The sequence below is a fragment of the Lysinibacillus fusiformis genome, assembly GCF_016925635.1.
Classification (GTDB): Bacteria; Bacillota; Bacilli; order Bacillales_A; family Planococcaceae; genus Lysinibacillus; species Lysinibacillus fusiformis_F.
In genome coordinates, this window is the sequence record NZ_CP070490.1 from 3,632,343 (window position 1) to 3,747,685 (window position 115,343).

111 protein-coding genes, 1 pseudogene and 1 riboswitch (2 of these 113 cut by a window edge) are annotated in these 115,343 nt (G+C 40.5%); of the genes and pseudogenes, 81 read left to right on the top strand and 31 right to left on the bottom strand.

Annotation, left to right across the window (positions count from 1 at the left end):
- The 5 genes from JTI58_RS17600 to JTI58_RS17620 form a co-directional block, all read left to right on the top strand.
- Positions 1 to 179 carry the 3' end of a hydantoinase B/oxoprolinase family protein gene (locus JTI58_RS17600; protein ID WP_205442601.1) on the top strand. It extends 1,501 nt beyond the left edge of the window, so the window shows 179 of its 1,680 coding nt (coding positions 1,502-1,680); its start codon lies beyond the left edge, outside the window; its stop codon occupies positions 177 to 179.
- Positions 180 to 191: 12 nt separating this feature from the next.
- A complete protein-coding gene (locus tag JTI58_RS17605; protein ID WP_205442602.1) occupies positions 192 to 944 on the top strand; it encodes an IclR family transcriptional regulator in 753 nt (250 codons plus the stop codon).
- Between the two features lie 22 nt (positions 945 to 966).
- Positions 967 to 2,541, top strand: coding sequence for an OPT/YSL family transporter (locus JTI58_RS17610; RefSeq protein ID WP_205442604.1), 1,575 nt, complete (start codon positions 967 to 969; stop codon positions 2,539 to 2,541).
- A 16-nt stretch (positions 2,542 to 2,557) separates the two neighbouring features.
- Positions 2,558 to 3,601, top strand: coding sequence for an S-methyl thiohydantoin desulfurase domain-containing protein (locus JTI58_RS17615; RefSeq protein ID WP_205442605.1), 1,044 nt, complete (start codon positions 2,558 to 2,560; stop codon positions 3,599 to 3,601).
- Between the two features lie 704 nt (positions 3,602 to 4,305).
- A complete protein-coding gene (locus JTI58_RS17620) occupies positions 4,306 to 4,920 on the top strand; it encodes an HD domain-containing protein (protein ID WP_205442606.1) in 615 nt (204 codons plus the stop codon).
- Positions 4,921 to 5,143: 223 nt separating this feature from the next.
- On the opposite strand, the gene JTI58_RS17625 is transcribed toward JTI58_RS17620, so the two are convergent.
- Positions 5,144 to 6,544, bottom strand: coding sequence for a pyridoxal phosphate-dependent decarboxylase family protein (locus JTI58_RS17625; protein ID WP_205442608.1), 1,401 nt, complete (start codon positions 6,542 to 6,544; stop codon positions 5,144 to 5,146).
- Positions 6,545 to 6,645: 101 nt separating this feature from the next.
- Between JTI58_RS17625 and JTI58_RS17630 the strand changes: the two genes are divergently transcribed.
- The 13 genes from JTI58_RS17630 (at position 6,646) to JTI58_RS17690 (ending at position 23,379) form a co-directional block, all read left to right on the top strand.
- Positions 6,646 to 8,109 (top strand): MocR-like pyridoxine biosynthesis transcription factor PdxR, encoded by a 1,464-nt coding sequence (locus JTI58_RS17630; RefSeq protein ID WP_205442609.1) that lies wholly within the window; start codon positions 6,646 to 6,648, stop codon positions 8,107 to 8,109.
- Between the two features lie 124 nt (positions 8,110 to 8,233).
- Entirely contained in the window at positions 8,234 to 10,120 is a 1,887-nt protein-coding gene (locus JTI58_RS17635; protein ID WP_205442610.1) for an ABC-F family ATP-binding cassette domain-containing protein, read from the top strand.
- A 12-nt stretch (positions 10,121 to 10,132) separates the two neighbouring features.
- Positions 10,133 to 11,260, top strand: coding sequence for a conserved virulence factor C family protein (locus tag JTI58_RS17640; protein WP_205442612.1), 1,128 nt, complete (start codon positions 10,133 to 10,135; stop codon positions 11,258 to 11,260).
- Positions 11,261 to 12,478: 1,218 nt separating this feature from the next.
- Positions 12,479 to 13,711: a M20 family metallopeptidase gene (locus JTI58_RS17645; RefSeq protein ID WP_205442613.1), complete on the top strand. Its 1,233-nt coding sequence runs from the start codon at positions 12,479 to 12,481 to the stop codon at positions 13,709 to 13,711.
- A complete protein-coding gene (locus JTI58_RS17650) occupies positions 13,708 to 14,796 on the top strand; it encodes a tartrate dehydrogenase (RefSeq protein WP_205442614.1) in 1,089 nt (362 codons plus the stop codon). Before JTI58_RS17645 ends, JTI58_RS17650 begins: the two co-directional genes overlap by 4 nt.
- Before the next feature lies 1 nt (position 14,797).
- Positions 14,798 to 15,544, top strand: a complete 747-nt coding sequence (locus JTI58_RS17655) for an SDR family NAD(P)-dependent oxidoreductase (RefSeq protein WP_205442615.1) — start codon at positions 14,798 to 14,800, stop codon at positions 15,542 to 15,544.
- A gap of 10 nt (positions 15,545 to 15,554) precedes the next feature.
- Positions 15,555 to 17,009, top strand: a complete 1,455-nt coding sequence (locus JTI58_RS17660; RefSeq protein ID WP_205442617.1) for an aldehyde dehydrogenase family protein — start codon at positions 15,555 to 15,557, stop codon at positions 17,007 to 17,009.
- Positions 17,010 to 17,024: 15 nt separating this feature from the next.
- Complete coding sequence (locus JTI58_RS17665; protein ID WP_205442618.1) at positions 17,025 to 18,059, top strand: ABC transporter ATP-binding protein; 1,035 nt, start codon at positions 17,025 to 17,027, stop codon at positions 18,057 to 18,059.
- Entirely contained in the window at positions 18,028 to 19,002 is a 975-nt protein-coding gene (locus tag JTI58_RS17670) for an ABC transporter ATP-binding protein (RefSeq protein WP_205442619.1), read from the top strand. Before JTI58_RS17665 ends, JTI58_RS17670 begins: the two co-directional genes overlap by 32 nt.
- Before the next feature lie 42 nt (positions 19,003 to 19,044).
- A complete protein-coding gene (locus tag JTI58_RS17675; protein ID WP_205442620.1) occupies positions 19,045 to 20,016 on the top strand; it encodes a P1 family peptidase in 972 nt (323 codons plus the stop codon).
- Positions 20,017 to 20,033: 17 nt separating this feature from the next.
- The gene (locus JTI58_RS17680; protein WP_205442622.1) at positions 20,034 to 21,581 is read left to right on the top strand and encodes an ABC transporter substrate-binding protein; all 1,548 of its coding nucleotides are present in this window, start codon (positions 20,034 to 20,036) and stop codon (positions 21,579 to 21,581) included.
- Positions 21,582 to 21,597: 16 nt separating this feature from the next.
- Positions 21,598 to 22,539 carry an ABC transporter permease gene (locus tag JTI58_RS17685; protein ID WP_205442623.1) on the top strand — a complete coding sequence of 314 codons (942 nt, stop codon included), beginning with the start codon at positions 21,598 to 21,600 and terminating at the stop codon, positions 22,537 to 22,539.
- Positions 22,540 to 22,551: 12 nt separating this feature from the next.
- Positions 22,552 to 23,379 (top strand): ABC transporter permease, encoded by an 828-nt coding sequence (locus tag JTI58_RS17690; RefSeq protein WP_205442624.1) that lies wholly within the window; start codon positions 22,552 to 22,554, stop codon positions 23,377 to 23,379.
- On the opposite strand, the gene JTI58_RS17695 is transcribed toward JTI58_RS17690, so the two are convergent.
- On the bottom strand, positions 23,368 to 25,005 hold the full coding sequence (locus tag JTI58_RS17695) for a PucR family transcriptional regulator (RefSeq protein WP_205442625.1): 1,638 nt from the start codon (positions 25,003 to 25,005) through the stop codon (positions 23,368 to 23,370). The genes JTI58_RS17690 and JTI58_RS17695 overlap by 12 nt on opposite strands.
- A gap of 140 nt (positions 25,006 to 25,145) precedes the next feature.
- Between JTI58_RS17695 and JTI58_RS17700 the strand changes: the two genes are divergently transcribed.
- Positions 25,146 to 26,501, top strand: coding sequence for an aspartate aminotransferase family protein (locus JTI58_RS17700; RefSeq protein ID WP_205442626.1), 1,356 nt, complete (start codon positions 25,146 to 25,148; stop codon positions 26,499 to 26,501).
- 44 nt (positions 26,502 to 26,545) lie between these two features.
- Here JTI58_RS17700 and JTI58_RS17705 read toward each other — a convergent pair whose 3' ends face one another.
- Positions 26,546 to 26,998: a MarR family winged helix-turn-helix transcriptional regulator gene (locus tag JTI58_RS17705; protein WP_205442628.1), complete on the bottom strand. Its 453-nt coding sequence runs from the start codon at positions 26,996 to 26,998 to the stop codon at positions 26,546 to 26,548.
- Positions 26,999 to 27,124: 126 nt separating this feature from the next.
- Between JTI58_RS17705 and JTI58_RS17710 the strand changes: the two genes are divergently transcribed.
- Together JTI58_RS17710 and JTI58_RS17715 are read left to right on the top strand one after the other, a co-directional pair.
- Positions 27,125 to 27,556, top strand: a complete 432-nt coding sequence (locus JTI58_RS17710) for a GNAT family N-acetyltransferase (protein ID WP_205442629.1) — start codon at positions 27,125 to 27,127, stop codon at positions 27,554 to 27,556.
- 94 nt (positions 27,557 to 27,650) lie between these two features.
- Positions 27,651 to 28,334: a hypothetical protein gene (locus JTI58_RS17715; protein WP_243456102.1), complete on the top strand. Its 684-nt coding sequence runs from the start codon at positions 27,651 to 27,653 to the stop codon at positions 28,332 to 28,334.
- 130 nt (positions 28,335 to 28,464) lie between these two features.
- Here the strand turns inward: JTI58_RS17715 and JTI58_RS17720 are convergent, their stop codons facing one another.
- From JTI58_RS17720 to JTI58_RS17745, 6 genes are all read right to left on the bottom strand, one after another.
- Entirely contained in the window at positions 28,465 to 28,854 is a 390-nt protein-coding gene (locus tag JTI58_RS17720) for an RDD family protein (RefSeq protein ID WP_205442631.1), read from the bottom strand.
- Positions 28,855 to 28,918: 64 nt separating this feature from the next.
- Entirely contained in the window at positions 28,919 to 29,881 is a 963-nt protein-coding gene (locus JTI58_RS17725; RefSeq protein ID WP_205442632.1) for a carbohydrate kinase family protein, read from the bottom strand.
- On the bottom strand, positions 29,881 to 30,765 hold the full coding sequence (locus tag JTI58_RS17730) for a DMT family transporter (RefSeq protein WP_205442633.1): 885 nt from the start codon (positions 30,763 to 30,765) through the stop codon (positions 29,881 to 29,883). The genes JTI58_RS17725 and JTI58_RS17730 overlap by 1 nt, the downstream gene beginning before the upstream one ends.
- Positions 30,766 to 30,814: 49 nt before the next feature.
- Positions 30,815 to 32,065, bottom strand: coding sequence for a glutamate-5-semialdehyde dehydrogenase (locus JTI58_RS17735; protein ID WP_205442635.1), 1,251 nt, complete (start codon positions 32,063 to 32,065; stop codon positions 30,815 to 30,817).
- 13 nt (positions 32,066 to 32,078) lie between these two features.
- Complete coding sequence (gene proB / locus JTI58_RS17740; protein ID WP_205442636.1) at positions 32,079 to 33,173, bottom strand: glutamate 5-kinase; 1,095 nt, start codon at positions 33,171 to 33,173, stop codon at positions 32,079 to 32,081.
- Positions 33,174 to 33,558: 385 nt separating this feature from the next.
- Positions 33,559 to 33,942, bottom strand: coding sequence for a sodium:proton antiporter (locus JTI58_RS17745; protein WP_205442637.1), 384 nt, complete (start codon positions 33,940 to 33,942; stop codon positions 33,559 to 33,561).
- A 215-nt stretch (positions 33,943 to 34,157) separates the two neighbouring features.
- Between JTI58_RS17745 and JTI58_RS17750 the strand changes: the two genes are divergently transcribed.
- Positions 34,158 to 34,781, top strand: coding sequence for a LysE family translocator (locus JTI58_RS17750; RefSeq protein WP_205442639.1), 624 nt, complete (start codon positions 34,158 to 34,160; stop codon positions 34,779 to 34,781).
- A gap of 12 nt (positions 34,782 to 34,793) precedes the next feature.
- Complete coding sequence (locus JTI58_RS17755) at positions 34,794 to 35,585, top strand: DUF1835 domain-containing protein (protein ID WP_205442640.1); 792 nt, start codon at positions 34,794 to 34,796, stop codon at positions 35,583 to 35,585.
- A 5-nt stretch (positions 35,586 to 35,590) separates the two neighbouring features.
- On the opposite strand, the gene JTI58_RS17760 is transcribed toward JTI58_RS17755, so the two are convergent.
- The gene (locus tag JTI58_RS17760; protein ID WP_243456104.1) at positions 35,591 to 36,268 is read right to left on the bottom strand and encodes a DUF5412 family protein; all 678 of its coding nucleotides are present in this window, start codon (positions 36,266 to 36,268) and stop codon (positions 35,591 to 35,593) included.
- A 90-nt stretch (positions 36,269 to 36,358) separates the two neighbouring features.
- The gene (locus JTI58_RS17765; RefSeq protein WP_205442642.1) at positions 36,359 to 37,240 is read right to left on the bottom strand and encodes a LysR family transcriptional regulator; all 882 of its coding nucleotides are present in this window, start codon (positions 37,238 to 37,240) and stop codon (positions 36,359 to 36,361) included.
- 284 nt (positions 37,241 to 37,524) lie between these two features.
- Here JTI58_RS17765 and JTI58_RS17770 point away from each other — a divergent pair, with 284 nt between their 5' ends.
- On the top strand, positions 37,525 to 38,277 hold the full coding sequence (locus tag JTI58_RS17770; RefSeq protein ID WP_004229542.1) for an alpha/beta hydrolase: 753 nt from the start codon (positions 37,525 to 37,527) through the stop codon (positions 38,275 to 38,277).
- Between the two features lie 167 nt (positions 38,278 to 38,444).
- Positions 38,445 to 39,785 (top strand): branched-chain amino acid transport system II carrier protein, encoded by a 1,341-nt coding sequence (brnQ, locus tag JTI58_RS17775; RefSeq protein WP_205442643.1) that lies wholly within the window; start codon positions 38,445 to 38,447, stop codon positions 39,783 to 39,785.
- 48 nt (positions 39,786 to 39,833) lie between these two features.
- On the opposite strand, the gene JTI58_RS17780 is transcribed toward brnQ, so the two are convergent.
- Positions 39,834 to 40,592, bottom strand: coding sequence for an SDR family oxidoreductase (locus JTI58_RS17780; protein ID WP_205442646.1), 759 nt, complete (start codon positions 40,590 to 40,592; stop codon positions 39,834 to 39,836).
- A gap of 155 nt (positions 40,593 to 40,747) precedes the next feature.
- Between JTI58_RS17780 and JTI58_RS17785 the strand changes: the two genes are divergently transcribed.
- Positions 40,748 to 41,329, top strand: a complete 582-nt coding sequence (locus tag JTI58_RS17785; protein ID WP_205442648.1) for a TetR/AcrR family transcriptional regulator — start codon at positions 40,748 to 40,750, stop codon at positions 41,327 to 41,329.
- 342 nt (positions 41,330 to 41,671) lie between these two features.
- Here the strand turns inward: JTI58_RS17785 and JTI58_RS17790 are convergent, their stop codons facing one another.
- Together JTI58_RS17790 and JTI58_RS17795 are read right to left on the bottom strand one after the other, a co-directional pair.
- Positions 41,672 to 42,844 carry a YhgE/Pip domain-containing protein gene (locus JTI58_RS17790; RefSeq protein ID WP_205442649.1) on the bottom strand — a complete coding sequence of 391 codons (1,173 nt, stop codon included), beginning with the start codon at positions 42,842 to 42,844 and terminating at the stop codon, positions 41,672 to 41,674.
- A gap of 56 nt (positions 42,845 to 42,900) precedes the next feature.
- Complete coding sequence (locus JTI58_RS17795) at positions 42,901 to 43,500, bottom strand: TetR/AcrR family transcriptional regulator (protein ID WP_205442651.1); 600 nt, start codon at positions 43,498 to 43,500, stop codon at positions 42,901 to 42,903.
- Positions 43,501 to 43,641: 141 nt separating this feature from the next.
- Between JTI58_RS17795 and JTI58_RS17800 the strand changes: the two genes are divergently transcribed.
- The 9 genes from JTI58_RS17800 to rarD all read left to right on the top strand — a co-directional run bounded on the left by JTI58_RS17800 (position 43,642) and on the right by rarD (position 50,705).
- Positions 43,642 to 43,956 carry a PadR family transcriptional regulator gene (locus JTI58_RS17800; protein ID WP_205442652.1) on the top strand — a complete coding sequence of 105 codons (315 nt, stop codon included), beginning with the start codon at positions 43,642 to 43,644 and terminating at the stop codon, positions 43,954 to 43,956.
- Position 43,957: 1 nt separating this feature from the next.
- Positions 43,958 to 44,494, top strand: a complete 537-nt coding sequence (locus JTI58_RS17805; RefSeq protein WP_205442653.1) for a DUF2812 domain-containing protein — start codon at positions 43,958 to 43,960, stop codon at positions 44,492 to 44,494.
- A gap of 75 nt (positions 44,495 to 44,569) precedes the next feature.
- Positions 44,570 to 45,100, top strand: a complete 531-nt coding sequence (locus JTI58_RS17810; protein ID WP_205442655.1) for a DUF2812 domain-containing protein — start codon at positions 44,570 to 44,572, stop codon at positions 45,098 to 45,100.
- Between the two features lie 13 nt (positions 45,101 to 45,113).
- A complete protein-coding gene (locus JTI58_RS17815) occupies positions 45,114 to 46,019 on the top strand; it encodes an ABC transporter ATP-binding protein (RefSeq protein ID WP_205442656.1) in 906 nt (301 codons plus the stop codon).
- Positions 46,003 to 47,247, top strand: a complete 1,245-nt coding sequence (locus tag JTI58_RS17820; protein WP_205442657.1) for an ABC transporter permease — start codon at positions 46,003 to 46,005, stop codon at positions 47,245 to 47,247. Before JTI58_RS17815 ends, JTI58_RS17820 begins: the two co-directional genes overlap by 17 nt.
- Positions 47,248 to 47,384: 137 nt before the next feature.
- The gene (locus tag JTI58_RS17825) at positions 47,385 to 47,642 is read left to right on the top strand and encodes a hypothetical protein (protein ID WP_205442659.1); all 258 of its coding nucleotides are present in this window, start codon (positions 47,385 to 47,387) and stop codon (positions 47,640 to 47,642) included.
- 67 nt (positions 47,643 to 47,709) lie between these two features.
- A complete protein-coding gene (locus tag JTI58_RS17830) occupies positions 47,710 to 48,879 on the top strand; it encodes a toxic anion resistance protein (RefSeq protein ID WP_004229508.1) in 1,170 nt (389 codons plus the stop codon).
- 245 nt (positions 48,880 to 49,124) lie between these two features.
- Positions 49,125 to 49,661, top strand: a complete 537-nt coding sequence (locus JTI58_RS17835; protein ID WP_205442660.1) for a hypothetical protein — start codon at positions 49,125 to 49,127, stop codon at positions 49,659 to 49,661.
- Positions 49,662 to 49,796: 135 nt separating this feature from the next.
- A complete protein-coding gene (gene rarD / locus JTI58_RS17840; protein ID WP_205442663.1) occupies positions 49,797 to 50,705 on the top strand; it encodes an EamA family transporter RarD in 909 nt (302 codons plus the stop codon).
- A 347-nt stretch (positions 50,706 to 51,052) separates the two neighbouring features.
- Here rarD and JTI58_RS17845 read toward each other — a convergent pair whose 3' ends face one another.
- Positions 51,053 to 51,523, bottom strand: coding sequence for a hypothetical protein (locus JTI58_RS17845; RefSeq protein ID WP_205442665.1), 471 nt, complete (start codon positions 51,521 to 51,523; stop codon positions 51,053 to 51,055).
- A 484-nt stretch (positions 51,524 to 52,007) separates the two neighbouring features.
- Between JTI58_RS17845 and JTI58_RS17850 the strand changes: the two genes are divergently transcribed.
- A complete protein-coding gene (locus tag JTI58_RS17850; protein WP_205442666.1) occupies positions 52,008 to 53,912 on the top strand; it encodes an endonuclease MutS2 in 1,905 nt (634 codons plus the stop codon).
- Between the two features lie 40 nt (positions 53,913 to 53,952).
- Here the strand turns inward: JTI58_RS17850 and JTI58_RS17855 are convergent, their stop codons facing one another.
- Positions 53,953 to 55,203, bottom strand: a complete 1,251-nt coding sequence (locus JTI58_RS17855; protein WP_205442667.1) for a helix-turn-helix domain-containing protein — start codon at positions 55,201 to 55,203, stop codon at positions 53,953 to 53,955.
- 121 nt (positions 55,204 to 55,324) lie between these two features.
- Here JTI58_RS17855 and JTI58_RS17860 point away from each other — a divergent pair, with 121 nt between their 5' ends.
- The gene (locus tag JTI58_RS17860; RefSeq protein WP_205442668.1) at positions 55,325 to 56,620 is read left to right on the top strand and encodes an MFS transporter; all 1,296 of its coding nucleotides are present in this window, start codon (positions 55,325 to 55,327) and stop codon (positions 56,618 to 56,620) included.
- Positions 56,621 to 57,202: 582 nt separating this feature from the next.
- On the opposite strand, the gene JTI58_RS17865 is transcribed toward JTI58_RS17860, so the two are convergent.
- From JTI58_RS17865 to JTI58_RS17880, 4 genes are all read right to left on the bottom strand, one after another.
- Positions 57,203 to 57,919, bottom strand: a complete 717-nt coding sequence (locus JTI58_RS17865; RefSeq protein ID WP_205442670.1) for a LutC/YkgG family protein — start codon at positions 57,917 to 57,919, stop codon at positions 57,203 to 57,205.
- Positions 57,919 to 59,346: a LutB/LldF family L-lactate oxidation iron-sulfur protein gene (locus JTI58_RS17870; protein ID WP_205442674.1), complete on the bottom strand. Its 1,428-nt coding sequence runs from the start codon at positions 59,344 to 59,346 to the stop codon at positions 57,919 to 57,921. The genes JTI58_RS17865 and JTI58_RS17870 overlap by 1 nt, the downstream gene beginning before the upstream one ends.
- Positions 59,347 to 59,361: 15 nt before the next feature.
- Entirely contained in the window at positions 59,362 to 60,078 is a 717-nt protein-coding gene (locus tag JTI58_RS17875) for a (Fe-S)-binding protein (protein WP_205442675.1), read from the bottom strand.
- A gap of 140 nt (positions 60,079 to 60,218) precedes the next feature.
- Positions 60,219 to 60,950: a FadR/GntR family transcriptional regulator gene (locus JTI58_RS17880; protein ID WP_279381280.1), complete on the bottom strand. Its 732-nt coding sequence runs from the start codon at positions 60,948 to 60,950 to the stop codon at positions 60,219 to 60,221.
- A gap of 509 nt (positions 60,951 to 61,459) precedes the next feature.
- On the opposite strand from JTI58_RS17880, the gene JTI58_RS17885 reads away from it, so the two are divergent.
- Genes JTI58_RS17885 through JTI58_RS17895 form a run of 3 tightly spaced genes read left to right on the top strand, consistent with a single transcriptional unit; the run spans position 61,460 to position 63,112 of the window.
- Positions 61,460 to 62,170, top strand: coding sequence for a cytochrome c biogenesis CcdA family protein (locus tag JTI58_RS17885; RefSeq protein ID WP_205442676.1), 711 nt, complete (start codon positions 61,460 to 61,462; stop codon positions 62,168 to 62,170).
- Between the two features lie 34 nt (positions 62,171 to 62,204).
- Positions 62,205 to 62,591, top strand: a complete 387-nt coding sequence (locus JTI58_RS17890) for a response regulator (protein WP_205442678.1) — start codon at positions 62,205 to 62,207, stop codon at positions 62,589 to 62,591.
- Between the two features lie 26 nt (positions 62,592 to 62,617).
- Positions 62,618 to 63,112, top strand: coding sequence for a CcdC family protein (locus JTI58_RS17895; RefSeq protein WP_205442679.1), 495 nt, complete (start codon positions 62,618 to 62,620; stop codon positions 63,110 to 63,112).
- 590 nt (positions 63,113 to 63,702) lie between these two features.
- Here the strand turns inward: JTI58_RS17895 and JTI58_RS17900 are convergent.
- Both JTI58_RS17900 and JTI58_RS17905 read right to left on the bottom strand, forming a co-directional pair.
- Positions 63,703 to 64,869, bottom strand: coding sequence for an IS256 family transposase (locus JTI58_RS17900; RefSeq protein ID WP_066037801.1), 1,167 nt, complete (start codon positions 64,867 to 64,869; stop codon positions 63,703 to 63,705).
- 541 nt (positions 64,870 to 65,410) lie between these two features.
- Positions 65,411 to 65,839 carry a DUF2621 domain-containing protein gene (locus tag JTI58_RS17905; protein WP_205447381.1) on the bottom strand — a complete coding sequence of 143 codons (429 nt, stop codon included), beginning with the start codon at positions 65,837 to 65,839 and terminating at the stop codon, positions 65,411 to 65,413.
- A gap of 121 nt (positions 65,840 to 65,960) precedes the next feature.
- On the opposite strand from JTI58_RS17905, the gene JTI58_RS17910 reads away from it, so the two are divergent.
- From JTI58_RS17910 to JTI58_RS17940, 7 genes are all read left to right on the top strand, one after another.
- Positions 65,961 to 66,176, top strand: a complete 216-nt coding sequence (locus tag JTI58_RS17910; RefSeq protein WP_205442680.1) for a DUF1659 domain-containing protein — start codon at positions 65,961 to 65,963, stop codon at positions 66,174 to 66,176.
- A gap of 14 nt (positions 66,177 to 66,190) precedes the next feature.
- A complete protein-coding gene (locus tag JTI58_RS17915; protein ID WP_205442682.1) occupies positions 66,191 to 66,415 on the top strand; it encodes a DUF2922 domain-containing protein in 225 nt (74 codons plus the stop codon).
- 65 nt (positions 66,416 to 66,480) lie between these two features.
- The gene (locus JTI58_RS17920; protein WP_004229459.1) at positions 66,481 to 66,603 is read left to right on the top strand and encodes a YvrJ family protein; all 123 of its coding nucleotides are present in this window, start codon (positions 66,481 to 66,483) and stop codon (positions 66,601 to 66,603) included.
- 104 nt (positions 66,604 to 66,707) lie between these two features.
- On the top strand, positions 66,708 to 67,316 hold the full coding sequence (locus tag JTI58_RS17925; protein WP_054550847.1) for an SCO family protein: 609 nt from the start codon (positions 66,708 to 66,710) through the stop codon (positions 67,314 to 67,316).
- Between the two features lie 114 nt (positions 67,317 to 67,430).
- Entirely contained in the window at positions 67,431 to 67,946 is a 516-nt protein-coding gene (locus JTI58_RS17930) for an RNA polymerase sigma factor (protein WP_205442683.1), read from the top strand.
- Positions 67,939 to 68,820: a hypothetical protein gene (locus tag JTI58_RS17935; protein ID WP_205442685.1), complete on the top strand. Its 882-nt coding sequence runs from the start codon at positions 67,939 to 67,941 to the stop codon at positions 68,818 to 68,820. Before JTI58_RS17930 ends, JTI58_RS17935 begins: the two co-directional genes overlap by 8 nt.
- Before the next feature lie 63 nt (positions 68,821 to 68,883).
- A complete protein-coding gene (locus JTI58_RS17940; RefSeq protein WP_205442686.1) occupies positions 68,884 to 69,420 on the top strand; it encodes a DUF1572 family protein in 537 nt (178 codons plus the stop codon).
- Between the two features lie 41 nt (positions 69,421 to 69,461).
- Here JTI58_RS17940 and JTI58_RS17945 read toward each other — a convergent pair.
- Positions 69,462 to 70,011, bottom strand: a pseudogene (locus tag JTI58_RS17945) (delta-aminolevulinic acid dehydratase).
- Between the two features lie 95 nt (positions 70,012 to 70,106).
- Between JTI58_RS17945 and JTI58_RS17950 the strand changes: the two are divergent.
- The 3 genes from JTI58_RS17950 to JTI58_RS17960 all read left to right on the top strand — a co-directional run bounded on the left by JTI58_RS17950 (position 70,107) and on the right by JTI58_RS17960 (position 74,891).
- A complete protein-coding gene (locus JTI58_RS17950) occupies positions 70,107 to 70,928 on the top strand; it encodes a hypothetical protein (RefSeq protein WP_205442687.1) in 822 nt (273 codons plus the stop codon).
- 155 nt (positions 70,929 to 71,083) lie between these two features.
- Complete coding sequence (locus JTI58_RS17955; protein ID WP_205442688.1) at positions 71,084 to 72,763, top strand: methyl-accepting chemotaxis protein; 1,680 nt, start codon at positions 71,084 to 71,086, stop codon at positions 72,761 to 72,763.
- A gap of 166 nt (positions 72,764 to 72,929) precedes the next feature.
- Positions 72,930 to 74,891 (top strand): methyl-accepting chemotaxis protein, encoded by a 1,962-nt coding sequence (locus JTI58_RS17960; RefSeq protein ID WP_205442689.1) that lies wholly within the window; start codon positions 72,930 to 72,932, stop codon positions 74,889 to 74,891.
- Between the two features lie 41 nt (positions 74,892 to 74,932).
- On the opposite strand, the gene JTI58_RS17965 is transcribed toward JTI58_RS17960, so the two are convergent.
- Complete coding sequence (locus tag JTI58_RS17965) at positions 74,933 to 76,330, bottom strand: alanine/glycine:cation symporter family protein (RefSeq protein WP_205442691.1); 1,398 nt, start codon at positions 76,328 to 76,330, stop codon at positions 74,933 to 74,935.
- A 225-nt stretch (positions 76,331 to 76,555) separates the two neighbouring features.
- Between JTI58_RS17965 and JTI58_RS17970 the strand changes: the two genes are divergently transcribed.
- The 4 genes from JTI58_RS17970 to JTI58_RS17985 all read left to right on the top strand — a co-directional run bounded on the left by JTI58_RS17970 (position 76,556) and on the right by JTI58_RS17985 (position 80,123).
- Positions 76,556 to 77,254 (top strand): aspartate/glutamate racemase family protein, encoded by a 699-nt coding sequence (locus tag JTI58_RS17970; protein WP_205442695.1) that lies wholly within the window; start codon positions 76,556 to 76,558, stop codon positions 77,252 to 77,254.
- 1 nt (position 77,255) lies between these two features.
- Complete coding sequence (locus JTI58_RS17975; RefSeq protein WP_205442697.1) at positions 77,256 to 78,314, top strand: DmpA family aminopeptidase; 1,059 nt, start codon at positions 77,256 to 77,258, stop codon at positions 78,312 to 78,314.
- A gap of 286 nt (positions 78,315 to 78,600) precedes the next feature.
- Positions 78,601 to 79,332 carry a M15 family metallopeptidase gene (locus JTI58_RS17980; protein ID WP_243456106.1) on the top strand — a complete coding sequence of 244 codons (732 nt, stop codon included), beginning with the start codon at positions 78,601 to 78,603 and terminating at the stop codon, positions 79,330 to 79,332.
- Entirely contained in the window at positions 79,329 to 80,123 is a 795-nt protein-coding gene (locus JTI58_RS17985) for a M55 family metallopeptidase (protein WP_205442698.1), read from the top strand. Before JTI58_RS17980 ends, JTI58_RS17985 begins: the two co-directional genes overlap by 4 nt.
- Here JTI58_RS17985 and JTI58_RS17990 read toward each other — a convergent pair.
- On the bottom strand, positions 80,071 to 80,775 hold the full coding sequence (locus JTI58_RS17990) for a hypothetical protein (RefSeq protein WP_205442699.1): 705 nt from the start codon (positions 80,773 to 80,775) through the stop codon (positions 80,071 to 80,073). The genes JTI58_RS17985 and JTI58_RS17990 overlap by 53 nt on opposite strands.
- 242 nt (positions 80,776 to 81,017) lie before the next feature.
- On the opposite strand from JTI58_RS17990, the gene JTI58_RS17995 reads away from it, so the two are divergent.
- The 8 genes from JTI58_RS17995 (at position 81,018) to JTI58_RS18030 (ending at position 89,399) form a co-directional block, all read left to right on the top strand.
- Positions 81,018 to 82,847: a peptide ABC transporter substrate-binding protein gene (locus JTI58_RS17995; protein WP_243456108.1), complete on the top strand. Its 1,830-nt coding sequence runs from the start codon at positions 81,018 to 81,020 to the stop codon at positions 82,845 to 82,847.
- A gap of 82 nt (positions 82,848 to 82,929) precedes the next feature.
- Positions 82,930 to 83,874 carry an ABC transporter permease gene (locus JTI58_RS18000; protein ID WP_205442701.1) on the top strand — a complete coding sequence of 315 codons (945 nt, stop codon included), beginning with the start codon at positions 82,930 to 82,932 and terminating at the stop codon, positions 83,872 to 83,874.
- On the top strand, positions 83,874 to 84,848 hold the full coding sequence (locus JTI58_RS18005; RefSeq protein WP_205442703.1) for an ABC transporter permease: 975 nt from the start codon (positions 83,874 to 83,876) through the stop codon (positions 84,846 to 84,848). The genes JTI58_RS18000 and JTI58_RS18005 overlap by 1 nt, the downstream gene beginning before the upstream one ends.
- Positions 84,841 to 85,914: an ABC transporter ATP-binding protein gene (locus JTI58_RS18010; protein ID WP_205442704.1), complete on the top strand. Its 1,074-nt coding sequence runs from the start codon at positions 84,841 to 84,843 to the stop codon at positions 85,912 to 85,914. Before JTI58_RS18005 ends, JTI58_RS18010 begins: the two co-directional genes overlap by 8 nt.
- Complete coding sequence (locus tag JTI58_RS18015; protein ID WP_205442708.1) at positions 85,907 to 86,854, top strand: ATP-binding cassette domain-containing protein; 948 nt, start codon at positions 85,907 to 85,909, stop codon at positions 86,852 to 86,854. The genes JTI58_RS18010 and JTI58_RS18015 overlap by 8 nt, the downstream gene beginning before the upstream one ends.
- Entirely contained in the window at positions 86,851 to 87,783 is a 933-nt protein-coding gene (locus tag JTI58_RS18020; RefSeq protein ID WP_205442709.1) for a S66 peptidase family protein, read from the top strand. Before JTI58_RS18015 ends, JTI58_RS18020 begins: the two co-directional genes overlap by 4 nt.
- Positions 87,784 to 87,790: 7 nt before the next feature.
- On the top strand, positions 87,791 to 88,558 hold the full coding sequence (locus tag JTI58_RS18025; protein WP_205442711.1) for a serine hydrolase: 768 nt from the start codon (positions 87,791 to 87,793) through the stop codon (positions 88,556 to 88,558).
- A 13-nt stretch (positions 88,559 to 88,571) separates the two neighbouring features.
- Entirely contained in the window at positions 88,572 to 89,399 is an 828-nt protein-coding gene (locus JTI58_RS18030) for a C40 family peptidase (protein ID WP_205442712.1), read from the top strand.
- Here JTI58_RS18030 and JTI58_RS18035 read toward each other — a convergent pair.
- The 3 genes from JTI58_RS18035 to JTI58_RS18045 form a co-directional block, all read right to left on the bottom strand.
- A complete protein-coding gene (locus JTI58_RS18035) occupies positions 89,396 to 89,830 on the bottom strand; it encodes a hypothetical protein (protein ID WP_205442713.1) in 435 nt (144 codons plus the stop codon). The genes JTI58_RS18030 and JTI58_RS18035 overlap by 4 nt on opposite strands.
- A 105-nt stretch (positions 89,831 to 89,935) precedes the next feature.
- The gene (locus tag JTI58_RS18040) at positions 89,936 to 90,661 is read right to left on the bottom strand and encodes a glucosaminidase domain-containing protein (RefSeq protein ID WP_243456110.1); all 726 of its coding nucleotides are present in this window, start codon (positions 90,659 to 90,661) and stop codon (positions 89,936 to 89,938) included.
- Positions 90,662 to 90,824: 163 nt separating this feature from the next.
- Positions 90,825 to 92,213 carry a hypothetical protein gene (locus JTI58_RS18045; protein ID WP_205442716.1) on the bottom strand — a complete coding sequence of 463 codons (1,389 nt, stop codon included), beginning with the start codon at positions 92,211 to 92,213 and terminating at the stop codon, positions 90,825 to 90,827.
- A gap of 146 nt (positions 92,214 to 92,359) precedes the next feature.
- Between JTI58_RS18045 and JTI58_RS18050 the strand changes: the two genes are divergently transcribed.
- From JTI58_RS18050 to JTI58_RS18100, 11 genes are all read left to right on the top strand, one after another.
- Positions 92,360 to 93,418 (top strand): AAA family ATPase, encoded by a 1,059-nt coding sequence (locus tag JTI58_RS18050; RefSeq protein ID WP_205442721.1) that lies wholly within the window; start codon positions 92,360 to 92,362, stop codon positions 93,416 to 93,418.
- A gap of 3 nt (positions 93,419 to 93,421) precedes the next feature.
- A complete protein-coding gene (locus tag JTI58_RS18055) occupies positions 93,422 to 95,218 on the top strand; it encodes a vWA domain-containing protein (protein WP_205442722.1) in 1,797 nt (598 codons plus the stop codon).
- Between the two features lie 92 nt (positions 95,219 to 95,310).
- Entirely contained in the window at positions 95,311 to 96,267 is a 957-nt protein-coding gene (locus JTI58_RS18060; RefSeq protein WP_205442726.1) for an ABC transporter ATP-binding protein, read from the top strand.
- A complete protein-coding gene (gene opuFB, locus JTI58_RS18065) occupies positions 96,257 to 97,777 on the top strand; it encodes an osmoprotectant update ABC transporter permease/substrate-binding subunit OpuFB (protein WP_279381283.1) in 1,521 nt (506 codons plus the stop codon). The genes JTI58_RS18060 and opuFB overlap by 11 nt, the downstream gene beginning before the upstream one ends.
- A gap of 118 nt (positions 97,778 to 97,895) precedes the next feature.
- Positions 97,896 to 98,534 carry a DUF2975 domain-containing protein gene (locus JTI58_RS18070; protein ID WP_205442727.1) on the top strand — a complete coding sequence of 213 codons (639 nt, stop codon included), beginning with the start codon at positions 97,896 to 97,898 and terminating at the stop codon, positions 98,532 to 98,534.
- Between the two features lie 11 nt (positions 98,535 to 98,545).
- Positions 98,546 to 98,764: a helix-turn-helix domain-containing protein gene (locus JTI58_RS18075; protein WP_205442729.1), complete on the top strand. Its 219-nt coding sequence runs from the start codon at positions 98,546 to 98,548 to the stop codon at positions 98,762 to 98,764.
- Between the two features lie 25 nt (positions 98,765 to 98,789).
- Positions 98,790 to 99,113 (top strand): DMT family transporter, encoded by a 324-nt coding sequence (locus JTI58_RS18080; protein ID WP_205442730.1) that lies wholly within the window; start codon positions 98,790 to 98,792, stop codon positions 99,111 to 99,113.
- A gap of 14 nt (positions 99,114 to 99,127) precedes the next feature.
- Positions 99,128 to 99,469: a DMT family transporter gene (locus JTI58_RS18085; protein WP_205442732.1), complete on the top strand. Its 342-nt coding sequence runs from the start codon at positions 99,128 to 99,130 to the stop codon at positions 99,467 to 99,469.
- A gap of 660 nt (positions 99,470 to 100,129) precedes the next feature.
- Positions 100,130 to 100,789 (top strand): HAD family hydrolase, encoded by a 660-nt coding sequence (locus tag JTI58_RS18090; RefSeq protein WP_205442733.1) that lies wholly within the window; start codon positions 100,130 to 100,132, stop codon positions 100,787 to 100,789.
- Positions 100,790 to 100,939: 150 nt separating this feature from the next.
- Complete coding sequence (locus JTI58_RS18095; RefSeq protein WP_205442734.1) at positions 100,940 to 101,371, top strand: hypothetical protein; 432 nt, start codon at positions 100,940 to 100,942, stop codon at positions 101,369 to 101,371.
- 79 nt (positions 101,372 to 101,450) lie between these two features.
- Entirely contained in the window at positions 101,451 to 103,643 is a 2,193-nt protein-coding gene (locus tag JTI58_RS18100; protein ID WP_243456112.1) for a YheC/YheD family protein, read from the top strand.
- Positions 103,644 to 103,719: 76 nt separating this feature from the next.
- Here the strand turns inward: JTI58_RS18100 and JTI58_RS18105 are convergent, their stop codons facing one another.
- Positions 103,720 to 104,931, bottom strand: a complete 1,212-nt coding sequence (locus tag JTI58_RS18105) for an ATP-grasp domain-containing protein (RefSeq protein ID WP_205442736.1) — start codon at positions 104,929 to 104,931, stop codon at positions 103,720 to 103,722.
- A gap of 140 nt (positions 104,932 to 105,071) precedes the next feature.
- Between JTI58_RS18105 and JTI58_RS18110 the strand changes: the two genes are divergently transcribed.
- Both JTI58_RS18110 and JTI58_RS18115 read left to right on the top strand, forming a co-directional pair.
- Positions 105,072 to 106,466, top strand: a complete 1,395-nt coding sequence (locus JTI58_RS18110) for a Mur ligase family protein (protein WP_205442737.1) — start codon at positions 105,072 to 105,074, stop codon at positions 106,464 to 106,466.
- Positions 106,467 to 106,608: 142 nt separating this feature from the next.
- Entirely contained in the window at positions 106,609 to 107,994 is a 1,386-nt protein-coding gene (locus JTI58_RS18115; RefSeq protein WP_205442738.1) for a UDP-N-acetylmuramoyl-tripeptide--D-alanyl-D-alanine ligase, read from the top strand.
- A 41-nt stretch (positions 107,995 to 108,035) separates the two neighbouring features.
- Here the strand turns inward: JTI58_RS18115 and JTI58_RS18120 are convergent, their stop codons facing one another.
- Together JTI58_RS18120 and JTI58_RS18125 are read right to left on the bottom strand one after the other, a co-directional pair.
- Positions 108,036 to 109,391: a C40 family peptidase gene (locus JTI58_RS18120; RefSeq protein ID WP_205442740.1), complete on the bottom strand. Its 1,356-nt coding sequence runs from the start codon at positions 109,389 to 109,391 to the stop codon at positions 108,036 to 108,038.
- A gap of 243 nt (positions 109,392 to 109,634) precedes the next feature.
- Positions 109,635 to 110,000 carry a VOC family protein gene (locus JTI58_RS18125; RefSeq protein WP_205442744.1) on the bottom strand — a complete coding sequence of 122 codons (366 nt, stop codon included), beginning with the start codon at positions 109,998 to 110,000 and terminating at the stop codon, positions 109,635 to 109,637.
- A 695-nt stretch (positions 110,001 to 110,695) separates the two neighbouring features.
- Positions 110,696 to 110,887, top strand: a riboswitch (cobalamin riboswitch).
- 30 nt (positions 110,888 to 110,917) lie between these two features.
- Here JTI58_RS18125 and JTI58_RS25095 point away from each other — a divergent pair.
- From JTI58_RS25095 to JTI58_RS18150, 6 genes are all read left to right on the top strand, one after another.
- Positions 110,918 to 111,040 carry a hypothetical protein gene (locus JTI58_RS25095; protein ID WP_279381284.1) on the top strand — a complete coding sequence of 41 codons (123 nt, stop codon included), beginning with the start codon at positions 110,918 to 110,920 and terminating at the stop codon, positions 111,038 to 111,040.
- A 62-nt stretch (positions 111,041 to 111,102) separates the two neighbouring features.
- Positions 111,103 to 111,270 (top strand): hypothetical protein, encoded by a 168-nt coding sequence (locus JTI58_RS18130; protein ID WP_205442745.1) that lies wholly within the window; start codon positions 111,103 to 111,105, stop codon positions 111,268 to 111,270.
- An 87-nt stretch (positions 111,271 to 111,357) separates the two neighbouring features.
- Positions 111,358 to 111,987 (top strand): TetR/AcrR family transcriptional regulator, encoded by a 630-nt coding sequence (locus tag JTI58_RS18135; protein ID WP_243456114.1) that lies wholly within the window; start codon positions 111,358 to 111,360, stop codon positions 111,985 to 111,987.
- Positions 111,988 to 112,002: 15 nt separating this feature from the next.
- Positions 112,003 to 113,022, top strand: coding sequence for a 2,3-butanediol dehydrogenase (locus JTI58_RS18140; RefSeq protein WP_205442746.1), 1,020 nt, complete (start codon positions 112,003 to 112,005; stop codon positions 113,020 to 113,022).
- 176 nt (positions 113,023 to 113,198) lie between these two features.
- Positions 113,199 to 114,560 carry a PepSY-associated TM helix domain-containing protein gene (locus tag JTI58_RS18145; RefSeq protein ID WP_205442748.1) on the top strand — a complete coding sequence of 454 codons (1,362 nt, stop codon included), beginning with the start codon at positions 113,199 to 113,201 and terminating at the stop codon, positions 114,558 to 114,560.
- A 167-nt stretch (positions 114,561 to 114,727) separates the two neighbouring features.
- A protein-coding gene (locus JTI58_RS18150) for a sensor histidine kinase (RefSeq protein WP_205442749.1) crosses the window boundary here: on the top strand, positions 114,728 to 115,343 show its start. The gene runs 863 nt beyond the window's last position; only the first 616 of its 1,479 coding nucleotides appear in the window; it begins with the start codon at positions 114,728 to 114,730; its stop codon lies beyond the right edge, outside the window.

The following is a 115,343-nucleotide window of genomic DNA, read 5'->3' on the forward strand; positions in this document are numbered from 1 at the left end:
TAGGCGTACTTGCCAATTATGAATTGCAAAAAGGCGACCGTATTGAGCTTGTTACAGCAACTGGCGGTGGTTATGGTCATCCACATGAACGAAGCACAGAGGCCATTGAACGTGATCTATTAAATGAATATATTTCAGTAGATGTAGCGAAAGAGCGCTACGGTTATCAAAACGCTTAAAGGGAGAAATAAATGACTGTCAAGACATTAAAAAACTCATTGGATATACTAGAGTGTTTTGCCACGACAGAAAATGCATTGGGTGTTCGTGAGATTTCACGCATGATGAAACTGCCGACAAGTGTCGTGCAAAGAACCATTAATACATTTACAGAAGCGGGTTATTTAATACAGGATGAACACACGAAAAAATATAAACTGGGTTATAAAATGTACCTTTTTTATGATGTGTTATCGAATTCCAAAGACCCTCACTCGACCATTTATGAATTGATGCAAAATCTTGCCAGTGAAATAAATGAATCAGTATTTCTTACTTATATGGACAATGAATACGGTGTCACAACGAAAATAGCCGAAAGCAATAAAAATGTAAAGTATGCGGTGTCTTTAGGAACAAAGACACCCCTTTACATCGGTGCTTCCTGTAAGGTAATGTTTGCTTATTTAGACGAGGACAGGCAGCTAGAATTAATGGCCTTCTTTCTGGAGGAACAATCGAAAGAAGAGCATATTTCTTTCCTAGCGTCATTAAAGGGAGAGCTGCAACAAATTCGCCAAAACAACTGGTGTGTTACTGTTGGGGAGTATAATGAACATGCATTTGGCATCAGTGTACCGTTATTTAACTATAAAAAAGAAATCACTGCATCTCTTACGATTTCTGGGCTAGTATATGATTTAGATGATCAAAGGGAGAAAAATATGCTTGAACAGTTAGTGAAAGTAGCTCAGCAAATACAATCACACATTTCAAAATTATAACAACAATAGGGGAGCTGACACTATGAATAATAAAGTATTACATCCAAGGGCTTTAGAGCCTGTAACTCTACTAATGATCGTCTTAACATCTGTTGTGGGGGCAATTATTGGGATACAACTGATTACGACTTTAGGGATTTCTGCCAATACATCGATCGTTGGGGCAATATTTGCGATGATTCTTGGAAGAATACCGATTGGCAAACTCATTGCCTTTAAATCCGTGCACAGACAAAATATTATTCAAACGGCGATTTCTTCAGCTACATTTAGTGCAGCAAGTAGCTTAATGTTGCCAATTGGTATTCCATATGTATTAGGCTATGAAAATTTAGTATTACCATTGTTTATCGGTGTTATTTTAGCGATGTTTGTCGATGCTTTATTATTATATAAATTTTTCGATACAAAGATTTTCCCAGCAGCAGGTACTTGGCCACCAGGGATTGCAACTGCTGAAGCCATTAAAGCGGGCGATAAAGGCGGTAAGAATGCAAAGGTATTAATTGGTGGTGTATTAATCGGTATCGTGGGAGCTGTTTTGAAAATTCCAATGTCAGCTTTTGGGGTAGCGTTCATCGGTAATATTTGGGCGCTGTCGATGTTTGGAATTGGTCTTTTATTAAGAGGCTATTCTGTTCAATTATTTAATATTGATTTAAATGCTTACTATATTCCACACGGTATTATGATTGGTGCAGGAATCGTGGCTCTTTTCCAAGTAGCGTTTACATTATTGAATAAACGCTCTGCGAAAAAGTCAGAAGAGTTAAGCTATTCAAAAGATGCAAAAGAAATTCGTCAAGGTTTTGGTGTTGGATTTATTGCCTATTTAGCCATTGCATTATTAATCGCCATTTTAGGTGGGATTATTACACATATGTCTTTCGGAATGCTAATAGGATTCATCATCTTTGCAACAATTGCTGCATTTGTCCATGAGCTGATCGTTGGTATTGCAGCGATGCATGCAGGTTGGTTCCCAGCATTTGCAGTAGCGTTTATCACACTGATTGTTGGTATTTTAATTGGTTTCCCAGCACCAGCGCTTGCGTTATTGGCAGGGTATAGTGCCGCTACAGGGGTAGCATTTGCTGATATGGGCTATGACTTAAAAACAGGTTTTATTTTACGTGGAAATGGTAGTGATCCTGCTTTAGAAAAAGAAGGACGTAAACAGCAAATGATTGCTGGTATGTTAGCCTTCTCCATTTCAGCAGTCGTTGTGCTACTTTCGTATAAATCTTATTTTGCACAAGGTTTAGTAGCACCTGTTAACCATGTATATGCAGCTACAATTCAATCGGGCGTTACGGGCGATGTAGCGAAACAATTAATGATTTGGGCGATTCCAGGTGCGTTAATTCAGCTAATTGGTGGTTCAAAACGTCAAATGGGTATCTTATTTGCAACAGGTTTATTACTTGTCAATCCAATTGCTGGTTGGGCTGTATTAGCTGGTATCTTACTTCGTGTTATTTTCACATATGTGACGAAAGGTAAGAGAGAATCTGAAATGACTGTCTTTGCAGCGGGTGTCATCGCTGGAGATGCGTTGTATAGCTTCTTCTCTTCTATTCTAAAAATAGGGAAATAGAAAGGAGTAATGATGAATGGCAAAAGGATTATCGTATGAGGATGGGATTGCTGCGGTTTATGGAGGAGCGATCCTTGGTGGAGGCGGCGGTGGTCTCCTAGAGGAAGGACTCAAGCTAGTGGAGGAAATCTTTGCAGCAGGAGAACCTCAAATCGTGGATATTAACGAATTAAACCAAGAAGATTTAGTTGCCTGTGTGGCAATGGTAGGTGCGCCATCAGCAGTCGATCAATATATTTCGAATGAACAGCTTTGTTGGAGCTATCGCAATATGAACAACCATACCAATCAACGTCTAAAGGGCATCATTACCAATGAAAATGGTGCCATCACGACGATTAATGGCTGGTTGCAGTCCGTCTTATTAAATGTACCTGTTGTAGATGCTCCCTGTAATGGGCGAGCACATCCAACAGGAATCATGGGTTCTTTAAATCTCCATGAACAACAAGGTTATCAATCCGTACAATTTTATGCAGGAGGGAAAGATGACTTCGCCGTCCAGGGCTTTGTGGAAGGGAATTTACACAGCACCGCAAAAACAGCACGCCAAGCGTCTATTTTAGCAGGCGGGCTCGTAGGGGTAACTCGAAATCCTGTGACGATTGACTATTTACAAAAACATGGAGCGCCAAATGCGATTACAATGGCCATAGAGCTTGGCTATCGCTTCTTAAATGGACAAATCTTTGAAGAAAAATTAGCCAATGTGTTGCAGCATTTGAATGGCGTACACATCGTATCAGGTGAAGTCATGAATTATTCGTTAATGAAGGATAATGGCTTTGATGTAGGAAAATTATCAGTGGGTGATTACCATCTAACGTTCTGGAATGAATATATGACGTTATCGAAGGAAGGACAGGTACAATCTAAATTCCCAGACCTCATCATGACGTTCGATACGGATAAAATGATGCCTGTTCCAAGTGCAAGTATTCAAGAGGGGATGCATGTCGCAGTTATTCATGTAGACCAATCGAACTTAAAATTAAGTTCAACAATGCAAAACGAAGCACTTTTACAGGAAATCGATGAAGTGATCAAAGACGTTCTATAAAGAAAGAATACAAAACAGTAAAAGCTGCCATCATCTACTTGAATGTAAGATGGGCAGCTTTTATTTGTCCTTCAGCGGGAGGGTAATACATTTTATCACAATCGTTCCTACTTCCTTTTTCGCTTCATACATTGATGGCTTAAATGAATTTTAATTCTGATTTGCACGACTCCTCGAACGTGGTGTTCACAAGCTGTAAGCAAGGTTCGTGTATGATTTTCATTAAAGGGAGGAGCTACGTTCATACATACTCAAGGTATTGACTAGTAGAAGGTAACAACCGTTAATGAAAAAACAATGCACTTCTGCTACATCTGGCGAAATCCTTTTGGTCATGCAACAAACTAACTTGTTGTTCACATTTTCGGCATGTACATTTGGCTATGCGGGTTAAACAAAGAATTTCTAAGGGAAAGTGTTCACTTTTATTTGTTTAGATGATTGGTTTACAATACGCACGTCATCTTTTAAACAGGTTATTCAATTGTAAGCCCGCTGAAGTTAATGTTAAATCTGTTAAACACACAGCTGTTGTACATTGCTGAAAAATATGAGGTACAGAACAAATAGCTGTTCTGTACGTTTATCATACAATATTCTGAAAAATTAGTCAATTTAAATGGGTTTGATTTTTTATTTTCTCGGATTACCTCTTATGTAATAAAATACAGTATAATTTTGTAGGAAAGGAATGAGTGTAGACTATGAATCATTTAATGAATAAAGTACGTGAAATATATGAGCAATTTGATGCTAGTCATGATTTTCAACATATTGAACGCGTCTATCAAAATGCATTAGCAATCTTGCATTGTGAGCCAACAGCAGATGAAGAAGTTGTGAAAATAGCGGTGCTTTTACATGATGTCAGTGACAAAAAGTATACCGATAGCAAGGACAAGGAAGAACAGCTTATTGCGGAATTACCTGTTAGCGAGGAAAAAAAGCAGCATATTCGAGATTGTATTGCGCAAGTGTCGTTTAATGGTGGAAATGAGCTAGAAGCAACGTCATTGGAAGCAAAAATCGTCCGAGATGCAGATCGTTTAGATGCGATTGGGGCCATTGGCATTGCCAGAACATTTGCCTATGGTGGAGCAAAAGGTCGCAAGCTTTATGATAAGGAAGAAGAAGCACGCAGAACTATGTCAGAGTCAGAATATCGTCAAAAAAATACCGCGTCTGTCACTCATTTTTATGAGAAATTATTACTGCTAAAAGATTTAATGGTGACGGAAAAGGGCAAACAAATGGCACTTGAACGCCATCAATTTATGGAAAGCTTTTTAAAGCAACTCCAGCACGAAATTGGTCAGTAGCATATAGGACAAAAACCGCCTTTTCAATGAGAAGGGCGGTTTTTGTGCTTCATTCGGGTAGGGCCTTCGTAGCACTAAAATTGTGAGGAGTGCTTTCAATATGACAAAAAAACGACTCCTATCGCAAGTGGCATAGCACATCCATTGATGACGACTGCTAACGCCATTAAAAATCACTTTTTACTAACATAATAGATGGGAGGAGCAACAAGTGAGGAAACCTTCATCGTGTTATTTCTTTACCAATCGCTGTTGTTAATGCTTCCCAAATGATTGTCAGGTCTGCTGGAGAAGTGCGCCAATTACTGAAAGCCGCACGAATAGCTGGGATACCTTTGTAGACAGTTGGTGTCATGTATACGTTGCCTTGTTGATTTAAAGTCGTTAAAAATTGTTGGTTCATTTCAGCTGTCAGTGCCTCATGATTGACTGCGAAGCACACGATATTTAGCCGAACAGGTGCTAGCAATGTAAAGTAGGGACTATCATCTATTTTTTGACCAAGCTGTTGTGCGAGTGATACATTTTCTTCTATTAATTGTTGGTAGCCCAATTTACCATAGGCCTGTAAAGAAAACCAAGCAGGTAGCGCACGAAATCGACGTGAATTTTCAGGTGTAAGATCACAAAAATCTGGATTTTCAAGGGAACTGCCAAGATAGGCAGCATTATTTTGAAAAACGGTTGCTTGCAATGATTGATGACGGGTAAATTGCATAGCGGCATCATAAGGGACGTTCAGCCATTTATGGGCGTCAATTGTAATAGAATCTGCATAATTCATGCCCTCGACAAAGTGACGATACTTTGGTGAACACGCTGCAAAGCCACCAAAAGCCGCATCTACATGAAGCCAGAAAGGATATCGCTTTTTTAGCGCGCCAATCGCTTGTAAATCATCAAAGTCAACCGTATTGACAGTTCCAGTATTTGCTACAACTATACAAGGTTCATGTTGATTTTCTTCAAGAAACTGCTGGAATTTTGTGATGTCAATTGCTTCCCGCTGTTCCTGACATAGGATTGTATGAATAGAATTTCTACCCATGCCAAGCATAGAAGTTGCTTTGACAATACTTGAGTGGGGCGTTCCGCTAACAATTTTTATTGGAGGGATACCATATAGACCATCCAAAGCAGTGTTTTTTCCATAGTATTGTGCAATCCATTCCCTTGCTTGAGCCAGTCCTACAAAATTAGCCATCGTAGCCCCACTGACAAATGTTCCTCGATAATCATCGCTCAGTAGCAATAACTCCTTTAGCATGTCAATTGTCGCAAGCTCCATTGAACCAGCAATAGAGCCCTTAGAATGGGATAAATTTTGATCGTAAATACTTACTAACCAATCTCCGACAATCGAAGCAGGGGTAGATCCACCTGTGACAAAACCCAAGTATCTTGAACCTGCACTACTATTTAAGCCCTCAGCAAATTGCTTTGTAAAATATTGAAGTGTTGCCTGAGCACCCTCACCCACTTCTGGAAGTATTGACGTAGGAAGGCTAGAGGAATGGTTCGTTACAGCTCTATGCTCCAAATTAGTAAAAAAATTGGCTGCATGATCAACTACATCCATTAAAAGCGTTTTTATTTTTTCCTGATCTTGCTTCATGCTCGTCATGTGTCATCATTTCCCTTCATTTTAACTTAGCTATTTCTGCCTCTACACTATATAGTGATATGTATAACAGTCAAATGAAGACTATAACAGTTGGAGGTCCAATGGAAATAAAGCTGAATCGTCAGTCCGATCAATCTTTAATCAATCAGATTTCAACTATCATTGCAGAAAAAATAAGGTCAGAATATTTACAGGAAGGGAGCCAATTACCTTCTATTCGGAGCTTTTCAAAAGAAAATCAAGTGAGCCCTGTAACGGTCAGTAAGGCGTATGCCTTATTAGAAAGAAATGGTTATATTGAAGTGATACATGGCAAGGGGGCATTTGTTCGAAAAAAAGGACAAAGAGGCACAAATGAGACCTGCAGTGATTATAACTGGCAATTAACGATCCCTGATTACATTCAACGTTCTCAATCTATGTTAAATAAAAGAATGGACTACGCGATGAAATTCTCAAGTGCTACTATCCACCCAGGGTTATTACCCTCTGTTTATTTGGTGAATGAAATTGTGGCGATATTACAGGCAGATCCTCAGATTGTGGCTCGTTATGGAACTGTTCAGGGTGATGAAGAAGTACGAAAGGCGATCCAAGACTATGTCCAAGAATATAATCACATTGCCACAACACCGCAAGAAATTATTGTGACAAACGGTGTACAACAAGGGATAGATGTAGTGGCTAGAACATTTATTGGCCCTGGAGATATTGTTATTACCGAAGCCCCTACATATACAGCAGCCATCGATGTCTTTAGAAATCGTGGGGCCCACATTATTCCCATACCAGTAGACGAGGAGGGAATGCAGACAACTCTTCTAGCGACACTATGCCTAAGCAAACAACCAAAGCTTATCTATACAAATCCAACATTTCAGAATCCTACAGGCACAGTTCTAAGTGAAGCGAGAAGGGGAGAGTTGCTGGATCTTGCCCAACAATATGGCTTTCTTATTGTAGAGGACGATTCATGGAATGAAATTTATTTTGACGATAACCCCCCACCACCAACGCTCAAAGCTTTAGATACAAGTGGTCATGTTATTTATTTAAAAGGCTTTAGTAAGGCGTTAGCCCCAAGTTGTAGAATCGGCGCTATTCTTTCAAAAGGTACCGTTCATCAACGACTTTTATCTGCCAAATCCAGTGCCGATTCGGGTAACCCCTTATTAACACAAAAGGCACTGATTCCATTCTTACGTTCAGATCGAATGCATGCCCATTTAGAAAAACTGCGTATTGCACTTGAGATAAGAAGGGATCAGACGATTGCATTGTTGAATAAGCATGCACCAAAGGGCGTTACGTGGATCGAACCAAAGGGTGGGCTCAATATTTGGGTATCTTTACCTCGTAATGGTAATACGGATGAGCTGTTATGGAAGGCTCAACAAAACCATATTACCTTTTTACCAAGCTCAGCTTGTTATCCAGGAGAGCCTCAATATCACCATATGAGAATTAGTTATTCTTATCCTGAACCGCATGACTTAACACAAGGAATCATCAAGCTCTGTCAGCTTATGGAATCCTATTTACAGGACATTTCACCGGCTCGCTGATAGTTTGTTGTTCTTTGTTTACCTGCCGTTTGATGTTATGATGAATAGTGGATATCAATAATCGTCTACATAAAAATCGTGTGGGCATGGACAATACCTAACATGAAAGAGATGGAATAGTGGAATGAGTCATTTAATCGTACAAAATTTAACCAAAACGGTGGGCGATAAAACGCTTTTTCAAAATATTGAATTTACCATTTATGAGGGAGAGCGAGCAGGCTTAATCGGTATAAACGGAACGGGAAAATCAACCCTGTTATCCATTTTAGCTGGGGACATGGAAGCGGATACGATGACAGTAGATCGCCCGAATAAATACCGTGTCGCCTATTTACCACAGGAGCCGACATTTAATGCTGGGGAAACGGTTTTACAGGCTGTCTTTGCAGGCGATTCGCCCATTTTACAGCTTAATCGTCAATATGAGGAAACGGTTGCTGCACTAGCAAGTAACCCTACATCCGAAAGTTTACAAAAGACGTTATTTAGCCTGCAACAGCGCATGGATGAAGAGCAGGCATGGGATGTCAATGCCCTTGCGAAAACGGCTTTAACAAAGCTAGGGATTGAAACATTTGAAAGAGAGGTACTAACGCTATCAGGCGGCCAGCAAAAACGGGTTGCATTAGCGAAGGTGTTAATTGAACCAGCGGATCTTTACTTATTGGATGAGCCTACCAACCATTTAGATGTGCAGTCTACAGAATGGCTTCAAGAGATGGTATTACGACTAAAGGGTGCAGTGATTTTCATCACCCACGATCGTTACTTCTTAGATGAATTATCAACACATATTTACGAGTTAGCGAATCAAACCTTGTATCGTCATACAGGGAATTACGGTGATTATTTAGAGGCACGAGCTATTCGTGAGGAAATGCAAGTTGCTTCTGCGCAGAAGGATCGCAACCGTTACCGTTCAGAATTAAAATGGATTCGTCGCGGTGCGAAGGCGCGTTCAACCAAGCAAAAGGCTCGTATTCAACGCTTTGAAAAGCTAGAAGAAAACCTAGAACGCAAATCAGAGGATGTTTCATTGGATATGGGACTTGCAACAACACGCCTTGGTCGTAAAGTGCTGGAGGCTGAGAATATTTCGAAAGCCTTTGGACAGCAAAAAATCCTTGAAAACTTCTCATTTTTACTACAGCAGGGTGACCGAATTGGCATTATCGGTGCGAACGGAGTAGGAAAATCAACTTTATTGAACATGCTAGCAGGAGAGCTGACACCAGATCAAGGTGAAATTCTTGTTGGATCAACAGTGAAGCTGGCACATTTCAAGCAAACATTGCCGAAAATGAATGAAAATGAGCGCATGATTGAATATATACGTGAGGCTTCAAATGATATTACGGATGCAGAGGGTGTTCGTTACTCAGCCGCTCAAATGCTGGAGCGCTTTTTATTCCCGCTGCATGCTCACGGCACACCAATTGGAAAATTATCGGGCGGTGAGCGCAAGCGTCTTCATTTATTACGTTTATTGATGGAGCAACCGAATGTTCTGTTGCTGGACGAGCCTACCAATGACCTGGATATTGAAACATTGGGTGTGCTAGAGGATTTCATCGAGCATTTCCCTGGCGTTGTTATCACGATTTCCCATGATCGTTTCTTCCTCGACCGTATTGCGAAAAAGCTATGGATACTAGATGGTCAGGGACAGGTAGAAGAAACATTGGATCTTTACAGTGAGTACCTGGAGAAACGTGAGCAGGCAGCAACTGTCAAAGTAGAAACGCCAAAAGTGGAAAAGGCCAAGTCCGAAAAGCCAAAATCAGATAAGAAAAAGCTATCGTTTAAAGAGCAAAAAGAGTGGGAAACGATTGCAGACGAGATTGAAAAAACGGAGACGGCCATTATGGAGACCGAAGAAGGAATCGCGAATGCAGGCTCAGATTTTACAAAGTTACAGGAATTAACAGCCAAGTTGGATGAACTAAATGCACACTATGAGCATCTGATTGAAAGATGGTCTTATTTAGATGAAATAGTTAACGGATAAGGAGCGATAGACATGAAGATTATTACAATTGAACCGACGCCAAGTCCCAATTCTATGAAGATTGTTGTTGATACAGAGCTACCGTTCGGGAAAAGCTATAATTTTACAAAAGATAATAAAGACGAAGCAACTGGCGAGGCTGCTGCTATTTTAGCGATTGAAGGAGTAAAGGGCGTTTACCATGTAGCCGATTTCTTTGCTGTTGAGCGTAATGCCAAATATGCATGGGAAGGCATTCTAGCAAGTATTCGTCAAGTGTTAGGGGAAGATGTCCAAACACAAGAAGAAACCGTTGTAGCCAATGAATTTTATGGAGAGGTTTACGTGCATGTACAGTTTTACAAGCAGGTGCCTTTACAAGTAAAAGTTTTTGATAATCAACGCGAGTATCGTATTAGCTGTGGTGACCGTTTTGTCGATGCGTTTAATCAAATCATTGAATCAGCAGTAGATGAAAACTATATTTTCCAACGTAAGTGGATTGATTATGGTGTTCGCTACGGTGAGCTGGAAGAAATTGCAGAAACCGTCCAACAGGAGATTGATGTCACTTATTCTGCTGACCGTTTAGCAGAAATTGTCGCAGCTATCAATAATGATGGCGAAAAAGCAGTGTTGAAAACGGATAAACTAAAAGTGACGGTGGAGCAGTTCAAGCAACCAGAATGGGAGAAACGCTTCCAATTACTTGACCAAATGGCTGACCCTGAGCTAGAAGATCTACCGCTATTGGATTTGGCCTTACAGGATGAACAAATGTCCATTCGTCGATTAGCAACAGTATACTTAGGCATGATTGAGGATGTGGCTGTTGTACCTTATTTAGAAAGAGCCCTACAGGATAAAAGCGCAGCGGTACGCCGAACAGCAGGTGACTGCATGAGTGACCTTGGCTTAGTAGAATTTGAAGAAGCCATGCTACAAGCCTTACAGGATAAAAACAAATTGGTTCGCTGGCGCGCAGCGATGTATTTATATGAAGTCGGCACGGAGCAATCCTTACCAGCATTGAAGGCTGCTGAGGATGACAAAGAATTCGAAGTGAAGCTACAAGTGAAAATGGCCATTGCCCGTATCGAACAGGGCGAAGAAGCAAAAGGCTCGGTCTGGAAGCAAATGACCGAATCCCGTCAACAATAATCAGGAAAAACCAGCAGACGCTGGTTTTTTTCTGTTTTGTAATGGTTGGGGGTTGCTCTAATCAGTGGGTGAAGTTGATCCTGAATAGTGAGGGTCCGCTCCAAGAAGTTGGAAAGTCGCTCGTAAGAAATGAGGAGTCGCTCTAAAAAGAGAGAACCTGATCTAAAAAGGGGTAAGACCGCTCCTAAGAAGTGAAAGTCGCTCTTAAGAAGTGAGAACCCGCTCTAAAAAGAGAGAGAGAGAGCCACTCGTAGAAATGAGGACCTGCTCTCAAAAATGATGAAGCCGCTCCTAAGAAGTGAAAGCCCGCTCTAAAAAGAGAGAAAGCCGCTCTTAAGAAGTGAGAACCCGCTCTAAAAAGAGAGAAAGCCGCTCCTAAGAAGCGAAAGCCCGCTCTAAAAAGAGAGAAAGCCGCTCTTAAGAAGCGAATCCCCGCTCTAAAAGGTGAGAAAGTCGCTCCTAAGAAGCGAAAGCCCGCTCCAAAAAGAGAGAGAGCCGCTCCTAAGAAGCGAATCCCCGCTCTAAAAGGTGAGAAAGCTGCTCCTAAGAAGTGAATCCCCGCTCCAAAAAGAGAGAAAGCCGCTCCTAAGAAGCGAATTCCCGCTCTAAAAAGAGAGAAAGCCGCTCCTAAGAAGCGAAAGCCTGCTCCAAAAAGAGAGAAAGCCGCTCCTAAGAAGCGAATCCCTGCTCAAAAAGTTAAGAAAGCCGCTCCTAAGAAGTGGGAACCCGCTCTAAAAAGGGGTAAGACCGCTCCTAAGAAGCGAAAGCCCGCTCCAAAAAGTTAAGAAAGCCGCTCCTAAGAAGCGAATATCCGCTCTAAAAGGTGAGAAAGCCGCTCCTAAGAAGTGAAAACCCGCTCTAAAAAGGGGTAAGACCGCTCCTAAGAAGCGAATCCCTGCTCTAAAAGGTGAGAAAGCCGCTCCTAAGAAGCGAAACCCCGCTCCAAAAAAAGTATTGCCCTCTTCCAAACTAAAAATCTATCAACCATCCAAAACCACTCCTATCGAAACCAATCATCTCCTGCATTCAGTGAATTCAGTGAATGGATCGAAAAAACGCGTAAAACAGAAAAAAATGTTGTTTTCTAGTGATTTATTGCTAAACAAAAAGTTAAGGGCCTACTTTGAATCATTAACATATTGTCTAGTTTCATAGAGAAAGGACAATGTTAAAATAACATAAATTCAGAATATTCTTTAAAAATAGGAGGTCCTTTGCATGACAGTAACTAGTTTAAAGACAACGAAATCGTATGTGCGTGATCGTGAGGCGGTCATTGCCTTAACACAGAAGCTCGTACGCATTGAAAGCGTTTACCGTGAGAACGATCCGAAGGGCAATGAGCAAGAGGTGGCAACTTTTGTAGCGGCGTATTTACGAGATATTGGGATCGAGACGCATATCGAGGAGGTTGTGCCAGGGCGACCAAATGTCATTGGTATTATTGATTCGGGCAAGCCTGGGAAAACATTACTTTTCGAAGGACATACGGATGTGGTGACAGAGGGCAATCGAGAGGCTTGGGCCTATGATCCATTTGGAGCAGAAATTGTCGATGGGCGTATGTATGGCAGGGGAACGAATGATACAAAGGGGAATCTTGCTTGTATGATTACGGCTTGTCAGTCTTTGCTACTAGATCAAGAGGCGTTTACGGGCAAGATTATTTTATGTATTCCTTGTGATGAAGAAGGGCTTATGCTTGGCATTAAACATTTTATTAAAAATGGCTGGGCTGATGGCGTGGATGGGGCGATTATCTGTGAGCCACAGGAAAATAATGTGTGTATTGCCCAGCGTGGGGCTATTCGTTTACAAGTAGATATTTTTGGTAAAATGGCGCATGGTGCCATTTCGTGGAGCGGTATCAATCCTAACTGGCGTATGGCACGTTTCATCGTAGAGCTTGAAAAATTAGAAAAAGAGGAGCAAGCACGGTTAGGGCGTGATCCAATGCTGAATTGGCCTTCTATTACACCAACGATTTTACGTGCGCCGGTAAAAGGCGATGCACAAATCAATGTCATTCCTGATCATTGTATGACGACGCTCGATATTCGTACGGTGCCTGCGCAGGATCATGATGAACTGCTGGGCAAAATCGAAGCGATTATTAAACGATTACAAGCAAATGATCCTGATTTCAAAGTTGAATTAACGGTCCTTGATAACCGACCTGCAACAGCAACAGCGAAGGAAGACCCGGTTGTACAGGCTATTTATGAAGCTGTGGCAGAGGTAACAGAAAAGGAACCAAAATATAACGGTGTTCCAGGTGCGACAGATGGTACGTTTCTTCATGTGCATGGTATTCCGATTGTAACGGTTGGTGCAGGAGATCGAGAAATCCCTCATCAAATCAATGAGTATGTAGATATTGAAGAGTTGGCAGAAACAACGGCAATTTACCGTTTGGCAGCATTAAAATTTTTGGCGGGTGATGCACAATGACGGCGATCAAAATAGCGGTAATACCAGGAGATGGTATAGGAAAAGAAGTGATGCAGGAAGCGTTAAAAGTTTTAAATTGTTTGCAAGAACAACATAGCTCCTTACACATCAAAACTACCATTTTTCCTTGGAGCTCCGATTACTACGTGCAGCATGGCTATATGATGCCTGAGGATGCACTGGCAACACTTCAAACATTTGATGCGATTTTATTCGGCGCTATTGGTGATGCACGTGTGCCAGATGATGTGACCGTTTGGGAATTGATTATGCCCATTCGGAAACATTTCCAGCAATATGTGAATTTCCGTCCTATTAAATCACTGCCAGGGATCGCGTCTCCGTTGGCTAACGGCAAAGAGATTGACTTTGTGATCTTCCGTGAAAATGCAGAGGGCGAATATTCGGACAGTGGTGGTCGACTGTACCAGCAGCAGCCACAGGAAATGACGATTCAAAATACCATCATGACGCGAATGGGGATTGAAAAGATTGTCCAAGCCGCCTGTGATTATGCGAAGCAACACGGTAAAACCAAAATAACAAGTGCGACAAAATCGAATGCCATTATTCATTCGATGAAATTCTGGGACGAGCATACAAGAAAAACGGTGGCCCAAAGCTCACCAGCACTGCAGCTTGAATCCATTTATATCGATGCATTAGTTGCCTATTTTGTAGAACGACCACAGGATTTCGAGGTGGTGGTGGCGTCCAATTTGTTTGGCGATATTTTATCTGATTTAGGCTCTGCCATTGTCGGAGGACTTGGTCTGTCTCCATCGGCCAATCTGAATCCAGAAAAGGATTTTCCATCGATGTTTGAGCCTGTTCATGGCTCAGCACCAGATATTGCAGGCAAGGGCATTGCCAATCCAATCGCACAAATTTGGTCGCTTGCCTTGCTTCTTGGACATCAGGGTAGACCAGATTTAGAACAGCTCATTGTCAAAGCTATTACAGCAGTGCTGCAAGAAGGCGTTGTGAAAACAGCAGATATTGGTGGACAAGCGACAACAGCACAAATGGGCGATGCGATTTGTCAGGAAATCATTAATAGAACGTTAACAGCAGGAGGTGTTTAGCATGACAGTTGAGCAAAAGGTGATTGTGGTTACAGGTGCAGGAGGCGGTATGGGCAAGGCCATTATTCAAGAGCAATTAAAGCAGGGCAACCGAGTCGTAGGGCTTGATTTATCGATTGATGCCTTATCCGATATTGCACAGGATGCCCTCCAATGCTTTGAAGTCAATGTGTTGCAGGAGGAGCGTGTGCAAGCCATCTGCCAGCAGGTTTTTGACAAGTATGGCAGAATTGATGGCCTTGTGAATGCACTGGGCATTGCCCAGTCAGCTACACCGATTGAAGAGGTCTCGATGGATGAATGGAATCGTTTGATGGATGTGAATGTGAAAAGTTTATTTATCACGACAAAGGCAGTGGTCCCTTTTATGAAAAAACAGCAAAGGGGTTCTATTATTACAATTGCCTCGATTTCAGCGGTGCGACCTAGACCGGGCTTACAAGCCTATATTGCGTCGAAGGGTGCAGCAGAGAGCTTTACAAGAGGGCTTGCGATTGAGCTTGCTTCCAGTCAAATTCGTGTTAATACGATTCATCCAGGCCCAGCCGACACACAGATGCTTGGTCAATTTGCCGCACAGGGTGCTGATGTAGGGCAAACGAAGCAAAGTGTGTTTGTGCAGTCTGTCCCACTTGGGCGATTGGTGAAGCCATCAGATATAGCAGGGGCAGTTAGTTATTTACTGTCGGACGCAGCAAGCATGGTTACAGGGACGACATTACATGTAGATGGTGGTCGTGGATTATAGGAGGGGTACGATGAAAAAAATTCCTATGTTGATAGATGGCGAGTGGGTTCACGGTGATGCAGAGGCATACCTAGATGTTAAGAATCCCTCAACAGGTGAAGTGATTGCACAAATTAGTAACGCGAGTAAAGAACATGTAGAAGAGGCAGTACGTGCAGCTCGTATAGCATTTGAACGAGAGGACTGGCGTCAATGGAAAGCCTATGAACGTGGGCAGTTATTGATCGAATTTGCTCATTATATTCGTAAGCATGCTGAGGAATGGAGTTTACTCGAATGTCGGGATGTAGGAAAGCCCTTATCACAGGCAAGAGCAGATATTGAAGCAGCGGCTCGCTATTTTGAATTTTACGGCGGTGCAGCGGATAAGGTGATGGGGGATACCATTCCGATTGAGGATGGGCTATTAAATGCAGTAGTGCTAGAGCCAGTCGGCATTACGGTACATATTGTGCCATGGAATTATCCGATTCAAATTACGGCAAGAAGTGTCGCAGCGGCTATAGCGACTGGTAATGCAGTCATTGTGAAAAGTGCGGAAGATACACCGCTGACAACCCATGCCATTGCACAATGGTTCGCGGATAAGCTACCAAAAGGGATTTTCCAGCATATTACGGGCTTGGGACGAGATGTTGGCCCTTATTTAACATCACAACCCGATATTAATCATATTACGTTTACAGGTTCTGTTCCAACAGGGATTGCGGTGATGAAGGCGGCAGCGGAAAATGTTGTGCCTGTGACATTAGAGCTTGGAGGGAAATCACCTAATATTGTTTTTGCGGATGCTAACATCGAGCAGGCATTAGAGGGGGTTGTACGTGCGATTATCCAAAATGCTGGTCAAACTTGTTCAGCAGGGGCACGTTTACTCATTGAGGAACGTATCAAAGAGTCCTTCATTGCACAATTAGCGCAAAAATTCCAAGCGATACAAGTAGGGCCAGGTGAAGCGGATATGGATATGGGGCCGCTACTAAATGAACAACAATATACGAAAATCACTGCATTATTACAGCAAGCAAAGGTAGATGGCTATGTAGTTACGGGTGGAGAACCATTGACATTGGCAGGCTATGAAAATGGCTTTTATGTACAGCCAACTATACTAGATGGCGTTGATCCAAAAGATCCATTAGCGCAGGAAGAAATCTTTGGCCCTGTGTTAACCGTCTTGACATTTTCCACTGTAGAAGAAGCTATCGCATTAGCCAATAGCACAGACTATGGCTTAGTGGCGGGCATTTGGTCGCAAAATATTGATACGGCTCATTATGTGGCAAGTCGTGTGCAGGCTGGCCAAGTATTTGTCAATAATTATGGGGCTGCTGGAGGCATTCAAATGCCGTTTGGAGGCTATAAAAAAAGCGGAATTGGTCGAGAGAAGGGCTTTGTTGCACTGCGAAACTATACGCAAATGAAAAACATCGCTATACGCTATGCACCACCTAATCAACACTGAGATGGAGGGACGCATATGGAACAGCCAAAAGAAAAAGAAGTGCTTTTAGAGGTCAATCAATTATCAATCAAATTCCATCTGAAAAATGGAAAAGAGGCTAAAGTTGTTGAAGATGTAAATTTTGCCATTCACAAAGGAGAAACCGTTGCACTAGTAGGTGAATCGGGTAGTGGCAAAAGCATTACATCCTTAGCCATCATGCGGTTGCTGCCCATACCACCAGGAGAAATTACAGCAGGTTCTATAACCTTCAACGGCAAAAATCTACTTAGCTATAAAAATAAAGAGATGAGCCGTATTCGTGGTAATGAAATGAGTATGATTTTTCAAGAGCCCATGACCTCTTTAGATCCCGTTTTTACGATTGGCAATCAAATGATAGAAGGCATACGCAGACATCAAAAGGTATCAAAAAAAGAGGCGTGGCATAAAGCGCTTCAGCTCTTAAAGGAAGTCGGGATTGCGAATGCAGAAAAGGTCATCGCTGAATATCCTCACCAATTATCAGGCGGGATGCGGCAACGTGTCATGATTGCCATCGCGATGTCCAATAATCCGCAGCTATTGATTGCGGATGAGCCAACTACTGCGCTGGATGTCACGGTACAGGCACAGATATTAAAGCTAATGCTGAAAATGAAGGAAGAGCATCGGTCAGCCATTTTATTCATCACCCATGATATGAGTGTTGTCGCAGAAACAGCTGACCGTGTCATGGTGATGTATGCAGGGCAGATAGTCGAGGAAGCGCCAGTAAGAGAGCTATTTTTAAATCCACAGCATCCTTATACAACGGCTCTTTTAAAGACGATGCCAAGCCTTGAAACAGATGTCAAAAGGCTGCCGTCGATTCCTGGGACTGTGCCACCAGCATATGCATTACCTGACGGCTGTCGCTTTGCCCCTCGCTGTCCACATGCGATGCAGCATTGTCATCAGGAGCAACCCGCAGTTCATTACATTCAAGAGGCACATAAGGTGCGCTGTCATTTATTCACAGAGAAAGGAGAGCTGGCTCATGACGAAGAAAGAAGTTTTGCTGGAAATTAATCATTTAAAAGCCTACTTTCCTGTGAAGCGCAAGTCGATGAAGGAAGAGAAAAAAGTCATCAAGGCAGTTGACGATATTTCAATAGAGATTTATAGAGGAGAAACACTTGGTATTGTTGGCGAATCAGGTTCAGGAAAATCCACCTTTGGACGAACAATTTTAAAGCTCGTTGAACCAACGGCAGGGGAAGTGTTGTATAAAGGGCAGCCCATCCAGCATTTAAAGGGGAATAAGCTGCAAAGTTACCGCAATCAAATGCAAATGATTTTTCAGGATCCCTTCGCCTCACTCAATCCTCGGATGCGAATCGGTTCTATTATCGAAGAACCGATGAAGCTGCAATTAACCTTGACGAAGGAGCAACGAAAAGAGCGTGTGAGGGAGCTGTTACAAAAGGTAGGGCTACCTGAGGATGCCATGCAAAAGTTTCCGCATGAGTTTTCTGGTGGACAACGACAGCGAATTGGGATTGCACGGGCATTAGCGATTCATCCAGAATTCATTATTGCCGATGAGCCCGTATCTGCACTGGATGTGTCGGTGCAATCGCAAGTGCTCAATCTCATGATGGATTTACAGGATGAATTTCAATTAACCTATTTATTTATCTCACATGACTTAAGCGTTGTGAAGCATATTAGTGACCGTGTGGCAGTGCTGTATTTAGGTAGAGTGGTAGAAGTTGGAACAAAGAAGGAGCTATATGCCAATCCATTGCATCCCTATACACAAGCATTACTATCTGCGATACCAGTGGTTAATTTTGATGAGCCAAAACAAGAAATACTTTTACAGGGCGAGTTACCAAGCCCGATGAATCCACCTGTCGGCTGTGTCTTTCATACACGTTGCCCATTTGTGATGGAAAGATGTCATCAGGAAAGACCGGTGCTTCAGAATGAAAATGATCATCAACGCGTAGCTTGCTTTTTGTATGATTAATAATCAGAATATTAAATTTATTTAAGAATCGAGGTGTTGATGATGTTTGGCAATATAACAGATGTGCCAGGTGTTAAGGTGGGACATCGTGAAAACAAGGAGGGCATCACTGGCTGCACGGCGCTATTAGTGGAAAACGGGGCGGTGTGTGGAGTGGATGTTCGGGGCTCTGCACCAGGTACTCGTGAAACAGACGCGTTAGATCCCATCAATGAGATTGATCGAGTCCATGCCATTTGTTTAGCTGGTGGCAGTGCGTTTGGATTAGACGCTGCTACAGGTGTGATGCAATTTTTAGAGGAGCAAGGGATTGGGGTCGATGCAGGTGTGGCAAAAATACCGATTGTGCCAAGTGCGGTCCTCTTTGACTTATTTATCGGTGATCCGCATGCTCGACCTACTGCACAAATGGGCTATGAAGCGGCACAAGCAGCACAAGTTGGGTTATTTCCAAATGGCAATGTAGGCGCTGGCTACGGAGCAACTGTAGGCAAATTAGCAGGTCCAGCGTTTGCGATGAAAGGTGGGCTTGGTAGTGCTTCCTATGCGGGGAAAGGTGGTCTTGTAGCAGGTGCAATCGTGGCTGTCAATGCAGTAGGAGATGTCAAGGACCCTACGACAAGGCAAATTTTAGCTGGAGCAAGAGATGCGCATTCTGGTCAATGGGTGGATTGCTGTGCCTATCTGGAGGAGCATGCGCAATCAGAGGCATTAGCTGGTACCAATACAACCATTGGTGTGGTGGCAGTGAATGCCAAGCTAACGAAGGCAGAGGCTAAAAAGATTGCGCAGCTTACACAAAATGCCTTAGCACGAACGATTTATCCTGTTCATACGATGCTGGATGGCGATACGATTTTTGTGCTCGGGACGGGCGATCAATCCTATGCACTTGATTATTTAGGTCAACTAGCAACAAAGGTGATGGAGGAAGCGATTCTTGCTGGTATTAAAGCCGCTGATCGATTGGCGGATGTTGAAAGTTATACAAGCATTCAAAAGATAAGCACTTAGGAAAAGGGGGAACGGCCATGCAATGGAAAAAAAGCGGATTGATACTAATAACAGTGTTAATGGCAATCGTTATGGCGGCGTGTTCAAGTGATGGAGAGAAAAATACGACAACTACGGATGGTCAAACGGCAGCAGATGTTCCACAGGAAATTGTTGTACGTGTCAATGATGATCCAGATTTTTTAGATCCACATAAAGCGACAGCGTCCATTTCGTATCAAATGATTCTTAATATCTTTGAGGGGCTAATGGCTCCTGAAACAGATGGCTCGTTAAAAGAGGGACTTGCTGAAAGCCATGAAATCTCTGAGGATGGCTTAACGTATACGTTTAAAATTCGCCAAGGTGTGAAGTTTCATAATGGTGATGACTTAACGATGGAGGATATTCAATATTCCTTTGACCGTTTAATGGGAAAAAATGGTGGGGAAAAAATGTCCAATAGCTTTGATAACGTGGCATCTACAGAGGCACCTGATGCGAGTACATTTGTGATCAAGCTAAAAGAGCCAAATTCAAATTTCCTCTATTCATTAACAGGAAGACAATCAGCTATTATTCCGAAGCGCAATGATGGGAAGCATAATGAAAATCCAATTGGTACAGGCCCATTTGCCTTTGTGAAATATGCACCAGGTACAAATTTAGAGCTTAAGAAAAATGAGCAGTACTGGCAGGAAGGATTACCTTATTTGAATAAAGTAACCTTTGCCTTCCAATCAGATGATCAGGCAGCCATTATGAGCTTGATGGCCAATGAAGTTGATTTAACGAGTGTTCCTTGGCACCGTGTGAGCGAGGTAGAGGGAAGCTATAATTTATCACATCAAAATAATAACTCATCTCTTATTGTGACATTTAACGAAACAAAGGCACCATTTGATAATGTGAAGGTTCGTCAAGCAATCAATTACGCTATTAGTAAAGCTGATATTATTGACTCTGTGTTTGCAGGCTACGCCGTGCCACTTGGCTCTAATATGAGTCCAGCAATGGGCGATTTCCAAAAGAAGGGCTTAGAAAGCATGTATGAGCGAGATGTGGAAAAAGCGAAGGCCTTATTAGCGGAAGCGGGATATCCTGATGGCTTTAAAACAAAAATTACAGTGTCTTCACACAATGATATTTACTCAAACATTGCACAAATTGTCGTGGCTAATTTGCAAGAAATCGGCATTGATGTAGAAATTGAAGTCGTGGAATGGGGAATTTGGCTAGATCGCGTTTACTTTGGTCGTGATTATGCAATGACAACGATTGATTTAACGGGTCGTGCATCTGCTTTTGAAGTGTTGAATGATTACATTTCTACAAATGATAGTGAAAACTTCTTCTTATTTAAAAATGAAGAATACGACAAAATTATGGCCGATGTTTTAAAGGAAACAGATCAAGCCAAACAAATAGATTACTATCATCGTGCACAGGAAATTTTAGCAGAGCAGGCGACAGCGGTATATATTGCGGATTATCAAATCGTTTGGGGCTCTGATAAACAAGTGACGGGGCTGAAGAGCTATCCATTCTGGTTCCACGATATGTCAGAGGTCAAGTTTTCAAACTAGAAAGGGATGAGTGCTTATGATGTATATCCTACGTCGAATCATCCTGTTAATAACAACCATCCTTCTAGTATCCATTATTACATTTGGTGTTTTTCAAATATTACCTGGTGATCCGGTTCGAACGATGCTAGGGACAGAAGCGGATCCCACTCAAATTGAAAATTTACGATCTGAGCTTGGCTTGGATCGTCCTCTTTATGAACAATATGTGGATTGGATGAAGGGCTTATTGACAGGGCAATTAGGGAATTCCATTCGATTTTCCATGCCAGTAAAAGAATTACTATTTGATCGACTTCCTGTCACCATGTCATTAGCAGGGCTCACCCTTATCATTGTCTTAATCATCTCCTTACCTTTAGGGATGTTTGCAGCAAGAAGACAAAATAAATTAAGTGATGTGTCCTTATCGACTGTAACCCAAATCGGTATGGCCGTGCCTTCCTTTTGGCTTGGGATGATGCTTATTCTTTACATTGGCTTACAGTTCAGCTTCTTTAAAATTAGTGGCTATATTCCTTGGACACAAAGTTTAGCAGGGGCGCTCAGTACGCTCATACTTCCAGCTTTAACGATTGCGATTCCCCAAATTGCGGTGAATTTTCGTTATGTCCGTACAGCTATATTGGAGCAGGTCCAGCTCGATTATGTCCGCACAATACGCAGTAAAGGGATGTCTGAACAAAATGTGATGTATAAGCATGTTTTGAAAAATTCAATGATCCCGATATTGACGGTTTTTGGTTTGATTATGGCGGAGGTTGTGGCAGGGACGATTATTGTGGAGCAGGTGTTTTCATTACCAGGGATTGGTCAATTATTGATTACGGCTATCAGTAATCGCGATTTCCCACTCGTACAGGGGATCGTTATGTATATTACAGTAGCTGTCGTCATGATTAATTTTATCGTCGATGTTTTATATTCTGTGTTGGACCCTAGAATTCGATTACGTTAAGAGGTGACTACCATGAAACAACTACAGCGCTATACTAAAAAAATCAATTTAGTCATTGGTCTCCTCGTCATTGTTGGCTTTCTGCTCGTCATGCTTGTTAGCTTTTTTTATACACCCCATGATGTCAACGCGATGAATATACCGGAAAAATTGCGTGGTCCAGGTGGTGCTTATATGTTTGGAACAGATGAATTCGGGCGAGATATTTTTAGCCGCATTATGAAGGGGACACAAACAGCCTTTGCCGTTGGTCTATTAACGGTTGCAATCGGAACGGTGTTTGGCATTCTCATAGGCGGGATTGCAGGCTATGTTGGTGGCTGGGTCGATGAAATATTTATGCGCACGATGGACGCTTTAATGGCCTTTCCAGGGATCATTTTAGCATTAATGCTTGTAGCGGTATTCGGCCCAGGAATAACGAATACAGCCATAGCGCTTGGCATTATCGCGATACCTGCTATTGCTAGGATTGCCCGCAGTGGCTTTGTGCAACAACGTGACTCAGAATATGTGCTGGCAGCGAAATTAATTGGGGTTAAGCCTTATAGCATCATGTTCCGCCATATTTTGCCGAACATTTCATCGCAAATTATTGTTGCGGCAACCGTAACATTTGCGACGGCTATGCTGGCCGAGGCAGCATTGAGCTATTTAGGGCTTGGGGTACAGCCACCAAACCCTAGCTGGGGCAGAATGTTAAAAGATTCACAAGCCTATTTAATCGGTGCCCCATGGTATACGTACGCCCCTGGTGGAGCCATTACGATTCTTGTTCTAGGCTTATATATGCTCAGTAATGCTTTACGAGATTTTATGGACCCACGTTCAAAATCGTAATAGATCAGGTGCTGTTTTTTGCAACAGTTCATATGCCTTAACAGCCATTTCAATATTGAGGCGATGGGGAGCTTGTAAAAAATCAGCACCTAATATACTTTCCAGCCGTTCAATTCGTTTATAGAGTGTTTGACGGACAATAAACAGTTGTTCTGCCGTATCATTTTTAGCCCCATTACAGGTTAGATACACAGCTAATGTTTGAAATAAATCATGGCTACTTTTTTGATCTAATACTAAAATTTCTTGCAAGTAATCTTTTACAAATTGTAGGAGGGCTGTTTGATCCTGCTGTAATAACAATCGATAAACACCTAAATCCTTATAATAGATGGAGCTCGTCAATTGATGATGCTGCATGTGGATGGCTGATTTGGCTTCCTTATAGCCCAGATGAACACTTTCAATCGTTTGATAGACATTGCTAATACCACAGCTAAGGGTAAGTTGCTCAAAAAATTGTGCTGCTTTTCGTGCAACAATCTGTGAAATCGCTTGATCAAAGGCGTCGCGATTGTCTTTCATATAATCTGCCGCAATGTAAAAGGCTAAAATAATAATCTCATGCTGTCTTACAGAAACAGTAGGGAAAAACCCTAGCTTTTTCAGAATCGAACGAACATACATGGCATTTTGGAGCTGTATTTCCTGCCATTCTTCTTCAGGCACAGTATTGGCCTCATCATGTAGATTGAACACGACGACTCGGTAAAATAAATTACGACTTTCGATTGGTAAATAGCTTTGATAGTATTGAATATCTACTGGCTGACCTTGAATTAAGGCTAGGATAAATTCATCCTCACGGCTTTGCTGTCGCTCCTGAAGCATACGGTTACGCATTAAAATATGGGCTATCGACATGGTCGCCCGTTCAAGATTTAACAAGGTGTAATCACTCGGCTTTGGCAGTCCAGAATGCATACATAAATAGCCCCAAACTTGTCCAAGCCCATTAACAGGAATAATGACAAAATGGTCTTTGTCCAAGGACAAAAGGTGCAAGGGCTCTTGTAGTTCTAACTGCTGACAATGCTCTTCCATGACACGTAAGTATTTTTTAGCTTCCATCGGGTAATAAAAGCTTTTTGTATCTTCTGAGACAAATAAAAATGGCGCATCTGCATCTTGGTGGAGCACTTGTAATATTTTTAAAATACCATTGGGCATTAATGATAATTCCATAAAAGTTTTGGATAGTGTATCTAGCTGTGTAAGTGCCTGTTGGTGTTGATTAATTATGTACGTGTGCAAATCTTGCGTAATATCAATAAATCGTACAATTTCTTCAAAGATAATGATAGGGAAATGATGGGCATTTGCCATGGCAATCAATTCTACGGGGACATGGTCAAAATAGTCTCCAATTTCTATACAAAGACCAGCTGCCTCATTACGAATAAGGTTTTGTAAGTAGGCGATTTGTGTTTCTCGTTCTAGCTGTAAACCGACACCGGTGGTTAAAATTAATTCACCACCATTGATCAATGTGTCAAAATCTTTAATTTCTAATATATGTGTCCACAATACTTGTCGATCAAGGCCATGCTGCCCTGCGATAAGCTTCGCCGATTCAAAATGCTTGCGCTTGAGGACATCACGTACGAGTAGAGGATGTTTCGACATCAATTAGCACCTGCCCTTCGAATGTACAATGTCTATTTCATTATGTTAGAGAAATCAGAAAATTTCAATATTAACTAGCTTAATAGGGAAAATGGTGATAGACAAAAAGGCACCGATGATAGACGATTGGAGGTCATGATATGGAGCGAAATGATCAGTTTACACATACTTTACAACAAAAAGATCATGAAAATGTTTGGCATCACATGTCCATGCACAACGACAAAGCACCGCCCATTATTGAACAGGGAGAAGGGGCATGGATTACAGATAGTTTAGGCAATCGCTTTTTAGATGGCATGTCAGGCTTATGGGCAGTGAATGTAGGGTATGGGCGTGAGCGTCTTGCAAAGGTTGCGTATGAGCAGCTGAAAAAGCTCTGCTATGCTCCCCTAACACAAAGCCATGAACCTGCCATCAGACTCGCTGAAAAAATTAACAGCTTACTTGATGATGACTATATGATGTTTTATTCCAATAGTGGCTCAGATGCGAATGAGGTGGCGTTTAAGTTAATACGTCAATACCATCAACAAAATGGGGAAGGGAACCGCTACAAAATCATTGCTCGTTATCGGGGCTATCATGGCAGTTCACTTGGGGCTTTAGCTGCTACAGGACAAGCATTACGTAAATTTAAGTATGAGCCGTTGACACCAGGCTTCTTACATGTTGCTCCACCTGATCACTATCGTCGTCCAAAAGGGCAGTCCATTGAGGCATACAGCTTAGCACTTGCCCGAGAAATGGAAGAAAAGATTATTTGGGAGCAAAAAGAAACCATTGCGGCTGTCATTATGGAGCCACTCATCACGGGTGGTGGAGTGCTTATTCCACATCCAACATATGTCAAAGAAGTCGAGCACATTTGTAGAAAGCATGGGGTATTACTCATCATGGATGAAGTTATATGTGGCTTCGGACGGACAGGTAAGCTATTTGGCCATCAGCATTTTGATATTCGACCAGATGTCATTACCATGGCGAAAGGATTAACGAGTGCCTACCTACCACTATCCATTACAGCTATACGTAAAGAGATTTATGAAAAATTTAAAGAGACGGACGGCTATAGTCATTTCCGCCATATTAATACATTTGGCGGCAATCCGGCAGCTTGTGCAGTGGCCTTAGAAAATATAAAAATCCTGGAAGAAGAAGGACTTGTGCAACGAGCAAGAGATTTAGGAATTCAATTCCTACATGATTTGCAAGACTTATTAGAGCTGCCCTTCGTTGGCGATATACGTGGGCTTGGGTTACTCATTGGCATCGAGCTGGTCGAAGATAAACAATCTCAAACACCTGCCAAGCCTGAGCTTGTAGCGAAAATTATGGCTGATTGTCAAGCAAATGGCTTAATTGTTGGAAGAAATGGTGATACAGTCGAAGGTTTCAATAATATCATTACGTTAAGTCCACCGCTTTGCTGTACAGACGAGGACTTTGACTTTATGGTTGCTGTATTAAAAAGAGTATTTGCAGCCAATGTCTAGCTTAAGGCGATTCCAAGTGTGCGATAAACCACATGGGATCGTCTTTAATACTGTCGTTTATGCCCTTTTTTTACCTCTTCCCAGTCAATTTCGATGTTATGCAACACACGTGTTAGTAGACTGTGAATGCTGTCCATCTCCTCATTGGAAAATCCCTCAAGCGCACGAGCATTGGAATATTCGCCCTCCCGTTTTAAAAAAGGATAGATGTCCATGCTTTTGGCTGTTGGAAAGAGCAATTTATTTTTCTTATTGCCTTGTTCAATCCGTTTTTCAATAAAGCCTTTGGTCTCCAATTTTTGAATAGCCCGTGAAGCCGTTGTACGATCCACCTTTAATAGCTCTGCGACCTTTTCTTGAATAATACCAGGATTTTCACAAATACGGATGACATATAAATATTGCCCCTTCGTCAAATCCAATTCCTTAAATTCAATATTGCTAATCGAGTCCAATGCCCGTGCAATGGCACCTATTTCACGTAAGATTTCTTTCATGTTCGATCCTCCTGAGATTTTTATTGTAATTGCAATAAAAATCGTTCTATACTAATACTATCATCTTCGAAGTGAAATTGCACCTAGGGAAGATGATAAGGCAGGAGAAACTAGGAGGATTAGTTTATGCGTATAAAAAAAGTAACAACTGAAGCGGAATTACAAACAGCGTTCGATTTTCGACGAAACGTTTTTATTGAAGAGCAGCAAGTGCCTGAGGAAGAAGAGTATGATGAATTTGATGCGCTAGATGCTCCATGCGACCATATTTTGGTGTATTACAATGAGCAACCCGTTGGAACAGGTAGACTTCGAGTTGTGGACGGCTATGGCAAATTAGAGCGTATTTGTATATTGGAAGAATACCGCAAATTTGGCCTTGGCAAAGAAGTTATTGTGGGCCTAGAGCAAATTGCACGAGATAAAGGACTAACAAAAGCAAAATTAAATGCCCAGTCCTATGCGGAGGGCTTTTATGAAAAATTAGGCTATCAGCGTGAAGGCGAAGAATTTATGGATTGTGGCATTCCCCATATTCTAATGAAGAAATACTGGTAGTAGATGAAATTACCGTTTTTCACTAACATGCCAGATTAGCGGAATACTTTGTAACTTTTCAATTGTTGCTTGGGTCTACTGCAAAAAGGGGGGGATGTTGTTGAAGAAATGGATATTCCTTTGTACCATGTGTTTGTTGCTGACTGCTTGCGGTAGTCAAGTCATAATCGAATGGGTCGATTTAATCAAATGGGATGGTAAACAATATGAAGCTGTTTATGAAGTAGCGTTAGCCGATCGTTCATTCATTGATAAGGAAATAGGGGAAGTTAATTTTAAAGTGGCTGATCAGATCAAAAGGACCTCCTATCGTTTTAAGGATGGCGATGCAGCCTTTCATGAGAAAGGAACGAAGCTTTATGCGATAAAGGGTCTTGACGATGCCATTGCGGTAGAGGATCAGTCGGTGATTAATGGCTATCGAATTTATATGGTAAGAGATGAGGCGCCGCCACGACGGCATTTTGATCAGGTTCCATTAGCACAAGTGAAGAAAATAGAATTTTACACATTCTCTCTGGAAGAAGGCAATCGAAAAACGGCTAGCTATACAGATCCGTCTGACATGGAAGCTATACAGTCGATTTTAGCCAACAGTAAACTAGCCCCATCCTTTGAACCAAATGGTGATACAAGTCGTTATGATGTACTCCTTTATACAGACGAAGCCATTGCTTTTCAATATGGCATCCAATTTGATGGCACTACTTATTTTTGGTTTCCTTCAGAAAAAGCGATTTTATCGAATGATATACAGCAGTTTATTGCGAAAGATTAGCGTACTTCTCTAAAGAGGCAGTATAATTCCTTCCTACTTTTTGTAATGGTTCAGGCGATAAGGAAGATTAACACTTTAGCAAAATGCTCCAATTAAAGAAAGCTGCCCAATCTAATTAGGCAGCTTTCATTTATTTTTCCTTTACAACTGTACCAGCAAAGCTGTCATGAGGAAGACGTTGTCCATGCTGTTGCTCAAAGGCTTGGCGATCTTTTAGATAATCAAACGTACTGATGGTGTCTCGATAAGCCATGCGTTTCATAATTTGCCCTTCTGTTAATGGACGACCATCTTCATTTTCAAGTGTTAATCCCATTGCTTTGTAGCCAATGGTTTGTCCATTTTTACGAAGTTGTGCATATTCTAGTGCCCACAATACGACAGTTGGCGTAACAAGTGCATGAACAGCCTCATTTTTTACTTTTTTTCGTAGGAAATGTTCAACACCAAACGTGACAGCCGTTGAAATAGCTGTATCGATTAAAAATGCTGCTGTGCGTTTTTTTGTTATCGATTCCATATAAGTCCTCCTTTAATTGACCTGTCACTAGTACATACGAACAATAAGGACAAAAAGTTTCGATTTATCCTAGATTCATATCTAATGAAAGTACAGGATAGGAGGGAATCGCCCCATGCTTGGTTGTCGAAATGCCTGCATAACGGTTTGCAAAAGATAGCAGTGACATCGCATGCTGCTCACAATGGGCTACCACATAATCCAATGATAGTTCATGATGGAGAAATTGACTTAAAATAGCGCCTATAAATGCATCACCAGCCCCAGTTGTATCAACGGTTTGTACCTTATCAGCAGGAGCCTTCACATGATGCTTCTTCGTATATAAAGTAGCCCCAGCAGCGCCATGTGTAATGATGATGATGGCTACATGCTCCTGGAATAATGTTTGGACAGCCGCCTGTTCATCTTTTAGTGCAGTTAAAAACAATAGCTCTTCCTCTGAAAGCTTGACAATATGGGCTTTAGGTAAGAAGGCTAAAATGGTTTCACGACACGCAGCCTCATCCTGCCATAAAGGAAGGCGCACATTCGGATCAAAGGATACGAGGCTCCCTGCTCGATGTGCCTGCTCAATAAAGGCAAGATGTGCTTGCTTCATAGGACTCCCCACAAGATTAACAGAGCAAAAGTGAACGATATCTTGCGCTGTTAATAGCTGTGAGGGGAGGTATTCCTGTTTGTACAAGAGATCTGCAGCATGTCGGCGATAAAATTGAAAATCTCGATCGCCATGTTCGTTTAATGAAACAAAAGCAAGACTTGTCTCGCCATCCGTTGTTTGACGAATAAACTGCGTATCTACACCTGCTTGCTGCAACGTTTTAATCAGGAAATCACCAAAGGCATCCTGACCAACTTGTGTGAGAAGAGCTGCCTGTTGACCTAGCTTTGCACAGACAGCGGCTACATTGGCAGGGGCTCCTCCTGCATGTTTAGTAAAATGCTCGATATTGGCAAGGGAGCCGCGTTGCTGTGTCGGTGTAAAGTCAATTAATAATTCCCCAATTGTGAAGAGCTTGCCCATTATGAGACCTCCTGTGGTAGCCGCTTTTTCTTCGGAACATAAATCGTATAAAAAATACCAGCAAAAATGAGAAGGATCCCCATCGTTTGCATAAAGCTTGGCATAAAATCAAGCAGTAGCATATCTAGTAAAATGGCGACAACAGGGTCGACGAAAACTAATACGGATACAAGAATGGTAGAAAGACTGCGTATACTATCAAAAAATAAATAGTAAACAAATCCTGTATGAATAAAGCCTGTACCAAGTATATAAAACCAATTGCTTGTCGTTAATCCATCAAACAGCGAGAAGTCGATAAAAGGAAGTAGTATCACGATTCCAACCGTTGTTTGAATATAGGTTAACGCATAGGAGCTAAGCTTCGTAATGGTTTTGCTTGTTAGCATGGTGAGGGCATAAAATACTGCTGACAGTAATGCCCAGACAAAGCCAGATTGCATAAACTCTGATAACGACACAAAATTATTGAGACCAATGATAAAAATACTACCGATAAAGCAAGTGATTGTTGCTACAAGTGCCTGAATGGTCATTTTTTCCTTCAAAAAAACAGCGCCTAAAATTAACACAAATATAGGGGCTAAATTATAGATGGAAATGGCAATTGAAATGGACATTTCTTCAAAAGCTTTAAATAAAAATACCCAGTTTAACACAATAAAGACACCGCAAATAAGTGTTTGGAGAATTTCTTTCTTATCCCAAACTTCTGTTTTATGTCCACCCGTGATGAGCCACATGCCACCTAGAAAGAGGGTTGCGCAAATGCATCTAACAAAGACAAGCTCTGTAGCGGGAACACCAGTATGAACGGTAAAAAAGCCGATGGAACCAAACAGCGCCATGGAGACTGTTAGTTTAATGATTGCTGAGATGTTCATACGAAACCTTCCTTCTATTTTTTATTAAACTATTAAGTAAGAAAACCATCTATTCACGAGTTTGGCCATTGCCATGAATAACATATTTTGTTGATGTTAATGCAGGCAAGCCCATTGGCCCACGGGCATGTAGCTTTTGCGTACTAATGCCGATTTCTGCTCCATAGCCAAATTCAAAGCCGTCCGTGAAGCGGGTAGAGGCATTATGATACACTGCCGCCGCATCGACATTGTTTAAAAACGTCTCGGCAGTTAATTGATCTTCTGTAATGATGGCCTCAGAATGATTCGTCCCAAAGTAATGAATATGCTCAATAGCTTCATAGACATTCTCTACCAATTTAACACTTATTTTTAAGTCAAGGTATTCTGTCGCATAATCATCCTCCGTAGCTGGAAGGGCAGCTTCAAAACGCTGACATACTTGGTCATCACCAATGATCGTTACGCCTGCGTTGTGAAGGGACGTTAAAAGCTGGCCACCGTGTTCCTTAAACCAAGCAGGGTGAATGAGTAAGCTTTCTGCTGCATTACAAACAGAAGGACGCTGTGTTTTAGCATTCAGACAGATTTTTTCTGCTTTTATGTAATCCGCCATTTGATCCACGTAAATGTGACAGTTGCCCGCACCTGTTTCGAGTACAGGGACAGTCGCTTCATTGACAACTAAATCAATCAGCGCTTTGCCACCACGAGGAATAAGTACATCTAAGTACTCTTTTAAATGAAATAGTTCTTTAGCTGTTTCGCGGCTTGTATCCTCAATTAATTGCACAGCATCGGTAGGGATGGATGTTTTAGCAAGGGCGCGATGAATACTTGCGACAAGAGCGATATTTGAATACTTAGCGGAGGAGCTTCCGCGCAAAATGACTGCATTGCCCGTTTTCAGAGAAAGTGTCGCTGCATCGACTGTGACATTTGGTCGAGCCTCATAGATCATACCGATGACACCAAGCGGCACGATTCTTTTTTCAATGCGTAGACCGTTGTCTTTATCAATACGTTCAACAATTGTGCCTACTGGATCGTTTAAGGAGATGAGTAAATGAATGGCATCTGCCATTGCCGCTATACGCTCTTCATTGAGCATGATGCGATCCAACGTAGAAGCAGGCATGCCTTGTTGCTCACCCTGTGCCAAATCCTTGGCATTTTCAGCCATGATGTCATGCTGATCGATTAATAGCTGTTCAGCAATTTTTTTCAGTGCTTCATTTTTTTCGCAGGTCGTTTTAATATTTAACACGTAGCTTGCGGCCTTAGCGCGTTGTCCTTTTTCTTGAATTTCATTTGTCATTTGTCATTCCTCCTTAATTTGTTTGAATTTTCAGCCACTTATCTCGGTGAATCACCTCAATAGGGCATTTCGACAATGTATCTGTCCGTTTTCCCATGGCAGAGATAAGCTCTTGGGAGGAGTACAGCACTTCGCCACGTCCTAATAAGTCCTTCTCACTATAGACTTCTACAACATCACCATTGACAAAATCACCCTCAACACGATAGACGCCAGCAGGTAATAAGCTTTTGCCATTGTCCATTAAAGCTTGTTCAGCGCCACTATCTATAAAAATTTTACCAGAAACTTCCGTAAGTGCAATCCACTGTTTATGATTTGTTAACACGGCAAGCTCATCATGCTCCACATACGTGCCATCACCATGTCCTGTTAAAATATCAACGAGCTTCTGTGCACCATGACCTGTTCCAATAAATACCTTCACTCCTGCACGGAGCGCTGTTCGTGCTGCCAGTAGCTTAGAGGCCATGCCACCCGTGCCAACTTTTGACCCTGTACCATCTGCAAAGCTTAACAGCTCATCCGTAATGGCTGTTAACCGATCAATGCGCTCTGCCTCTGGATTTTTATTGGGATTGGCATTATAAAGGCCATTGATATCAGTTAAAATGATGAGCTGATCTGCATGGACAAGCCCACTTACGAGTGCGGACAGCATATCATTATCACCAAAGGTTAACTCACTAATAGACACAGTATCATTCTCATTAATAATCGGTAGCATTGATCGTTCTAACAATTCCTCGAAAGTGGCATAGGCGTTTTTATAGCATTCTTTTTTAGAAAAATCCGTGCGTGTCAGTAAAATCTGGGCAGGCATGATATCGTAAATACTAAATAAAGCACTATACGTTTGAATGAGTAGGCTCTGCCCTACAGCAGCAGCTGCCTGCTTTCCTTTCACCGTCACAGGACGAGCAGGGTAGCCAAGTTGTTTAAAGCCCGCCGCTACGGCACCTGACGAGACAAGTAAAACTTCATGTCCCAGTTTCTTCAATTCAGCGATTGCCTGTACATGGTCCATTAAGCGAACTTTATCGATTTCACCTTTTGCGTTCGTTAAAGAGCTACTGCCAATTTTAACAACGATCCTTTTTCTCTCCATTTCACTACCTCCATCATTACTGAATCAAAAAAAGCCTTCTCATCCTAAAAATTAGGACGAAAAGACTTGCCTTCCGTGGTACCACCTACATTGAATATCATGCGACATTCCACTTTTCTCATAACGCTAGAGACTGCGCCTAGTTTGGCTAGGACGATTCACGAAGTAGGTTTCATCAGTCTTTCTTGTACAATGCCTTGCAGCCGATGGGCATCGCTCTCTTTTCAAGCAGTGGCTAATTACTGGTCTTCGTTCGTTTTCTCATCTATTGACTAAAGGATGCACTACTTCTATTAGTCTGTCAAGCTGAATGGATAAATTACTTGAAAGTTTTGATAAATTAAGAAAGGGATGCACTAAAATGATGAAGAGGCAACCTAATCGATTATTTAAACCACCAAATCGCGATGAAAAGGGGAAGCATAGCCAACACAATGACAAAGAAGCTCCAAATGACTTGTTTCCCAGAGGACATATTTTTTGGTTTGATGCTCATTTGTTCATAAAGCTGGTTAATGGCTCGTTGCTCTTTCGCATAAAGCATTGCTTGAAATTCTTCATAATCTTGAATATAGCTAGATGGGGCACGTGGACTGAAGCGTAAATTTCGAATGGAATCCGTAATCTCTTTGTCAGCCATCCAATACGTGATGACAGGGGCTAAACCAGCGTTCTGGGTGGCCTTCACCTCAATGTCATGGGATTTCATTTTATAGTACACCTGTCCATGCTCATCCTCATATTGCGAAACAATATCACTTACTGCCATTATCAATCACCTCTTATGGAAGTTATCTATTTTATCATGAGTTTCTACTATTATAATGGATTAGGGAAGAAAAGTATCGCTTGAACGAGCATAATTTGTGAAACGAAAATTCAAAAAAAGTTTTGGATAAAGTCATAAACTTACATCTAGTGTGAACAACGTCATGTAGTATAATGTAAATAGTTTTTTAAAAGAAGTTGAAGGAAGGGAAAGTTTTGGAAATCTCAACGTTATTTGCGTTTTTAGGGGCTGCGATTATTTTAACCATTATGCCAGGGCCCGATAATTTATTTGTGCTTGCCCAAAGTATTACACAGGATAAAAAAGCGGGTATTGCGACATCACTTGGATTATGCACGGGCCTACTTGTTCATATTAGTGCAGCAGTACTCGGTATTTCTGCGATTATTTATCAATCGACTATTATTTTTTCAATCGTTAAATTTGCAGGAGCAGCGTATTTATTATATTTAGCTTGGCAATCTTTTCGTGCTAAGGGAGACCCTTTTACCTTGCAACAGCAAAATACGCAAGCTTATATTAAATTATATAAAAAAGGAATATTAATGAATATTTTAAATCCTAAAGTATCGTTATTTTTCCTAGCGCTGTTACCACAGTTTGTCAATCCATCGCAAGGACATGTGGCGTTTCAAATGCTTATTTTGGGTATTGTATTTTTAATACAAGCACTTGTATTATTTTCATTGTTTAGTATATTTGCAGGGAAAGTTAGACAAGTCATTATTGGGAAACCTGCGATTGCTAAGCGATTGAATACGGTTCAAGGTATCTTATTTACATTTATTGGAATACAAATTGCTATCAGCAAACAGTAGGGAGGAATGGACATGGCTATTTTACATATTACCTTTAGCTTAGCAACACAGGGTTCTATGAAACTTGCAATTCGTCAACATCGTTTGCAGCGAAATGAATCAGTTCTAAGTGTCCATGACGATCTCTCGATTGGACCTCTTCAAAACTTTGACGAACGTAAAACTTGGTTAGCCACGCATATTTTGGATGAAGATGACCAGCAATTGTACGATGATATGTATGAAAACTGGAAGAAGAAAATCGCCAATTTACCCTGCGATGTGGATGTATGGATTTGGTATAGTCACAACACCCATGAACAAATTGGACTGCGCTATGTAATGAGTGAGTTAATTCATAAATGCAGTATGGTGTATGGCATTGATGCAACAGAGGCAATGAAGAGTATTCAACCCAATATGGACATTCGCCATACAGGAGAACTTTCCTCAGAAATGCTAATGAAGCTCCGCCCTAGTGCCAAACGATTCTCTGTGCAAGAATGTCAGCAACTCGCTAAGGAATGGGCACACATCATAGAACAGCCAGGTACACTACGCCTGTGGAAAAATGAACGATTGCATCATGTAGAGGAAGATGCAATGGATGCCTACATTATCGCCAGTGCAAAAAATTTGCATATACAGCACAATGAAGAGTGGCTAATGCCCACGCATATTTTGGCACAGACATTTGAAACATTTGTCCATTATGTAGGAAATGACTTTGTAGAGTATCGCTTGCTAACGCTCGTTGAACAAGGCGTATTTGCAATGAAAGGCGATACATCGGATATTTTTTCCTATCAGGTTAAATTACTTTAATACATTTAAATGAATGAACAATAAAAAATCAGGCGAACAAAGCCTGATTTTTTATTGTTCCAAATGCAAGAAGTTGTTGGTTCAAGTTGGGGTGTACGGCTATTAATTAAACCGTTTTCATGTTGATAGCACTTTTCATATTCAGCTTTCATCAACAAACTTTGACAAGCCAAGCCATTTTCATGATAAATCTCTTTATCAATACTTAATATTATACTTCTATTTGAGTTGGTATAATGAGGCTCTTTATTAACAATGGATAATTTTTCTTCATCTAGCCATTTCATCGAGAATTGACTTTTTGCCTCTGCATAATAGACGATTTTGTTTGTGTGAGCTTTATTATTTAAAATTTCTACCCATACATGAACACCACCACTTGGACCTGCACCACCATATGGTTCATAATAAGCGTGCGCTGTATATTTTCCTGTAGGAGATGACACAGATTCGGGCACCTTTTGCGTATTTTTTTTATCTAAAGTACTAAACGTAAAAAAATATTGGATATACATAAATATTCCCAAAAACAGGACTAAACCTGTCAATAGTACTGTTAATGTTTTTTTAGGGAAGTTTTTCTGTTTAAAAAAGAAAATCATTAATTTGATAACAAAAATGAACAATACGATCAAGGTAAATAAAAATACAAAAAAACCTAATGTATTAAGTAATAAATTCAAATTATTACCTCCCTAGTATGGTGAAACAGTGCCTTTTAGAAAATAAAGCGAGTAACATGGACATCTAGATGATGTTGTCACTCGCTCTTTCTATTTATTGTCATAAAAATCGAAAACAAATTGTTTAAACTGACGTGCAGATGGTGGTAAATAACGATTTTCTATCCAGGCCATGCCGATAATGCGTTCACATACCATATCCTCAACATGGATTTTAACGATTTTTTTCGGGTTTAAATCCTCATCATCTGGTAGCAAGGAAACGCCAAGCCCCGCACCAACAAATCCAGCGATGGTCGATACTTCGTCACCTTCATAAGAAATTTTAGGCTTTATGCCCGCAGCATTTAATAAGCGATCAGCAGAGCGGCGAAGTGCATAGCCCTTTTTCATTAAGACAAAACTTTCATGCTCCAATTCTTTCATTTTGATGCTTTTACGATCAGCAAGCGGATGGTCAATCGGGACCATTATAAAGAGCTCATCTCGCCATAATTCCTTCCAGCAAACTGGCGGCTCTGTATCAATCGCAGCTAGTAGGCACAGGTCTAACTCACCCGCCAGCAATTGTTTTAACTGTGAATGGGAGTAGTTTTGTGTGAAATGAAAACGGATATGGGGGTGTTTTTGACGGAAAGCGCGAATCAAGTCCGGTACAATACTCGTTCCAAGTGTATGTAAAAAACCGAGTGATACTTCTCCAAGCTCTGGATTATTCAGCTCTTGTAATTCTAAAACAGCCTTTTCATATTCTTTACGCATTCGCTGTACACGATATAAAAACAGTTCTCCATATCGGTTTAGCATAATCGAGCGCCCTTGTCTATCGAAAAGCGGTACACCTAATTCTTCCTCCAGCTTTGAAATTGAACGACTAAGTGCTGGCTGTGAAATCGCTAATGCTTCGGCAGCCCGTGTCATATGCTCTAACTTTGCAACGGTTACAAAATATTCTAATTGTTGCCACTCCATTTTTTCACCTCTTTTCTCGTTATTTTTAAGTTATCTGCATTATAACGGGAAACAGACGGGAAGTATAGGGAGCAAAAAAATTTTAAAAGGACGTTGCAATTATTTAGCAGAATGGAAAAGTTAAGTAGCTGAAAGTGTGATAGTACAGCCGTTAAGTTGACATCATTCATGCACAATACACATTGATTTGATAAAAACTATAAATTGTACATTATGAATAAAGGGTGATAAGATAGACACATAAAATACACAATTATCAATTTCCGTGAAGGGGATATCATAAAATGAAGTTAACAAAGCCACAACCTCTAACAATCGAGGGAGGCAATAAAGCCGTACTATTACTGCATGGATTCACAGGTAGCACAAAAGATGTGAAAAAGCTAGGAGAATTTTTATCTCAACGCGGTTATACTGTGCATGCACCTATCTATAGTGGGCATGGTGTAGAACCAGAAGCATTATTAGAAACAAAACCAGAAGACTGGTGGAACGATGTAGTAGAAGGATATAACTTCCTACAAGAGAAAGGCTATGAAGAAATCGCTGTAGTTGGGATTTCACTTGGTGGCGTCTTTTCATTAAAAGTGGCAGAGACATTCCCTGTAAAAGCATGTGTAGCGATGTGTGCACCGATTACACGTGATAATTCAAAAGGCTTATTCACACGTCTGTACCACTATGCTCGTTTATATAAACACTTTGAAAATAAATCAAAAGATCAAATTATTTCAGAATTACATGAATTACGTATTTCACCAAAAGATTCATTGGATGGCGTAACACGTTTAACAACGGAAACGCGCGAAGAATTATCAACAATCAAAGCACCAACACTTGTGTTACAAGGTTCATTAGATGATGACCTCTACCAAGAAAGTGCACCTTTTATTTTAAATACGGTAGAAACAGATGACAAAGAAATCATTTGGTATGAAAATTCTGGTCACATTATTACATTAGATAAAGAACGCGATAAAGTGTATGAAGATGTTTACAAATTTTTAGATCATATTGAATGGTCAGTTGCAAACTAAGGAGGGGGCTGTCAGTAGGCAGCTCTTTTTTTGTTGAATCTCTCTGGATAAACGAAAAAACTATTGTAATTATAATAAATGCTTGATAACATGATGAAATTGTAGTGAAAAATCATTCGATTAAAATAATTTGCTATAGTTTAAAACTTCTAAGGAGCACATCAATTATGCAACAAAAAATACCTTTTTCAACTTACGCAGTCATTGGAACAATGTTATTTGGACTGTATTTTGGAGCAGGGAACCTCATTTTTCCTATTCAAATGGGTCAATTTGCTGGGACTAATTTTTGGTTTGGATTAATCGGATTTTTAGTGACTGCTATCGGCTTACCATTCCTCGGAATTTTGGCGATTGGCTTATCAGGTAGTAATGGTTTACGAGATCTAGCCAATCGTGTTCATCCTCTATTTGGCATCATCTTTTCATTGGCCTTGTACTTAACAATCGGACCATTCTTTGCCATCCCACGTACAGCAACTGTACCATTTGTAGTAGGGTTTGAGCCATATATTCAAGCACAGCATGCAACACTGCTACTAGCTGTATTTAGCTTTATATTTTTTGCTATTGTCTACTATTTTTCTTTAAATCCAGCGAAAATAATGGATTATATCGGTAAATATTTAACGCCTGCATTTTTAGTTGTTTTATTTATTTTAATTATTACAAGCATTACGAAGCCAATGGGCCATTTCCAGCAGCCAATCGGTGCATATATGGATGCTGCCTTTATGACAGGCTTTAAAGAAGGCTATAATACGATGGACGCCCTTGCCTCACTAGCCTTCGGGATTGTTGTCATTAATGCTATTAAAAGTGCAGGGATTACAGATCGTAAGGAAATTGCCAAGGCTACATGGACATCAGGTATTTTTGCGATGGCTTTAATGACGCTGATTTATGGTCTCATAACATATATGGGCGCTTCCAGTATTAATGCTGTCGGGACTTTTGATAATGGTGGTTTAATCTTTGCGGCAGTGGCCGATCATTATTTCGGCTCATTTGGAGCTATTTTATTGGCGGTCATCATCGTGCTCGCTTGCTTAAAAACAAGTATCGGCTTAATTACATCTTGTAGTGAGTTTTTCCATGAGGTATTTCCAAAAATTAGTTACAAATGGTTTGTGTTTCTGTTGTGTGCTGTATCCTTTACGATTGCGAATTTTGGTTTAAACAATATTATCAAATATGCTATTCCAGTTTTAATGTTCTTATATCCATTAGCAATCGTCCTAATCTTGCTCGCTCTAAGCTCATCCTTCTTTAAGAATAAGCAAACAGTGTATGCCATAGCGATGATATTTACATTTTTCATTAGCCTGATTGACGGCTATAAAGCGCTGGTAGAAAGTGTGCCAGATGCGAAGTTAGGTATATTGGATGCAGTAGAGAAATACTATTCTGCGATGCTACCTTTTTATGATATTGGCTTAGGATGGATACTGCCAGCGTTAATAGGGGCAGTAATTGGAAGCATGATTCCGTCTCGAAAAGTTATATAATGAAAGAAACACGCACAGAAAATGTCTCTGTGCGTGTTTTTTAATGGATTAGTAAGCTGTCCAGCCACCATCCACGGCAATCACTTGTCCATTCACAAAGCTTGCTTCGTCTGAGCCTAGGAAAATAGCTAATTGAGCGATTTCTTCTGGCTGACCAGCACGCGGATTAATGGATAGACCAAGTGCTTGGCGTGCAGCACCCGTTTGACTCATATTTGTCATAGAAGAGGCGATATTGGTCATCACTGCTCCTGGCGCAATACCATTACAGCGAATATTTTTATCCGCATACATAAACGCAGTATTTTTTGTTAAACCAACAACGGCATGTTTGGAAGCTGTATAAGCCGCTCCTGCACGTGCCCCATATAAGCCACCAGCAGAAATATTATTGACAAAGACACCGTGTCCTTGTGCAAGGAAAATTTCTGTTGCCATACGCATAGAACGCATAACGGCTGTTGTATTCACTGCAAATACTTTTTCCCATCGTTCATCAGAAATTTCCCCAACTGGCTCCATACCATCCATAATACCCGCGTTGTTGACTAAAATATCTAATTGACCATAATTCGTTTTCGTTTCATCAAATAAACGTTGTAAGTCTTCTGTTGATGCGACATTTGTTTGAATGGCAAATGCTGTCCCTCCAGCCGCTTGAATACCATCCACAACCCCTTGAGCACCCTCTAAATTTAAGTCTGAAACGACAACCTTAGCGCCTTCTTTTGCATAGCCTTCTGCAATAGCTTTCCCCATACCTGAAGCTGCACCTGTCACAATGGCTACTTTACCTTCTAATCTCATCTCAAAGACCTCCTCATGGTAATTTCATTAGTTATTGAACATCTGTTCATTAAAATCATATAATAAAGTTGAAAGCGATTTCAATATGCAAAAAAACGGGAAGTGTTGAGTATTCAACACTTTTGGACAAACTGTTTAATAAGGAGCTGAAAAAATTGCGTACAACGGATTTACGAATTATTAAAACGAAGCAAGCTCTCCACGATGCCTTATTGACCTTGCTGAGCCAAAAACCTTTGGAGCAAATATCCATTGCAGAAATTTGTAGAGAAGCAAAGGTCAATCGGGGCACGTTCTATTTACACTACGAACAAAAAGAGGGGCTCTTTGAAGAATACTTTCAGGAGATTATGGAGGATTTATATCAATCCTATGAAGAACCCTATCGTGCCGTCACCACCCTGGACACCAATCAATTAGATCCCAATACAATCCGTATTTTTCATCATATTGAACGCTTTAAAATGTTTTACCGGATCGTCTTTTCTAAAAATGTTCCGCTGACCTACTATTACATGCTCTTTGATGGCATTTATTCCTTGCTAAAACGAGATATTACCACACATCGCATGCATCAAATGGAGGATCATATTTCGATTGACTATTATAGCGCCTATCAAGCAAACGCCATCATCGGTCTCATCATCCAATGGTATCGCGGCGATTTCAGCGATAGTGTGACCATGTTAAATCAGCAGCTAGCAGCTATTTTGAAGAATGTGAGAAGTGGGGGATAGCACGCTTGAAGTGAAGGATAGAGTGAGAATCGGTGGATAGAACGCTCGATTTGAAGGATAGAACAGGAAAAGTAGTGGATAGCACGCTTGAAGTGAAGGATAGAGTAAGAAGTAGTGGATAGAACGCTCAAATTGAAGGATAGAACAGGAAAAGTAGAGGATAGCCCGCTTGAAGTGAAGGATAGAGTAAGAAGTAGTGGATAGAACGCCAGAATTGAAGGATAGAACAGAGAAAGTAGCGGATAGCCCGCGCAAATTGAAGGATAAAACAGAAAAAGTAGCGGATAACCCATCCAAAGAGAAGGTCTACATCAACTTGTAGACCTTCTCTTTTCTATCAAATTATCGAACGGGGGCAGGCTTGAATGTGACGATCAACGTAGCAATGGCTAGTGTTACGAAGATGATGATGCCTAAGGAGCTACTGTTTTGCAGGAGATTATCGGTACTACCACCAAAGATGATGGTGTAGTAGCCGTCTGCTCCATAAGTAGCTGGTAGCATAGCAGCGACCTGCTTGTATCCTTCAGATAGCATGGTTTTTGGTACAAGGACGCCTGATGTTACTAATTGGAGTGAGAGGGCACAAATATTAAATACCATCCCTAAATTCCCAAAGGCGATGACAAATACTTGGGCCAAGCTAAGGAAAGCGAGATACATCACAGCTTGAAAGAAATATATCGACAGCAGGCTTTCCTGGCTAGCAATATCAAAAAGGTGCATCAGCCCAATTGTTAGCAATGGCAATGTAAAGGCTACGCCCACATTGAGTAGCTGTCGTGCGAGGAATAATTGCCATTTTGATAGGCTTTCTTGAACGAGCTGTGCTGCTTGCTGGTGTTGCATAATCATGACCATCGCGCCCACAAAGGAGGAGATGATGACCATAAGTGGCACAAAGTTTGCGGCAAATCCTTTCACATCATTGGTTTTAACAATGGTTCCGTCGACGGCATGGGCTTTGACATTCATTACAGTCGTTTTGACAGAAGTGGTAATTTGTTGGGCAGTTTGTTGCTCGAAGGGAAGCTGAGCAAATTGTTGAGCAAAGGCCTCAACTGCTTGATTTTGTTGCATTGGATAAAGGGTTTGATTGATCTCTTCTGTTAATTGCTTTGCTACGCCCTCCATCATATTTTTCGCTACACTTGCATTGGCTTGATTAATCGCATAAATAATTTCTGCCTCTTTCCCTGCTTGTATTTGATTTGTAAAATCAGTGGGAATTTGCATAATCATATTAATTTGACGTTCGTTTAATGCACTCTCTGCTTCCTTCATTGATGAATAGTCCTCCATTGAAAAGGGGATGGAGCCTTTGATGTTCTGTGCTACCTGTTGCCCCATTGCGGTATCTTCCACAACAAGGCCAATGCTTAACTGTTCCGCTCTTTCATTGACACCATCATAGGCAGTCATCCAAATCGTAAAGAAGATTAATTGAAAGGCAATGGTTGCAATAATGCCGATATAGGTTTCACGAACTCGCAATAATGCTTGTAAACCTGTCATATTTTATTCCTCCTAATTAAGTAAGTACTTACTTGCATTGATTAGAAAAATTTTTTCTAGGAAACGAGTCCCCTAGAAAAAATAGCAACACTAGTTTGCAAAAGTTCTTCAGTTGGTAGGTCAGACACGATTGTTCCAAGTTGAGCACGTGACATAAAATGACCAAAGTTCAAAGCAATTAGCGATAACGCTGCTGCTTCAAAATCAACTTCTCTTATTTTTCCTTGCTGATGCATCTCTTGAAAGTAGTGAATGAGCTCCTTTTTGATGAGGAGTGGGAGATTGGCGATTTCCTCACTAATTTCAGGAAACTGAATGGATTCCTTAAAGCCAATCATGACAAAATCTTTAATCGACATTAAAAAATGAAAATGCTTCAATGAGAAATTTAATAAATCCTTTTCTAATTCCCACGTTACATTTTGATTGATCTCCTGCTGTAGAAGAGGATAATAAGAAAATTGCTCAATGATGGCTTTTAATAAACCGCGTTTGTTGCCAAAATGACGGAAAAGAGTGACCTCATTGACACCTGCTAATTCTGCAATGGTTTTGGTAGTTGCAGCTGTATAGCCTTTTTCACTAATCAATTGTAGAGCAGCTTCGATAATTCGTTGTGCAGTTCCTTTCGTTGTCAAAAATATACTTCCTTCCATGCAAGTAATTACTTACATCTTAGCATAGTGTACGATGAACTGCAACATCACAAATGAGCGTTGACAATTATATCGACTGCTGATATATTTTAAATGTATCGACTGACGATATATTGATAGGCGATATAGAGGAGGATTTGAATGACACAGGAGCATCCGCCATTAACAGAAGGCGTTTATTATATTTTATTAGCATTATATGAGGCGAGGCATGGCTATGGCATTATGCAATTGGTGGAGGAAATGAGCAATGGGCGAGTGCGTTTAGGGGCAGGTACCATATATGGCGCAATTAAAACATTGTTGGAACGAGGCTGGATAGAGGCACTCGATGAGGATGGCAGAAAGAAAGAATATATGATTACCGAAACTGGAAAAACAATGGTTGAATATGAAATTTTGAGATTAAGGGAACTTTTTGACAATGGTATCCGTATAACGAGAGGAGTTGAATAATATGCATAAATATCGATTGATGATTAATCCCTATGCAATAGAGAAGTGGGTCAATGACATGGGTTGTCAGGGCTGGCATTTGAAAAAATTCACATGGATTCGCTTTACGTTTGAACGTGGAGAACCAAATAGCTATATTTATCGCCATGATGAATTAGAGCGGTTCGGTACGCACTATGAAGCGGATTATCTCGAATTTCTCAAATCCTCTGGCATTGAGCAAGTAGATCGCTCTGGCAATTTTGTGTTTTTTAGAAAAGCAGCACAGGAAGGTCCATTTGAGCTGTATACAGATAAAAAAACGAAGATTGGTAACCTATCAAAAAAGATGATGATCCTGCTTTCTCTTATTCTTCTTAATTTGTTCTTTGGTCTCATCGGTTTAATTGGTGATTTTTCGGAGCAAACAACAGACTGGGTAGGATTTGCGTTAAATACGCTGAATCTTGTGGTTGTTGTATTATTCGCCCTCCCATTCTATAAGCTTATGCGTATACGTAATCGATTAAAGAGAGAATTAAATGTATTTTCGGATTAACGAAGCGTCTATTATTTTCCGGGAAATCAGAAAATAATGAAAAAGGAAGCGTACTTTATAGTTGGGGTGATGCAAATGAAAAAAAGAGTGTATCGTTTTTTTATGGATTTCGAAAAGGAAGAACGATGGGTCAATGACATGGCAGATCGGGGGTGGAATCTGAAAAAAACAGTCGTAGGTTACTTTGTTTTTGAACAAGGCACACCAGGACAATATATTTATCGGAATGAATTTGTTAATAGAAAATCGAAGGATTATTTTGAGTTTCTAGACGCTATGAATATCGAATGTGTGTCCAAGTTCGGTGGATGGGCCTATTATCGAAAACCAAAATCAGAGGGACCTTTTGAGATATTTACGGATGCTTCCTCGAAAATTAACTATATTAAATCAATGAATCGCATTTTTATCACAGTGTTACTGTTAAATTTAATCATGGGTATTTATAATCTATCGCTAGGTTTACGAGAATCTGCTGTAGGACCTATAAACACGAGTGTAGGGTGTATGAATTTGATCGTAGCCTTACTGCTATTCATTCCTATAGTAAAAAATGAAAATCGTAAAAAAGGCTTGAAACAAGACTTACATATATTTGAAGGATAAGGAGGATGACAACATGACGTTACAGTTACAGCATGTTACAAAGAAGTACAAGGATTTTACAGCTGTGGATGATTTAAATTTTACCATTGAAAAGGGTGAAATTTTTGGTCTAATTGGTCAAAACGGTGCAGGGAAAACGACGACATTCCGAATGATTTTAGATTTACAGGAAACAACGGCGGGGACGATTACTTGGGATGGCCAGCCAGTCAATGCCATTAACCGAGATGTCCTTGGTTATTTACCTGAGGAGCGTGGTATTTTCCCGACGATGAAGGTGGAGGAGCAGCTTTACTTTTTTGGCGAGCTACGTGGCATGAAACGGGCAGAGCTGAAAAAGGAAATTGATTTTTGGATTCAACGATTTGAATTAGAAGAAAAACGTAAGGATAAGGCAGAAACACTGTCAAAGGGGAATCAGCAAAAGGTACAGCTGATTGCAAGCTTCATCCATAAACCAGCGTTTTTAATTTTAGATGAACCATTCAGTGGGCTAGATCCAGTCAATAAAGATTTACTAAAGGATGCGATTCTACTATTGAAAAAGCAGGGCACAACCATTTTGTTCTCCAGTCACCAAATGGACAATGTCGAGGAGCTTTGTGATCATTTGTGCTTATTAAAACGAGGTATTTCTTTATTTTCTGGAAGCTTACTAGATTTAAAGAAACAATATGGTAAAACAAAACTTGCTGTTCGTACGGATTGGTCAACGACACAGTTATTGGCACTAGAGGGTGTTAAGGATGTGCGCGTAGAGAAGGAGCAAACGGTGCTTACATTAGCAGACGAAAGCTTTGCCCAAAGTATTTTTGAGCAACTGTCCAATGGGAAGTATATTGAAAAATTCAGCTTAGATTATTTATCGTTAGATGAAATCTTTAAAGATAAGGTAGGTGGCCATGTTGTCGAAGTTTAGTTTATTAATGAAGCAATTATACAAAGCTAAAATTAAATCAAAATCCTTTATTTTAATGACATGTTTATATGTCCTTGTCATGTCTGTGGCTGTCTTCTGGTCAGAAATTAAGGAGCTATTCACAGGCGATGATGAAGCACAGCAAATCGCGATTATCAATGAAACCTCTGCCGATTTAAGTGGTATTTTTGTCTCGAATGGAGACATGGCCTTTATTCAGGATGAACAAGATGTTTCGGCCCTCGAAAAAAGAGTGAAGGACGGCAAGCTCGATGCTATTGTGACGATTAACGATCAAAATGGTCAGTTACATGCGGAAATTGCTACGTTCACACCACTAAAATTGAATGATCAATCTACATTATCATCCTTATTACAGTATGCAGGTCAGCATTATGCTGTACAGCAACTATCGTTATCGCCTGAGCAAGCAGCACAAATCATGGCGGCTCAAACAACGATTTCAACGAAAAACTTAAATGAGGAATCAGCAGGTGGAAAAAGTGAGGAAGAAAAGCAATCAGGGCTAGTGGTTTCCTATGCGGTTGGGATTTTAATCTATTTCTTTATTTCTACATTCCTATCGATGATTACAACTGAAATTGCCTCTGAAAAAGGCTCACGAGCAATGGAAATGCTTTTAGTAAGTGTCAAACCAGCGACACATTTTAAAGCAAAAATTGCAGGCGTTTTATTGCTCGCTTTAACACAGATGGGCATTATTGCAGTAGTGTTCCTTATCTATGCGAAGTTTATCAAAGGCGGAATGGTTTGGGATGCGGCGGCTAGTATTGTCAAGGAATTGTCTGTTGGCTATGTCATCTATGCCATCGTATTCCTACTGTTAACGGTTATCTTGTATCTCATCATTGGCGCATTATTTGGCTCTTTAGTATCGAAAGTAGAGGAAGCGGGTCAAGTATTAATGCCTGCTATGATTATTACAATGATCGGCTTCTATGTTATGCTGACAGGTATGGGTAATCCAGATACAATTATCATTAAAATCTTCTCTTATATCCCACTAACTTCTGGTATGATCATGCCAATGCGTATTGGCGCTACAGATATTGGTGGCATTGTCCCATTACTTTCATTAGGAATTTTAGTCGCAACGATTATCGTCGTATACCTATTTAGTTTATCGTTCTATAAACGTAGTGTATTGACATATAGCTCTGGCGGCGTCATTCAAAAAATTAAAACGGTATTAAAGGTAACAACATAACACTAGGGCAGCTACATCATGATGTAGCTGCTTTTTTGGTCACAAGAAGCCATAGTTAGCAAACAATGTAAAGGAATTTACGGAATTAGTCGAATTTTGCATAGAAAGAAGCTATAATTTAACAAAGGGGTGAGACCATGTTAGCTAAATCAGAGGTGGAAGCGCTCCTTGCCCTCCCACCAAATCAACGTTTAGCAACACCTGAGGAAAAAGCGCAGTTCTTTCAAAAACTTCAGCAGCTTTGTCCCATGAATAATGAAATAGAAGAAATTCTCCACCATCGTACTGAGATGGACATTTTTGTTGATAATACTCACCCTAACCAATACAGCGTGCAATATAAGCTTCACCAGAATGGCTATCGTATAGCAGACTCATATTTTTTCATACTATAGAAAATGAAACTTTTTTACATGGTAATCGTAAGTATTTAGTAGAGATAAATTGCAGGGGGTAAAACGTATGTCTGAATTCAACAATGATCTTTTAAAATCCAAGGACCCATTCGCTTCAGAAAATCCTTTATTACAGCCAAATCCACTTTTACAGCAGGCGCCTGAGCAAAAGCCGGTACTTGTATCTGAGCAGGAGCTATCACAAATCGCTCAAAATCAGCTGATGCTAAAGCAAGATCCAGAGGTTCATACACTTGCACAAAAAATTGATGTCAAAGATCAAATTGCCATGCTAGAGCTTGGTAAAGAAACAGCAAGTGGCATTTCTACCTTTTCAGATAAAATGCTCGCAACGATGAAAGCTAGTAAGCTGGAAGAATCGAGTGTGCTATTAAATAACCTGAATAAAATTATGGATAAATTCGATCCACAGGATTTTGCGGAAGAGAAAAAGGGCGGTTTCATCTCCAAGCTCTTTAACAAAGGAAAAGAGCAATTGGAAAGGTTCTTATCTAAGTATGACAGCATGAATAAAGAAGTGGATGTCATTTACCGTGAAATCCAAAAATACGAAGGGGAAATGAAGCGTAATACCATTGATCTGGAAAATCTGTATGATCAAAACTTAAATTACTTCCAATCATTAAGTAAATTTGTTGCTGCGATTGAAGTAAAAACAGAAGAGGTTCGCGCATCATTACCTGCACTTGAGCAAAAAGCACAAACAGGTGATCAACTGGCAGCCATGGAATATGAAACAATGCTTCGCGCTGTGGAATTATTAGAGCAACGTCGCTATGATTTGGAAATGGCACAACAAGTATCCTTCCAATCAGCACCACAAATTCGCTTAATGCAGCAAGGGAACAATCATTTGATTGCCAAGATTAATTCTGCCTTTGTCACAACGATTCCGATCTTTAAGCAAGGGCTGATCCACGCAGTCACATTGAAGCGTCAAAAGCTGATTTCGGATTCTATGGTGGAACTGGACCGCCGTACGAACGAAATGCTTGTCCGTAATGCTGAAAATATTAGTAAGAACAGTGTGAATATCGCACGTCAAGCTGGTAGCCCAAGCATTAAAATCGAAACGATTGAAACAACGTGGCAAACAATTATGGCTGGTATTCAAGAAACGAAGCAAATTCAAGCAGAAACAGCAAGAAACCGTGAAGAAGGTCGTAAACGTATTGAACGTTTGCAGTTGGAATATGAAAAACTGAAAAAAATGTAAGGCCCAAGCTTCTTGCAGCTATTGTTGCAAGAGGCTTTTTATATGGAATGTGTAGTCAGGTAGAGAGGCTCTTTCCAAGGGTTTGCCATAATATTCGCTAAGATGGAAATGTTCTTTGACAAAAAGCAAAATAGTGATTATGATAAAGTTAAATGAGAATGATTATCAAATGAAGAAGGAAGCGGAAAGATGCGAAACAAAGCAATTCGATATCATGTATTTTTTCGTGGAGGAGAGAAAAATAAATGGCGAATAAAATAAAGCCCTCTACATTATCGTATGAGCCTTTTAAAGACGGAACGCTTGCTCTATACACGACAGATAGCTTAATGATTGTGCCGCAAAGCCGCTATTTAGAGCTGCTGCATACGGAAGAGTTATATAATGCGATGAATAGAGATTTAGATAACAAGCAAAATGGGTTAGAACGAGAACGAAAAATGCTAAAAATGCAAAATGCACAGCTAACAGAAGAGCTGCAAAAGTTCAAGCAGCAAAACACAGTTTTACAGAAAAAGGTAACAGAATATAATTGTGTGGTGGAGGAAATGAAGGTGCTCCGCCAACAAAATACGGATCTTCTCATTGAACTAAGTAAATATACAGCGATGTCAAGAGAGTCATTGACGGGGCCTTTGAAGTCGATGATTCGAGATATGCGTGAGCAAGGGGTTGGGATTAAAGAAATCCATATTCGCATCAAGCGCCAAATCAATCCCGAGATTAGCTATAGTACTGTACGCAAGTATATTTCTGAGCTAGAGTCGGAACAGAAAGGTTAACAGCTTTTAAAGGGCACTAGAAATTTGGCATTTACAGCAGCCACTCAAAGTCCTATAATGAGTCTATTCTTTAACTAGTTTAAGATTATAGGAAATCGTTTATCGATTTCAATCAGAGTAGGAGCGTTAGTGTCCATGTCAAATGAGAAAAAAGGGGTTTTGGCTGCCTTTTTTGCCTATGCCTTTTGGGGAGCATTCCCTCTATATTGGAAACTACTTGAGCATGTACCAAGTATGGAGATTTTATTATCCCGTGTCATTTGGTCCTTTGTCTTTACGGTACTTGCAGTTATCGTATTTCGAATGCGTCAGGATCTCGTAGCAGATCTAAAATATTTATGGTCACATCAAAAGCAGTTCTGGCAGCTTGCAGGTGCGTCCTTTGTCATTTCAATGAACTGGTATTTGTATATTTGGGCAGTGACACATAATCATCTCATTGAAACGAGCTTAGGTTATTATATTAATCCGCTCTTGTCTGTTATTTTTGGGGTAATTTTCTTTAAAGAATCGCTCAGTCGTGCACAATGGGTAGCGACAGGAATTGCATTTATTGCGGTGATTATTTTAACAATCAATTACGGCTCAGTACCTTGGGTAGCTTTATTGATTGCGCTATCTTTCGCTATTTATGGTGTGCTGAAAAAGAAAATTACACTGGATGCTACAAGAGGGTTAGCCATTGAAACGTTATTGATTTTACCCTTTGCATTAGGCTATTATGTGTATCTGTTTACTACCCATCAAGCCCTGTTTTTACATGTCGATGTTAAAACAGATATCTTAATGATCTTCAGTGGTTTAGTAACAGCCGTCCCGCTTATTTTATTTGCGAAGGGGGCACAAAATATTCCTTTATATTTACTAGGGTTTATCCAATATGTGTCGCCAACCATTGTCTTGATTTTAGGTATCGTGCTATACAAAGAGCCATTTAGTCAAGTTGAGCTCCTTGCATTCAGCATTATTTGGGCGGCATTACTCTTATTCTCTGGTTCCAAAATTATCGAGACAAGAAAAGCCCATCATAAATCAGTTTCGTAAAAGACTTGTAGATTTTTCTACAGGTCTTTTTTATGTCATTTTTCCCTCTTCGTTTAGTACGATTTGCATGCTACTCTATTGGAGATATGAATAAAGAGGTGTAATAAGTTGGAACATATTTTACTAGCCATTTTGGACTGGCTTTTATAGCCTTTGGGATGAGACATAATGCGAGCGTACATAAAGATGAGGGATTGGGCTCTAGCGGCTCTTTCATTTGGGATTTATTTACCCTAGTATTTGATAGAATGCCCTATTGGTACACAAAAATGTTTTATTTTTTTATCGGATTGAGCTGTTGGATTGCCTGCTATTTTGTTTAATCGTCTCCGATAGATCGATAAAATTCATCCACTAATATGGTGAAAAATATAGGTAGCTTGTTGAATTGTCTGGTTGAGATGGAGTGACTGTTTGAAAACTATCATAATCGCTAGAGCGAATGGTAGAACGAATACGATGGATGCTGGATTTTTCAGCTCATGCTTTTGCTTTCTAAAGAAGAGCCAACAAATAATGGCAGCAATTAAGACGATGATGAGAATAATGAGGCTAACAATGAGTGTAGAGTGCAACTCATTCACGGCTTCTCTATATTGCGCTAATAACCCCGCATTGTCTGGACTCTCCACAATGACTTTTTGGCTGTCTTTATGGGCAATATCCCACTTAAAGTGATCATTCTCCTGTAAGACTACATAATGAAAGCCCATTGCATTTCTTTCACCAATCACAGTGGAAGTGACAGAGGTTGTAGGGATTATTAAAATAAAGAAGAAAAGAAAGGTGAATAGGTAATGGATAATTCTTTGTTGCATTTAGGTACTCCCTCCAAATAAAGTCTTATTGATAAATTCGACAGAAATAGGAGAAAACCTTTTGAAGCATTGGCACCTTTACTTTCAAACCGGCATATAGTAAAATGTCAATAATTAGATAACAATGATCAATTAATGAGAGGTGCTTTTTTGTGAGTGCGGTAGGTTCTAACTAGGTAAAAATTGAATGAAATAGTGGCAATGACGACAGCCGGGGATTTATGTTATGGACACCCCTTATTTTGTCATGGACCTATTTCAACAACCTATGTAGATACCTACAATACTTTATCAAGCGTGGCATACAGGATAGAAACTTCAATTAGATGAAGTTTTATTTGTGATGCCGGGAAAATGCGCCTTTTAAAGATAGAGCTGTGGGGATTCCTCACAGCTTTTTTATGTTGTTTAAACCATCATTGCTATCTAATATTGGGTAGGTATCTTCATGTATGATAAAACATTACAATGAGGAGCATAACAAATGAATAAAACTACGCTTGAAAAATTACAATATCATGAATTAAAGGACATCGTTAAATCCTACTGTGTCAGCGGGTTAGGAAAACAGCTTTTAGATAAATTAATGCCAAGCTCAAACTTAGCAGTGGTAAAAAATCGATTGAATGAAACAACAGAAGCTCGTGCTATATTGGATGCAGAGGGGCATGTTCCGTTTTTAGGGGTATCGAATATTGAGCATATCATGACGAAGCTTGAAAAGGGGATGATTCTTGACCCCAGTGAGCTAGTGAGTATCTCCGATTTTTTACGAGGCTGTCGCAACATCAAAAAATTTATGTTAGATAAGGAATTTTTTGCGCCCGTTCTTTCTTCTTACGCTCATTCTATGGCTGAATTGAAGAGCGTGGAGGAGGAGATTAATTTTGCGATCAAAGCCAATCGTGTAGATTCGGCTGCTAGTCGTGAATTAAAGCGTATTCGTCATCATATGGAAACGACAGAGGAAAAATTGAAAGAGCGCTTAACGAAATTTTTGAATAACAGTGCCAATAAACCGTATATTCAGGAATTCTTTATCAGTCAAAAGGATGATCGCTATACGATTCCGATTAAGGCAACCTATAAAAATCATGTACAGGGAACAGTAGTGGAAATATCCTCAAAAGGGGCAACCGTTTTTATGGAGCCGAGTGTTGTGGCTAAATTAAATGTAGAATTGGCTACCTTAAAGGCTGAGGAAGCGGTGGAGGAATATCAGATTTTAGCGACTTTATCAGGGCTATTAATGGAACATCTGCATGCTATCACGATTAACATGGAGTTAATTAGCCAATATGATTTGGTCTTTGCGAAAGCGAAGTTTAGTAGACAAATTGGTGGAAGGGAGCCGCGTATAAATGATTACGGTTATATTCAACTGATCAATGGCAAGCATCCATTATTACCAGGAAATGCGGTGCCCCTTCAATTTTCCATTGCGAAAGACTATCGTAGTCTCATTATTACAGGGCCAAACGCTGGTGGCAAAACGGTCGTGTTGAAAACCATTGGCCTTTTAACATTAGCTATGATGTCGGGCTTCCATATTGTAGCGGACGAAGGAACGGAAATGGCGGTATTCGATCATATCTTTGTTGATATTGGCGACAATCAAAGTATAGAAAATGCACTAAGTACGTTTTCATCGCATATGAAAAATCTTTCCGATATTATGAGAGCCGCTAATAATCATACGCTATTGCTGTTTGATGAAATTGGCAGTGGAACAGAGCCAAATGAAGGAGCCGCACTGGCCATTGCGATATTAGAGGAATTTTATCAAATGGGCTGCATTACTGTTGCGACTACACATTATGGTGAAATTAAACGATTTTCTGAGATGCATCCTGATTTTATGAATGCGGCAATGCGCTTCCATCCTGAAACATTAGAGCCTTTGTATCAATTACTCATCGGCACGTCTGGAGAAAGCAATGCGTTATGGATTTCCAAGAAAATGAATGTCCGCGAAGCTGTTTTACAAAGAGCAAAGGATTATATAAATGACAAGGAATATCAGCTGACGCTCGTTCAGGACAGTAAAATTAGAAAGCCTAAAGAAGAGAAAAAAAGCATGGCAGCGGCATATGCATTTGCAAAAGGGGATCGTGTCAAATTATTGGACTATGATGATGTGGGACTGGTGTACGAAGAAATGAACCCGTACAATAAAGTCAGCGTATTCTATCAGGGGCAAATACTAGAGGTGAATGTGAAGCGACTTACCCTAGACTTACCCGCAACGGAGTTATACCCTGAAGGATATGATCTAGAGACTTTATTTGTAGACTATCAAGAACGTAAGCTTCAGCATGATATCGAACGGGGATCGAAAAAGGCTTTACGTAAGATCCATAAACAAATAAAGAACGATCGTCAGCAGTAAAAACAAGGGATTGCACAGCCTCGTGCAATCCCTTTACGCATTAAGTTATGGAATTAATTTGTGCCTTAATTGTTCGATAGACTTCCTCAATTTTTCGTTTATAGGGTAAATCCACTAAATCCAGTGAATCTGTGTAGGCCATTTTCGCAATTTCATAGGCTGTTGTGAGCTCACCAAAGTGTGCATAGCAAAGGGCTTTATAGGAAAAGCATTCATGTACGCTCAAGATATCATAGGGATGACTAATAAAGATCGGTATTTTTGTATAGTGATCAAAGGCGGCCTTTGCCTCCTCATAACGACCAAGTAAATATAAAGATTTTCCTTTTTCAAAATAAATATAGTTGGGATCTAGCTTGTCAAATTCCTTATGTTTAAGTTGATTAAAACGCTCTACTTCTATAAGTGCCTGCTCATAATGATGAACGTAATTATTGTAATAATGTGCTCGTATGACAAAAATTAACGCATCAACCTCATCCCGCCCAGCAAAAGCACGGTATTGATCAAGCTTCATCAGCATATACTCAACCTGTTCAAAGTCATGGTCAACCATGGCACAATAAGCGCCAATTCGATACATATCATCGATTTGATAGAACAGTTGATTTTTATGGGCATTGATAATCGTCTCGTTAATTAACTTTTTTCCTTCCTCATGTTTACCGATAGCAAGCTGTAGCGTGGCTGTGTAATAGGCCATTAATAAGGTGTCACGCGAATCAAGCTGATAATCTTCCTGTTCAATGATCTCCTTTGCTTGTAACATATAGGAGAAGGCTAATTCATATTGACGCTTTTCCGCTATAATAGCCATTTGTAGGACAAATGTTTTAAACCAATGGCTGAGTAAATTAATTTCTTTAAAAATAGTGCGTGCCTGCAGAAGCGGGGCTTCCCATGTCGATAATCCTGCTTCATACTGGGCATCTGCATAAATATATAATAAGCGACCTGCTTCATAGCTTTGAGGTAGGCCCTCCACAGACGGCTTAATCAAATCGACAATTTCTTGATGATGATCTGTATCACCACGTTTTACTTCTGCAAATAAAATTTCCACCTGCTCTAATAGCTGGCGAATGGAGGATGGGGTTACTTCTTCCAGTAATTCACTAGCTTTTACACCTAAACGTTCAGCAATATAGTCAAGGCTTTCCATGGAAGGCTTGGCCTTATCATTTTCTATTTGGCTTAACATTCCTTTAGTTAGACGATCACCGGCAAGTGCCTCTAATGTTAATTTTTGTTCTTTCCTTAATTTGCGAATTCGTGTGCCTAAAGAGTCCACTGCCTCGCCTCCTTTTGTTTAATTATATTAAACTTTTGCTTGCATGAAAAGGGGGAACTATGGTATATTTTGTTTAACCTAATTAAACTTTTTAATTTAGTTAAATAACGGAGGGATTTAGATGAATGAAGCGGAAAAGTTAAAAAAGGCGACCTATCATTTATGGACGTTCACAGCGAGTAAAATGATTGCCATGTTGGGTGCAAATGTGATGGCATTCGGTTTTAGCCTATATATTTTAGCGATGACTGGGTCGGCGATGAGTTTTGCGACGAATATGATTTGTTCCGTATTACCACGCGCACTTGTGGCACCCTTAGCAGGCTATGTCGCAGATAATTTCTCAAAAAAACGCACGATATTAATAGCGCAGGCAGGCACCATTTTGACAGTAGGAGGATTATTGCTTTATACAGAAACAGTAGGAATGTCCGTTTATGCTATATACATAGCTACTGTTTTTAATACTATTTGCTCAGCCTTTTCGGGTGTAACGTTTTCATCTGCTATTGCCACACTTGTTAATCCAGAACGATTACAGCGTGCGATGTCATTTAACCAAATGTCAATGTCCATAGCTGCGATTGGGGGACCAGTTATTGGTGGTATGATGTATGGATTTTTTAATATGGATGTATTTTTAATGGTGAATATGGTGGCCTATGCGATTGCCTTTTGTTTAGAGGCAACAATGGATTTTAACCTCTATAGTACAAGAGGGGAAGATACGAAAAAAGAAAAGATGTGGGAAGGGCTGAAAAGCGGTTTTCATTACATCAAGCAACGTAACGTCATTAAAACCATTATGTGGGTAGCATTATGGATCAACTTATTCTTTTCTGCCATCGTTGTTGGAGGAACGTACATCATCATCGAATTGCTAAAAATAAAATCCACACACTTTGGCTTTATTGAAGCGTCAGGTGCATTAGGTATGCTCTTGGCCTCCCTTTATTTCGCAACAAGACCGGAAGTAAAGGTACCTTTACGCTTTTCGAAAATCAGCTTACTGCTATTGGCGGGAAGTGTTGGCTTAGCAGTCATCCCATTAGTCACTGATTTTTCCTATATAGCTATCGTGATCTTCTACCTCATCATTTACTTTATTTTCGCAATTTTCGAAATGGGTATTAATATGCCGATTGGGGTATATATGCAAAAAATTATAGCGGAAGAGTACCGTGGGCGTGTCTTTGGGCTAATGGAAACGATGGCAATGTCCATGATGCCAATCGGTATGGTAGTCTATGGCATGCTATATGATACATTACCAGCTACGATTATTTTACCAGTAACGAGTGTCATTATTATTATCATTTCACTTGTGATGCTACGCTCATCTATTTTAAAAGAGGCACATCCAGAGTATTATGAAAAAGCAGCTCTACCGGAAAGGGTCGCTAACACAACAACTTAAAATAGCAGGCATGCAGTGAAATGCATGCCTGTTGTTAGTGTTGAAAAACAAAACAGTCAATTGAAAGGTAGCAATGGATTTCCGTTGCAGGCTACTTGCTTTCCTGTGGGCGAGCGCCGAATCGCTTCCTCCGCTACCGCTCCGTTTAGAGTTTTGCCTGTCTCGCTATCCCACGGGAGTCAAGTAGCCTTCCACTTCAACCCACTAACTTTTTAGCAAAGGTTTTCAAATAAAGTGAAATTACTTCTTCGCAATGAAATTAAGAGTCTATCCTTTCTCTAATCATACAAATAATAGGCTAATTTGATTACTACGGCTAGCTAGTATGAAAGATAAGGAAAAGCCACTTTTGCAGAATGGTTGATTGGAGTGGAGCCAGCGTCACTCCTAGGGGATTTAGCGTAACAGAGGAGACCCTGGAGCGAACGGAAGTGAGTGAAGCGGCTCCTCGGACGCCCCCTGGAAAGGACGCTGGCGGAACGGAAATCAACCCCTCACCTTGCCAAGTTGCTTTTTCTGCCGTTGACATCCTCTTTTTTCAACAACACGAACAGGCATGCAGTGAAATGCATGCCTGTTGTTTTACTGATCCTCAATGACAATATAGGTTGCTTGAATAGGGCCGTGGACACCAACGATAAGAATCATTTCGATATCGGCTGAGTTACTTGGTCCTGTAATAAAGTTGATGCAGGAGGCAATTTTTTCACCCCGACGGATTTTTTCACTAATCCAACGAGCTGCCTGTGTCATACGAGGCACAATCGTACTTTTAGGAATTAAAATGATCGACTTCTTTGGTAAAAAGCTAATGCTTCTCCCTCTATCCTTGCTGCTAAAGAGCACGGCTGTTCCCGATTCTGCTAACGTCATTTCACTAATGGTTATCCCGATATTTGCTTTTTCAGCTTGGCGGATATTTTCCTCGGGTTGCTGTGGGTCCCATTCATAAAGCTGAATATTGGCTTGTGGCCATTGTTCGTTCATGAGTGCAGATAATCCGTAGTCTTGGAACCGTTTATCCTGCCATGTAATAACGGACTGCCCTCCATAATTGTCAACAACAGTCTGTAAATCCTGTGGAAGTGTAGTAGTACTAGAAATGACAATATGAGTATGGATGTTGGCACATTGCTTGATTAAAATCTCTACCAATTCGTCCTTTGTCGCATCTTTGAGCACACGCTCTTGTGGCTGATACTGCCAAGTTGGTCGTGGCAGCTCTGTCTTAGGTGAACGTCCGAGTTGCTTCGCAATGTTTGCTAAAAAGGTTTCTCGATGCTGAATCATATCAGTCATTATTGCCCGCCTCCTTTTGTACGATGCTTCATCCAGTCTCTAAAGCTGTCTTTACTTGGTGCAGGAAAATCCCTTGCCTCAGTCCATGCTTTTAATGGGCCAGGGCCTTTAGAAATGGTATTGTCTTTAGTAAATGGAGACATTGCAGGCGCAGCCATTTTTGTCGCCATTTTATAAAGGGTAGGGGAGGAAGCCCCAAAACCAAATGCCTTCATTAAAAGCTTTTCAGAAACAGGTGCCTTGCCTTCATTTTCAACAATGACTTGACGATGGCGATGAATGAGCTGATGTAAAGGAATTTTAACAGGACATGCATCTGTACAAGCACCGCACAATGTAGAAGCATAGGGCAGTTCTTTAAAATCATCATAGCCCCCCAAAAGTGGGGAGAGGACAACACCTACTGGACCTGAGTAAATAGAGCCGTACGTATGCCCACCAACATGACGATAGACAGGACAAGCATTGACACAGGCAGCACAGCGAATGCATTGTAAAATAGGCTGGAACTCACTACCTAAAATAGCAGAGCGCCCATTATCGACAATGACTAAATGGAATTCCTCTGGTCCATCCGTATCCTCTTCGTCCTTTACGCCTGTTAACGTTGTAATATAGCTCGTTAGCTTTTGACCAACCGCACTTCTTGTTAATAAACTAACAAGGACCTCCATTTCTTCAAAGGTAGGAACAATTCTTTCCATCCCCATAACCGTGATTTGTGTTTTTGGTAATGCTGTTACTAAATCAGCATTGCCTTCATTCGTGACGAGTGTAATCGAGCCACTTTCGGCAATAGCAAAGTTGCAGCCTGTAATCCCAATATCGGCCGTTAAATATTCCTGCCGTAATTTTTCACGTACATAAAGGGCAAGCTCCTCTGGCTTTTCTGTTTGACTGTAGCCTTGTTTTTCTTTAAAAACATCTCGAATTTGCTCCTTATTTTTATGCAAGGCTGGCGCCACAATATGCGAAGGGGGCTCGTGATCTGCCACCTGCAAAATATACTCACCTAGGTCTGTCTCAATCACTTCACAACCAAGTGCTTCTAAAGCCGTATTTAAGTTAATTTCTTCTGTCACCATTGATTTAGATTTCACAATTTTTGCCGCATTTTTCTTTCTAGCAGTGCTTTGAATATAGTCGGTTGCTTCCTGTGCAGTTTGCGCAAAGAACACATGCCCGCCTCGTTTGGCAACATTTTCACTTAATTGATAAAGGTAATAATCAAGATTAGCTAAAACATGCTTGCGGATTTCCTCTCCATGTGAGCGCCATTCTTCCCAATGTCCTAACTCCTCTGCTTGTTGAAGGCGACGTGTTTGAAAACGTTCTTGGGCACTCGAAACCGCACGACGCATAAACTGATTATCTAGCTCTTTTGTGACACGTTGTTGAAACCGATCATTACTTGTTTTCATGGCCATGTTTATTTCCCCCTCTTATCGGCAATTTAATACTTCTGCAATATGCATCACTTTAATTGGCTTATCCTGACGTTGAATGCGACCACCGATATTCATTAAACAGCCAGCATCTGCGCCTATTAAAATATCAGCACCTGTTTCTTCTACATTGTGTACTTTTTCATTGACCATTTCTCCAGAAATATGGCCCATTTTGACTGAAAAAGTACCACCAAATCCACAGCATCGATCCTTACCAGGGAGGTCCACATAGTGTAAGCCCTTGACGTTCTTTAATAATTGCAAGGGTGCCTCTGTCACACCTAGCAATCTGGTCATATGGCATGACGTATGGTAGGTAGCTTTGCCCTCTAAATGGGCACCCACATCTTCAATCTTTAATACGTTGACAATAAATTCTGTGAATTCATAGGTTTTAGCTGCTAATGCTTGCGCTTTTGGCTCCCATGTCGTGTCCCCTTTAAAAACTTCTGGATATTCCTTCAGCATATAAGCGCAGGAGCCAGAAGGGGAGACGACGTATTCAGCATGCTCAAAGGCTAAGATCATTTTTTTCATCGCATTTTTCGAGTCCTTGACATAGCCACTATTGTAAGCAGGCTGCCCACAGCAAATTTGATCCTCTGGAAAATCGATGTCACAGCCAAGTCTTTCTAATACTTCAACAACGGCCTTTCCTACATCCCCCTGAAACATATCCACTAAGCAAGTGGCAAATAGTGTGACTTTCATATGCATCGCTCCTTTTCTAAAACAACTGGTCATCTGATGACTTATCGATAACTTAATCATACAATAAATTATAACGAGATAAAACCATTTTTAATGAATTTTCAGAAAAGAAAAAACTACCTAGAGGGTACTAGGTAATTTTAGTGTGAATTGGATTCAGTCGTTTCGAAATATTGTAATAGCACTTTTTCAACATTGCTTAAATGTGATGCCATTGCGTGTTTGGCTAGCTCTTCATTTTGTTGTTTAATCGCGAGGAATATCTGCATATGTTCGTCATATAATTGTTCACTCGTTGTTTTTTGGGAGTACAACCAAATTCGTCGCGTTTCTTTCATCGTTTCAATCATTAATCCCGAAATTTGATCTAAAAGGGTAGCGAGTAGGGGATTTTGAGAGGCATTGGAAATAGCTGCATGAAATTGATAATCTACTTTTTCACCAAGCTCACCATCCCCATGGGCCTGCTTCATATCCTCTAAAATTTGTAGCATTGCCTGAATATCCTGATCTGTACGATGGAGCGCTGCACGTCCTGCTGCGCCTACTTCAATAATTTTACGCACTTCTAATAATTGAGCAATATCCTGTCTATTCGTTAACATAGCTGTGGATAAAGGAAAATCAAGCTGATTGGCTGGCACACTTTTGACAAATGTTCCAGAGCCTTGTTTGATTTCAATCAATCCCATCGCTTTTAAAGCAGATAATGCCTCCCGTACAGCGGATCGACTCACTTGTAATTGTTCAGCAAGCTGCTCAACTGAGTCAAGCCTATCACCTGGCTTGAGGACACCAGCTCGTATTTTTTCATGCAGGATTTCGGATACTTCTTCATAAATTTTTTTTGGTTTAATCTTTCTTAATTTCAAGGGCTACACCTCTTTTTCTCGCTCATTTCCTATCATTATACATGAAAATAAGTCATTTACTCATGGTTGAACATGAACACTTTGTGTAGAGTAGAGGACTGTCGAAATTTAGGGAAAATATAATGCATCACATAAGCCTATAATAAGGTCGTCAGATGACATGATATTCAGATAGATTTGCTGATGAATGAAAAAATAAATAGTTTCTTACTATAACATGGACGTGATAGTGTATTTGAAATATTGAAGCTTCTTTCAACATTAACGACAAGCAATCGACAATGTCAAGAAAAAGCTAGAAAAATTAGCTATACTCTCTTTGAAAAGGGGGAAGATTGGCGGATTTTGTTGACAGAAAATCAACAGGAGCGCATAATGCAGAAGTAGCTTGATGCTACTTCTCAAAAATCTCATCATTTTGCCATGAAACGTTCACAAACTAGAAGGGCGCTTTTTATTTTGTTTTTTGGTACGATGGATGCAGTAACTGTAAGGAGCGATTAAAAAATATGGGATCTGATATTAACGTATTTTTAGCTTTTGGTGCAGGGTTCTTAAGTTTTATTTCACCATGTACTCTCCCACTGTATCCAGCATTTTTATCGTACATAACGGGTATGACATTAGATGAGCTAAAATCAGAAAAAGGTATGCTACAAAAACGTGCCATTTTCCACACACTATTCTTTTTACTAGGGTTTTCCATTATCTTTATCATTATTGGACTAAGTGCTTCATTTGCAGCAGAATTCTTCCTCAATTATCAAACATTATTACGACAGGTTGGAGCGATCTTAATCGTCGTATTCGGTTTAATGATTGTAGGGTTATTGCAAATAGACTTCTTAATGAAGGATCGAAAGTTCCAATTTAAAAATAGACCATCTGGCTATTTTGGGTCCGTCTTAATTGGTATTGCCTTTGCGGCAGGCTGGACACCATGTACAGGACCAATCCTTGCATCGATTATTATGCTAGCAAGTACAAATCCAGGTGCGGGCTTTAGCTATATGTTTGCGTATTATTTAGGGTTCGCAATTCCATTCTTCGTGTTATCTTTCTTTATTTCACGCATGACATGGATTCGTACACACAGCCAGAAAATTGTAAAAATCGGCGGGTACATCATGATTGCCGTTGGGATTTTATTATTCTTTGATGGCTTAACGTATATTACACGCGTTTTACAACCTATTTTCGGTGGATTTACAGGCTTTTAATTTGTTAAACTAAAGAGGCATACCGAACTTTAACGTGGAGGGAGATGAACATGTGCCTACAGTTTTAGTAGTGGATGATACGCTTTTTATGCGTGTTGCAATCAGTAATATGTTTACAGAATGGGGCTATGAAGTAGTCGGTAAGGCAGTAAATGGTAAGGAAGCTGTGGCGATGTATCGTGAGTTACAACCAGACTTAGTGACAATGGATGTAACGATGCCCGTTATGACAGGTATTGCAGCCGTAAAAAAAATTGTCCCAGAATTTCCAGATGCAAAAATCATTATGGTAACAGCATTAGGGCAGCAAAAATTAATCGTCGAGGCGATTGAGAGTGGGGCAAAGGATTTTATCACAAAGCCTTTTGAACCAGAGAGATTGAAGGCTGTAGCTGATCAATTACTTGGACAAAATTGTTAATTAGACATTAGAGGAGGATTTTTTTTATGTTAAGCAGTATCCCTTCTCACTATTATGTTATAGGGTCGACCATTATGGCCATTCTTATGGGGAGCTTTGTAATGGTCATACGAATGAGAGCTTCCAAAATGCCGACAAATGAGAAGAAAATTATTATTCCACCAATAGCGATGTCTTCCGGTGCACTGATGTTTTTATTTGAACAATTCCGTGTGCCACCGATGCAAATTTTAGAGGCAACCGCGGTAGGAATGGTGTTCTCGATAATATTAATTGCCACTTCGAAATTTGAAGTAAGGGGTCGAGATATTTATTTAAAACGATCAAAAGCATTCGCATTTATATTAATCGGTTTGTTAATTTTCCGAGTGGTGGCGAAAATGATTTTAAGTAGCTCCATCGATGTCGGTGAATTAGCAGGTATGTTCTGGATATTAGCCTTTGCCATGTTAGTACCTTGGCGTATCGCGATGCTCATCCAGTTTAAAAAAGTCAAAAAAACAATCCCAAAACTACACTAGTGCTGAAGCTAGTGTAGTTTTTTTGTGCTTCAATCAGATAAAACTAGTAAAGAGAAGGATAGAGTAGCAAAGCGTGGATAGAAATCCAAATGTGGAGGATAAAACTAGCAAATTGGAGGATAGCATCATAAAAGTAGCGGATAGAGCAGCAAAGCGTGGGTAGGAGTCCAAATGTGGAGGATAAAACTAGCGAAGTGGAGGATAGCATCATAAAAGTAGCGGATAGAGCAGCAAAGCGTGGGTAGGAGTCCAAATGTGGAGGATAAAACTAGCGAAGTGAAGGATAACATCATAAAAGTAGCGGATAGAACCTCAGAAGTGAAGGATAGAAAAGTAAAGTGTAGTCAAGTCCTAATTATTGTGTAAAATTCTATACAGAAGTTTTCAACCTAGCGTTTATTCATAGCTCTTGATTGGTGTAGCCAAATTTTGTTTATCCATTTAACAACACTACCATTTTTTTGCCCGTAACTTCCATGGGTTTATATCTCCACAGGCAGTAAAGGCTGTCAAAGGCTCTTTTCACTTTGATAGCCTTTACTGCTTGTGGAATACTCCATGAATGGAAGATACGTTGAAAAATACTTGTTCTATTTGGTTAAACCTTTTTTCTTTGAGTAAATCGTTTCTTGATACTGCATTAAAATAGCACCTACCAATCGAAAGGCAGACTGCGTATTTGGAAAGATTCGTATGACCTTTTCTCTTCTACGCACTTCTTGATTTAATCGTTCAAGTGAATTTGTACTTCGAATATGACAGCGTATATCTGCTGGATAATTCATGTATTGGATGGTATCTTCGAAACCTTCATCTAAGATAGTAAGAGCTTTTTCGTACTTTGGATTATTTCCAAATTGGTCCATTAATTCATCCTTAAACTTTCGAATATCTTCAAGGGTTACGGCTTCAAAAATGCGCTTCATCATCATTCGGATATCGACGGAGTCTTTTTTAGGAAGCTTCTCGATAATATTTCGTTTAAAATGCACATTACATCTTTGCCAAGCAGTGCCGATAAATTCACGCTGTATCGCTTTTTGAAGCCCTTGATGAGCATCTGAAATCACTAGTTGAGGTGATTGAAGTCCACGTGATTTGAGTTGTTTAAAAAAAGAGCTCCAACTATCAAAACTTTCAACATGATCCACACTTAAACCGATAATTTCGCGTTTATTTTCTTCCGTAATGGCCGTAGCGATATAAACAGCTTTTGATACGACACGTTGATGTTCACGTACTTTTATGTACATGGCATCTACAAAAACAAAAGGATAATACATGGTGTTTAATGGACGATTTGCCCATTCGTTCACGATCGGATCCAGTTTCTGTGTGAGTGAAGAAACAAAAGATTTAGAAACGGATTCGCCGCAAAGTTGTTCTACAATATGTGTGACTTTTCGTGTAGAGACGCCATTAATAACCATCTCCAGCATAGAAAGAACAAATGCCTGATCACAACGTGCATACTTGTCAAAAACAGTAGGAGAAAATTCACCATGACGCGTTCTAGGAACTTTTAGTTTTATCTTACCAATACTCATAGTCAGTTCACGTTCATAGTACCCATTACGGTAATCACGACGCTCATTAGAACGTTCATAGGCAGATGCATGAAGGAAGGCATCTCTTTCTTTTTCCATAAATTCATTTAAGACTAAAATAATAGCTGACTTTACAACAGCATCAATAGTGGAATTCATAACGGAATCTTTTAAAAGATCCATGTCTAGGTTAAACTGTAACTGGGTCATTTTTAATCTACCTCTCTTAAAATGTGTTCGTGGTTGAAAACATTCTAACCAAGAGGAGAGAAAATGACCCCTTTTCTTTTTACACAATTATATGGACTTAATCTAAAGTGTGGATAGAAATTCAAATGTAGAGGATAAAACTAGCAAAGTGGAGGATAACATCTAAAAAGTAGCGGATAGAACCTCAGAAGTGGAGGATAGAAAAGTGAAATATGGATAGAAATTTAAATTTAAAGGATAAAACTAGTAAAGTGGAGGATAGCATCATAAAAGTAGCGGATAGAACAACAAAGCGTGGATAGAAGTTCAAATGTAGAGGATAAAACTAGCAAAGTGGAGGATAGCATATAAAAAGTAGCGGATAGAACCTCAAATGTAGAGGATAGAGCAGCACAGCGTGGATAGAAATCCAAATGTAGAGGATAAACTTAGCAAAAATAAAGGATAGCATCTCAAAAACACTGGTTATAACGCCCAACAACGATCGATAGCATTCCGAAGCTACGTAAAAACGCTGCACAAACCTTTGTGCAGCGTGTACTTATTCGAATAAATGCTCATAGGGGGAGATGTCAATTTGCATTTGCTCTAATTTTTTGCGTAAAAATTTGTGGTCGCGTTTTGGTGTTGCTTGGATATAGCCGCGAATAATGAGGTCATTGTTAATGGCTGCTGCTTTTTCCTCTAATGCAAGCTCGCCAATTTTTCCTGCTATTTTTTCCTTAGCCACTTGTCTAAAAAGCTCTGGGACAGGGCTTACGAGTTCATAGAGTAAATCTTTTTCAGCTTGTCCCCACAAGTGAACGGTTTTATCTAAATAATATTCTTGCCAATCTAAATCTGATTTTCCATCCTGCTTTGGGAGTGCCTTAAGGAATTTGCGGAACATGAAGAATCCGCCAATAGCCATCAATGAAATGAGGACGACAACCCAAAATAAAATAAACCATAAAAACCAACCTTGTAACAAATCGTTCACCTCTTTGCCTTCTCTCACTCTATTATAAAAGCTTCCGAAAAAAAATTCATCCTTAATGTCCCTTTTTTAGCAATTCGCCATTATATAGTGTGCAGAAGGGAGGTGATGCTTGATGGCTAACGTTAACTTTGTAAATGCTACACTGCGTCTCAAGTATGTGGATGGCTATGATGAGAACAATGAGCCTACGTTCACAACGAAATCGTATCGAAATGTGAACAACACACATAGCGCGGACGATTTGCTAGCTGTTGCTCATGCCATTGCTAGTCTTTCATCACAGTCACTGGCTGGCATTGCGAAACAGGAAACACACGATTTATCTTAAGGAGGGATTACAGAATGACACAAGTTCTAGAGTTACAATTTGCAACAACTGATGGGAAAACGACAACCCTTTCGATTGATGCACCCAAGCCGAATATCACAGTGACTGAAATTCAGCAGGCAATGGCAACAATCATGGCTAAAAATGTTTTTACTGGGCAAGGTGCTGCTCTGTCAGCCATCAAGGGAGCCCGTATTGTAGATCGTCAAGTAACAGAATTTGAAGTAGCAACAGAATAATTCAAAAATGGTCTTTGCAATGAGCAGTGCAAAGACCATTTTTAGCGTAAGAGAGGAGGAGACGAATGGAACAGTGGTTGAACATGATATCCGATATCGGTTTTCCGATTTTGGTGTCATTTTATTTATTGCACCGCGTCGAAGTAAAGCTTGATGCGATTCATGCTGCACTCGTTTCATTAAAATGAAATGGATTTCACAAAGATGTACGAAAGCTGTCACTTAGAAGTTCTTGTCAACGCTTACAACCTACGTTAGGATGGGGATAGTGTAGGTTAGGGAGAGTGTTGACATGAAACGTAAATTAATAGGGCTAGTGTTGCTTTTAGCCTGTGCATCTGTGCTAGGCGCATGTGGAAATTCAAAATTTAAAGCAGATTATAGTCTGGAAATACCCGATTTTGAACATGTTAATCAACGTGGTGAAACGGTTTCACTTGAAAGCTTAAAAGGTAAGCCTTGGATTGGCATGTATATTTTCACAAACTGTGTGTCTATTTGCCCGCCCATGTCATTAAACATGGCTCAAGTCCAAGAAAAGCTTCAGAAAAAAGGCGTAGAGGACTATAATATCGTTGCCTTCTCGGTAGATCCAGATGTTGATCAGCCAGATGTGTTAGCGGATTATCTTAGTAAATACAATGTTCCAGATGAATCTAAATGGAACCTTCTGACAGGGTATTCACAGAAATATATCGAACAATTTGCGGTAAAAAATACAAAGATTTTAGTGAAAAACGACCCTAACAGTGACCAAGTCATTCATGGTAATCAATTTTTCTTAGTCGATAAAGATGGTGTACTCGTCAAAATGTATAATGGCTATGCTGAAAATATTGAAGATGTACCGATTGATACGATAGCATCTGATATTGAAACATATATTGATGAAAATTTATAAAGTAACAATAAACCGTCTCAAATGGTTGAGGCGGTTTTTTATGCGCTTTTCTATTTGGAAAAATAATCTTTTTCTGGTTGAGAGTCGTTTATAGTGTAGAAGGAGGGAGAAGGCATGTCTGATAATGAAAAATTAGAGCAGCTAATGGCTATACATACGGAGCAATTGTTTCGAATTGCTTATTACTATACAAAGGATTTACAAATAGCCGAGGATATTGTGCAGGATGTTTTTATTAAGTTCTATCATCAAAAACACTATGAGGAACGAGGAGAGATGAAGGCGTACTTAGCTCGCATGACAATCAATAAATGCAAGGATTACTTAAAAAGCTGGACATACAGGAAAATTACATTGCAGCATAAGTTTTTTACCAAACAAAAATCAACTTTGCAGGACACACTAATTCGTCAAGATGAACAAGCTCTGTTAGATGATGCTATTTTAAGCTTACCTCTTAAGCAACGAGAAGCGATTGTCTATTTTTACTTGGAGGAGATGACGATTAAAGAGATTGCGGAGCTACTTGCGATTCCCGAAGGTACTGTGAAATCACGCTTAAAGAAAGGAAAGGAGCTATTAAAAGGAGAGTTACAACATATTGAGTGGGAGGTGCTTTTCCATGGATAAGCATACAATGCAGGTACTACAAGATGTTTCAGCACATAAAGAGGCAATCATTCAAAAGGTTCGACAGCAGATTCAGCAAGAGCCTACAATGTCCAAGTCGAAGTGGACATATCGTGCTGTTACGATGATGATTACCTGCTCTATTTTATTTTTCATTGCCTGGCAAGCCGCAAAACCGGTGGATGAGCTGGCGACACAGGATGAAGGGGAAACATCTACATTCACGGATTTATTTCAAACAGAGGTGGAGGGAAAAGACACAGCATTCAGTAATTTTCTTCCACTTGCTAATTATTTAAGTCAGGCAAAACATATCCAATATTATGCACCACTTCAAGGTTTAGAGGCAATGCAATCAGTAGCAACATCGCTGGAGGACGTCGTTCATCTCATTGAACCTGAGAATTTGCCATTTCAACCAAATATTCAGGAGGTCTATGCGGTATCAGCAAAAATGGAGGATGGTAGCAAACAAACGCAATTTCAATTTAGCTATAAAGAAAAATCCTCCACGGGGGTGGATTTACAATTTATTAATTTTACCGTGACAAATGTAAAGTATAATCCCTTAGCGAGCTATGTGAAGTCCAAAAATATGGAGGAAACGCTAGGGATGAAAGTTTCGAATATAGGCTTAAATTTTATGAATCCTCTGTATTATCGGGAGATGTCACCAGAGCGAGGTTATGTATATACTTATTATAATTACGATGAAGCGGATAAGCGAATCTTTCAAATGACGACTAGAGCCAATGAGTTTTTTTCTTACTATAACGGCTATGTCTATCATATCGGGTATCAATTAGATGGGGACCCACAGGAGGTTCAAGAAAAAATGGCGATCCTTGCAAGAGATTTTATTGTTAACGATTAATTAATGAGACATTCGCTTTGACCTATTATAGAATGATAGAAAAGAGGGGATGGAGATTTGGCTATGACGATTGCGCAAACCTATTTACAAGTTGTCCAGAAAAGATTTCAAAGTGTGAAAGAGCTAGGGGATAAAGCGCTTGCCCAATTAGAAGAGGCACAACTGCACTGGGCATATAACGAAGAATCCAATAGTATCGCAGTGATTGTGAAGCATGTAAGTGGGAATATGATTTCCCGCTGGACCGATTTTTTAACGACAGATGGAGAAAAGCCTACGAGAAATCGAGATGATGAATTTGAGGATAGTCTTCACAGCAAAGAAGCGATCATTTCAGCGTGGGACAAGGGCTGGCAAGTATTTTTAGAGGCCTTGGCGAGTTTAACAGAATCTGATTTGCAGGGGGATGTCACGATTAGAGGGGAGCGGCTAGCGGTCATTGATGCCATTGAAAGACAAATGGCGCATTATGCACAGCACGTCGGTCAAATCATTTATATCGCGAAACAGGTAAAGGGCACTGATTGGCAAACACTCAGTATTCCTAAAGGACAGTCACAGGCTTTTACGGAAGCCATGCTAGACAAACATCAACATTAATGAAGAAAGATCGTAGCCAGTAGTAGGGGCTACGATCTTTTTTATGCAAAATACAGCTTGTAAATGGCTGTTTCGGTATCGATCGCTTGAGCGAGTTCAAACGCTTTCTGCTGATTTCTATGATTTGTGATTATCTCATAGAAAAAGCGAATCAGAAACATGAGATTGGCGTTACCCTCTATATCATCATCAGGTGCTAAGTAGGAATGACAGCTACTCTCTAAAAAGGCTGTCGCTAGCTGCTGCCAACCTAATGTACAGCCTGCCGCAATGACCTTGACATCCTGTAGCTGACAATAGGTTAAGACATCCTTCAAAAAAGATACGTCTTGGTTCATTTTCTTCATATACCTCTTCTCCTAGCTCAGGCAGACAAAATCGTCCCTCATCGCCGTGAAAATTCAATAGCAAATAATCCATTTTGTGAGGAAGATTATTTCCAGATAAAATGTCAATTAAATCATTTGGTCTGCCAATTAAATCAAGGGTCACTCTTGCACCAAAGGATTCCAGTGCCGCTCGAATGGCCATGGATTCAAAATCACAATCAGGACCGACTACTAAATGTACGTATAATTCTGGTCTACTCATACTTCATCCCCTCTATTTTAAGTAGAGTTGAAACTTATTGGGGGAGTAAACCGTATATTACAATAATTACTATATATGACAAAGGAGGTGAAAGCATGCACAAGGGAGGCTATATTTATACACTTATACTAGGCATTATCCTTAGTTTAAGCACACTACTACTCTTCATTTATAATGAAAGGCAACGGGAGGAGCTAGTACCACTGCAGCATAGTCCCATTCAATCCATTGAAGAGGCTTGGTATTTATCTGGGAGTAATGGCAAAGAGCAACATTTGTATCCATTAAAGCAAGTGTTCTATGTCGATCGCTATGAGGTGAAAGATTTAGATCGCCTTCAGCAAGTTTTACAGACGAAGAAGGACCCTAGCAGTCGACCAGCCAACAATTCTTCAGTAAGTGATTTATACATACGCTTCCATAATGGCAAGGAAACGGCCTTGAAAGTAATAGTCGAGGATGAACGATGCTTCCTAATGGATCAGAAGACGAAACAGTATTATGAGCTCCAAGCACAAGAAGCTGTGGATTATTTTCGTTTGTTGAATGAGGAAAGCGCAATGCCATGGCTATTATTTATTGTTTATACGATTATATTTTTTAGTCTTGTCCTTATGCTTGCAAAGAAACTAACAGGTGCTAAATCTACAGAGAAAGAAAGCATTCCCACCAATCTGAAGGGCAAGCGATCACTAGCAGATTCTATTTATCCAGCCATCTTGCCTTTGGTCATCACATTCTCTTTGCAGATTTATGGGGCTCAGCATAGCTTACTATTACTGAGTGCGATTATGCTGACTTCAGGCATTCGGGAGTTTTTAGAAAAAAGAGGTCATTTTCTGAAAATGCTCCTGCTTCTTCCGCTCTTTTGGTGTTATCTTTACGGTTTTAAAATGATTTCTTCCTATTTCAACTAGCGAAATAGTGGATATTATTGTCAATAGATTGGAGGCGAAGTTCTCATTATTGTTAAATTTTAGCGATAGTTTATGAGGAGAGGCATAGATTTTATAGGCTAATAGATTCAGGTAGGCTATACTCAAGTGGATTATAGAAGAATAGAGGGAATCATATGAGACTAACTGTGGAACGGAAATTGCAAATTGCTTTTGGTATTGTCCTCATCTTTTTACTGCTTATTTCAGGCATTGCTATGTACTACTTGAATAATAATAATCAGACATTAGCAGAAATCGAAGACAATACGGAATTAATTCATTTATATCAAGATATCTCGTTCCAAACTGTACGAGCGAATGCAGCTATTCGTGGGTATATGTTATATGGCAAGGAAGAAATGCTCAACAATCATCATGAAATCCGCAATACCTTACATACGTCAATTAATCGACTTCAAGAAATAGGCGATAGCAATCAAGATTTTGACCAATTTTTATTGCAGCTTGCCGATTGGGAAAAGGCCATAGATGAGCAGATTGTGCCACTTTATCAACGTGGAGATCACCAACAAGCACAACAAATGGCTTTACCGATTCTAGGAGAAGGCTCTCAGAAATTGGTTGTCTTTGGAAAGACGATGGCAACGGCTCAACAGGAAGACATGCTAGCACATATTGAAGCTACCAAGCAAAAAGGAGAAAAAAGTGGCATCGAAATTATGACTCTAGCAGCTATATCTCTTTTTATAAGTATCATCATTGCGACAATATTTGGTAGACGAATCGCAAAAAATATTCAACAAACAGTGGTAGAAATGGATAAGTTTTCAGAAGGTAATTTGCATACGCATTTACAATTTAAAACGAAGGATGAGTTTGCACATTTAGCCGATTCCTTCAATAGTATGTCAGAGAAACTTCGGCTGATGATGAAACAAGTCGGAAACTCCTCCGAGCAAGTAGCCGCGACATCGGAACAGCTAACGGCAAGCAGCATGGAGGTTACTCAGGCGACAGAGGTGGTAACAGAATCTATTCATGATATTGCGCAAGGTATTGATCAGCAGGATACTTTAACAGGGGATGTACGAAATTTATCTGCCCATATTTTGAAGAAAATGAATGATATTTCTGCAAGCATACAAAGCGTGAATCAGGCAACAGTCGACACGAAAAATATGGCAAATACAGGTCGTTCTTCTGTGCATGATGTTACAGCGCAAATGAATGAAATCTCTGCCAATACAAGTGAGCTTAACACACGGGTGCAAGATTTAGATGACAATACGGCGGCGATTGTATCAGCGGTAAATGTCATTAAGAGTATTGCAACACAGACCAATTTACTGGCAATCAATGCCTCTATTGAAGCAGCAAGAAGCGGGGAGCATGGAAAAGGCTTTGCGGTTGTGGCAGAGGAAGTCCGCAAGCTAGCAGATGAGTCGAATCTTGCTGCCGTCGATATAGAAAAAGTAGTGGCCCAAATCACCGATAGCACGAGAATTATCGAAGAAGATATGGTCAACAGTAATGATTCTGTCCATGTAGGTCGTGAAAAGGTCAATGTGGCAAGAGATAATTTTATACAAATTGATGATGCGATTAATGATGTACAAGCACAGACCGAATTAGTAACTGCAGCCATTCGAACAATCCATCATGATATTGAAAAGTTAGTGCAAGAAATCGACTATATTAGTGAAGTGTCGATGAAATCAAGCCACCATGTGCAAAGTGTTGCAGCCTCTTCAGAGGAGCAAAATGCGGCTATGGAGGAGGTAGCAGCAGCCTCTACCCATCTAGCAAAAATGGCGATAGACCTGCAAGAATCCATCCAGTCGTTTAAATACTAAATTCAACTGACCCCTGTCTCGTTACAGGGGTTTTTATTTGTCGATAAAGCCTGAATAATATGAAAATCGTAAAAATGTTGGAAAAAATTTTTTTCATCCGATAAAAGCTTTGGGAGAAATGTTAAGCAGATAAAGAGAGGGAGAGAAATAAAAAGGAGATTGATATATGAAGAAACTATTTAGCAGTTTTAAGGGCAAGCTTTATACGCTATTTGCGCTAGTATTACTTATCCCTGTCATATCTGTTGGGAGTTTGTCTTATTTATCTGCAAAAGACTCGATTGAAGAAGAAATCTTATTTAGTGCCAATGAAAGTGTAGGCATTTTAAATAAGCTCATTGACAAAACGATTAGTGAGAAAATGAGTGACATCAATGTGTTCAGTAGTGAAATAGATGCGCGACAATATGAAGAAGCACAAGCATCGATGGTGTCTAAATTCCAGCAATATACAAAGCTGAATGCTGATGTGTTAAGTGTTTATATTGGCATGAATGACGGACGCTTTACACAGGAGCCAAAATTAAATGGTGCAGACTATAATCCATTAGATCGAGATTGGTATAAAGAGGCGACAGCTTTAAAAGGAGAAACCTTGATTACCAACCCTTACAAGGATGCAGGAACGGGTGATATGGTGGTAACAGTTGCCAAGCAGACGAAAGATCATGCTGGGGTTGTGGCAATTGATATTAAGTTAACCGATCTTCAAAAAATTGCAGATTCTATTCGCATCGGAAAAAATGGTTATCCTTCTATTTTTGGAGAAGACAAGATGGTCATTTCACATCCTACCCTTGAAGCGGGAGGGGAGCTGAAAGAAAGCTTCCTTGATAAAATGTACGAAAGTCCATCAGGTACGTATGAGTATGTCTTTAATGGCGATGATCGTCTATTATTCTATACGACAAATGAACTGACGAATTGGAAAATAACAGGAACAATTTTTGCTAAAGAAATTGATGAGTCCGCTTCCTCGATCCTATATCATACAATTCTTGTCCTCATAGCTGCAATTATCATCAGTACCATCATCTTTTATTTTGTAATGAAGGCTGTCATTAAACCCATTAAAGCCCTAAAGGATAGTGCTGTCACAATCAGCAAAGGTGACCTCACGGAAATGGTGACAATTACGTCGAAAGATGAGATTGGTCAATTAGGCCAAGCCTTTAATGATATGCAAGAAAGCTTACGGACACTGATTCAAAAAATCGAACAAAACGCAGAGGAGGTTGCTTCTTCAGCAGAAGAGCTAACCGCCAATGCCAATCAAACTAGCATTGCAACAGAAAAAGTGGCGATTTCCATTCAGGATGTTGCCACAAGCGCTGATTCTCAAACGATTAGTGCCAATAAAAATGCAGCTTCATTACATGAGCTTGCTACTGCCATTCTGCATATTGCAGAAATCTCCTCTGCTGTGACAGACCTTTCACAGCACGCCACATTACAGGCGGACGAGGGAGGACAAGCTGTGCAAAATACGAAGGATCAAATGCAATCCATTCATTTATCCGTAGCAGATTCCAATGCGAAAATCCAGACGTTGCATGAACGTTCTCAGCAAATTACATCTATTTTAGATGTGATTACAAGCATTGCAGATCAAACCAATTTACTGGCCCTAAATGCAGCCATTGAGGCAGCAAGAGCGGGTGAACATGGGAAAGGCTTTGCAGTCGTGGCAGACGAAGTGCGCAAGCTAGCAGAGCAATCACAGGAATCAGCCAAACAAATATTTGAGCTTATCCGAGGTATTCAGCAAGAAACGGAGCAATCTGTCAGTATTATGGCGAAGGTTACAGAGGATGTGCAAAGTGGTTTGCATATTTCCGATGAAGCCATTGCGAAATTCCAAGTCATTATGACAAGTATGAATGAAATTACCCCGAAAATGGAGGAGGTATCTTCTGCCTCTGAGCAAATGTCAGCAGGAGTTCAGGAGGTAGCAGCAGTAACTGAAGATTTGGCATTCTCCGCGAAGGGCAATGCAGCGGCGTCTGAGGATGTAGCAGCTTCAACAGAGGAGCAATTAGCCTCAATGGAGGAAATCAATGCCTCTGCGCAAGCACTCGCACATATGGCCGATGAATTAAAGCTGCTGATTAGTCAGTTTAAATATTAACGCACAACGCCACTCCAATTTTCGGAGTGGCGTTAGTTGTTTTATCGATCTTCTTCTTCCCAACAGTCTGTATTTTTTAAGGTTGGAATTGATTTTGCATAAAAGACAGGGTTTTTGCCTGCTCTTCGTTGCTCTGTAAAGTCGTCTAGCACAAGGAAGGCAATTTTACCGAGAATCATAATGATGGCGATATTGATGAGCGCCATCAGCCCCATAAAGAGGTCAGCAAGGTTCCATACAAGCTGTACTTGTGCGACGGAGCCAAGCATGACCATAAACAGCACTAAAATACGATAGCTAAACATCCAAACTTTATGTGCGTCCATAAATTCAATATTGGATTCACCATAATAATAATTACCAATGATCGAACTAAAAGCAAAGAAAATGATGGAGATGGCAATAAAATAAGGAGCCCAATCACCAACATGAACAGCTAAAGAATGTTGCGTCAAAATAATGCCATCACTTTCACCCTTATCATATAACCCAGCTAAAATAATAATAAAGGCTGTGGCTGTACAAATCATAATCGTATCAAAAAAGACACCTAAGCTTTGTACAAGTCCTTGTTTAGCAGGATGTGAGGTATTAGCAGTCGCCGCAGCATTCGGCACACTCCCCATCCCTGCTTCATTGGAAAATAAACCGCGACGTACGCCCTGCATAATTGCTGCCCCAATTGCGCCACCAGCAGCTTCCTGTAGGCCAAATGCATGAGTGAAAATTAATGAAAAAACATGCGGGATTTCCGATAAATTGGTCACCACCACAAAAAGGGCTACAAGTAAATAGAAGATGGCCATAACAGGTACAAGAATTTGTGTCACCTTTACAATTCGATGGACACCACCAAAAATAATGAAGGCTGTTAAAATAACAAGTATCGCCCCGATGATCTTAGGACTTACATCGAAGGCTTCGCCAACTGAAGTGGCAATGGTGTTGGCCTGCACAGCATTAAAAATAAAGCCAAAGCTTAATGTTAATAAAATACTAAAAATAATACCAAGCTTTCGTTGACCTAACGCCTTCTCCATATAGTAGGCAGGACCACCACGAAACGTATCGCCATCCTTTACTTTGTACACTTGTGCTAAGGTACTTTCAATGAAGGCAGTGGCCATCCCTAAAATCGCAATCATCCACATCCAAAATACTGCACCAGGTCCACCTACACCAATGGCTAAGGCTACACCTGTAATATTCCCTGTGCCGACACGTGAAGCAGCACTAATGGTAAAGGCCTGGAACGGAGAAACCCCCGAATCGCCCTCTCTTTTTTCTACAATTAAACGAAACATTTCAGGAAAAAGACGAATTTGTACAAACTTCGTACCGAATGAAAAATATAGTCCTGCTGTTAAAAGTAAGATAATGAGGATGTATGTCCATAAAATATTATTTCCGCTATCTACTATCGTTGAGATCCATTCCATAAGTTGTCCTCCTTTCACAATACGCTTTAGTCTACACTGGTTTTTTATAAAAAATCAACTTTTCTAAAATAATGAATTATAATAAAATTTTGAGATTTGTAATTTTTTAATTGTGAAAAATCTTTTTATCTACTATTTTTCAAGCCTTAAATATTACTTTTGGAAAATTCTCTTATTTCGGTGCGAGATAGGCGTATAATAATAGAAAAAAGGAGTGTTGTTGTCATGAAAACAATCGGCTTAATTGGTGGGATGAGCTGGGAATCATCTGCTGAATATTACAGACTGATCAATGAACAGGTGAAACATAGATTAGGGGGCTTGCACTCTGCGAAATGTATTTTGTATAGTGTAGATTTCCAGCAAATTGAGCACTTGCAAGCTAACGGAGAATGGGACAAAGCAGGCGAGGTGCTAGCACAAGCAGCGCAAGCACTTGAGCGTGCAGGGGCAGACTTAGTCATCATTTGTACCAATACGATGCATAAGGTCATTGATGTTATCGAGACTGCCATTACCATTCCTATTTTACATATTGCAGATGCTACAGCTAGTCAAATTAAAGAAGCGGGATACCAGAAAATAGCGCTTCTTGGCACAAAATATACAATGGAGCAAGCCTTTTATAAGGCGAGAGTAGAGAGCTTTGATATTGAGGTCATTGTGCCAGATAGCATCAAACGAATGGAAGTAAACCGAATTATATATGATGAATTGTGTCTCGGCACTATTGTACCAGCCTCTAAAGCGTACTATATCCAAGTGATCGAGGAGCTTGTACAAGCGGGTGCACAAGGGGTGATTCTGGGCTGTACGGAGATTGGCTTACTGATTCAGCAGGAGGATGTCAGCATTCCAGTATTTGATACAACAGCTATCCATGCACAGGCTGCTGTGTTAATGGCGATTCAGGAGGAGGCATAATATGCAGGGAAAGGTAAGACAATTGGGCATTGAAATTGGCGTGTTACCAGTTGGACAGAAAAACTGCATCACCGATGTAGTAGGAGTCCGAGTGGGACATGTTACATTGGATGAGCCATTAGATCAGAATGGAGCCTATGCGTGTACAGGCGTCACAGCCATTGTACCGCATGGTGGTAATGTATTTCAGCAAAAGGTAACGGCGGCAAGCTATGTGCTAAATGGCTTTGGGAAAACAACGGGACTTGTGCAGGTGAATGAGCTAGGTGTACTGGAATCGCCTATCATGTTAACCAATACTTTTGGCGTACCAGCTGTTACCCAAGGAACATTAAGCTATATGCTTGACCGAAATGAAGACATTGGACTAACAACGGGAACCATTAACCTCGTTGTGGGTGAATGTAATGATAGTTATCTCAATTCGATTCGAGCTTGTCCAGTGACACCTGCTCATGCCATAGAAGCCATTCGTCAAGCCTCTACACAGATGGCACAGGAAGGCGCTGTTGGAGCAGGGAAGGGCATGATGTGCTTCGGCTATAAAGGAGGAATTGGTTCCTCCTCTCGCATCGTCAAAGCACAATCAAATGAAGTCAACTATACAGTAGGCTGCCTAGTTCTTAGTAATTTCGGACAAAGCGCAGAGTTTTTAGCCGAGCGTTACAAAATTGCAACTGCTCAAAACCAATCAAGCTTATCACCAACAGATGGCTCCATTATCATTGTCCTTGCGACAGATGCCCCATTGAGTAGCCGACAATTGACACGCGTCATTAAACGTTGTGGTATCGGTTTAGGACGGACAGGCAGTCATTTTTCACATGGTAGTGGCGATATTGTGATTGGCTTCACGACGGCACATTGTATTCCTCATACCGCTGATCAGCTTGTTGAGACAAGAACACAGCTACGTGAGGATCATCCTATCATGAATCAATTGTTTACAGCCGCTGCTGAAGCGACAGAGGAAGCGATACTTAATTCGTTGTCTCGGGCACAGACAACAATTGGTCGCAATGGTCATACGGTGGAAGCATACTCATTTCATCAGGCATAATAGAAAGAGCTATTGAGACAATATTCGTGTTTCAATGGCTTTTTTTATGCCACCAAACAGGATTCGTTGTTTTTTTAGCATGAGCGAGCTATAAGATGAATAAAATCCTTAATTAGAGGATGAAAGCGATTTTTCGCCCCGTAAATTGCTGGAATATGTTTCATTATAAGAGTATATCCATTATTTTGTAATTATTCTTTTTTTATGTAGTCAATGATAGAGAGATGTGATAACATTCAACTTAAAAAACTGAATTATCTAATTATTTCAAGGGGGCTCTATTAATATGAACCTTTTTCAACCGATAGCGCCGTCTCTAAATGGAAACCCCTCAACATCACCAGTTGTACGTGAAAACGATGAGCCGCTTATCCAGATTTCAGCAGCTCATCCTAGAATAGTGATGGAGCCAATCTACTATCAGCAACAGATTCCTGATAGTTTACGAGCTATTTATGTGCGAGAAGGTGTCTATGAGCGTTTGCAGCAGGCGTTAACGTTATTACCTGAGGGGTATTGCTTATTACTTTATGATGGCTATCGTCCCTTTCAAGTACAGCAGTATTTGTTTAGCCATTTTTCACAGCAATTAGCAAAAATGATGCCGCAGTTATCACCACAAGCGATTGTGCAAGCAACCAAAAAGTATGTAGCGTTTCCAAGTAAAGATGCAGCCCATTTAGCTCCCCATTTAACAGGCGGTGCCATCGACGTGACGTTAGCTGATATTCATGGTAAAGCCTTGGATCTTGGGACAGCGTTTGATGCAATGAATGAAAAATCTGCGACCCGTTATTTTGAACAGTATACGGAAGAAAATCCCCTAGCCTATCAGCATCGTCGTTTGCTGTATAACTGTATGACACTTGCTGGATTTACGAATTATGCGGAGGAATGGTGGAATTACGATTATGGCAATGTGGCATGGGCTAGACGTGTTCAGGCACAGGTAGCCCATTATGGAGCAGTACACACAACAATTCAAAATCACAATGTAAAGGAGTTTCGATTTCTATGAAAGTTTATATTAGTGCAGATATTGAAGGGATTACAGGAACAACTTCCTGGAGTGAAACCGAGTTAAATGCGCCTGACTATCAATTTTTTCAAAGACAAATGACGCGAGAAGTAGAAGCAGCCATTGAAGGAGCGATAGCAGGGGGAGCAACCGAAATTTTATTAAAGGATGCCCATGATTCAGCCCGCAATCTAGACATTTCCAATTTACCAATCAATTGTAAAGTCATCCGTGGCTGGACATACGATCCTATGTGTATGGTAGCGGGCCTCGATCAAAGCTTTGACCGTGCCATTTTTATCGGCTACCACAGTAAAGGAGGAAGTGAGCGTAACCCACTAGCCCACACGCTTTGCACGTATGCCGACGTCAAAATTAATGGCGAATATGCGAGCGAATTTCTAATCAATACGTATGCAGCAGCCTTACACGGTGTGCCCGTGTCCTTCGTGAGTGGAGATGTGGGATTGACAGAAGAGATTCAGGCCATCAATGAACACATTGTCACATTCGCCACTAAGGAAGGCATCGGCAACGCAACGATAAATGTCAGTCCGCAACTAACCATCATGGAAACCAAACGACTGGTAGCGTCTTCTATGAAGGTGCCCCGTGCCGCATTACAGGTAACGTTGCCAGAACACTTTGTAGTAGAAATTATTTATCGCGACCATACACGGGCCTATCGCAATTCTTTTTATCCTCATGCCAAATTCAAACCACACAATACCGTAGAGTTCATGACCGGTGATTTTTATGAGGTGCTACGTCTCCTGCAATTTTTAACGTGATAGGTGAGGAGTGATCAATTTGGTGAGGGAACCGCTCAAAAAAGAGTGAGAAGTGATCAAAAAGTGGAGGTCCCCGCTCAAAAAGGTGTGAGAAGTGATCAAAAAGGTGGGCACCCCGCTCACAAATGAGTGAGAAGTGATCAAAGCGAGGTCCCCGCTCATAAAAGAGTGAGAAGTGATCAAAAAGGTGGGCACCCCGCTCACAATTGAGTGAGAAGTGATCAAAAGGATGAGGTTCCCGCTCACAATCATGTGAGAAGCGATCAAAAAGGTGGGCACCCCGCTCACAATCATGTGAGAAGTAATCAAAAAGTTGAGCACCCCGCTCACAATCGAGTAAGAAGTGATCAAAAAAGTGGGCACCCCGCTCACAATTGAGTGAGAAGTGATCAAAAAGGTGGGCACCCCGCTCAGAATCATGTGAGTAGTGATCAAAGCGAGACTCCCGCTCATAAAAGAGTGAGAAGCGATCAAAAAGTGGAGGTCCCCGCTCACAATCGAGTGAGAAGTGATCAAAAGGATGAGGTTCCCGCTCACAAACGAATGAGAAGTGATCAAAAAGTGGATGAATCCGCTCACAATTATGTGAGAAGTGATCAAAAAAGTAAAGGACCCGCTCACAAATAGTTGAAAAGCGCTCAACCCAGCTCAACCCAGTGAACTCCTCCCACTTAAAGAGACCTTCAAAAAGCAGTGGGACACGCTGTCCAAGTGGTTTAATAGTTGATAGAACCAACAATTAAATCTCATAACCGTGACAACGGGTATGTACCGTTGTTCATTTCATCGATAGATGGTCGATTTAGACGGACCTAGCTTATGTTTGAATGATCCTATTGAAGGTACAATCCATCCTGCCAATAGGATTTTCATTATAAAAAGATGACTAGGGGGATGCTTGTGAGAAAGTATTGGTTGCTGTTCGTATGTCTGGTCGTATTATTTTGTGTAGCTTGCAATGATGAATCATCGAGTGAAAAAGCATCGGAATATCGTGTGGTGTATTCAGGGGAAATTAAAACGTTAAATTATTTAAAGACGTCAGAAACAAATGAATTTGCGGTGGCTGCGAATATGGTGGATGGGCTCATAGAATACGATCAATATGGGGTGGTCCAGCCAGGATTAGCAAAAGAATGGTCTGCGAATGAGGATGCTACCGTGTGGACGTTCAAGCTGCGTGATGACGCGAAATGGGTGACACATGAGGGCAAGGATTATGCAGATGTTGAGGCACAAGACTTTGTGGATGGCTTGCACTATGTGCTTGATGCTAAAAATGAATCGTCAACAGCTTGGATTGCAACGGTGGTAAAAAATGGAGAGGCCTTCTATAACGGCGAGATGACAGATTTTAAGGAAGTTGGCATAAAGGCGTTAGATAAACATACAGTAGAATATACTTTAGAGGCGCCGACACCCTATTTTCTTTCTATGTTGAACTATGTATGTTTCTTCCCAGTGAATGGCAAGTTCATTGCGGAAAAAGGGGAGGCCTTTGGTACGACACGTGAAAATTTCCTTTATAATGGCGCGTATATTTTAGATAAATTTGAGCCACAAAATGAGCGCGTTCTTGTAAAAAATGAGTCATATTGGGATAAAGACAAGGTGCTGATTGAGCGTATCCGCTATAAATACAATAAAGAAGCAGCAACAGTGGCACCTGAGCTATTTTTACGTGGCGAAATCGATTCGGCTAGTATCCCAACCTCCATTATTGATGAATGGTTTAAAGATGAAAAGAAAAAATCACAGGTTCGTCAAACACAAAATAACTTCTATACCTACTTCTATGCACTCAACTTCAACCCACAATTTGACGCACAATACGAGCCTGATAATTGGAAGGTCGCTGTCAATAATAAAGATTTCCGCAAATCCTTATTCCATGCGCTTGATCGTGTATCTGCGATGCTGACGGTTGAGCCTTATAATCCAGCAGATTTGCTGAGCAATACCATTACACCGAAAAACTTTGTTGATGTGGAAGGGGTGGATTATACACAACTAGCACCACTTACATCCATCTCCAATGAAGATTCCTTCAATAAAGAGCTGGCTCTAGCGTACAAAGAAAAGGCAAAAACAGCATTAGCAGGTAAGGGAACATTCCCTGTAAAAGTATTAATGCCCTATAATGCGGGCAGTCCAGATTGGGCTAATCGTTCTCAAGTAGTCGAGCAGCAAATGGAGAAATTGCTTGGGACAGATTATGTCGATATTATCGTAGAGGCGGGTCCATCGACAGGCTTCCTATCAGAGGTGCGTCGACCTGGCAAGTTTGCGCTTTTAGAAGCGAACTGGGGTCCTGATTATGCAGATCCTTCTACGTATACAGATCCATTCACTGTTGATGGTACTTACAATAAGCCTGAATTAGCAGAGGGTTATAAAGAGGCAAATGGAAAAACGACTTATCAAAATCTTGTGGATCAAGCGAAAGAAACAATCGATACAGCCAAACGCTATGAGCTATTTGCGAAGGCAGAAGCGTTTTTAATTGAGGAAGCCTTTGTTATTCCGTATTCAGTTGGTGGTAGTGGTTATATGGCTTCTAAATTAAATCCATTCGAGGCACAATATTCGCCATTTGGTGTAACAGCAGAGAAATTTAAAGGCCAGCAAGTGCTAGAAAAGTCAATGAGTAATGAAGAATTTAAAAAGGCGCTTGCCGATTGGGAACAAGAACGTGCGGAAGCCCTAGCCAATGCTGAAAAGTAGTAGCATTTTGTAGATGAAAAGGAGATACCGAAAAGAATAGTCGGCATCTCCTTTCGTCTTTTTGACAAAGGAGGATGGCGCGATGTTGCAGTATATAGGAAAACGACTCTTACAATCCGTTTTAACCCTTTTTATTATCATCACCATTGTCTTTTCATTATTACGGCTAATGCCAGAGGAAGGCTATTTAGGAGCGGCCGCCGATAAAATGTCACCTGCTCAGCAGGAAATTTACTTAACAAGTCTGGGCTTGCGAGATCCGATCTTAGTCCAGCTAGGGAATTTTTACAAAAATTTACTGCAGGGGGATTTAGGCAAATCGGTGACTTATCGTACTGATGTCCCGGTTGTGACGATCATTGCAGATAAAATGACGTATTCACTTCTCTTTGGTTTAGGAGCAGTCGCTTTATCACTACTGATTGGTGTACCGTTAGGGATTTTGATGGCCTATCGTAAGGGGCGGTGGCTGGATCGACTTGGGACAGGCTATATCGTATTTGTTGTTGCGGTCCCTGCAGCCGTTTATTACTTAGTCATTCAAATGTATATTACAGAACTTTTTCAATTACCGATGCTGTTTGATGAATATAGGCCAATTACTTGGCTTCTTCCGCTTACGTCCATGGCCTTAGCTCCAACAGCCTCCTATGCGATGTGGATGCGACGCTATATGGTCGATGAACTGAACAAGGACTATATTAAGCTAGCAAGGGCGAAGGGTGTGAAGGAGCGGACATTGATGTTCAAGCATGTATTACGCAATGCCTTTATTCCGATGGCGCAATATTTACCAGCTACGATTCTGTTTACGATTACAGGCTCGATCTATATTGAATCGTTGTATTCCATTCCAGGGATGGGGGGCTTGCTTGTGGATGCTATTCAGCGACAGGATAATACGATTGTGCAAGGCCTAGTGTTAGTGTTCTCTTCCCTTGGTATCATCGGACTTATTTTAGGGGATATTGCCATGGCACTTGTCGACCCTCGTATTAAATTAGGCAAGGGAGGGGGTGTGCGTTAATGGGGATGTATACAAATGAAATCAATAATATTTCAAATAAATCCCGTGAAACTTTGTTTGAGTTTGCGGAAGTGGACGCAAGGCAGGCAGAGGAAACGGGCTATTCAAATTATTCTTATTGGCGCTCTACTTGGCAATCCTTTTTGAAAAATCGACTGGCCGTTTTTTTATTAGTAGGGGTGATCATCATTGTTGGCTTTACTATTTTTCAGCCCTATTTACCGGCGCAAAAATCACCGACTGAGATTTACTTGGATGAACAAACAGGGATGCAGGCACGTAATATTGCGCCTAATGCAGAATTTTGGTTTGGCACGAATTCCATTGGTCAGGATTTATGGTCTCGTATTTGGGCAGGGACGCGAACATCTCTCTTTATTGGCTGTGTTGTCGCCTTAGTGGAGGCAGTGGTGGGCATTACGATTGGAACGCTGTGGGGCTTTTCGCGGAAATTAGAAGCGCCTATTACACAGCTTTATAATGTGGTAGATAATATTCCCACAACCATTGTGCTCATTTTAATGTCCTATATCTTAAGGCCAAGTATTTCAACGATTATTATTGCAATGTGTATAACGGGTTGGGTGGAAATGGCGAGGTTTATCCGCAATCAAATTGTGATTTTGCGTGACCGTGAATACAACCTAGCCTCAAAGTGCTTAGGCACACCTGATTATCGTATTATCCTAAAAAATCTTTTACCTTATTTAATTTCTGTCATTATGCTACGCATGAGTCTAGCCATACCCTTTGCGATAGGGGCTGAAGTATTTTTAACGTATATCGGCTTAGGGCTACCGATCAGTGAGCCATCCCTAGGAAATTTAATCAATGAAGGACGCGTCCTTATGATGTCACCAGACTTACGCTATCAGCTTATTTTCCCGAGTATTGTGTTAAGTGTTATTACGATCGCATTTTATATTATTGGTAATTCCTTTGCTGATGCAGCAGATCCGAAAAACCATGTATAAGGAGAGGAAACAAGTGACAGCTAAAAAATCACGCGTATTAGTCATCCAAAATTTAGTGATTCAGTTTACGCTACGTGGTCGAGTTTTAACAGCGATCCGTGATATTTCACTCGACCTATACAAGGGAGAGAGCTTAGCCATTGTGGGCGAATCAGGCTCGGGTAAATCCGTGCTGATGAAAGCCATTATGGGCTTGCTTGATAAAAATGGCCGCATTAAGCAGGGGCGAATTATTTACAATGCACAGGATTTAGGGCAGTTCACGACCGAGCAAGAGTGGTTGGGTATTCGAGGCAAGGAAATCGCGATGGTGACACAAGATCCTATGACATCATTGAACCCGCTTAAAACCATTGGGAAGCAAATCGAAGAATGTGTAGTGATGCATCAGGGCTTAAGAGGCAAGGAAGCCTATGAGGAAACATTAAAACTACTAACAGATGTCGGCATAACGGACGTGAAAAAGCGTTATAAGCAATACCCGCATGAATTTTCAGGAGGGATGCGCCAACGCATTGTTATTGCGATTGCCATTGCCTGTAAGCCGAATATATTAATTTGTGATGAGCCAACTACAGCATTAGATGTAACTATTCAAGCGCAAATTTTACAGCTCTTAAAAAATCTTCAGCAAAAATACGGCTTAACAATCGTCTATATTACGCATGATTTAGGCGTTGTCGCAAAGGTGGCTGACCGAATTGCTGTGATGTATGCGGGCGATGTCATCGAGGTCGGGGAAACACATGAAATTTTCTTTCATAGTAAACATCCTTATACATGGGCGCTTATTTCGTCCTTACCTCAGCTTGGCTCCAAGGGGGAACAATTGTATTCCATCAAGGGCACACCACCGAATCTTTTTCAGGAAATTGAGGGGGATGCCTTTGCCCCACGCAATCCATATGCATTAAAAATTGACTTTATCGAGCGGCCACCTTTTTTTCAGGTCAGTGATACCCATTATGCCCGCACATGGTTATTAGATCCACTTGCACCAAAGGTAGAGCCTCCAGCTGCCTTACAAGCATTTTTTGACGAGGGGAGGCAGTATGCGAATGACTGATAAAGAGGTGCTAGTAGAAGTAAAACATTTATCCGTTGTTTTTGGCAAAGGAAAAAATAAGTTTACAGCGATTGATGATGTCAGCTTTCATATTTTTAAAGGTGAAACATTTGGCATTGTAGGTGAATCAGGCTCAGGGAAGACAACAATTGGTCGAGCGATTATGCGCATCAATGAGGTCACAGAGGGACAAATTTTGTACCATGGCAAAAGCATACAGGGCAAAATCCCGAAAGATTGGGATAGAGAAATTACACAGAAAATCCAAATGATTTTTCAGGACCCAATGGCCTCCCTAAATGAACGAGCAAAAGTGGATTATATTATTTCGGAAGGACTGTACCCTTCTAAAAAATATAAGGATGAGGCAGAGCGTCAGCAAAAGGTTCGAGCTGCTTTATTAAATGTAGGGCTACTGCCAGAGTTCTCCAGTCGGTTTCCGCACGAATTTTCAGGTGGACAGCGCCAGCGAATTGGCATTGCCCGCGCCTTAGTGATGGAGCCTGAATTTATCATTGCGGATGAGCCCATCTCTGCTTTGGACGTATCCATTCGAGCGCAAGTATTGAATTTATTAGCAAGCCTGCAGCAGCGTAAACATTTAACGTATTTATTTATTGCCCATGATTTATCGATTGTCCGTTTTATTACCGATCGTACAGCGGTCATTTATAAGGGGAAGATTGTGGAGCTAGCGGAAACAGAAAAGCTTTTTGTCCATCCGCTGCATCCTTATACAAGGGCACTGTTATCAGCAGTACCAGAGCCAAATCCCTATAAGGAGCGGGAGAAAGTTGTAGAGGTGTATGATCCGTCACAGCATCGTTATGAGGAAAATCCCCCTTCATTCGTTGAAATTGAGGAAGGTCATTTTATTTTAGCCAATGAAGAGGAACTAGCCCATTATCGTACTTCACTGAAAAGGGAGGGAAAGGTATGATTCGTCCAACGGCATTGAAAAAAGGTGACACAATTGGTCTTATTAGTGCTTCTGGAGCCACACCACCAGAAAAGCTGCAGCCTGCTATTGCGACTATTGAAAAGCTAGGACTGAATGTGGTGGTTGGGGAAACCTGTCACGCAAGACATGGCTATTTAGCAGGCACTGATGATTTACGGGCAGCGGATGTTCATCGTATGTTTGGAGATCCAACGATTAATGGCATTTTTTGTATACGTGGGGGCTATGGGGCGACGAAAATTTTAGCGCAATTAGACTTTGACATGATTAGCGCCAATCCAAAAGTATTTGCGGGCTATAGTGATGTGACCGCTTTACATATAGCTTTTAATCAGCTATGTGGCTTTGTAACCTATCATACACCGATGCCATCCACGGAATTTATTCGACAGGAGATGGATGACTATACATGGCAGTCGTTCATTCAACAGATTATGGCGAATGAAAAAACGGAGTTCTACCTAGAAAATCCCTCTAACCAGCCCATGTCCACACTTGTTACTGGAAGAGCCACAGGTCAGCTCATCGGTGGCAACCTAACATTAGTGACGGCTTCACTTGGCACATCTTATGAAATTGATACACGAGATAAAATTCTGTTTTTAGAAGATATCGATGAAACGGAGCAACGGGTGGATCGTATGCTGACACAATTAAAACTGGCAGGAAAGCTAGATGACGTGGCAGGCATTTTATTGGGAGCTTGGACAAATTGTGGACCTGAAAATCCCGAAAAGCCAGCACATTGCTTATCATTACAAACTATTTTTCAAGAAATTCTAGTGCCTCTAGGGAAGCCAATTATTGCCGAGTTGACATGTGGTCATTGCTTACCAACGATGTCGCTACCTTTAGGTAGAACTGTCACGATGGATGCGGACAATCAGCGCATCCAAGTGGTTGAGTAGGTGTTCTATGGAGCAGCGGATTACAACACTTATTCAAGAATCGCCCTACAACGTACATTTGTTTATTAAAAATCTAACAACGAATCAGTTGCTCATTGGTCATCAGCTCGAGGCGTCATTTTCTAGTGCAAGTTTAATCAAAGTGCCGATTCTGTTAGCCTTGCTCTCATATTTAGAGGAGAATAAACGATCACTTGATTCTACGCTTGCAATTTCACCAACTGATTGGGTGGATTTTAGTGTGATTAGTGAGCAAAGACTTACTCAAAGCACTTTCTATGAACTTCTTGTTTGGATGATTATTACGAGTGACAATACAGCCACGAATGTCTTAATCGATGTAGTTGGCATGGAATATTTGAATGACTATTTTCAGCATATCGGTTTACAGGACACGCTGCTACAGCGAAAAATGATGGATGTAGATTGTCTAGCAAAGGGCATAGATAATCGCACATCAGCAAGGGATATGGCACATCTTTATACGCGTATCTATCAGCAAGAGCTACTATCACCACCTTACAGTAAACTAGTCATTGCTATTTTAAGTCGTCAGCGTGTACATGACTCCCTAAAGCGCTATCTAGTAGATGAAGTGCGACTGGCACATAAAACAGGCGGACTCGATACCGTCGATCATGATGTGGGAATATTTTACACTAGCACAGTTGATTATAGTACGGGCGTTTTTATAACAAACGTGACGGACAATGATCAGGCGCGCCAACTCATTGGTCGTCTATCAAAAGTTGTCTATGACCAGTTGGTGAAGTGAGAGGGGGACAGGGATGATGGCTATCGTTACAGCCATGATGGCAAGTTTGCATGCCATGCCAGATAAAGCTTCTGAATTAGTCGATGAAGTACTGTATGGGATGACCGTAGAGATCGTCAGTGATGTCAATGAAGCTTGGGTTTTTATCCGAACAGCCTATCGTTACGAGGGGTATTGTCAGAGGGCACACTTACTGCAAGAGGCAACACTTGCATCTACGTGGCAACAAGAAGCACAGCATGTCATTTGTCAAAGCTTTGCCGATGTTTTACAGCAACCACGTATCCAAAGTACAAAGCTGTTAACGCTAGTAAAAGGCTCATCCATTCGTGTTATGTCAGACGAAGCAGTACCTGAAGAATGGTCAGCCGTACAACTAGTATCAGGACAAACAGGGTATGTTCGAACAAAATGGCTACAGCCTAAAATAACAGTACAGTCATTATCGGAGCAGCAGTTCCGAGAAAATGTTGTGGAAACAGCGCTCAGCTATTTAACGGCCCCTTATCGCTGGGGTGGCAAATCGCCATTCGGTATTGATTGCTCTGGTTTGTGTTCGATGGCCTATCTGTTAAACGGTGTCTATATTTATCGAGATGCCCGAATAGTAGAGGGCTTCCCGATCGTTAGCATCGACCAAGACCAGATGCAGAAGGGTGATTTAATCTATTTTCCAGGTCATATTGCTTTATATATGGGAAATGATTTGTATGTCCATTCATCGTTGGGTGGTAATGAAGTAACGGTTAATAGTTTAGATGCCAAACATCCCCTCTATCGACAGGATTTAGCCACGACCATACTAGCAGTAGGTACTTTATTTAACGCACAGAAGGACTAGCTGAGCTCCCTACTAGAATGATGCTTGAGGGTCATCCCCATTTTCAGGATGATGAACGTACTGAGCTGGATCAGTACTAATCCGATGAGCTGCCATAAGCCGATTAAAAATGTACGCATGCATAAATCAAAGGCTGCTTCACCTGGGGGCATATCTGGATAGGGCTCTAATTGCCAATAATGCCACACAAAATAACAGGCTAAAGAGGTGCCTTGTCCGACATAGATAAAGACCCAATGAATAGAAGATGCTACTCTTTGTCGACTACACCATAGCAAGAGGTTCAATAAAATAATAAGCGTGGGGAAAATAATAAGATGAAAAGAACCCTCCGCTATTTTTGTCATGAAATATAGATTGTAGCTAAGCTGAATCAATGGCAAGAGCACAAGGTTCACGGCGAGAAGACGGAGCAATTGTGTACGCTTCACTGTTTTCCTGTCCTTTCTGTAATTTTACATGAAGACGTTTGCCAAACGGATTAGTTCCATGAGAAAAAACGTCCATACTCGTTGGTGAGTCATGGACGTTTTGGGTTAATAATGATAAATATTGAGTTGTTGGCCTGCCTCCAGTCGATCTGTTCGAAGCTGATTCCATTGTTTCAGTGATGTCACTTTCACATTATAGGCTTCTGCAATCTTCATAAGTGAATCGCCATCAGCCACCGTAATGGTTTTCTTATCTTTTACTGGACTATCATATTGTTGCAGGTCATATTTTGCGATCAATGTATTTAATTTTTCATTGTAAGCCGAATCAGTTGCATAAGAGCCTGTTAAAAATTTCGTTGCATCTGTATAGACCGTCGTGTTGCTTTTGAAAACGCCTGCGTAAAAATCTTTATTCCAAGAAACCCCATTTCGCATTAATTTTACATAATCCTGCATGGATGCCTCATAGGAAGGGTATTTGCGGAAGGCAGCCATGATCGTGGAAAGATTGCCTGACCCATCATCCTCTGTTGTTTCGAGTGTGACGGAATTATTTTGGTAGCTGCCTTTCATACCGAATAGATTATAATTAGGGGCAGAGCCAAGTCCACTTTGCCCATGCTCACTTTCTAGAATTGCCTGAGCAATCATCACGGATGCATATAAGTCATTGTCAGCACCAAGATCTCGTGCCGTTTCTGCAATCTCACCGATAAACTCTTCCACACTTGGACGATCATCAATAACCACAGACTCTTCTCTTTCAGTCGTATTAAATAACTGTGTCACCATATAAAACGAAATACAAATAACAACAACGGCAATCATAAGTCCTTTAAAAAAATTTAGCACGTATTTCATTGTAGCTGGATGTTGGTCGTGACCACATCTCCCTCCCTTCTATTAAAAGTTTAGCTATCTCTCATTATTACAGAGAGTGAAAGAGATGTATAGTTGAATAGACTTCATCATTAATAGAACGTTTCTTGCCTTAATTAGTTCCGATATCTATCTTAAAATTCTGAGACATAAATTGTTTGAATATCTCAAAATATCGCTCGGACGCTTCCCATTGTGTCGTGTTCAAATAGGATAGCTCTTGACGACCAACATCGTTAGGAGGCTGATAATGACGGGAAACATAGGTTTCATTTTCGAGCGTATAAAAATAATAGGCTTCGTCAGGCGTCTGAATTTCAATACGAGCATGTATACTATCACCATCCTCATCTAAATAGGCTTGACGGAAGCTATAGCATTTGGAACCATCCCAGAATCCATCATGCTCCTCGTCTAAATCCTGAATTGCAGGATGCTGGAACATTTGGTGTACATCTCGCACCTCGATTGTATGCAAGTAAAGCTCTGCTACATTGATGCAAGTTAACAGCATCAGCCAGTGCTCCTGAATATCCACTAAATGCTCCTGTGATGATTCTGTAATATCCCACCATTCAGCTTCTTCATCTAGCGTTTTTGTCAGGAGGGAGACGGATTGATCATCATTAAGCCAAATAAAATAGTGACACTGTGCGGTCTTCATATAAACACTGTCATTGCGTACATCACCATCAGCATTGGTATGTGCACGCTGGATCATGAAATAAACATCCTGTTCCGTCAAATCGAATGAAGGATTGTCAGGTGTCATCAGAATACATGAAGTCAGCTTTAGTATGTTTTCCGCATTAATCGAAGGGTGCGTGAAATAAATAGGAGATGCTATTGTCCTTTGAGGAACGCTTGTAAATTGAGTGAGTGCGGAACGTCCTTCTTTAAGAATTTGCACAAGTGAAGTGAAGGAAAAGCCGATGTCATCCTCATCCTCAGGAAAAAATATCTCTTCTATTAAAATGTCTTCAATACGGATAGGGAGTTCCTGAAAAACGCCATCTCCGTGCCATATATTTACGATACAAGGAATCGACTTCTTGCCCTTTACGCTGATGCGATACTCATCATCCTGAACCAATATTGCTGCCTGAAGATTGCCATTCACAATCGTTTCGCCATGATTGTATGAGCCACATAAAATATTCTCGACCGTCAGATGCCCGTGCACATAGATTTCCTGACCACCTATTGCTATATTTTTAGCCATTACATTGCCCATCACCATCAGCCCAATTGCACCATCTGTCTCTAAATTATAGAGGGTGTCTACGGTTAAATGGCCATTGATGAAAATGAGAATGGTCTTGTCCTGCTGTGGAAAAGGCATATCCCAGTCCAAATTAAGGGAGGAGAGTGTCAAATCGCCCTCATAGTACGCTACTAGATCATCTTCACTAAAATCCTTGTAAAACTTTGCCCACCAAGAGTCTGCTGGAAACCTTTGAGCTAGTTGTGAAATCGCCATAAACTGAAAGCCATTATACATAGGTCACGACCTCTCTATTACAATTTTTATTATCTTCTCACAGCAAGTAATTGACAGTCAATTTCATAGAATGGTAGAGACAAGAATAATTTCATAGAAAATGGTATTATTAACCTTTAAAACAATGAGTTGAAAGGGAGTTTTGATTGAATACGATTTTTAGTGTTACACAAAAACAACTATATGATTTTCTACTGAATGTAGCGACAATCAGACCGGTCTTTATTTGGGGAGCACCTGGCATTGGGAAATCCGCGATTGTTGAAAATTTCGCTAGTGAATTAGGCTTGCCCTGTGTGTCGTTATTGGGCAGTCAGCTAGCACCTGAGGATATTATTGGTGTTCCACAGATTAAGGATGGCTACAGTGTTTTTTGTCCACCTAAAATGATTGCACGCGATGAACCTTATTGCCTTTTTTTAGATGAATTAAATGCTTGCTCACAGGAAGTACAAAAAGCGTTTTATAGTCTTATTCATGAACGCAGAATTGGAGAGTTTAGATTGCCAGAGGGCACGATTGTTATTGGTGCAGGCAATCGAGCGCAGGATAACGCGATTGTTAAACCGATGTCCTCCGCATTAATCAATCGGATGGTCCATGTTCAGCTTAGGGCATCGCATAAGGATTGGCTTGAATGGGCCTATGCACATGAACTACATCCATATGTGATTGAGTATATTCAAATGCGTCCCGATCATTTATGGAACGAACCACCGAAAACAGAAGAACCCTTCTCCACACCTCGTTCATGGCATATGCTAAGTGATTGTTTGTATGCATACGGTAACAGCTTGCAAGAACAAACTATCGATCTCTTAGCAAGTAGCTGCCTATCTGCGCATACTGCCAGTCAATTTAAAGCCTTTATCAAGCAAGTGCGAAGTAAATATGATCTCGCCAAAATTATCCAAGGAGAATTACGTTGGCCCGATCAACCAGAAGAAAGAGATTTGCTTTATTTCATGGCACAATCCTTCCGTGCTCAGTTACTGAAGGAGCTTCCGAACGAGCATACGACTTTGAAGGGAAATCAACGGCAATTAGCCTTTCGTGCCAAGGACTTGATCAAGGACCTATCATCCATCAGCTTAGAAATTGCACAGATGGTTGTGTCAGAGCAAAAGGGTGAAGCCTTACCTGCCTGGTTTATGCTGGAGGTTATCCGAGATTTACCACGTTTAGTAGCCAAAAAGGACGGTTAGCTTATGGCCAAAAAAAAGAAAGCATCACAGCAGGAGCATAAAAATGAGAAAGCCATTGCACGTGGGCATGACATTGTCTGTACACATCCCCTGTTCGAGGCGTTAGGACATGCTGTTTACATGCAATACGAAAGTATGCCACAAAAGGATTGGGCTTACGTTACAAGCGCAGGTGTCATCTATGTGAATCAGGATAAAAAAGGACAGCCAAATGAATGGGCTTATGTGATAGCGCATTGTTTGCTACACCTTGGCTTGCATCATCATCAACCAAAAGAGCAGCAGGAGCTTTGGAATATCGCCTGTGACTGCTATATAACAAAGTTTTTAGCAGAGCTAAAATTTGGTCAAGCCCCAAAGGAAATGAGTAATCCACTTTTTGAAGCCTTTAGCTCTGAGGAAAAATTGTATGATAGATTTTTACGCGAAGGTGTACCAAACGATTTGAAAGGCTATAGTACAATGCCAGGACAAGTGGATTTTGTTATTTCACAAAATAAAACAGGCTATCTTTATCGAGGCAATAGTAATTTCGCCGCGTTATTTGCAGAAGGCTTATCGAAAGCAGTGCAAAGTGCCATCCGGGTAGCAGGTGGGGTAGAAAATACATTAGGAGGCACAACGAGGGTAACACAAGCACAGCGCGCAAAGGCTTGGTTTATGAGTTCCTATCCCTTATTTGGTGCTTTAGCAGCTGACTTTACAATAATTGAAGATCCACTTATTTGTACAAGAATGGATATCTCAGTCGCGGCCATTGCAGTGGAAACAAAGGAGATTTACTTGAATACGGCCGTGGGCATGACCGATGAGGAAATGCGGTTTTTACTGGCACACGAACTACTTCATGCGGGATTAAGCCATGCGACACGCAGACAAGGACGTGATCCCTATTTATGGAATGTTGCTTGTGATTATGTTATCAATGGCTGGCTCATCGATATGAAAATCGGCGAGATGCCAGCATTTGGCGGGTTATATGATCCAGCATTAAAAGGGCTCTCGGCAGAATCTATTTATGATCGCATTGTTACGGATATTAGGGTGTATCGCAAATTAAGAACCTTTCGAGGGCAGGGCATAGGAGATATGATCGAAACGAATCCACCAGACTTTTGGGAAGGCAAGGTAGGCGTGGATTTGGATGCTTTTTATAAAAGGGCATTAAGTCAAGGGTTAAGCTATCATATGACTCAAGAGAGAGGATACTTGCCACAAGGGCTCATTGAGGAAATTCGTAGCCTAGCACAGCCTCCTATTGCTTGGGATGTGGCATTAGCCAAATGGTTTGATCGGATGTTTCAACCAATAGAGAAAGTGAGAACGTATGCACGCCCAAGTAGAAGGCAAGCATCGACACCGGATATCGCTCGACCAAGATGGATTCATCAAAGCGGAGAGGAAGATGGGCGCACTTTCGCAGTCCTTATTGATACATCAGGCTCCATGGATCGCCTCCTACTAGGAAAAGCACTCGGCACAATAGCGAGCTATAGCATCACTAGAGATGTTCCCTTTGTTCGCGTTATATTTTGTGATGCTGTTGCCTATGACACAGGCTATCTAGCACCTGAAGAACTATTAACGAAAGTGAAAGTAAGAGGTAGAGGCGGCACGGTATTACAGCCTGGTATACAGCTACTTGAAGAAGCACAGGATTTTCCCAAGGATGGTCCTATCCTGATTATTACAGATGGTCAATGTGATCGTTTAGCCATTAAAAGAGAGCATGCCTTCGTACTACCACAAGGGGCCAAGCTACCATTTGTGCCCAAAGGCGAGGTATTTAGAATGAAATAGCTTCACCTATCTACAAATGTTTGAAATGAATTTTGTTGGTGAAATATAAAAAGTGAACGCACTTCATGAGCAAATTCTAAAGGAGATGACAGATGATTACATTTGATAATGTCTCAAAACAATATGATAACGACCAAATAGCTGTCAAAGAACTAAATGTAGAAATTAAAAAGGGTGAATTCTTTGTTATTATCGGTCCTAGTGGATGTGGCAAAACGACTTTATTAAAGATGATTAATCGATTAATCCCCTTAACAGCAGGCACCATCTGGATTAATGATAAAAGAATTAGCGATTATAATATCCATGAGCTGCGTTGGAGTATCGGCTATGTACTACAGCAAATCGCCCTTTTTCCACATATGACGATTGAAGAAAACATTGCCATTGTGCCAGAGTTGAAGAAATGGAGTAAAAAGAAAATCCATCAGCGAGTGGACGAACTATTAGCGTTGGTGGGGCTAGAGCCTGCAAAATATCGTCAGCGTAAACCAAAGGAATTATCAGGAGGCGAACAGCAAAGGGTTGGCGTTGTTCGAGCCTTGGCAGCTGATCCAGAGATTATTTTAATGGATGAGCCCTTTAGTGCGCTAGACCCTATCAGTCGCACCAAACTACAGGATGATCTACTAGAGATGCAGCGTACCATCCAGAAAACCATTGTATTTGTATCTCATGATATGCAGGAAGCGCTGAAATTAGGGGATCGCCTCTGTATTATGAAAGATGGCGAAATTGTTCAGATAGGCACGCCACAGCAATTGCTGCAAAATCCTGTAAATGATTTTGTCCAACAGTTTATTGGTGGCAAGCAGACAGATCAATGGTTTACGATGCATGATGTGCTACAACCAATCGTAGCCACAAACGACTTTGAGGATACGATTCCTGTCGATGCTTCGTTTACGATGCTTCTTGAAAAATTAGCGAAGCATGACTTGCTGGGTGTCGAAGAGAATGGCAAGCGCATTGGCATGGTGACAAGAGCTTCTATGCTGCGTTATTTAGCAGAGGATTCTAAGAAAAGAGGACATGCACATGGTGGCTAATGTGGTGGATGTATTTCAGGAACGGAAGGCACAGCTACTAGCGGCATTGCTAGAGCATATCCAAATCTCTTTTATTGCGCTATTTTTTGCTGTCCTCATCGCCATTCCTCTAGGTATCTATTTAACCAATAAAAAGAAAATAGCAGAAAGCATTATTGGGGTCAGTGCGGTGCTGCAAACAATTCCTTCCTTAGCGTTGCTCGGCTTATTGATTCCTTTATTCGGTATTGGGAAAGTTCCCGCTATTATTGCGTTAGTCGTCTATGCGCTGTTGCCTATTCTACGAAACACCTACACGGGGATTAATGAAGTCGATCCATCATTGAAGGAAGCGGCATTAGCGATGGGGATGAATCGATCAAAGCGTTTAGTAAAGGTTGAGCTACCACTCGCTATGCCTGTTATGATGGCTGGTATTCGCACAGCAATGGTGCTGATTGTGGGGACTGCAACATTAGCGGCTTTAATTGGTGCAGGAGGTTTAGGGGATATCATTTTACTTGGGATTGACCGAAATAACACAGCCCTCATTCTTATAGGAGCCATTCCCGCCGCTATTTTAGCCCTGATTTTTGATGTGGCGCTCAAAAAATTAGAAACCCTGTCCTTTAAAAAAACAATGACGACTTTGAGTGCCATTAGTTTAGCGGCACTCGTAATGATTTTCTTCCCGCTACTAAGCAGTAAACAGCAAGATGAAATTGTCATTGCAGGAAAGCTTGGTGCGGAGCCTGAGATTCTTATCAATATGTATAAATTATTGATTGAGCAGGAGACAGATTTAACGGTGCAATTAAAGCCAGGGCTTGGTAAAACCTCATTTGTTTTCAATGCGTTAAAATCGGGCAGTATTGATATTTATCCTGAATTTACAGGCACAGCCATTTCGGAATTTTTAAAGGAAGAAGCGATTAATCATAACCAAGAGGACGTCTATCGTCAGGCAAAAGAGGGGATGCAGGAGCAATTCGATATGGTCATGCTTAGTCCCATGAGCTATAACAATACGTATGCACTCGCTGTATCACAGGAGCTAGCTGAGAGCTATCAACTGCAAAAAATCTCTGACCTTAAGCCGATAGAGCAGAAGGTGAAAGCAGGCTTTACATTAGAATTTAATGACCGTGAGGATGGCTATGTGGGCATTCAAAAACGATATGGGATTGCCTTTACAACGCTTGCAACGATGGAGCCAAAGCTTCGCTATCAGGCGATACAATCAGGTGATATTAATTTGCTCGATGCTTATTCAACGGATAGTGAAATTCGTCAATACAAGCTACGCGTATTGGAGGACGACCAAGCATTGTTTCCACCATACCAAGGAGCGCCTTTACTAAGGAAAGAAACGCTGACTGACTATCCAGAGATTGGAAAAGCATTAAATCAACTAGCTGATCGCATTACAGATGATGAAATGCGAGAAATGAATTATCAAGTGAATGTAGAAGGAAAGCTTGCAGCAGAAGTAGCAAAAGAATATTTAGTAAAGGTAGAATTACTAAAATAAGCCCTCTAGCTGTAGAGGGTTTATTTTTATCAATAATTTATTAATGATAAACGTTAAAAAATTATTGATAGGAATAAAAAGGGATGTATAATAGAAAGAAGGGAGGGAGATGTTGACAATGGGGCAAACAATTCAAAGTAAAGAATTTCGATGGATGACAAAGGGGCTTCGTACCGTTTTTACCATCATCATGGTGATGATGATTTTTGCCTTGACGATGCTTGCGATTTTTATGGTAGGGGCAATGGTAGTATCAGAGCAACAAGTGAATCATTTATTAGCAAAGGGGAGTGTGACAGCTGCCGTTCAGTTAGAAGGATTGGAAATGAAGCTGGCAGACCATGTGACAAGGGACATTCACTATTCAAAAAAAGATGTCGTGACCTTCCTCTTTACTGCTACAATATACATAGCTATTTTATTAATTATGATTGTACAAGTAAGGAATATTTTAAGTAATTTATCCAAAGGGATTATATTTTCACTTGCTAATAGTAAAAAAATGGAGAGAATTGCCTACTGTGTGATGGTATTGAGCTTGACAGTGAATGCATTTCGTACATATACCGTCTATCTAATCATGCAACAATTCCAACTGGAGTCCCGATTTGTAGAGTCGGGTTTGATTAAGGGGATTAGCTATCATTTTACAGGCATTCATTGGACTCTATTACTATGTGGTGTGGTGATTTGGACCATTGCACGTATTTTCCGATACGGTGCATTTCTCCAGGATGAATATGATGCAACAGCTTAGGAAGTGAGAACATGACTATAATTATTCGTTTAGATCGCATGCTAGCGGATCGTAAAATGCAGCTGAGTGAACTTGCAGAGAAGGTTGATGTCTCAATTGTCAATCTCTCTAATTTAAAAACGGGCAAGGTAAGAGCCGTACGTTTTTCTACATTAAATGCCATTTGTAAAGCTTTGGGCTGCCAGCCAGGAGACATCTTGGAATATGTAGAGGAAGAAGATCACATCTAGAAGCAAAGCAGAAAGGATTTTATGAATGACGGCTTTTAGTTTTTTAATGCTCGCTATTATAGCAGAGGTTTTTGCCAGTTCTATGCTCAAGCGTACGGAAGGCTTCACACGAATAGGGCCATCAATCGGTGTGGTAGTTGGCTATGGGACGGCATTTTATTATTTAGCCTTAACATTAAAAGTAATTCCTATTGGCACAGCCTATGCAATATGGGCAGGTTTAGGGACAGCGTTAACCGCAATTGTAGGTGTTGTCCTCTATAAGGAACGATTTAATCGCAAGAAGGTATTAGGGATTCTGTGCATTATTATGGGTGTTGTGGTACTCAATCTTGCGGGTGGTCATTAGGAGGCTGAACAGCAGTGAAAGGCTATTTATTTTTAACACTATCGATTATAAGCGAGGTCTTGGCAACAACCATGCTGAAATTCTCAGACGGTTTTACTGTACTAGCTCCATCACTGGCGGTCGCAATTGGCTATGGTATTTCGTTTTATAGCTTATCGCTCTGCTTAAAAACCATGCCCTTAAGCTTAGCCTATGCTATCTGGTCAGGTGTCGGCACAGCTTTAACCGTTCTGGTAGGCATTGTCATTTGGCACGATATGTTTACTGTTTATTCTGCGATCGGCATAGCCCTCATTATTGGAGGCGTTATCTTGTTGAATCAGGGGGATAAGGGTGGAGAAGAATTGGAATCGTGAGTGTAGGCGGATAGAAATGAGAATGTAGCGGATAGCAGGTCTAAATTGAAGGATAGCTTCGCAAAAGAGTCAGAATCAAGAGGATAAGCGGATAGAAATGAAAAAGTAGCGGATAGCGTGTCTAAATTGAAGGATAGGATTAGCAAAGTGGTGGATAGCTTCGCAAAAGAGTCGGAATCATGAGGATAAGCGGATAGAGATGCGAAAGTAGCGGATAGCGTGTCTAAATTGAAGGATAGGATTAGCAAAGTGGTGGATAGCTTCGCAAAAGAGTTGGAATCAAGAGGATAAGCGGATAGAGATGCGAAAGTAGCGGATAGCGTGTCTAAATTGAAGGATAGAAATAGCAAAGTGGTGGATAGCTTCGCAAAAGAGTTGGAATCAAGAGGATAAGCGGATAGAGATGCGAAAGTAGCGGATAGCGTGTCTAAATTGAAGGATAGAAATAGTAAAGTGGTGGATAGCTTTGCAAAAGAGTTGGAATCATGAGGATAGGCGGATAGAGATGCGAAAGTAGCGGATAGCGTGTCTAAATTGAAGGATAGAAATAGCAGATCAACGGTTAGCAGGCCAGATTCAACGGATAGCACTGCCAAAACCGAGGCTTAGCTCACTGCAATCAACCGATGAAAACGCAAAGCATGGAATGGAGAGAATTTGATGATAAAAGCTCTAATTTTTGATTTTGACGGTACAATTATTGATACAGAAACGGCGTGGTATAACGTTTTTAGAGATGCCTATGCACAATGTGGTGTTGACTTATCGTTGGCAACCTATGCTAAGTGCCTTGGTACTAATCTTCAAACTTTTAATCCCTATACATATCTTGTTACACATCATCAAATACAATTGGATGTGGAGGCATTTCAAACATCCATTCAGCAACGCCATGCACAATGGATGGAAACGGGAACGCTTAGACCTGGTATTTTAACGTTGCTACAGCAGGCAAAGGAAGCGGGTTTACAAATTGGTCTTGCTAGTAGCTCAAGTCGTCAATGGATTGATCTATATGTCGATAAACTGGGTATCCGACATTACTTTGATTGCTTTTGTACCGCTGACACTGTGACAAATGTTAAGCCTGATCCGGAGCTTTACTTGCAGGCGCTTGAACAATTGGGTGTAGAGGCTAATGAAGCTATTGCAATTGAGGATTCACCGAATGGCGCACAAGCCGCAGTAGCAGCAGGGCTTTATACAGTGGTCATGCCGAACGAGATTACCAAGCAATTACCGTTCAATACAAAACACAACACAGTGGATACATTAGAACATTGTACTATACAGGATTTCCTAGCATGCTTTTCAAAATAAACTAATGGCAAAAGCCTCCCCATTCAATGGTGGAGGTTTTTTTAGTTTCTTTGTGAAGAAGTCGCCATATTTTTTGTCGCAACATATGATAACGAGAGGGCAACTTACACGGATCAAATCGCATATTCAAACTAGAGAGGGGGCTACGAATTGAATAGTGATAAGAAAAAAAATCACTTTTTATGTGAGGCTTTAAGTGATTTGAAGGATCTTCAGGATATCATGATGAATTTTCATTCTAAATATTTTGGTCAGCTACTTATTAAAATTGTCGGGAGTGATACGATTCCATTTTTTCTAATTACCCATAGTGGTGCGCATTTAAGCTTATTGGATACAGTGAAACAGTTTGAGACAGAGTTTTTCCGCATTGAGGCTGTTGATAGAGAGCGTTGCCGTGGCACAGTGTCGTTGTTGCGTGCTTTTGATTATGAAGGAAACGATACAAATTCGATTGCAGATGTGGTGAGGTTAGAAAAAACAAGTATAGAAAAATCCATTGAACTCAGTGGGATATCGGCCATTCAGCTCTTAAAGCCAGACATGTTGAAGGGGAAATTTATCATAGAGCCGAAATGGTAGTGCCATATTAAACTACTAAAGCTAGAGCATCTGTCTATATGCAAGGGATACAAAGTGAATGTAATAGAGAGAGAATCTAATGAAAGGAAGTTTAGCTATGACGATTATTGGTATGCTGCATCATCGACTTGATCCAACAACAGTGCTCAAGTCCTATGCCTTTGCAGCAGTTGCGAAAGCTGAAGGCGCAACGTTTTTTTACTTCACACCTAAAAGTGTGGACTTTGCCAAACGTTCTATTCGAGCAAAGGTCTATGAGGATGGGCAATGGCAGGAAAAAACGATGCCCTTTCCTGATGTAATTTATAATGCAGGAAGCCCTGAGAAATTATCTGTATCGAAAGAGATTATTGACCGTTTAAAAGAGGAGATTCCATTTACAACGCATTCAATCGGGAACAAATGGAATGTGATGAAACGATTACAGGAAGCGAAGGAATTTGAACAATATTTGATTCCCTCTGAAATTGTAAAGGATGCCGATTTATTTCATAAGTTCGTTAATTATTATAAACGGGTTGTGTTTAAGCCGATTGATGGACGAAAAGGGAAGGGCATTTATTTTATTATGAAGGCGGGAGCCAAGTATTTTGAGGTTCGAAAGGATAGCATCACGACAACCTATACAAAACCACAATTGGATGCATTGATAAAGGAGCAACTTGCGTCTGGCACCTTTATTATGCAGCCGTATATTCAATCCGTTACTAGATCCGGTCAGGTCTATGATTTCCGTCTGCATGTCCAAAAAAATGGGGAAGGTAAATGGGTAGTGACGACGGTGTATCCACGTATTGCACCGAATGGCTCCATCATACCGAATATTAACAATGGCGGCTATACCAATTATTTAGATCCTTTTTTGGAGCAGGAGTTTAAGGAAGAGGCCTATAATATTCGGCGAATGCTGGAGCATTTTTCGCTATCGCTGGCGCATCATCTGGATGAAATTCAAATGGCGAAATTTGGGGAAGTTATTGATGAAATTGGCATTGATGTGGGCTTAGATCAAAATCAAAAAATTTGGATGTATGAGGTCAATTGGCGCCCAGGCTGTCCCCCTGCCTTTTACTTGGAATTAGATGTGGTCATTCATTCCATTCGCTATGCGATGTATCTTGCGAAAAATCAAAAACCTCTGAAAAAGAAAATTGTCCAACAAAAAAGTAAGCAGGTGGAGACAAAGAAAAGCCTGCCAATTATTGCGATTACGGGAAGTGCAGGGAAAACCACAACAAAGGCATTTGTTGGCTCCATCTTATCGAAAAAGTGGAATGTATTTGAATCAAAGGATTATTGGAATACGACGGAGCATACGAAAAAGCATAAGGAAGAGATCAACGATACGCATCAGGCCGTTGTATTAGAGTACGGTATGGCCTATCCAGGCATTATTACCAATCACTGTAGCATCATCCAGCCGAATATTAGTATTGTGACGAATATTGGCTTAGCGCATGTTGGGAACTTTGATGGAGATGTTAGGGGCGTTGCCAAGGCGAAATCGGAATTGATTCATGGTATGGATCAACAGGGCTTGCTCATTGTCAATCAAGATGATGACAATTCAAGATACTTAGAGACACAGCAATTCAAAGGGAAAATCATCACGGTGGGCATTAAAAAAGAAGCGGATTACCGTGCATATGATTTGCAATATAAAGATGTCGGCATGTCCTTTAAAATGAAGCTACATGGGCAAGAAATAGATTTGTATATTCCTATTTTAGGAGAACATCATGTTTACAATGCACTGAATGCAGTGGCAGTGGCTGATCTTTTAGGGTTTAGTCCCCTTGATATTCAGGCAGGGCTCAACTTTAAAAAACCGCCAAGACGCTTAACGATTTATAATTGCCGTGATGATATAACGGTTATTGATGATACGGTTCACTCTCATCCGCAGGGGGTTCGTGCTGCGCTTGATGTGTTGACGAATATTGCAACGAATCGCAAGGTAGCCATTATTGGGCAAATGCGAGAACTGGGTGTCTTGAGAGAAGAGGAGTATCGCAAGGTCGGGGAGTACGTGCATGAAATAGGCATCGATGAATTTATTACCTATGGCTTTAGGACCGACGAAATGAGTAATGCTGCCATCGCAAAGGGCATGGACCCAGCCAGAGTACACCATTTTATTAATAAGGACCAATTGCATGTCCTTCTTGAAAAGCTCATTAAGCCTCATGATACCATTCTCGTAAAAGGTGCAAGTAAAACCAATATGTTTGAAACCGTGAAATTTTTAGATCAAACGTTTAAAGAAGAATAAACGATTACGACTTCTGAAGATAAAAAAGCCCGAGTAACTGTCCACTGACTAGCGGCAATTATTCGGGATATTTTTTTCAAACTCTCAAAATAAATTTTATTTCTTTTGCTGCATTGATGGCGTGATTTCTCGCTTCCTTCAAGGTTGCACCTTCTGCAATGACATAGGCGTAACGGTGACCCATCGACAAAGGTGGGGTGAGGAGGGTGCCTTTTCTTGGTTTGACATACACTTCTACGACGCCAGTTGATTTTGTCGCTCTTGCCCTGCCAATAACCTTTTCTAAAATTCCTCTACTTTCCACAATGACATATTTTGTATAGACAAATTTTTTGTGTCTTGGTTGCAGATTAGGCTGTTCTCCTAGCAAAATCTTCAGTGTTTCTTCTACTAAACTGAAACCTAGTGCTGCTTGTAGCATATTGTTCATGGCGCCACCTGAAATTCGAGGATTGATCTCGATGAGTTTCCAACCATTTTGGGTTAATCGAAGCTCTAAATGGAGCGCCCCATTCTCAATACCAAAGGCTTTGACGATGGAATGAAGTACCTCCTCGATGCCTGATTGGATGTTTTGAGGGGCTTTCACTAGTACACCATAGCCTGTAATAATAAATCGTTTTCCTTGTGTAATTTCCTGCTCAATAATACCAATGACATGTGGTTGTCGTTGATAGACAACCGCCTCCACTAAATATTGAGGACCATCTAGATATTCTTCAATCATGATGGTTTCATAGGGATTTTTACTGCGTAGTGCTTTGAGGTGGTTATTGAGCTGATCGGCATCCGTTGCTAGTAAAACATCTTTTGAGCCTGTTGATTTAGGAGATTTTACGATTAATGGGAAGGTCAAATTTTTAGCAATGGGTTCGTTAGGTTTCATGAGCGAGAACTTTGGCGAATATGGCTGGTCTTGTAAAAACTTTCTTGTTTTTTCTTTATCCTCCATGGTTTCAATCGCGCTGGAGGATGTGTAGTTTTGACAAAATTCATCACATAACATTGAAGCAACATGGACAAAGGGATCAACAAAACTCACGATACTTTTAATATTTAATCCGGTTTTTCCTAGTTTCTCTATTTCATCTTTCATGCTCTCGATATCAAAAGTATCAATGAGTATCATTTTATGGATGTCGGGGTAGGCTCTGCGCTGCTGAAGTTGTTTTTCATTATTTGTGAAAAGTACTGTGAAGTAGCCTAATTTTTCTGCTGCCCTTGTTGCTTCACGACTAGACCCAGATTTGTTTGTACCGATAAATACAATGGCTTTCAGGTATATCACTCCTTCTATTGGTACTTAGATACTTAATCACCTTTATATATATGCAATGAAATAGATTTCCTCTAGTTATGTATCTTGTCTACATCCAAGCAACTTTTAAGAGGTTACATATACTAGAAAAGAAAGGAGGGAGAAAAGATATGAAGCCTCTTTCGGTGAAAAATTTAGCAATGATTACGGCAGGCTATCTAGTGCACGGGTCAGAGGATACACTGATTCAGCATGGGGCTTATCGATTAAAACAAGTGAAAAAGTCCAATACGGCCCTTTTTACAAGTAAACGTATTGTCAATTGGAAAAGTCTAGAGCCACTTTCTCCTCTGGTGCTAGTGACCGATAGAGCTTATCGACCAACTGACATTCCCAACCATGTCATTATGATACAGGTAGCGAATGCAGAAGAGGCCTACTGGAAATTTGTTCATTTTTATCGCAGCCAGTTTCATATTCCGATTGTCGCCATCACAGGTACATCAGGTAAAACAACGACAAAAGAGATGATTAAACATATTCTTTCGGCTGATCGGAAAGTGACTGCGACGACACTTAGCAGTAATTCTAGAACCGCTTCCCTGCAATATTTATTAGGTATAGAGGAAGAAACAGAGGCTGCCGTTTTTGAAACAGCAGTTGGCTCACCAGGAGATGTCACGAATGCGGGGAAATATTTCAAACCGACAATCGGTATTATTACGAATATCGGAGCCCATCATTTAAATTATTGCAAAACATTAGAAGGCTATATCCAAGCAAAGGGAGAAATGCTAGATATCATTCATCCAAAAGGTACATTAATAATCAATGCTGAAGATGTGAATACAAAAAAAATAGATGTTTCGAGATTTCGTGGGCGTTTGATTAAGGTAGGAATGCATGATTCCTGTGATTTTCGAGCGAGCCATATCCACTATTATCAAAAGGGAATGAAATTTGTCCTGCACCATAACAGAAAAAGCTATGACATTCATGTGCCAGGATTTGGGGAGCATCAGGTTTATAATGCCCTTGCTGCCATTGCCGCAGTGTACGATATGGGGATGCCTATTCCAGTCGCAGCAAAACAGCTCCAATCATTCCGTCAATTGAAAAAACAACTGCAACTCTTTGAGGGCATTAATCATTCCATGTTATTGGATGATACATGGAGTATTACAACCACTTCCTTAGAGGCAGCCTTAAAAGTGTTGAATGAGCTAGGTGACGGCAAGAAGAAGATTGCTGTTATTGGTACGATTACCGATTTAGGTTCGTGGGGCTATATTATTCACGAACAAGCGGGCGAATTAATCCAACGTATTGGCGTGGATGTCCTGATTACCATTGGGGAGCATGCAAGGATTATGGCTGATCATGCAGTAAAGCTAGGATTTAGCGCACCTGTTTATACATTTAAAAATAGTACGCTAGTCTATCCGTTATTGCAGAAGATTGTCGATGAAAATACCATCATTCTCATTAAGGGAGATATGTATAGCAAACAGGTTTCTACACTAGCAACGGAGCTAAAGCTAAAACCTCCACCACCTGCAAATTAGCTTCTTTCCATATAGGATATTGACTGTGCCATATAGAAGAGCTTGCTAATAAGGTATAGTAATTGATCAAAAGGCAGCACGCTAGATCAAGAGAAAAAATAAGTCATCTACAAGATTGATAAAGAGAGGAGGCGTAGTACACTTGCAATCTATTAGTGTGCAAAAACTTAGGAATGTCCTACAGGGAAAGCTCATTCACGGATCAGATCAATGGTCTGTTAAGCAGGCAATCTACTATAATCGGCATGATTTAACAAAAAGTCATTCACTTATGTTTGTTAGTCGAAACGATCAAATCAATTGGCAAGAGATTGATCGGAAAGGTCCGTCTCTCATCATATCCGATAAACCGTCTACAGAGTTAAAAAATGCACTAGCGAATACAACCGTTTTACAAGTAAAAAGTGTTGCACAGGCCTACTGGACATTTATCGAGTATTATCGTGGACTCTTTCAAATTCCCGTTGTGGCTTTAACAGGAACTTGTGGTAAAACAACAACAAAAGAGATGTTAAAACATATTGCTAGTAAACATTGGCAAGTGCAAGCATCTGTCAGCAGTAAAAACGAGCCAAGGCAATCACTACCTTATTTGACGGGCATTGATGATAAAACACAAGCCGCTATCTTTGAATTAGGCTTAGGGAATACGGGGAATATTAAACATCAATGTATGATCTATCAACCGACTATCGGGATTATTACAAATATTGGTGTGCATCATCTAGATGGCTGTCTCAATCTGGAAGGCTATATTAAGGCCAAATCAGAAATTGTGGAAGGTATTAAAGAGGATGGCACATTAATCATCAATGCTGATGATGCCAATACCAAAAAAATCTCATTGAAAAGATTTAAAGGGAAGATTATCAAGTTTGGCTTACAGGATACGGCAGATTATAAGGCTTCGAAAGTAGAGTTTGCCAATACGGGTATGAAGTTTGTTTTAGAAGTAGCGGATGAAACGTACAATGTATTTGTCCCTGGCTATGGCGAGCATCAGGTCTATAATGCTTTAGCCGCCATCGCAGCTAGTCATGAAATGGGTCTGACCATTCGTCAGGCAATAGCAGGGCTAAGAACGTTTAAACAGATGGCAAGACATTTAGAATTTACGACAGGACTTGGTGACAGTACGATTATTGATGATACGTGGACAAATAACCCGACATCTGTAGAGGCAGCCTTAAAAGTGTTAGATACGGTAGGAAAAGACAAAAAAGTCATTCTCGTTTTAGGGGATATTAAGCGATTAGGCAATTTTGAAGAAAAATATCATCGCGAAATCGGCTCCATGGTAGCACTAAGAAAGATCGATACATTAATTACCATCGGCAAAAGGGCAGAGAAAATTGCCGATCAAGCACAAAAGGATGGAACCAGCGCAGAGGTTCATACGTTTAAAGAGGTAGTAGGCGTTTTAGAATTATTGAAACCAAAGCTTGATGCAGACACGATTGTCTTAATAAAAGGACCAATGTCTAGTAGATCCATGATTGAATTTGCCAATAAACTGAAAAACGCATAGAAAAAGGGTGTCTCAACATGAGTGAGACACCCCATCCTAATTTATTTTAAAACACGTCGAGCGGTTACAAAATTCTTTTGTGCCCAAGTCGAAGAAATGTTTTGTTTCACAATATTATTAGTTGTCATACTAATATATTGGTTATTCCCTATATAAATACCCGTTTGAGTGATTTCTTGTCCACCATTATTCGTAGAGAAGAACAGTAGATCCCCTTTTTGAAGCTGTGATTTTTGAATACGTGTCCCTACTAAAGCCTGTTTACTTGCTAGTTTATCTTTTAAATCAATACCATGCTTTTTAAAGACATAATAAGTAAAACCCGCACTTGTAAAAGTCAGTGCACTCTCATTGTACGTATAACCGAATTTTGCTTTGCTTGTTAAGCCCGAAGCAGTGGCAATAATTTTATCGGCAGATGTACTTGCTGAAGGTGCACTTACACTGGGTGTAGAGGTGCTATCAGAGAAAACGCGCTTCGCTGTAATATAATGTTCAGTATAATAATCTACAAATAACACTCTTGTCATCACACCATCTGAATTAGGGATAATGATACGATGATCACCTGCATAAATTCCGACAAGTGAAGGTGTTTTAGAGCCTTTAACACTATTAAAGAAGACTAAATCACCCTTCTTCAAGTTAGCACGTGCCACAGTAGATCCTTGACTCATTAAATCGTTTAATGAAGTTGAGCCGAGTGTCACACCACTTTTACGATAGATGAAATCAACAAAAGTTGGAGCTGTAAAGCGTAGACTAGCCTCATTTGTTGTTGAGCTAATCGTTACTTTGTTTTTATATGTGAGGGCATTCTCTACAATTTTATCGCCTTTTGTAGCTGGATTGGCAGATAGTAGGGTAGGTAATACTCTACGTGCAGATACATAGTTTTCCGTATAATACGGCTTACTATTTAAATCAGAGATAACAATATTTTGTTTGGTATCAGCCATGTGGATGATTTTATTGTCTCCGATATACATACCGACATGATCGGGATCAGTCCCTGTTTTTTTACTTTTAAAGAACACTAAATCGCCTTTTTGTAATTGGTTTCTCGCTACATAGGTCCCTTGCTGAATCATATAATTTTCATTATACGTACCAAGGTCTACCCCGTTTTTCTCGAAGATGTACATTAAAAATGAAGCACAAGAAAATTTGTATGGGTATGTAGGCTTGTAAACCGAATTGCTGTATGTTGCTTGCCCCATTAAGCTTTTACCAGTCTGAATTAATTGGTCTGCTTTTGCAGCTACCGCCTGTGCGTTGTTCTGGGCATTGGTTGTCGCAGCCTCTACTTGTATCGGCTGGATCGCTGTTTGCACCATTCCAAATGAACTAAATCCAATTGTTAATGCAAGTGTTGTAGATAAAAATCGTTTATTCATGTTGTGTATAACCTCCTAAAGCATCTAGTAGGATTTCTCCTGTATACCTTTGCCATGGAAATAATCGTAGCATGAAAATGTAGGGCTTCTGGGCGGTAAATGTTACCAGGGTAACGGAAGGTAGGGCCTCAACACTTGCTATAAAAGGCTTTATCAAGGGAATTTACAGTTTTATTACAAATGTTTCAGTAAGATGTAATATGGAACAATTCCATGAAAAAAACTGCCCCAAAACGAGGCAGCTTACACGATTTCCTGTATCATTTCTACGCGATTGCCAAACGGATCACGGAATTCAAAGCGCTCGTAATGAGGAATGGGCACAGAATCGAGTATCTCGATTTGATGTTCTGCGAGTTTCTTCCTCCAATACTGAATATCCGCTACTTGATACGCAATATGCGCCTTTGTTGTCAAACGATCGAAGCCATCTTCCGTGCCCACATGAACCTCCTGCTGACCAAGCTGTAACCAAAATCCCCCACGACCTTTAAGTGAGTCCGGTTTCTCCAATTCCTGAAGTCCTAAGACACGGCAATAAAAATCCTTCCCCTGCTCCTCACAGCCTTTCGGAATCGTAATTTGCACATGATGTAAACCCATAATCATCTCATAACGCCCCCTTTTTCCTTAATTATAGAGTAATTTCTAAATATTTGAAATCGAAGAGGAGGAAAGCTGGTAAACAGGTGGATAGAATCTCAAAAGTGGAGGATAGCGTTCTAAAAGTGGTGGATAGAATCATCAAAGAGAAGGATAGCGTTTAAACAGGTGGATAGAACTCCGAAAGTAGAGGATAGCGCTCCAAAACTGGCGGATAGAATCATCAAAGAGAAGGATAGCCTCTAAACTAATGGATAGAATCATCAAAGAGAAGGATAGAATTTAAACTAGTGGATAGCACTCCAAAAGTAGAGGATAGCGTTCTAAAACTGGCGGATAGAATCATCAAAGAGAAGGATAGCCTCTAAACTAGTGGATAGAACCTCAAAAGTGGTGGATAGCACTCCGAAAGTAGAGGATAGCGCTCCAAAACTGGCGGATAGAATCATCAAAGAGAAGGAAAGCGCTTAAACAGGTGGATAGAATCTCAAAAGTAGAGGAAAGCGTTCTAAAACAGGTGGATAGAACTCCGAAAGTAGAGGATAGAAATCCAAAAGTAGAGGAAAGCGTTCCTAAACTAGTGGTTAGAACCTCAAAAGTGAAGGATAGCACGCCAAAACTAGTGGATACAACCTCAAAATTGAAGGAAAGCGCGACATTTCTATGCTGTTAAGATTTAATACTATGGTATAATAATAAAAACGGAATAATAGGATAGAGGTACAAATCCGATTTTTGGATTTGTTTAAAAGGGAAGATCGGTGTGAATCCGACGCTGTCCCGCAACTGTAAATGGGAGCACATTTCAAAAGGCCACTGTTACGAGTCGTAATGGGAAGGTGAAAGGTGTGATGAACATGAGCCAGGAGACCTGCCTTTATCTAGTACAGCCAAAAAACCTACGCGGATAGGGGGTGTTGAGTGTGACTAGAGAATTTCTCCTGCATGCTCATAGTACGATGATTGCTAAAAAGGTAGCTTCTATGTTTAATAGAAAGCTTCTTTCGAGTTGGCAGCCATCGTATTATGTCGTGTATTTGTCATAGTAGACATCTTTCTGATGAGGGAAAGATGTTTTTTTATGTAAAAAATTAAAGGAGCGGTCCACATGAATCCACAAGTTGTTGAGTACTATGAAAGCTTATTTAAATTTGAAATTATGCAAGAGCCTAGACCTTTAAAGGAGCTTGTCGAACAATATGTTGGGCATGATGCTACACATGAGCCATCTATTTTAGCAGCGTATGCCAATGTTTTGAAAGAATTAATAGGATAGAATATGTTTGGCTACTTCGAAAAACGAAGTAGCCTTTTTTAATAAGCGCATGCTTTGACAATTATTTATAGGAGGCGTACAATTTCGTTGAACAATCGTTTTGAACATTTGTTCAAAAAAGAGGTGAGTACGATCGATCAAAAAGAAAAAAATAAAGAGGTAAAGGATCAAATTTTACAAGCGGCAAAAGCCTTGTTTTCATCTAGGGGCTTTGATGGTACAACGGTGAGACAAATTTGTGAAGAAGCAGATGTGTCACTTGCACTTGTTTCCTATCATTTTGGTGGTAAGGAAAAGGTCTTTAATGCATTATTTGAACCGCTACGCCACACCTTTATGAATGCTCATTATGATGTTGAAGATTCAATCGGTGCGCTTCATAGCTTTTGTCGAAACTTTGTTCTTTACCGAATCCATGAGCATGAATTAATTGATATTTTACAGCAAGAAATTGTTATGAATAGTCCAAGGCTTGAGATGCTAAAGGATGTGTTTTTACCTTCCTGGGAGCAGCTTCGGACAATTTTATTGGCTTGTCAGGAGCAGCAGACCATTCACTTCGAGTCACTTGATGTTGCGTTGAACTTTATTATGGGGACCTTAATGTATTCCTTGAACAATCCGTTTTTAAATCGTTCTTCCTTACAAGCAACACCTGAACAGATTGCGGAGCTTGCTGTCAATTTCGTGTTACATGGTCTTCAAACAAAATTATAAAAAGAAGGTAATAAGATGAAAGCAGCAAAATTTTACGGAATAAAAGATATTCGAGTAGAGGAGGCACAACTGCCAGCACTAGCACCAGGCATGGTGAAAGTGAAAGTTGCCTTTGCTGGAATTTGTGGTAGTGATTTACATGAATATGTAGGCGGGGCTTATGCATTCCGTACACAACCCGTTTTAGGTCATGAATTTGCAGGTGTCGTTGTAGAGGTTGCAGAAGGCGTTACACAGACAAAAGTAGGTGATCGTGTGGCAGTGGAGCCACCAATCCCATGTGGTAAATGTGATAATTGTCGACGTGGCTATTCCAACTTATGTAAGCGTGGTCAATCTTATGGCTATACGATTTCTGGAGGATTTGCTGAATATGCAGTCGTGCAAGAGGAAAACATTCATCTTCTTCCTGAGAATATGAGCCTAGAGCTAGGCGCACTTGTTGAACCGACAGCCGTAGCGGTTCATGCAGTTCGTCAAAGTCAATTAAAGCTTGGTGATACAGCGGCCATTTTTGGCGCAGGTCCTATTGGATTATTAGTCTTGCAGGCTGTGAAAGCTGCGGGGGCAAGCGAAATTTTTGTCGTAGAGGTTTCGGATGAACGACGCCAAAAAGCACTTGAATTAGGCGCGACCTATGTCATGAATCCAATCGACACAGATGCAGTAGCGTTTATTCGTGAAAAAACAACTGGTGGGGTAGATGTTGCGTATGATGCAGCAGGTGTGCAAGCAACATTTACAAGCGGTGTTAGTGCTGTTCATCCAGGCGGCGAATTTAAAATCGTCAGCGTTTGGGAAAGACCTGTAGAATTTAACCCAAATGCGGTGGTTTCACCAGAAGTGAAACTTAGTGGCTCGTTCGCCTATGTGAATATTTTCCCTGAAGTGATTCGATTACTTGCTCGTGGTGTGATTGATGGACAAGCTGTCATCACAAGCCAAATTGCTTTAGAAGATATCGTGGAAAAAGGCTTCGAGGCATTAACAAAAGACCGTAGCCAATGTAAAATTCTTGTCAATATGAGTTTGTAATTTACCGAAATCATAGCCGAACTTGCAGGTTTGGCTATGATTTTTTTGGCTACATTAATAACAATACCAATTGGAATACATTTGTTTGTCATAAAACTGCCTTTAGGACTTCATTCATATTTCACTTTTTATTTATATAATTAATCTGCTATAAATAGAGAGATTGGAGATCAAATATGAAAAATTTGCTTTATTCAAGGTTTTGGCGACTGCATTTTTTCGCAGCACTTTTTATTACGCCTTTATTGCTGTCTCTCACATTAAGTGGGATTGGTTATTTGTTTTTTACAGATGTAGAAAACCGATTATATGACGATTATTTCTTTGGTGAGAGCCATAAGGAAGAGGTCTTAACAATTGATGAGGCCGTGGAAAAAGCGGAGGCGGCATTTGCTGGATACTCTACTACAAAAGTGATTATGTTGGAGGAGCCTTATAATACGCGTTTAACTTTATCAAATGGCACTAAACAAAAGTACGTATTTTTAGATGACCACAATCAAATGGTTGGTAGTCAGGATGCCGATTATACATTTTCAAATATTATGAGAAATACGCATAGCTCCCTCTTTATTGGTGGTACCTTTGTGAACTATTTAGTAGAACTGGCGGCATGTTGGACGATCTTTTTATTACTGTCAGGGCTTTATATGACATTCAAAGGAAATCTCTTAAAGAAGGGCAAGTCGGAGAATAAGAGACAAAAAAGTAAGAGATTGCATGCACTTGTTGGGACAATCATTACGATTCCAATGGTGATGTTTATTTCTACAGGGCTATTATGGTCTGCTTTTCAAGGTTCGATGCTAGCAGATATAGCTTCAGAAAATCCTACTTTTGGGTATCCATTACTTCAACAAAAGCCACCAACATCTGATGTCTCTGAAATGCCATGGGCCACTCGTCAATTAGAGGCACCCACATCAGAAGGAGAACATGCACAGCATCATGGTGGTGGCGCTGTCCGTTATACGAACGACAGCCAAATGACGATTGCTCAACTTGAAAAAGAAATCAATGCCAAGAATATCACTAAGCCATATTCGATTATTTATCCGTCAAACGGTGAGGGTGTCTATACAGTGGCGAAGGCTAGTAATTCTGGTGTAACAGGGCTGGATGTGAAGCCTACAGCCGAAGCCACAATGTATTTTGATCAGTATAGTGGGAAGTTTATCGATCAAGTGAATTATGACGATTATGGCATGCTAGCCAAATTCTTTACATGGGGTATCCCATTACATGAGGGGCATTTATTCGGCTGGCCGAATAAGCTATTAAATTTAGTGGTTTGTCTAGCCTTTTTAGCTGTAATTATGTGGGGAATTCGCACTTGGATTTTACGTAGAAAAAAAGGGGAGCTGTCTGCACCACCGCAAATTTCTCATAAAATGTCCATGCCATTCATCATTTTCCTTGTGATTTTAGGGATTGTAATGCCACTATTTGGTGCTTCATTAATCGCTGTGGTGTTGATTGAACTCCTCATTTTAGGCTGGCAAACAAAGAAGAAGTTAAGAGCAGAAGAAACTAAATAAAGCATAGAGATACGGCATAGCAGGATTGTGCCGTATCTTTTTTTGTTTATTTCACTAGCATGAGCGCAATACTATAAATTGTTTATAGATTTTTCAGCATGATTTTATAAAGTTTTAAGATTTGTATGGTACATTGCTAGTAGTTTCAGCTTATTGGGGGAATGTAGATGTCAATTAAAACAAGGTTTTTGCTATCGTATGTGGGTGTCATTATCATTGCCATCACACTTTTACTAGCAGCCGTATTTCTTTTTTCCTTTGCCATTACGGGCGATGTCAAAGCAATTGAGCATTTTTATAAAAAATCCTATGTCCAAAAACCTTTGACGACGGTGGAGGAAAATGCCTTTCTAGATTTAAAATGGCTAGCTAAAAATAATCCCCAGCAGCTTTTAGATCTCGAACAGCTAGAAAAAATCAATGCGCCTTCGATTGAGATTGTGGTACGAAAAGATCATCAAATTGTTTATTCAACGCAGAAAGAGCATAAACAATTATTGCTTCAAAGTTTACCTGGTTTTGAAGCGACCAATATTAATTCTCGTGACACGATTATGATAAATCAGGCCTTTTATACGTATGTCAAATTTGATTTTTATTTCCCCGATCAAACAGCGGGAAGTATTTTCGTTTTGAGAGAGGTTAGTTCCCATGCGGAGGTAACGCGAGAACTTTTACCAATTCTTTTAGGTATTTTATTTGTCTTATTTATGATGATTATTGGTTTTTTAAATTATTTAGTCTCAAGAAGTATTATTAAACCGATCTCAGCATTAAAAAAAG

Coding starts and splice junctions, on each gene's coding strand:
- JTI58_RS17605 (WP_205442602.1), top strand. CDS start 192: ATGACTGTCAAGACATTAAAAAACTCATTGGATATACTAGAGTGTTTT.
- JTI58_RS17610 (WP_205442604.1), top strand. CDS start 967: ATGAATAATAAAGTATTACATCCAAGGGCTTTAGAGCCTGTAACTCTA.
- JTI58_RS17615 (WP_205442605.1), top strand. CDS start 2,558: ATGGCAAAAGGATTATCGTATGAGGATGGGATTGCTGCGGTTTATGGA.
- JTI58_RS17620 (WP_205442606.1), top strand. CDS start 4,306: ATGAATCATTTAATGAATAAAGTACGTGAAATATATGAGCAATTTGAT.
- JTI58_RS17625 (WP_205442608.1), bottom strand. CDS start 6,544: ATGACGAGCATGAAGCAAGATCAGGAAAAAATAAAAACGCTTTTAATG.
- JTI58_RS17630 (WP_205442609.1), top strand. CDS start 6,646: ATGGAAATAAAGCTGAATCGTCAGTCCGATCAATCTTTAATCAATCAG.
- JTI58_RS17635 (WP_205442610.1), top strand. CDS start 8,234: ATGAGTCATTTAATCGTACAAAATTTAACCAAAACGGTGGGCGATAAA.
- JTI58_RS17640 (WP_205442612.1), top strand. CDS start 10,133: ATGAAGATTATTACAATTGAACCGACGCCAAGTCCCAATTCTATGAAG.
- JTI58_RS17645 (WP_205442613.1), top strand. CDS start 12,479: ATGACAGTAACTAGTTTAAAGACAACGAAATCGTATGTGCGTGATCGT.
- JTI58_RS17650 (WP_205442614.1), top strand. CDS start 13,708: ATGACGGCGATCAAAATAGCGGTAATACCAGGAGATGGTATAGGAAAA.
- JTI58_RS17655 (WP_205442615.1), top strand. CDS start 14,798: ATGACAGTTGAGCAAAAGGTGATTGTGGTTACAGGTGCAGGAGGCGGT.
- JTI58_RS17660 (WP_205442617.1), top strand. CDS start 15,555: ATGAAAAAAATTCCTATGTTGATAGATGGCGAGTGGGTTCACGGTGAT.
- JTI58_RS17665 (WP_205442618.1), top strand. CDS start 17,025: ATGGAACAGCCAAAAGAAAAAGAAGTGCTTTTAGAGGTCAATCAATTA.
- JTI58_RS17670 (WP_205442619.1), top strand. CDS start 18,028: ATGACGAAGAAAGAAGTTTTGCTGGAAATTAATCATTTAAAAGCCTAC.
- JTI58_RS17675 (WP_205442620.1), top strand. CDS start 19,045: ATGTTTGGCAATATAACAGATGTGCCAGGTGTTAAGGTGGGACATCGT.
- JTI58_RS17680 (WP_205442622.1), top strand. CDS start 20,034: ATGCAATGGAAAAAAAGCGGATTGATACTAATAACAGTGTTAATGGCA.
- JTI58_RS17685 (WP_205442623.1), top strand. CDS start 21,598: ATGATGTATATCCTACGTCGAATCATCCTGTTAATAACAACCATCCTT.
- JTI58_RS17690 (WP_205442624.1), top strand. CDS start 22,552: ATGAAACAACTACAGCGCTATACTAAAAAAATCAATTTAGTCATTGGT.
- JTI58_RS17695 (WP_205442625.1), bottom strand. CDS start 25,005: ATGTCGAAACATCCTCTACTCGTACGTGATGTCCTCAAGCGCAAGCAT.
- JTI58_RS17700 (WP_205442626.1), top strand. CDS start 25,146: ATGGAGCGAAATGATCAGTTTACACATACTTTACAACAAAAAGATCAT.
- JTI58_RS17705 (WP_205442628.1), bottom strand. CDS start 26,998: ATGAAAGAAATCTTACGTGAAATAGGTGCCATTGCACGGGCATTGGAC.
- JTI58_RS17710 (WP_205442629.1), top strand. CDS start 27,125: ATGCGTATAAAAAAAGTAACAACTGAAGCGGAATTACAAACAGCGTTC.
- JTI58_RS17715 (WP_243456102.1), top strand. CDS start 27,651: ATGTTGTTGAAGAAATGGATATTCCTTTGTACCATGTGTTTGTTGCTG.
- JTI58_RS17720 (WP_205442631.1), bottom strand. CDS start 28,854: ATGGAATCGATAACAAAAAAACGCACAGCAGCATTTTTAATCGATACA.
- JTI58_RS17725 (WP_205442632.1), bottom strand. CDS start 29,881: ATGGGCAAGCTCTTCACAATTGGGGAATTATTAATTGACTTTACACCG.
- JTI58_RS17730 (WP_205442633.1), bottom strand. CDS start 30,765: ATGAACATCTCAGCAATCATTAAACTAACAGTCTCCATGGCGCTGTTT.
- JTI58_RS17735 (WP_205442635.1), bottom strand. CDS start 32,065: ATGACAAATGAAATTCAAGAAAAAGGACAACGCGCTAAGGCCGCAAGC.
- proB (WP_205442636.1), bottom strand. CDS start 33,173: ATGGAGAGAAAAAGGATCGTTGTTAAAATTGGCAGTAGCTCTTTAACG.
- JTI58_RS17745 (WP_205442637.1), bottom strand. CDS start 33,942: ATGGCAGTAAGTGATATTGTTTCGCAATATGAGGATGAGCATGGACAG.
- JTI58_RS17755 (WP_205442640.1), top strand. CDS start 34,794: ATGGCTATTTTACATATTACCTTTAGCTTAGCAACACAGGGTTCTATG.
- JTI58_RS17765 (WP_205442642.1), bottom strand. CDS start 37,240: ATGGAGTGGCAACAATTAGAATATTTTGTAACCGTTGCAAAGTTAGAG.
- JTI58_RS17770 (WP_004229542.1), top strand. CDS start 37,525: ATGAAGTTAACAAAGCCACAACCTCTAACAATCGAGGGAGGCAATAAA.
- brnQ (WP_205442643.1), top strand. CDS start 38,445: ATGCAACAAAAAATACCTTTTTCAACTTACGCAGTCATTGGAACAATG.
- JTI58_RS17780 (WP_205442646.1), bottom strand. CDS start 40,592: ATGAGATTAGAAGGTAAAGTAGCCATTGTGACAGGTGCAGCTTCAGGT.
- JTI58_RS17790 (WP_205442649.1), bottom strand. CDS start 42,844: ATGACAGGTTTACAAGCATTATTGCGAGTTCGTGAAACCTATATCGGC.
- JTI58_RS17795 (WP_205442651.1), bottom strand. CDS start 43,500: ATGGAAGGAAGTATATTTTTGACAACGAAAGGAACTGCACAACGAATT.
- JTI58_RS17800 (WP_205442652.1), top strand. CDS start 43,642: ATGACACAGGAGCATCCGCCATTAACAGAAGGCGTTTATTATATTTTA.
- JTI58_RS17805 (WP_205442653.1), top strand. CDS start 43,958: ATGCATAAATATCGATTGATGATTAATCCCTATGCAATAGAGAAGTGG.
- JTI58_RS17810 (WP_205442655.1), top strand. CDS start 44,570: ATGAAAAAAAGAGTGTATCGTTTTTTTATGGATTTCGAAAAGGAAGAA.
- JTI58_RS17815 (WP_205442656.1), top strand. CDS start 45,114: ATGACGTTACAGTTACAGCATGTTACAAAGAAGTACAAGGATTTTACA.
- JTI58_RS17820 (WP_205442657.1), top strand. CDS start 46,003: ATGTTGTCGAAGTTTAGTTTATTAATGAAGCAATTATACAAAGCTAAA.
- JTI58_RS17825 (WP_205442659.1), top strand. CDS start 47,385: ATGTTAGCTAAATCAGAGGTGGAAGCGCTCCTTGCCCTCCCACCAAAT.
- JTI58_RS17830 (WP_004229508.1), top strand. CDS start 47,710: ATGTCTGAATTCAACAATGATCTTTTAAAATCCAAGGACCCATTCGCT.
- JTI58_RS17835 (WP_205442660.1), top strand. CDS start 49,125: ATGGCGAATAAAATAAAGCCCTCTACATTATCGTATGAGCCTTTTAAA.
- rarD (WP_205442663.1), top strand. CDS start 49,797: ATGTCAAATGAGAAAAAAGGGGTTTTGGCTGCCTTTTTTGCCTATGCC.
- JTI58_RS17845 (WP_205442665.1), bottom strand. CDS start 51,523: ATGCAACAAAGAATTATCCATTACCTATTCACCTTTCTTTTCTTCTTT.
- JTI58_RS17850 (WP_205442666.1), top strand. CDS start 52,008: ATGAATAAAACTACGCTTGAAAAATTACAATATCATGAATTAAAGGAC.
- JTI58_RS17860 (WP_205442668.1), top strand. CDS start 55,325: ATGAATGAAGCGGAAAAGTTAAAAAAGGCGACCTATCATTTATGGACG.
- JTI58_RS17865 (WP_205442670.1), bottom strand. CDS start 57,919: ATGACTGATATGATTCAGCATCGAGAAACCTTTTTAGCAAACATTGCG.
- JTI58_RS17870 (WP_205442674.1), bottom strand. CDS start 59,346: ATGGCCATGAAAACAAGTAATGATCGGTTTCAACAACGTGTCACAAAA.
- JTI58_RS17875 (WP_205442675.1), bottom strand. CDS start 60,078: ATGAAAGTCACACTATTTGCCACTTGCTTAGTGGATATGTTTCAGGGG.
- JTI58_RS17885 (WP_205442676.1), top strand. CDS start 61,460: ATGGGATCTGATATTAACGTATTTTTAGCTTTTGGTGCAGGGTTCTTA.
- JTI58_RS17895 (WP_205442679.1), top strand. CDS start 62,618: ATGTTAAGCAGTATCCCTTCTCACTATTATGTTATAGGGTCGACCATT.
- JTI58_RS17900 (WP_066037801.1), bottom strand. CDS start 64,869: ATGACCCAGTTACAGTTTAACCTAGACATGGATCTTTTAAAAGATTCC.
- JTI58_RS17910 (WP_205442680.1), top strand. CDS start 65,961: ATGGCTAACGTTAACTTTGTAAATGCTACACTGCGTCTCAAGTATGTG.
- JTI58_RS17915 (WP_205442682.1), top strand. CDS start 66,191: ATGACACAAGTTCTAGAGTTACAATTTGCAACAACTGATGGGAAAACG.
- JTI58_RS17920 (WP_004229459.1), top strand. CDS start 66,481: ATGGAACAGTGGTTGAACATGATATCCGATATCGGTTTTCCGATTTTG.
- JTI58_RS17925 (WP_054550847.1), top strand. CDS start 66,708: ATGAAACGTAAATTAATAGGGCTAGTGTTGCTTTTAGCCTGTGCATCT.
- JTI58_RS17930 (WP_205442683.1), top strand. CDS start 67,431: ATGTCTGATAATGAAAAATTAGAGCAGCTAATGGCTATACATACGGAG.
- JTI58_RS17935 (WP_205442685.1), top strand. CDS start 67,939: ATGGATAAGCATACAATGCAGGTACTACAAGATGTTTCAGCACATAAA.
- JTI58_RS17940 (WP_205442686.1), top strand. CDS start 68,884: ATGACGATTGCGCAAACCTATTTACAAGTTGTCCAGAAAAGATTTCAA.
- JTI58_RS17950 (WP_205442687.1), top strand. CDS start 70,107: ATGCACAAGGGAGGCTATATTTATACACTTATACTAGGCATTATCCTT.
- JTI58_RS17955 (WP_205442688.1), top strand. CDS start 71,084: ATGAGACTAACTGTGGAACGGAAATTGCAAATTGCTTTTGGTATTGTC.
- JTI58_RS17960 (WP_205442689.1), top strand. CDS start 72,930: ATGAAGAAACTATTTAGCAGTTTTAAGGGCAAGCTTTATACGCTATTT.
- JTI58_RS17965 (WP_205442691.1), bottom strand. CDS start 76,330: ATGGAATGGATCTCAACGATAGTAGATAGCGGAAATAATATTTTATGG.
- JTI58_RS17970 (WP_205442695.1), top strand. CDS start 76,556: ATGAAAACAATCGGCTTAATTGGTGGGATGAGCTGGGAATCATCTGCT.
- JTI58_RS17975 (WP_205442697.1), top strand. CDS start 77,256: ATGCAGGGAAAGGTAAGACAATTGGGCATTGAAATTGGCGTGTTACCA.
- JTI58_RS17980 (WP_243456106.1), top strand. CDS start 78,601: ATGAACCTTTTTCAACCGATAGCGCCGTCTCTAAATGGAAACCCCTCA.
- JTI58_RS17985 (WP_205442698.1), top strand. CDS start 79,329: ATGAAAGTTTATATTAGTGCAGATATTGAAGGGATTACAGGAACAACT.
- JTI58_RS17995 (WP_243456108.1), top strand. CDS start 81,018: ATGCTTGTGAGAAAGTATTGGTTGCTGTTCGTATGTCTGGTCGTATTA.
- JTI58_RS18000 (WP_205442701.1), top strand. CDS start 82,930: ATGTTGCAGTATATAGGAAAACGACTCTTACAATCCGTTTTAACCCTT.
- JTI58_RS18005 (WP_205442703.1), top strand. CDS start 83,874: ATGGGGATGTATACAAATGAAATCAATAATATTTCAAATAAATCCCGT.
- JTI58_RS18010 (WP_205442704.1), top strand. CDS start 84,841: ATGTATAAGGAGAGGAAACAAGTGACAGCTAAAAAATCACGCGTATTA.
- JTI58_RS18015 (WP_205442708.1), top strand. CDS start 85,907: ATGACTGATAAAGAGGTGCTAGTAGAAGTAAAACATTTATCCGTTGTT.
- JTI58_RS18020 (WP_205442709.1), top strand. CDS start 86,851: ATGATTCGTCCAACGGCATTGAAAAAAGGTGACACAATTGGTCTTATT.
- JTI58_RS18025 (WP_205442711.1), top strand. CDS start 87,791: ATGGAGCAGCGGATTACAACACTTATTCAAGAATCGCCCTACAACGTA.
- JTI58_RS18030 (WP_205442712.1), top strand. CDS start 88,572: ATGATGGCTATCGTTACAGCCATGATGGCAAGTTTGCATGCCATGCCA.
- JTI58_RS18040 (WP_243456110.1), bottom strand. CDS start 90,661: ATGATTGCCGTTGTTGTTATTTGTATTTCGTTTTATATGGTGACACAG.
- JTI58_RS18045 (WP_205442716.1), bottom strand. CDS start 92,213: ATGTATAATGGCTTTCAGTTTATGGCGATTTCACAACTAGCTCAAAGG.
- JTI58_RS18055 (WP_205442722.1), top strand. CDS start 93,422: ATGGCCAAAAAAAAGAAAGCATCACAGCAGGAGCATAAAAATGAGAAA.
- JTI58_RS18060 (WP_205442726.1), top strand. CDS start 95,311: ATGATTACATTTGATAATGTCTCAAAACAATATGATAACGACCAAATA.
- opuFB (WP_279381283.1), top strand. CDS start 96,257: ATGGTGGCTAATGTGGTGGATGTATTTCAGGAACGGAAGGCACAGCTA.
- JTI58_RS18070 (WP_205442727.1), top strand. CDS start 97,896: ATGGGGCAAACAATTCAAAGTAAAGAATTTCGATGGATGACAAAGGGG.
- JTI58_RS18075 (WP_205442729.1), top strand. CDS start 98,546: ATGACTATAATTATTCGTTTAGATCGCATGCTAGCGGATCGTAAAATG.
- JTI58_RS18080 (WP_205442730.1), top strand. CDS start 98,790: ATGACGGCTTTTAGTTTTTTAATGCTCGCTATTATAGCAGAGGTTTTT.
- JTI58_RS18090 (WP_205442733.1), top strand. CDS start 100,130: ATGATAAAAGCTCTAATTTTTGATTTTGACGGTACAATTATTGATACA.
- JTI58_RS18100 (WP_243456112.1), top strand. CDS start 101,451: ATGAAAGGAAGTTTAGCTATGACGATTATTGGTATGCTGCATCATCGA.
- JTI58_RS18110 (WP_205442737.1), top strand. CDS start 105,072: ATGAAGCCTCTTTCGGTGAAAAATTTAGCAATGATTACGGCAGGCTAT.
- JTI58_RS18120 (WP_205442740.1), bottom strand. CDS start 109,391: ATGAATAAACGATTTTTATCTACAACACTTGCATTAACAATTGGATTT.
- JTI58_RS18125 (WP_205442744.1), bottom strand. CDS start 110,000: ATGATTATGGGTTTACATCATGTGCAAATTACGATTCCGAAAGGCTGT.
- JTI58_RS18130 (WP_205442745.1), top strand. CDS start 111,103: ATGAATCCACAAGTTGTTGAGTACTATGAAAGCTTATTTAAATTTGAA.
- JTI58_RS18140 (WP_205442746.1), top strand. CDS start 112,003: ATGAAAGCAGCAAAATTTTACGGAATAAAAGATATTCGAGTAGAGGAG.
- JTI58_RS18145 (WP_205442748.1), top strand. CDS start 113,199: ATGAAAAATTTGCTTTATTCAAGGTTTTGGCGACTGCATTTTTTCGCA.